This window comes from Paenibacillus mucilaginosus 3016 (assembly GCF_000250655.1).
GTDB lineage: Bacteria > Bacillota > Bacilli > Paenibacillales > NBRC-103111 > Paenibacillus_G > Paenibacillus_G mucilaginosus.
Window position 1 is genome coordinate 5,988,261 of sequence record NC_016935.1, and the last position, 115,343, is coordinate 6,103,603.

General features: G+C 61.1%; 102 protein-coding genes and 8 pseudogenes (2 of these 110 cut by a window edge). 10 read left to right on the top strand and 100 right to left on the bottom strand.

Annotated elements, in window-relative coordinates; all coding sequences use genetic code 11:
• The 11 genes from PM3016_RS24410 to PM3016_RS24460 all read right to left on the bottom strand — a co-directional run.
• Positions 1-2,151: the 5' portion of an exo-rhamnogalacturonan lyase family protein gene (locus PM3016_RS24410; protein ID WP_014371342.1), read on the bottom strand. The gene continues 546 nt to the left of window position 1, outside the view; 2,151 of the gene's 2,697 nt are visible here — the first part of the coding sequence; its start codon is at positions 2,149-2,151; its stop codon lies beyond the left edge, outside the window.
• 353 nt (positions 2,152-2,504) lie between these two features.
• The gene (locus tag PM3016_RS24420) at positions 2,505-4,070 is read right to left on the bottom strand and encodes an extracellular solute-binding protein (RefSeq protein ID WP_013919305.1); all 1,566 of its coding nucleotides are present in this window, start codon (positions 4,068-4,070) and stop codon (positions 2,505-2,507) included.
• Positions 4,071-4,108: 38 nt separating this feature from the next.
• A complete protein-coding gene (locus tag PM3016_RS24425; protein ID WP_013919306.1) occupies positions 4,109-4,990 on the bottom strand; it encodes a carbohydrate ABC transporter permease in 882 nt (293 codons plus the stop codon).
• A gap of 49 nt (positions 4,991-5,039) precedes the next feature.
• Positions 5,040-5,999: an ABC transporter permease gene (locus tag PM3016_RS24430; RefSeq protein ID WP_013919307.1), complete on the bottom strand. Its 960-nt coding sequence runs from the start codon at positions 5,997-5,999 to the stop codon at positions 5,040-5,042.
• Positions 6,000-6,252: 253 nt separating this feature from the next.
• Positions 6,253-8,544: a helix-turn-helix domain-containing protein gene (locus PM3016_RS24435; protein ID WP_014371344.1), complete on the bottom strand. Its 2,292-nt coding sequence runs from the start codon at positions 8,542-8,544 to the stop codon at positions 6,253-6,255.
• 78 nt (positions 8,545-8,622) lie between these two features.
• Positions 8,623-8,748 carry a hypothetical protein gene (locus tag PM3016_RS40900; protein ID WP_274379987.1) on the bottom strand — a complete coding sequence of 42 codons (126 nt, stop codon included), beginning with the start codon at positions 8,746-8,748 and terminating at the stop codon, positions 8,623-8,625.
• 103 nt (positions 8,749-8,851) lie between these two features.
• Positions 8,852-11,062, bottom strand: coding sequence for a glycoside hydrolase family 88/105 protein (locus PM3016_RS24440; RefSeq protein ID WP_014371345.1), 2,211 nt, complete (start codon positions 11,060-11,062; stop codon positions 8,852-8,854).
• A 287-nt stretch (positions 11,063-11,349) separates the two neighbouring features.
• A complete protein-coding gene (locus tag PM3016_RS24445) occupies positions 11,350-12,453 on the bottom strand; it encodes a rhamnogalacturonan acetylesterase (RefSeq protein WP_014371346.1) in 1,104 nt (367 codons plus the stop codon).
• 40 nt (positions 12,454-12,493) lie between these two features.
• The gene (locus PM3016_RS24450; protein ID WP_014371347.1) at positions 12,494-13,519 is read right to left on the bottom strand and encodes a glycoside hydrolase family 88/105 protein; all 1,026 of its coding nucleotides are present in this window, start codon (positions 13,517-13,519) and stop codon (positions 12,494-12,496) included.
• Positions 13,520-13,611: 92 nt separating this feature from the next.
• Positions 13,612-14,478, bottom strand: coding sequence for a carbohydrate ABC transporter permease (locus PM3016_RS24455; protein ID WP_164923412.1), 867 nt, complete (start codon positions 14,476-14,478; stop codon positions 13,612-13,614).
• A gap of 31 nt (positions 14,479-14,509) precedes the next feature.
• Complete coding sequence (locus PM3016_RS24460) at positions 14,510-15,418, bottom strand: carbohydrate ABC transporter permease (protein ID WP_013919316.1); 909 nt, start codon at positions 15,416-15,418, stop codon at positions 14,510-14,512.
• A 304-nt stretch (positions 15,419-15,722) separates the two neighbouring features.
• Between PM3016_RS24460 and PM3016_RS24465 the strand changes: the two genes are divergently transcribed.
• Positions 15,723-16,406, top strand: a complete 684-nt coding sequence (locus tag PM3016_RS24465; protein ID WP_014371348.1) for an SIMPL domain-containing protein — start codon at positions 15,723-15,725, stop codon at positions 16,404-16,406.
• 91 nt (positions 16,407-16,497) lie between these two features.
• The gene (locus tag PM3016_RS38825) at positions 16,498-16,671 is read left to right on the top strand and encodes a hypothetical protein (protein ID WP_238540316.1); all 174 of its coding nucleotides are present in this window, start codon (positions 16,498-16,500) and stop codon (positions 16,669-16,671) included.
• Between the two features lie 1,651 nt (positions 16,672-18,322).
• Here the strand turns inward: PM3016_RS38825 and PM3016_RS24470 are convergent.
• From PM3016_RS24470 to PM3016_RS40215, 13 genes are all read right to left on the bottom strand, one after another.
• Positions 18,323-19,648 (bottom strand): ABC transporter substrate-binding protein, encoded by a 1,326-nt coding sequence (locus PM3016_RS24470; protein ID WP_013919320.1) that lies wholly within the window; start codon positions 19,646-19,648, stop codon positions 18,323-18,325.
• Between the two features lie 177 nt (positions 19,649-19,825).
• Positions 19,826-21,379, bottom strand: coding sequence for a response regulator transcription factor (locus PM3016_RS24475; RefSeq protein WP_014371351.1), 1,554 nt, complete (start codon positions 21,377-21,379; stop codon positions 19,826-19,828).
• A 2-nt stretch (positions 21,380-21,381) separates the two neighbouring features.
• Positions 21,382-23,151, bottom strand: a complete 1,770-nt coding sequence (locus PM3016_RS24480; protein WP_013919323.1) for a sensor histidine kinase — start codon at positions 23,149-23,151, stop codon at positions 21,382-21,384.
• 217 nt (positions 23,152-23,368) lie between these two features.
• Positions 23,369-23,503: a hypothetical protein gene (locus PM3016_RS40905; protein WP_013919324.1), complete on the bottom strand. Its 135-nt coding sequence runs from the start codon at positions 23,501-23,503 to the stop codon at positions 23,369-23,371.
• A 139-nt stretch (positions 23,504-23,642) separates the two neighbouring features.
• Entirely contained in the window at positions 23,643-24,497 is an 855-nt protein-coding gene (locus tag PM3016_RS24485) for an HAD family hydrolase (protein WP_014371352.1), read from the bottom strand.
• A gap of 45 nt (positions 24,498-24,542) precedes the next feature.
• The gene (locus PM3016_RS24490; RefSeq protein ID WP_013919326.1) at positions 24,543-25,004 is read right to left on the bottom strand and encodes an NUDIX domain-containing protein; all 462 of its coding nucleotides are present in this window, start codon (positions 25,002-25,004) and stop codon (positions 24,543-24,545) included.
• A complete protein-coding gene (locus PM3016_RS24495) occupies positions 25,001-25,498 on the bottom strand; it encodes a GNAT family N-acetyltransferase (protein ID WP_013919327.1) in 498 nt (165 codons plus the stop codon). Before PM3016_RS24495 ends, PM3016_RS24490 begins: the two co-directional genes overlap by 4 nt.
• Before the next feature lie 140 nt (positions 25,499-25,638).
• Complete coding sequence (locus PM3016_RS24500) at positions 25,639-26,469, bottom strand: superoxide dismutase family protein (protein WP_013919328.1); 831 nt, start codon at positions 26,467-26,469, stop codon at positions 25,639-25,641.
• Between the two features lie 266 nt (positions 26,470-26,735).
• On the bottom strand, positions 26,736-26,873 hold the full coding sequence (locus tag PM3016_RS37570) for a DUF4023 domain-containing protein (protein WP_013919329.1): 138 nt from the start codon (positions 26,871-26,873) through the stop codon (positions 26,736-26,738).
• Between the two features lie 83 nt (positions 26,874-26,956).
• On the bottom strand, positions 26,957-27,424 hold the full coding sequence (locus PM3016_RS24505; protein ID WP_014371353.1) for a hypothetical protein: 468 nt from the start codon (positions 27,422-27,424) through the stop codon (positions 26,957-26,959).
• A gap of 232 nt (positions 27,425-27,656) precedes the next feature.
• Complete coding sequence (locus PM3016_RS24510; RefSeq protein ID WP_013919331.1) at positions 27,657-27,896, bottom strand: hypothetical protein; 240 nt, start codon at positions 27,894-27,896, stop codon at positions 27,657-27,659.
• Between the two features lie 122 nt (positions 27,897-28,018).
• Positions 28,019-28,747 (bottom strand): FAD-dependent monooxygenase, encoded by a 729-nt coding sequence (locus PM3016_RS40210; RefSeq protein WP_014371354.1) that lies wholly within the window; start codon positions 28,745-28,747, stop codon positions 28,019-28,021.
• Positions 28,635-29,237, bottom strand: a complete 603-nt coding sequence (locus tag PM3016_RS40215) for an FAD-dependent oxidoreductase (protein WP_238540636.1) — start codon at positions 29,235-29,237, stop codon at positions 28,635-28,637. The genes PM3016_RS40210 and PM3016_RS40215 overlap by 113 nt, the downstream gene beginning before the upstream one ends.
• Positions 29,238-29,397: 160 nt before the next feature.
• Here PM3016_RS40215 and PM3016_RS40910 point away from each other — a divergent pair, with 160 nt between their 5' ends.
• Positions 29,398-29,526, top strand: coding sequence for a hypothetical protein (locus PM3016_RS40910; protein ID WP_013919333.1), 129 nt, complete (start codon positions 29,398-29,400; stop codon positions 29,524-29,526).
• Here PM3016_RS40910 and PM3016_RS24520 read toward each other — a convergent pair.
• The 40 genes and pseudogenes from PM3016_RS24520 to PM3016_RS24700 form a co-directional block, all read right to left on the bottom strand.
• Entirely contained in the window at positions 29,523-30,356 is an 834-nt protein-coding gene (locus PM3016_RS24520; RefSeq protein ID WP_013919334.1) for a YihY/virulence factor BrkB family protein, read from the bottom strand. The genes PM3016_RS40910 and PM3016_RS24520 overlap by 4 nt on opposite strands.
• 150 nt (positions 30,357-30,506) lie before the next feature.
• A complete protein-coding gene (locus PM3016_RS24525) occupies positions 30,507-31,184 on the bottom strand; it encodes a DUF421 domain-containing protein (protein ID WP_013919335.1) in 678 nt (225 codons plus the stop codon).
• A gap of 192 nt (positions 31,185-31,376) precedes the next feature.
• Positions 31,377-31,763, bottom strand: coding sequence for a ribosomal maturation YjgA family protein (locus PM3016_RS24530; protein WP_013919336.1), 387 nt, complete (start codon positions 31,761-31,763; stop codon positions 31,377-31,379).
• Positions 31,763-32,941 (bottom strand): hypothetical protein, encoded by a 1,179-nt coding sequence (locus PM3016_RS24535; protein WP_013919337.1) that lies wholly within the window; start codon positions 32,939-32,941, stop codon positions 31,763-31,765. Before PM3016_RS24535 ends, PM3016_RS24530 begins: the two co-directional genes overlap by 1 nt.
• 367 nt (positions 32,942-33,308) lie before the next feature.
• The gene (locus tag PM3016_RS24540; RefSeq protein ID WP_013919338.1) at positions 33,309-34,454 is read right to left on the bottom strand and encodes an acyltransferase; all 1,146 of its coding nucleotides are present in this window, start codon (positions 34,452-34,454) and stop codon (positions 33,309-33,311) included.
• Positions 34,455-34,761: 307 nt separating this feature from the next.
• Complete coding sequence (locus tag PM3016_RS24545; RefSeq protein ID WP_013919339.1) at positions 34,762-35,496, bottom strand: TraR/DksA C4-type zinc finger protein; 735 nt, start codon at positions 35,494-35,496, stop codon at positions 34,762-34,764.
• Positions 35,497-35,658: 162 nt separating this feature from the next.
• A complete protein-coding gene (locus PM3016_RS24550) occupies positions 35,659-36,702 on the bottom strand; it encodes a Leu/Phe/Val dehydrogenase (RefSeq protein WP_014371355.1) in 1,044 nt (347 codons plus the stop codon).
• Positions 36,703-36,991: 289 nt separating this feature from the next.
• Positions 36,992-37,720 carry a class I SAM-dependent methyltransferase gene (locus PM3016_RS24555; protein ID WP_014371356.1) on the bottom strand — a complete coding sequence of 243 codons (729 nt, stop codon included), beginning with the start codon at positions 37,718-37,720 and terminating at the stop codon, positions 36,992-36,994.
• A gap of 172 nt (positions 37,721-37,892) precedes the next feature.
• Complete coding sequence (locus PM3016_RS24560; protein WP_014371357.1) at positions 37,893-38,969, bottom strand: FUSC family protein; 1,077 nt, start codon at positions 38,967-38,969, stop codon at positions 37,893-37,895.
• Between the two features lie 179 nt (positions 38,970-39,148).
• The gene (gene tatC, locus PM3016_RS24565; RefSeq protein WP_013919343.1) at positions 39,149-39,889 is read right to left on the bottom strand and encodes a twin-arginine translocase subunit TatC; all 741 of its coding nucleotides are present in this window, start codon (positions 39,887-39,889) and stop codon (positions 39,149-39,151) included.
• Between the two features lie 73 nt (positions 39,890-39,962).
• Entirely contained in the window at positions 39,963-40,223 is a 261-nt protein-coding gene (gene tatA / locus PM3016_RS24570; RefSeq protein WP_013919344.1) for a twin-arginine translocase TatA/TatE family subunit, read from the bottom strand.
• A gap of 34 nt (positions 40,224-40,257) precedes the next feature.
• Positions 40,258-41,931, bottom strand: a complete 1,674-nt coding sequence (locus tag PM3016_RS24575) for a PhoX family protein (protein ID WP_014371358.1) — start codon at positions 41,929-41,931, stop codon at positions 40,258-40,260.
• Between the two features lie 156 nt (positions 41,932-42,087).
• Complete coding sequence (locus tag PM3016_RS24580) at positions 42,088-42,963, bottom strand: hypothetical protein (protein WP_014371359.1); 876 nt, start codon at positions 42,961-42,963, stop codon at positions 42,088-42,090.
• Between the two features lie 16 nt (positions 42,964-42,979).
• Entirely contained in the window at positions 42,980-44,323 is a 1,344-nt protein-coding gene (locus PM3016_RS24585) for an ABC transporter permease (RefSeq protein ID WP_041619240.1), read from the bottom strand.
• On the bottom strand, positions 44,323-44,499 hold the full coding sequence (locus tag PM3016_RS40220; RefSeq protein WP_238540661.1) for a hypothetical protein: 177 nt from the start codon (positions 44,497-44,499) through the stop codon (positions 44,323-44,325). Before PM3016_RS40220 ends, PM3016_RS24585 begins: the two co-directional genes overlap by 1 nt.
• Positions 44,500-44,562: 63 nt before the next feature.
• Positions 44,563-44,730, bottom strand: a pseudogene (locus PM3016_RS40915) (hypothetical protein); the annotation flags it as partial.
• Positions 44,663-45,061 (bottom strand): annotated as a pseudogene (locus tag PM3016_RS24590) (ATP-binding cassette domain-containing protein); the annotation flags it as partial. The pseudogenes PM3016_RS24590 and PM3016_RS40915, both read right to left, overlap by 68 nt.
• A gap of 94 nt (positions 45,062-45,155) precedes the next feature.
• Positions 45,156-46,886 carry an alkaline phosphatase gene (locus PM3016_RS24595; protein WP_014371361.1) on the bottom strand — a complete coding sequence of 577 codons (1,731 nt, stop codon included), beginning with the start codon at positions 46,884-46,886 and terminating at the stop codon, positions 45,156-45,158.
• A 256-nt stretch (positions 46,887-47,142) separates the two neighbouring features.
• Positions 47,143-48,588, bottom strand: a complete 1,446-nt coding sequence (locus PM3016_RS24600; protein WP_014371362.1) for a nicotinate phosphoribosyltransferase — start codon at positions 48,586-48,588, stop codon at positions 47,143-47,145.
• Between the two features lie 96 nt (positions 48,589-48,684).
• Entirely contained in the window at positions 48,685-49,218 is a 534-nt protein-coding gene (locus PM3016_RS24605; RefSeq protein ID WP_014371363.1) for a cysteine hydrolase family protein, read from the bottom strand.
• Positions 49,219-49,501: 283 nt separating this feature from the next.
• Positions 49,502-51,877 carry an RNA polymerase recycling motor HelD gene (gene helD / locus PM3016_RS24610; RefSeq protein ID WP_014371364.1) on the bottom strand — a complete coding sequence of 792 codons (2,376 nt, stop codon included), beginning with the start codon at positions 51,875-51,877 and terminating at the stop codon, positions 49,502-49,504.
• A gap of 467 nt (positions 51,878-52,344) precedes the next feature.
• Positions 52,345-52,821, bottom strand: coding sequence for a GNAT family N-acetyltransferase (locus PM3016_RS24615; RefSeq protein ID WP_014371365.1), 477 nt, complete (start codon positions 52,819-52,821; stop codon positions 52,345-52,347).
• Between the two features lie 171 nt (positions 52,822-52,992).
• On the bottom strand, positions 52,993-53,346 hold the full coding sequence (locus tag PM3016_RS24620) for a GNAT family N-acetyltransferase (RefSeq protein WP_014371366.1): 354 nt from the start codon (positions 53,344-53,346) through the stop codon (positions 52,993-52,995).
• Between the two features lie 229 nt (positions 53,347-53,575).
• The gene (locus PM3016_RS24625) at positions 53,576-54,028 is read right to left on the bottom strand and encodes a hypothetical protein (protein WP_238540317.1); all 453 of its coding nucleotides are present in this window, start codon (positions 54,026-54,028) and stop codon (positions 53,576-53,578) included.
• Positions 53,976-54,431, bottom strand: coding sequence for a CDI toxin immunity protein (locus PM3016_RS24630; protein WP_014371368.1), 456 nt, complete (start codon positions 54,429-54,431; stop codon positions 53,976-53,978). Before PM3016_RS24630 ends, PM3016_RS24625 begins: the two co-directional genes overlap by 53 nt.
• Positions 54,424-55,005 (bottom strand): GNAT family N-acetyltransferase, encoded by a 582-nt coding sequence (locus PM3016_RS24635; RefSeq protein ID WP_014371369.1) that lies wholly within the window; start codon positions 55,003-55,005, stop codon positions 54,424-54,426. The genes PM3016_RS24630 and PM3016_RS24635 overlap by 8 nt, the downstream gene beginning before the upstream one ends.
• Complete coding sequence (locus tag PM3016_RS24640) at positions 55,002-55,193, bottom strand: hypothetical protein (protein WP_013919359.1); 192 nt, start codon at positions 55,191-55,193, stop codon at positions 55,002-55,004. The genes PM3016_RS24635 and PM3016_RS24640 overlap by 4 nt, the downstream gene beginning before the upstream one ends.
• 345 nt (positions 55,194-55,538) lie before the next feature.
• Positions 55,539-56,543, bottom strand: a complete 1,005-nt coding sequence (locus PM3016_RS40225; RefSeq protein ID WP_238540318.1) for a hypothetical protein — start codon at positions 56,541-56,543, stop codon at positions 55,539-55,541.
• Positions 56,500-58,320 carry a hypothetical protein gene (locus PM3016_RS24645; RefSeq protein ID WP_238540319.1) on the bottom strand — a complete coding sequence of 607 codons (1,821 nt, stop codon included), beginning with the start codon at positions 58,318-58,320 and terminating at the stop codon, positions 56,500-56,502. The genes PM3016_RS40225 and PM3016_RS24645 overlap by 44 nt, the downstream gene beginning before the upstream one ends.
• 33 nt (positions 58,321-58,353) lie before the next feature.
• A complete protein-coding gene (locus PM3016_RS24650) occupies positions 58,354-59,688 on the bottom strand; it encodes an HlyD family type I secretion periplasmic adaptor subunit (RefSeq protein ID WP_238540320.1) in 1,335 nt (444 codons plus the stop codon).
• 9 nt (positions 59,689-59,697) lie between these two features.
• Positions 59,698-61,860, bottom strand: a complete 2,163-nt coding sequence (locus tag PM3016_RS24655) for a peptidase domain-containing ABC transporter (protein WP_014371371.1) — start codon at positions 61,858-61,860, stop codon at positions 59,698-59,700.
• A 341-nt stretch (positions 61,861-62,201) separates the two neighbouring features.
• Positions 62,202-62,955, bottom strand: a pseudogene (gene hisA / locus PM3016_RS24660) (phosphoribosylformimino-5-aminoimidazole carboxamide ribotide isomerase).
• A gap of 230 nt (positions 62,956-63,185) precedes the next feature.
• Positions 63,186-63,923: an alpha/beta hydrolase gene (locus tag PM3016_RS24665; protein WP_238540321.1), complete on the bottom strand. Its 738-nt coding sequence runs from the start codon at positions 63,921-63,923 to the stop codon at positions 63,186-63,188.
• 472 nt (positions 63,924-64,395) lie between these two features.
• Complete coding sequence (locus tag PM3016_RS24670; RefSeq protein ID WP_014371374.1) at positions 64,396-64,884, bottom strand: GNAT family N-acetyltransferase; 489 nt, start codon at positions 64,882-64,884, stop codon at positions 64,396-64,398.
• Between the two features lie 139 nt (positions 64,885-65,023).
• Positions 65,024-65,410, bottom strand: coding sequence for a hypothetical protein (locus PM3016_RS24675; RefSeq protein ID WP_013919368.1), 387 nt, complete (start codon positions 65,408-65,410; stop codon positions 65,024-65,026).
• A gap of 181 nt (positions 65,411-65,591) precedes the next feature.
• On the bottom strand, positions 65,592-67,151 hold the full coding sequence (locus tag PM3016_RS24680; RefSeq protein ID WP_014371375.1) for a response regulator: 1,560 nt from the start codon (positions 67,149-67,151) through the stop codon (positions 65,592-65,594).
• A gap of 7 nt (positions 67,152-67,158) precedes the next feature.
• Positions 67,159-69,066 carry a cache domain-containing sensor histidine kinase gene (locus tag PM3016_RS24685; protein ID WP_014371376.1) on the bottom strand — a complete coding sequence of 636 codons (1,908 nt, stop codon included), beginning with the start codon at positions 69,064-69,066 and terminating at the stop codon, positions 67,159-67,161.
• Positions 69,067-69,304: 238 nt separating this feature from the next.
• Positions 69,305-70,957 carry a type 2 periplasmic-binding domain-containing protein gene (locus PM3016_RS24690; protein ID WP_013919372.1) on the bottom strand — a complete coding sequence of 551 codons (1,653 nt, stop codon included), beginning with the start codon at positions 70,955-70,957 and terminating at the stop codon, positions 69,305-69,307.
• 52 nt (positions 70,958-71,009) lie between these two features.
• Positions 71,010-71,896, bottom strand: a pseudogene (locus tag PM3016_RS24695) (carbohydrate ABC transporter permease).
• 99 nt (positions 71,897-71,995) lie between these two features.
• Positions 71,996-72,964: an ABC transporter permease gene (locus PM3016_RS24700; protein ID WP_013919374.1), complete on the bottom strand. Its 969-nt coding sequence runs from the start codon at positions 72,962-72,964 to the stop codon at positions 71,996-71,998.
• 204 nt (positions 72,965-73,168) lie between these two features.
• Here PM3016_RS24700 and PM3016_RS24705 point away from each other — a divergent pair, with 204 nt between their 5' ends.
• Both PM3016_RS24705 and PM3016_RS24710 read left to right on the top strand, forming a co-directional pair.
• Complete coding sequence (locus tag PM3016_RS24705) at positions 73,169-73,381, top strand: YrzA family protein (RefSeq protein ID WP_013919375.1); 213 nt, start codon at positions 73,169-73,171, stop codon at positions 73,379-73,381.
• 109 nt (positions 73,382-73,490) lie between these two features.
• On the top strand, positions 73,491-74,777 hold the full coding sequence (locus PM3016_RS24710; RefSeq protein ID WP_013919376.1) for a sensor histidine kinase: 1,287 nt from the start codon (positions 73,491-73,493) through the stop codon (positions 74,775-74,777).
• A gap of 348 nt (positions 74,778-75,125) precedes the next feature.
• Here PM3016_RS24710 and PM3016_RS24715 read toward each other — a convergent pair whose 3' ends face one another.
• Positions 75,126-75,584, bottom strand: a complete 459-nt coding sequence (locus PM3016_RS24715) for a VanZ family protein (protein WP_013919377.1) — start codon at positions 75,582-75,584, stop codon at positions 75,126-75,128.
• A 216-nt stretch (positions 75,585-75,800) separates the two neighbouring features.
• On the opposite strand from PM3016_RS24715, the gene PM3016_RS24720 reads away from it, so the two are divergent.
• From PM3016_RS24720 to PM3016_RS24730, 3 genes are all read left to right on the top strand, one after another.
• A complete protein-coding gene (locus PM3016_RS24720; protein WP_013919378.1) occupies positions 75,801-77,333 on the top strand; it encodes a spore germination protein in 1,533 nt (510 codons plus the stop codon).
• 92 nt (positions 77,334-77,425) lie between these two features.
• Entirely contained in the window at positions 77,426-78,682 is a 1,257-nt protein-coding gene (locus tag PM3016_RS24725) for a Ger(x)C family spore germination protein (RefSeq protein ID WP_013919379.1), read from the top strand.
• A gap of 3 nt (positions 78,683-78,685) precedes the next feature.
• Complete coding sequence (locus PM3016_RS24730) at positions 78,686-79,774, top strand: GerAB/ArcD/ProY family transporter (protein ID WP_013919380.1); 1,089 nt, start codon at positions 78,686-78,688, stop codon at positions 79,772-79,774.
• Positions 79,775-79,952: 178 nt separating this feature from the next.
• Here PM3016_RS24730 and PM3016_RS24735 read toward each other — a convergent pair whose 3' ends face one another.
• The 9 genes from PM3016_RS24735 to PM3016_RS24775 form a co-directional block, all read right to left on the bottom strand.
• Positions 79,953-80,957, bottom strand: coding sequence for an SIS domain-containing protein (locus PM3016_RS24735; protein ID WP_013919381.1), 1,005 nt, complete (start codon positions 80,955-80,957; stop codon positions 79,953-79,955).
• A 160-nt stretch (positions 80,958-81,117) separates the two neighbouring features.
• Positions 81,118-82,242 (bottom strand): type II asparaginase, encoded by a 1,125-nt coding sequence (locus tag PM3016_RS24740; RefSeq protein ID WP_013919382.1) that lies wholly within the window; start codon positions 82,240-82,242, stop codon positions 81,118-81,120.
• A gap of 13 nt (positions 82,243-82,255) precedes the next feature.
• Positions 82,256-83,083 carry a TIM barrel protein gene (locus PM3016_RS24745; protein WP_013919383.1) on the bottom strand — a complete coding sequence of 276 codons (828 nt, stop codon included), beginning with the start codon at positions 83,081-83,083 and terminating at the stop codon, positions 82,256-82,258.
• Positions 83,084-83,128: 45 nt separating this feature from the next.
• Positions 83,129-84,007, bottom strand: coding sequence for a carbohydrate ABC transporter permease (locus PM3016_RS24750; RefSeq protein ID WP_014371379.1), 879 nt, complete (start codon positions 84,005-84,007; stop codon positions 83,129-83,131).
• Between the two features lie 3 nt (positions 84,008-84,010).
• A complete protein-coding gene (locus PM3016_RS24755; RefSeq protein ID WP_013919385.1) occupies positions 84,011-84,889 on the bottom strand; it encodes a carbohydrate ABC transporter permease in 879 nt (292 codons plus the stop codon).
• Positions 84,886-86,193 carry an ABC transporter substrate-binding protein gene (locus tag PM3016_RS24760; RefSeq protein ID WP_014371380.1) on the bottom strand — a complete coding sequence of 436 codons (1,308 nt, stop codon included), beginning with the start codon at positions 86,191-86,193 and terminating at the stop codon, positions 84,886-84,888. Before PM3016_RS24760 ends, PM3016_RS24755 begins: the two co-directional genes overlap by 4 nt.
• A 290-nt stretch (positions 86,194-86,483) precedes the next feature.
• Positions 86,484-87,305, bottom strand: a complete 822-nt coding sequence (locus PM3016_RS24765) for a PfkB family carbohydrate kinase (RefSeq protein ID WP_014371381.1) — start codon at positions 87,303-87,305, stop codon at positions 86,484-86,486.
• A 276-nt stretch (positions 87,306-87,581) separates the two neighbouring features.
• Positions 87,582-88,346, bottom strand: a complete 765-nt coding sequence (locus PM3016_RS24770; protein ID WP_014371382.1) for a UTRA domain-containing protein — start codon at positions 88,344-88,346, stop codon at positions 87,582-87,584.
• Between the two features lie 240 nt (positions 88,347-88,586).
• Positions 88,587-88,859, bottom strand: coding sequence for an HPr family phosphocarrier protein (locus tag PM3016_RS24775; RefSeq protein ID WP_014652131.1), 273 nt, complete (start codon positions 88,857-88,859; stop codon positions 88,587-88,589).
• Positions 88,860-89,088: 229 nt separating this feature from the next.
• On the opposite strand from PM3016_RS24775, the gene PM3016_RS24780 reads away from it, so the two are divergent.
• Positions 89,089-89,445, top strand: a complete 357-nt coding sequence (locus tag PM3016_RS24780) for a hypothetical protein (RefSeq protein ID WP_013919390.1) — start codon at positions 89,089-89,091, stop codon at positions 89,443-89,445.
• 127 nt (positions 89,446-89,572) lie between these two features.
• On the opposite strand, the gene hrpB is transcribed toward PM3016_RS24780, so the two are convergent.
• The 7 genes and pseudogenes from hrpB to PM3016_RS24810 form a co-directional block, all read right to left on the bottom strand.
• Complete coding sequence (hrpB, locus tag PM3016_RS41605; RefSeq protein WP_476638824.1) at positions 89,573-91,138, bottom strand: ATP-dependent helicase HrpB; 1,566 nt, start codon at positions 91,136-91,138, stop codon at positions 89,573-89,575.
• A gap of 22 nt (positions 91,139-91,160) precedes the next feature.
• Positions 91,161-92,054 (bottom strand): annotated as a pseudogene (locus PM3016_RS41610) (DEAD/DEAH box helicase); the annotation flags it as partial.
• 244 nt (positions 92,055-92,298) lie between these two features.
• Entirely contained in the window at positions 92,299-92,835 is a 537-nt protein-coding gene (locus PM3016_RS24790) for a chromate transporter (protein WP_014371385.1), read from the bottom strand.
• A gap of 93 nt (positions 92,836-92,928) precedes the next feature.
• Positions 92,929-93,558 carry a chromate transporter gene (locus PM3016_RS24795; protein WP_014371386.1) on the bottom strand — a complete coding sequence of 210 codons (630 nt, stop codon included), beginning with the start codon at positions 93,556-93,558 and terminating at the stop codon, positions 92,929-92,931.
• Positions 93,559-93,887: 329 nt separating this feature from the next.
• On the bottom strand, positions 93,888-94,292 hold the full coding sequence (locus tag PM3016_RS24800; protein WP_013919394.1) for a hypothetical protein: 405 nt from the start codon (positions 94,290-94,292) through the stop codon (positions 93,888-93,890).
• A gap of 199 nt (positions 94,293-94,491) precedes the next feature.
• Positions 94,492-94,704, bottom strand: a complete 213-nt coding sequence (locus PM3016_RS24805) for a YwbE family protein (protein WP_013919395.1) — start codon at positions 94,702-94,704, stop codon at positions 94,492-94,494.
• Complete coding sequence (locus PM3016_RS24810) at positions 94,704-94,889, bottom strand: hypothetical protein (RefSeq protein WP_013919396.1); 186 nt, start codon at positions 94,887-94,889, stop codon at positions 94,704-94,706. The genes PM3016_RS24805 and PM3016_RS24810 overlap by 1 nt, the downstream gene beginning before the upstream one ends.
• A 206-nt stretch (positions 94,890-95,095) precedes the next feature.
• Here PM3016_RS24810 and PM3016_RS24815 point away from each other — a divergent pair, with 206 nt between their 5' ends.
• Positions 95,096-95,533: a FixH family protein gene (locus tag PM3016_RS24815; RefSeq protein WP_014371387.1), complete on the top strand. Its 438-nt coding sequence runs from the start codon at positions 95,096-95,098 to the stop codon at positions 95,531-95,533.
• Positions 95,534-95,583: 50 nt separating this feature from the next.
• Here PM3016_RS24815 and PM3016_RS24820 read toward each other — a convergent pair whose 3' ends face one another.
• The 19 genes and pseudogenes from PM3016_RS24820 to rimO form a co-directional block, all read right to left on the bottom strand.
• Positions 95,584-96,282: a sulfite exporter TauE/SafE family protein gene (locus PM3016_RS24820; protein ID WP_014371388.1), complete on the bottom strand. Its 699-nt coding sequence runs from the start codon at positions 96,280-96,282 to the stop codon at positions 95,584-95,586.
• Between the two features lie 15 nt (positions 96,283-96,297).
• On the bottom strand, positions 96,298-98,250 hold the full coding sequence (locus PM3016_RS24825; protein WP_014371389.1) for a copper-translocating P-type ATPase: 1,953 nt from the start codon (positions 98,248-98,250) through the stop codon (positions 96,298-96,300).
• 115 nt (positions 98,251-98,365) lie between these two features.
• Positions 98,366-98,470 (bottom strand): annotated as a pseudogene (locus tag PM3016_RS40230) (heavy-metal-associated domain-containing protein); the annotation flags it as partial.
• A gap of 264 nt (positions 98,471-98,734) precedes the next feature.
• Positions 98,735-99,232 (bottom strand): nickel-responsive transcriptional regulator NikR, encoded by a 498-nt coding sequence (nikR, locus tag PM3016_RS24830; RefSeq protein ID WP_013919401.1) that lies wholly within the window; start codon positions 99,230-99,232, stop codon positions 98,735-98,737.
• Between the two features lie 136 nt (positions 99,233-99,368).
• Positions 99,369-99,533: a hypothetical protein gene (locus PM3016_RS38830; RefSeq protein WP_013919402.1), complete on the bottom strand. Its 165-nt coding sequence runs from the start codon at positions 99,531-99,533 to the stop codon at positions 99,369-99,371.
• 177 nt (positions 99,534-99,710) lie between these two features.
• On the bottom strand, positions 99,711-100,157 hold the full coding sequence (locus PM3016_RS24835; protein ID WP_013919403.1) for a YlbF/YmcA family competence regulator: 447 nt from the start codon (positions 100,155-100,157) through the stop codon (positions 99,711-99,713).
• Between the two features lie 24 nt (positions 100,158-100,181).
• Positions 100,182-101,654: a tRNA (N6-isopentenyl adenosine(37)-C2)-methylthiotransferase MiaB gene (miaB, locus tag PM3016_RS24840; RefSeq protein ID WP_014371390.1), complete on the bottom strand. Its 1,473-nt coding sequence runs from the start codon at positions 101,652-101,654 to the stop codon at positions 100,182-100,184.
• A gap of 101 nt (positions 101,655-101,755) precedes the next feature.
• On the bottom strand, positions 101,756-102,325 hold the full coding sequence (pduL, locus tag PM3016_RS24845; protein ID WP_014371391.1) for a phosphate propanoyltransferase: 570 nt from the start codon (positions 102,323-102,325) through the stop codon (positions 101,756-101,758).
• A gap of 112 nt (positions 102,326-102,437) precedes the next feature.
• On the bottom strand, positions 102,438-103,304 hold the full coding sequence (locus PM3016_RS24850) for a 2-oxoacid:ferredoxin oxidoreductase subunit beta (RefSeq protein WP_014371392.1): 867 nt from the start codon (positions 103,302-103,304) through the stop codon (positions 102,438-102,440).
• The gene (locus tag PM3016_RS24855; protein WP_014371393.1) at positions 103,292-105,049 is read right to left on the bottom strand and encodes a 2-oxoacid:acceptor oxidoreductase subunit alpha; all 1,758 of its coding nucleotides are present in this window, start codon (positions 105,047-105,049) and stop codon (positions 103,292-103,294) included. Before PM3016_RS24855 ends, PM3016_RS24850 begins: the two co-directional genes overlap by 13 nt.
• Before the next feature lie 219 nt (positions 105,050-105,268).
• Complete coding sequence (locus PM3016_RS24860) at positions 105,269-106,219, bottom strand: dipeptidase (protein WP_013919409.1); 951 nt, start codon at positions 106,217-106,219, stop codon at positions 105,269-105,271.
• A 213-nt stretch (positions 106,220-106,432) separates the two neighbouring features.
• Positions 106,433-106,693 carry a stage V sporulation protein S gene (locus PM3016_RS24865; protein ID WP_006286829.1) on the bottom strand — a complete coding sequence of 87 codons (261 nt, stop codon included), beginning with the start codon at positions 106,691-106,693 and terminating at the stop codon, positions 106,433-106,435.
• A 144-nt stretch (positions 106,694-106,837) separates the two neighbouring features.
• Positions 106,838-107,633: pseudogene (locus PM3016_RS24870) on the bottom strand (TIGR00282 family metallophosphoesterase).
• 645 nt (positions 107,634-108,278) lie between these two features.
• Positions 108,279-109,820, bottom strand: a complete 1,542-nt coding sequence (gene rny / locus PM3016_RS24875) for a ribonuclease Y (protein ID WP_013919411.1) — start codon at positions 109,818-109,820, stop codon at positions 108,279-108,281.
• A 277-nt stretch (positions 109,821-110,097) separates the two neighbouring features.
• Complete coding sequence (locus tag PM3016_RS24880; protein WP_013919412.1) at positions 110,098-110,847, bottom strand: regulatory protein RecX; 750 nt, start codon at positions 110,845-110,847, stop codon at positions 110,098-110,100.
• Positions 110,848-110,970: 123 nt separating this feature from the next.
• A complete protein-coding gene (gene recA / locus PM3016_RS24885; protein WP_014371395.1) occupies positions 110,971-112,020 on the bottom strand; it encodes a recombinase RecA in 1,050 nt (349 codons plus the stop codon).
• 182 nt (positions 112,021-112,202) lie between these two features.
• Positions 112,203-113,450 (bottom strand): competence/damage-inducible protein A, encoded by a 1,248-nt coding sequence (locus tag PM3016_RS24890; protein WP_013919415.1) that lies wholly within the window; start codon positions 113,448-113,450, stop codon positions 112,203-112,205.
• 43 nt (positions 113,451-113,493) lie between these two features.
• A complete protein-coding gene (pgsA, locus tag PM3016_RS24895) occupies positions 113,494-114,075 on the bottom strand; it encodes a CDP-diacylglycerol--glycerol-3-phosphate 3-phosphatidyltransferase (RefSeq protein WP_013919416.1) in 582 nt (193 codons plus the stop codon).
• Positions 114,075-115,343: pseudogene (rimO, locus tag PM3016_RS24900) on the bottom strand (30S ribosomal protein S12 methylthiotransferase RimO) (it continues 61 nt past the right edge of the window). Before rimO ends, pgsA begins: the two are co-directional and overlap by 1 nt.

A 115,343-nucleotide genomic window follows, 5' to 3' on the forward strand; every position in this document is an offset into this window, starting at 1 on the left:
GAGCAGCCGGTGCGGCATCCCCTTCATCGCCTCCCAGCCGACGAGCAGCTTGTCGCGGTAGGCCGTATCCTCGAAGCGCTCCCAGCGCGTCATCCAGTTCGAGCAGAACGCCGACCAGTCCGGACCGACGCGCGTATGGGTCGGGAACTCGTCCTTCGGGAAGTAGTAGCGCATCGGATCGAGCGTGACGGTCGTGTAATCCGCGTCGACGACCTCTTCCATGATGTCGCCGGTCCGCTCGTCCCCTGTCAGGTAGTAGAAATAGCGGTGCAGCCCGGCCATTGAGATTCTCGCTTCCTTGCAGCCGCAGCCCCAGTGAACGACGTTGTGGCGGGAGCCGAGACCCGCGTACTCGCCGAAGTGGTACGTGTCCACCTCGCTCGTGTGGCGCGTCATCGCCTCGGCCAGGCGGAACACATCCTCCCGGCCCGTGCGCAGGAACGTCAGCCACAGCCACATGTTCGGCACGAGCTCCGTGTTCTGCCACGCGCAGCCGCCGATATCATAGCGCCACGTGTGGCGGACCGGATCGTAGCTGTGCATGACATCGCCGAAGTCCCAGAACCCGTACCACCGCCGCTGCTCGATCTCCGCCTTGTAGAACTCGATGGCGGCGTCAAGCAGGTCCTCGAGCTCCGCCTGCAGCGGGGTGTCCCGGGACGGCAGGCTCCAGACGCCGAAGGCGCCTGTGTCATGATAGCGCTGCGGCTCGCAGACCAGCTGCGCAGGCCGCTCGAGCGAGCCGGCCATGGCGTCCAGCTCCTCGTGCGACGGCGTACGTTCCAGGCACCAGAAGGTGAGCTCATTCGTGTTCGCCACCCCGTACGGCGTGCTGCGCAGCTCGTGAAAGCCCTCGTAGGACGACTCCAGATGCGTCGTCGTGTCGTAGTGGCGCAGGTCCATCGCCGGTGCATCCGGCGACCAGAACCAGGCCGTTGCTTCCGCCGCCTCTCCGGAGAGGCCGGAGAGCTCGAGCGAGGCCGGGTGCTTGCGCCAGAAGTGCCGCAGCCCGAGAGCCAGGCCTCCCGCTTCACTGCCGGCGTAGGCGACGCCGCGGGACCGCGAGCCGGTGACGGCCTTCAGCCAGGAGCAGGCCGGACCGGTCCGCTTCGACACCGTGTACGAGTCCGCACTGTGCTGCACGAGCTTGAAGTGATCCCAGACGGCGGAATCGTCAAGCAGCGTGAGGAACCGCGCATCCTCCTGCGGGTCGAACGCGACGTTCTCCCCCGCCGTCTGGCTGCGGTACAGCTCCTGGTATTTCCCCTGTGTGCGGATCGTCATGAGCGTCTTCGGCGATTCGGCGAAGACGCCCGTGTCCCCCGTGAACCGCACGTGGCGGTTATACAGCGGCCCTTCGAGCGGCAGGGTGAAGCTCAGGCCGATGCCTTTGACCCCATCCTTGCCCGGATCGCCGTCGTAGACGAAAGTATGCACGGCCCGAACGGACTCCTGCCCCGCGTAGAAGTACAGCCGCACGGTGAACGGCAGCCACTCTCTCGGGCTGCGGCCTCCGAGCAGGGCATGGCGGCCTTCGAACTTCACGACGGCCCGGACGGGTCCCCGCTGTTCGACGGTCACCCGGTGCAGCCGGCTCCGCAGCGCCTGCGTCCGGGTCACCCGGGCGCCTTCGGTGACGCTCTCTTCTTCCCGGTACCCGACCAGCCGGGCTCCGGTGCAGAGGGTGCGCTCTCCGCGCACGATGGAACGGACCAGCGCTTCTCCTTCGGTCCCGAGCGTGTAGACGGCCCGCCCCGTATCCACGACGATCCGCCCGGCGTGCTCCTGCACCGATACGCCCTCTACCGGCGCTTCGCTTTCGCCTTTGGACAGCGTGTACGAAGCTTCAGCGCCTTCTCCAAGAGAGACCGCGTGGGCGGTCCACTTCACGCTGCCGTCCGGGTAGTAGGCCGTCGGCCAGCTCTGCACAGGAAGGGGCATGCCCGAGGCCGAGACCAGCCGCAGCGGTTCCTCCCTCTTCAGCTCGCCGGCCTTCCAGGGCACGCCCCAGGTCACGGCCGCCGGCCCAAGCGGCGCTTCTCCCAGCCAAGCGGCCGTAACGCCATTCTCCTGCACAGCCTTCTCCGGATGACCGATTCCCTCAACCGGTATGTTCGTTCTGACATCCTTCTCCTGCGCTTCCCTGCTCATGTGCTGTTCCTCCTCTGCCGGGCCTTCTCACAGTCCATCATAACAAGGCCTCTTGGGTATCACTGCGGATGATCCTGCAGTTCCTGTCTTCCCTTCCGTCCGCGAACCTGCGCAAGCTTACGGATCTCTGCTGCCTCCGCCAGAGAATGGCCCCGGCTGCATTCGCTTCCGTTTGCCCCTCTCGGACTTCCGTTTGCTTCCGATTCTTTCCACTTGCTTCCTTTTTATCACCATACCACTGAATTCTGTCAAATTCCATTTTTCTTATATGTTTAGTCGAATTAAATGCCGGATCAGTCCCGGCAGGACAGGGAAGCCTGCAGCACGCGCCGCAGACCCCCTTCCTCTCCTGCTTACTTCTTCATTTTGGCGTACAGCTCGTTGATTTCCTTGACGTACTCATCCCCGCCGCTCTTGCGCCACAGTTCGACGGCCGCCTTGAAGCCCGCTTCGTCGATCTGGCCGACGATGAACTTCGTCCGCGCGTCGCTGATCATCGTATCGAGCTGCGGCCCCTTCTGGGAGTACACGTTCGATACCAGCGGCTCAGCCGGGTTCGGTACGATATGCTGCTCGGCTTCCTTCTGCACCTTCGTGATCTTCTGCCGCAGCGGCGTCTGTACGACCTTCAGCGTACGGTCCTCCGGCAGGAAGGTCAGCATCTGGTTCAGGCCTTCCACTTCCCCTTCCAGCTTGGCTGGATCCTTGACCGGCTCAATGCCGCCTTCGACCTTCTTGTAGTGCATGCCTTCGATGCCGTTGCCCGCCAGAATCTGCGCTTTCTCATCGTTCAGCTTATCGAGGAAGGTCAGCGCCTTCTTCAGGTCTTCCTCCGTCTTCGCGCCCGTCTTCGAGATCGCAATGACGCCCGAATAGCCGGAGGTCGGCAGGTTCTTCTTGCCCTTCGGCCCTTCCACGGTGTCCACAATATCCATGAACTGCTTGCTCTTGTCATCCTTGCCCGCTTTCTCCAGCGCCGCATGGATTTTGTCCTCCAGCCGTCCCGCGTTGTCCGTCACATCGACGATCACGCCGGCCTGCCCGTTCACCACGGGATCATTCCACTTCCCGGTATCCATGACCGCGAAGTCGGCGTTGATCAGCTTCTCGTCATAGAGCTTCTTGAAGAATTTCAGGGAATCCATATATTCCGGGAACAGGTGCGCCGGCAGCAGCTGGCCGCTCGCATCCGGGCCCCACTTGTTCGGCACGCCGAACCAGGTCTGCATGATCTCGAACGGCCCCGTGAACTTGGAGATAACCATACCGTACGTGTCGTTCTTGCCGTTCTTGTCCGGGTCCTTGGTTGCAAAGGCTTTCAAGATATTGTAAAAATCGTCGATCGTCTTCGGCTCCTGCAGCCCTACGTTCTCCAGCCAGTCCTTGCGGTACATGATGCCGTTGCGCGCGAGGGCGCGGGTCCGGTAAATCCCGTAATTTTTGCCGTCGATGGAGGAGTTGTTCAGTACGATCGGATTGGCCTTACTGAGATTCGGATAGTCCTTAAGGTACGGCCCGAGCTCCCAGAAGGCGCCGGTGCGTGCCGCATTGATGAACGAAGGCGACTTCGAATCGATGACCATGATCGTCGGCAGCTTGCCGGAGGCGAGCGTGATGTTCAGCTTCTCCGGATAGGAATTGTTCGGCACCCACTCCAGGTGCATCTCCGCATTCAGGTACTTGTTGAGCTCCTGTACGACCGGCGAGTTGTCCTTCGGGAACGTGGTTTTGAACGTCGGCAGCATGATGTTGAGCTTGTACGGCCCGCTGCCCGAGCCGGAGGCAGCCCCGCCTGCGGCCCCCGAAGCGGGAGCAGCCTCCTTGCCGCCGGACGAACACGCTGCGAGTGTTGACAGAGACAGGACGGTAACGAGGAACGAGGCGGTCCATTTGCGCCAGGCTTTGGATGGTGTTTTCATGTGAGATTCTCCCCTTCGGATTGTGATGGAATTCTTTTTTATTTAATGGAACCGATCAGCACGCCCTTGGCAAAATGCTTCTGCAGGAACGGATAGACGCACAGAATCGGGAGGGTCGCAATAACGATAACAGCCATTTTGATCGTCTGCTCCGGCGGTTGGACGAAGTTCGGATCGAGCATTCCCGAGTCACCGATGGACGACTGGGAGAGCATGACGATCTGCCGCAGCATCACCTGCATCGGCCACTTCTCCGGGTCATTGATGTAGAGCAGCGCCTGGAAGAAGCTGTTCCAGTGGCCCACCGCATAGAACAGGGCGAAGGTCGCGAGCACCGGCTTCGAGAGCGGGAGCACGATGCGCCAGAGCACGCCGATTTCAGTGCAGCCGTCGATCCGGGCCGACTCCTCCAGTCCCGGGGGAAGCTGCTCGAAGAAGTTTTTGATGACAATGAGGTTGAATGCCGAGATGGCGCCCGGCAGTGTCAGCGCCCAGAACGAATCGAGCATGCCGAGGCTCTTGATGACCAGGTACGTCGGAATCATCCCTCCGCCGAACAGCATCGAGAAGACGATGAGGTTGAGCACGGTGCTGCGGCCCATCAGCGAACGCTTCGCGAGCGGGTATGCCATGGTTACGGTGAAGAAGAGGTTGACGAGCGTCCCCGACACCGTAATGAAGACCGACACCCCGAGGGATTGGAACAGCGTATCCGACGAGAAAATGTACTGGTACCCTGCCATGGAGAAGGTACTTGGAATCAGGAAGAATGCCCTCTGCGTCAGCTCCGCATCCGATGCGAACGAGCCGGCGATCACATACAGGAACGGAATGACGGTCACCAGCGCGAATACGCCGAGGAACGTGTAATTGAAGATATCGAAGACCGTGCCGCCCAGCGTGCGGTACTGCTTGCCCATAACGATGCGCCTCCTTTTTCTGCAAAGAATAGTCGAGTTCTCCGTGCCCCTAGTAGATCCCCGATTGGCCGAAGCGTTTCGCCAGATAGTTCGAGGAGAGAACGAGCGTGACGCCGATGACGGATTTGAACAGCCCCACCGCCGTACTGTAAGAGAACGCGCCCTGCGTGATCCCCATCATATAAACATAGGTGTCGAACACGTCCGCCACATCGCGGTTCAGCGCATTGCTCATGAGATATATCTGCTCGAACCCGTTGTCGAGAACGTCGCCGAGGCGCAGGATGAGCAGGATGACGATCGTGCTCTGGATCGAAGGCAGCGTAATGTGCCACAGCTGGCGCCAGCGGCTTGCCCCGTCCACGATAGCCGCCTCGTACTGTTCCGCGTCCACGCCGGCCAGTGCGGCCAGGAAGATGATCGTGCCCCAGCCGCATTCCTTCCAGATCGTCTGGAGGATGATCATCGGGCGGAACCAGTCGGGACTCGACAGGAAGTCGATCTTCTGGCCCGTGAATTTCTCGAGGAGCAGGTTGATGATGCCCCCTTCGGTGGTCAGGAAGACGTAGGTGATACTGGCCACGATCACAAGCGACATGAAGTGCGGCACATAGACCAGCGTCTGGATCGCCCTCTTGTAGACGGAGACCCGCACTTCATTGAGCAGCAGCGCCAGCACGATCGGCGCCGGGAAGAAGAAGATCAGGTTGTACAGCGACAGGAGCAGCGTGTTGCGCATGAGCCGGCCGAAGTCCGGATTCGCGAAGAACTGCCGGAAGTGCTCGAACCCGACCCACTCGCTCTCCCAGAAGCCGAGGAACGGCTGGTAGTTTTTGAAGGCCAGCAGCACGCCCCACATCGGCACGTACTTGAATATGAGAAAATACAGCAGTCCGGGCAGCAGCAGCACGTAAAGCCATTTGTCCCTCTGCAGCCGCCGGAGGACGGATCCGTCCGCGGACACCTTTGTTACCGCTTTCGCTTTCTTTTGAACGCCGGTATGCTCCATGGTCTCACTCTCCTTTGGGTTGGGTATGCGTTTGCAATGGGCCTCCGTGCCGTGTGCCGGAACCTGGAACCCGTTTGTTTGTGGATTGATGTCATTTTCCGCGAAAGGCGCGCTGCACCGCAATGAGAGATTTTTGACCGGGCTTGATTTCGGGCGTTCTTCCATCCGTTCCCTCCTTTTTTCACTATTTTGGCGGGTAGGATTATCTTGTGGCAGCCTCCCAAACCGCAGAAGGACGGGCTTCACGCCCGCACTAGCTCTCGCGGCTCATCTCCCGGTAGCGGCTTGGGGTCACCCCTTCGGCCTTCTTGAAGATGCGGTTGAAGTAGCCATGCTGGTAGCCGACCTGCTCGGCGATCTCGTTGATCTTGCGCTCCGATTCGCGCAGCAGCTCCTTGGCCTTCGTGAGCCGGGTCTCCGTCACATAGTCGACGAAGGTCATGCCTGTGACGCTCTTGAACGATCGGCTGAGCGAGAATACGTTCGTACCGCAGTGGTCGGCACAGGAATCCAGCGAAATATCATGCATGTAGCGGGTCTCGATATAGTGGATCGCTTCCTCGATCATCCGCCGGGCGGAGCTTCCGCTGCGGGACTCCATCTCCTTCAGATAAGGGCAGAGGATGCAACGTCGGAACCACCGCTCCACCTGCTCCGGCTCCCGCAGCTCGGCCAGCAGGGCGAACCGGTTGCCGTGTCCGTACACCCGGCCCGGGTGAAGGCCGCTCTGCAGCGTCATATGCTCCAGGGAGCCCAGCAGATTCAGCACGCCCTGCTGGTAATCGCCCTCGGTCTGCGACTGGTCTGTTAACGCTTTCAGGAACAAGGCAAGCGCGGCCTCCGCCTCCTCCGGCTGGCCCTTGCGCAGGGCCTGGAGCAGTTCCTTCTCCTCAGTGAACGGATAAGGCACCCGCTCCGCTCCCTCTGCCCCGTAGACATCCCCGGCGCGGAGAATCTGGTTCTCCTCGCCGAAGCTCCGGTAGCCGAGGAGCCCCTTGGCCTCCTCGAAGAGATCCGGCAGCCCGCGCAGATTCGGCGTGCTCCGGCCGACCGCCGCGGTGACGTTCATCCGCAGGATGCCGGTGACCGCTTCAATGATGTTCTCACAGAGCGGCAGCCACGGCTCCTCCGCGGCCTCCTCCTCCGGCAGGGAGATCAGCAGGCCGACGGTCAGGTCATGGAAGTTCAGGGCATGCGCCTGCGGGAACGACCCGCTCGCCAGCTCTTCGATCATGTTCGCCGCAGCAAAGGTGACGAGCCCCTCGTCCTCGGCGGAGAAACGCCCCTGCGCCTCGAGGCGGGTCATGCCGGTGAGCTGCAGGCAGATCACCGTGAACACGCGGCCCTCCGGCTCCCAGCCGAACGAGCGCAGGCGCTCGGCGAGCTCCTCCTGCGGGTAGGCCGACAGGTGGCCCTGGATCAGCTGCAGCAGGAAGCCTTCCTTGACCTGCGGAAGCTGCTTCTCGAGCCGGTGCTGGAGATCCGCGCTCTCCCGGTGGAGATGCACCCAGCGCTTCTCGAGCTCGGCGAATTCGTCGCCGCCCTCGGGCGCACGCTCACCGCCGAGCAGGCGCACGAGCCGCTCCATCGGCGAGTAGATGCGCCGGGAAGCGAACCAGGCGAGCAGACAGCCGAGCAGCAGGCCCGCCAGCGAGACGCCGATAATCGTCTTCGACACGATGACGACCGGGGCCGTGATCGCGTGGATCGGGGCGGCGGTGACATAGGTCCAGCTCGAGCCGAGCCGGTCAAAGGTGCCGTACGACACGGAGTAGGTGCTGTCGTTCCAGTCAAGCTTGAACGAGGTCTCTCCCTCGGTGCGCTCCAGAACCGCGGTGCGCAGCTTCTCCAGCAGCGGCGACGGCTGCGGACCCGCGTCCGACGAGGCCAGCACCGTGCCGTCCTCCGCGAGGAGGAAGGCTTCGCCCTCCTCGTACGGCGTCAGGGCCTGCAGCTGCTCGACGACGCGGGCCTCGTTCAGCCGGAAGAGCACTACGCCGAAGGGCGTTGTGGAGCCGCCCGGCACCTGATGCACGAGGGCCAGGGAAGGCGCCCTCTCCTTGTGATCCGCATCGCCGAGGCGCGTCCAGTACACCGGGGTGCCCGGCTTCAGCAGCGGCTTCCAGGCCTGCCGCTCCGCCTCCGTCACGAGCAGGTTGAAGTCCGGCGAGAAATGGGCAGGCACCTGTCCTTCGACGAACAGCTCCATGCGGTCCACGAGCGGCAGCGCCCCCTGGGTCAGCAGCAGCGTTTTGTACAGATCCCGGGTGACGGTAAAATTCCGCAGCAGGTCCGTCTGGGCGAGCGTATAATCGAGCTTCGGGTCGAAAGCCAAATGCGAAAGGGACAGCTCCAAATAGGAGAACTGCCCCTGTATGCTTTCCGCCCGCTTCGCGATCTGGTTCTTGTGCAGCTGTACCAGCTCGCTTTCGATCCGGCCGGCGGTGAACCAGTAGATGGCTCCGCCGGTGATCAGTCCGGGAATCGAGGTGATGATCAGTATGAGAATGAGGCTTTTCCGAAAGTGACGACCTTTGGGAAGCATAGTCTCACCGCCTGTCGCAAAGTTGATGGCTCGGGCATCTCTTTTTGCGCTCCGTTATGCTTCGCATAAAGGTCGCTGTCAAAAAGAGATCGCCTCGCTGTAGAGGGTTCCAGATGATGTGCAGCCTGCCATGATCAGGCTGAGTCTAAGTGCAGAGTGGGATGCCGCTTCGCTGCCCCAGGAAGTTCGGAAGGACAGCAGCATGCTTCCTCCTCCTGCTGCGCCTGTACTGCCGCCGGCAAGCTGCTACATACCTGCGCGCAGCAGCTTCCACAGTCCGGCAGCTTGATCTTCCTGCCGGTGCATCCTACGCCTGTGCAGTTACCTCGGCTTGCGAGCCGCTGCGCAGATGCTCCTCCAGCCGGCGCGTCTCGATGCCGGCGAGCATGACGATCCCGATACCATGTGTATCATTGAGCAGCGGCAGCAGCTCATCCTTGTAATACGAGGACGAGAACGAGTAACCGGAGCCGCGGCAGACGCCGTACACGTTCCCCCTGGCGTCGACTGCATAGCGGCTGAGCCCTTCCCAGCCGCGGAAGACCGATTCCGTATACGGCTCCGGCTCATTCAGCCAGCCGAAGCGGACGCCGCGGGCGAACGCATAGACGAACATCGACGTGCAGGAGGATTCCTCGTACGACTGCGAGTTCGTCAGCACCTGATGCCACAGTCCGCGCTCCCCCTGAAGCCTCAGGTAGCCGGCGCTCAGCTCCCGGAAGAATTCGAGCAGGCCGGCGCGCTGCGGGTGGTTCTCCGGCAGGACCGCGAGCAGCTCGGTCAGCGAGAAGAGCACCCAGCCGTTCCCGCGGCCCCAGGGAATGCCGTTCGGCTTGTCGAATTTGAAGTCATACACATGGGACATGATCTGCAGGTCCGGCATGTACATGTACTTCTTGTAGAGCAGGAACTGGCGCGCCGCATCGTCGAGGTACCGGGTATCCTCTGTCAGCCCCGCATAGCGGCACAGGAAAGGCACGCTCATGTACAGATCGTCGCACCACATCGTGTCCTGCATAAAATCCGTGCTGCCGTGCACCCGGAACAGGGCGCCGTCCGGCCTGCGGTCCTGTACCTCTGAGATGTAATGCGCGATCCGGTCCGCCGCCGCCCGGCCTCCGGGCAAGTCCCGGCGGGTCATGGCAAGCAGCATCGTGGCGCCGAAGGAGCCGCAGTCATCGAGAGAGTCGATGGAAATGAGCTGGTGGTTGATGCCCGGCGCGCCGAACTGCGTTTTGTCCCACAGCGCGTAGTCATGCAGAGCCGCGCACTGGCCGATGTGGTCCAGCACGTACTGCTCGATGTCGCCGCGGCCGAGCTCGACACCCGTCTGCAGCAGTCCATAGAGCGTTACGCCGAGCGGATAGTTCCAGCGCCCGAACAGCGGCGTCTCCAGGTAGATGCGGACATGGGTGTCCGGCAGGTCGGCCCGCCAGAAGATGCCGTCTCCGCCATCGTCGAACGGCCGCTGGAGCTGCCCGATCTCCTCCGCCTGCGGCGTCTGACCGGGTGGAAACGGACCGAGATACAGCCACGCCTCGCGCCAGCCCTTCAATCCGCTGCGGCGGCTGGCAGAACCGCTCCCGAGCTTCCGCCGGCGGATCGAGCTCGAAGCCCCATTCGCTCCCCCGCAGGTCGAGCGGACGAGCAGATCATGCTCACCGTAAGGCAGCCGCAGCGTGAGCGCGAACGTGCCGGACGATGCCGCCGAATACACCTCGATGCCGCCGGCGTACAGCGTCAGACCGCCTTCGTGCGTCCCGCTCAGACGGATCTCCTGCGCGGCTCCCCGCCGGCTGCCAATCCGTGTCCACGCCCAGGCCTGGCTCCCCGCCTGCTCGCCGAAGAGGCGCCCGAACACGCCTGCGGTCCGCTCGCTCTCCGTCCAGGCCTGCTGCGGCTGCCAGACGATCTCTCCGGCTTCCGCAGCCGGGATATCCCACGCCTCCGATCCCGGGAGCGCTTTCAAGTCTTCGCCGAATGGACAGCTGTATACCCAGCCCTCCTGGCCTGCCCGGTCTTCCAGCGGCACGAGGAAGTGCAGCGGCGCCCCCTTGATCGAACCGGTGCCGAACTTCCCACCGCAGCCGGTCGCCGTCTTCGTGAACCGCAGCACGATGTGATTCCAGCCGGGAACGACCTTGGCCCGGAACCAGCAGCGGCGGTCCGGAAAGACGTCGTCATTCAGGTTGGAAGCAAAAGCCTGCACGCCGTTCACATACACGCGCGCCGGCGAGAAGCACGAGAGACTGAGCGGGATCTCCATCTCCTTCTCGCTCCACAGCTTGGACCAGCAGTACACGAACTGCCCTTCGCGGAGGTCCTCGAGCTTCTTGTCCAGGTCCATCACATAACGGTAGTCTTCCTCCCGCACGAAAGCTTCCCTGCTGAACAGCCGGTAGACCGGCCCCACCTTGCCGTGCTCCCCCATGTAGCGGCCCGCGATGGCCTTCAATACTTCTTCCACGTCTGAACCTACCTTGGCATACGCCGATTGCTCTTCCGGAAAATAACGCATGACCGGACATCCTCCTCCTTAGATCAACACGCAGTCCTCCCCCGGAGGACTGCGTACCGTTTGTTTGGACTTATTCGTCTAAGTTATGCCGCGTTTTCCCTTCTGCCTTCCCCTGCGGTATGCGCCTCTGGAGCTGTCCCTCTCCTTGCAAGCTGCGGAACAGTCTGTACCGGCCGCGGCGGACTAGGATAAACGGCTTCACCGTCCCATAGGGACGGTGCGCGTTTCGTAGACATAGCAGATGACCGAAGCGAGCCGGCTTTTCGAGAGAATGGGCCCCGCCCTCCCTATTTCAGATACACCATCAGCGGCATCAGCTGGAGCTCCTTCAGCCCCTCCGCCACCAGGCCCGCAATCTTCGCCGCGCCGCGCTCGTGGAAGTGCGTGTTGTCCTCCGCCCCGTCCGGCAGCGAGGCATATTCGCCCGGTGCCGCCCAGAGGAAGACCGACTTCGTCGCTTCCGGGCCGAGCTCTTCGAACAGCCGGCGGCTCTTCTCGGCGAGATCAATCAGCGGAACCCCTTCCGCTTCCGCCAGCTCCCTGACGGCCGTCAAGTATTCCTTGTGCGTGTCGATCAAAGTCCCGTCTTCGGCAAAATAGCGGCGGTGCACCGAAGTGACGAGAACCGGATGCGCCTCCCGCTCTCTTGCCGCGTCGATGTAGACCTTCAGCCATTCCTTATACGTTGTCGCCGGGTCCGTATGCCGCTCGGCATCCGTCTTCTGGTCGTTGTGGCCGAATTGGATCAGCAGGTAATCGTGGGGCTTCATCGCTTCGAGAACCGGTGCAAAGCGCCCTTCGTCATGGAAGCTCTTCGAGCTGCGGCCCGACTTGGCATAGTTGGCGACCGCCACCCCCGGTTTGAAATACGCGGGAAGCATCATCCCCCACCCGGCGTAAGGGAAGTTGTCCTCCGCTTCGTCCGTAACCGTCGAGTCCCCGACAAGGAACACCGTCGTCGTACTTGGGGACGGTGTGATCACGAGGGCGTTGATTCTCGGCGCGGAGCCGGAGAATGTCAGCCGCAGCCGGCCGTCCGGCACATGCACGGCGAAATTGCGCCTCGTGAACTGGCCCTCTTCGGTGCGGACCTTGTGCAGCACGGGCCGGTTGCAGGCCTTCACGGTCGTCTCCGTCGGGGCGATCGCATCGCCGATCGTCAGGGCGACGTCATAGATGCCGTTCGGCACATCGGCGACGAACGTTGCTCCGAGCGGGATGCAGAAGCCTCCCCGCAGGGCATCCGGCTCCCCCCGCTCCCGGGAGGCGACCCGGGAGAGATCCGTAAAGCCGTACCCCAGCTCCTCACGGTAGAGGCTCTCGTGGGTAATCTTCGTGTACCCCGGCTCGGGAACACCCGAGCCGAAGTCGAACTGATACAGCGCAGGCATTCGGCATTCTCCTCCTTCAGGTATGGCCGTGAAGCCGGTTCTACCAGTCCTGACGGGCCAGCAGCGAAGCGAGGAACGTCAGTGCGAGACCCTGGCCCCAGCCCTGCAGGCGCTTGTAAGGCACTTCGCGGTAGCCCTGCGCATCGTTCATGACGGCCGTGCCGGCCGACACGCCGTATACGCTGCCGTCTTCGCCGATGCGGCCGAGAATGCCGTCGATCGACTTGTTCACGTATTTGTTGTACAGGCGTCCCTTCGACAGCAGCGCTGCCGCGATGCCGGCCGAACCGGAGGTCTCGGTGTAGGATTCCGGATCGGTCAGCACCGTATGCCAGAGGCCGTCTTCCGCCTGCAGCCGTACGAGAGCGCTGAGCTGGTCGCGGAGCGAGCCTTCGATGATCATGAAGGACGGGTGCTGCACCGGAATGATCTCGAGCGCCCGGGCCATCGTGATCGCCGCCCAGGAGTTGCCGCGTGCCCAGTAGATGCCGGACATATGGCTCTGCTGGATGTGGTCCCACCCGTGGTAGTACAGGTTCGTCTTCGGGTCCTGCAGGAAGTTCTCGTGGCCGTGGTACTGCTTGATGCCGTCCTCGAGGTAATCCTGGCGTCCGAGCAGTCCCCCGATGCGGACCAGGAAGTAGCCGGCCATGAACATCGTGTCAACCCAGGCCTGCTGCGGGAAGTTGTAGGTCTCGGAGTTGACCGTGTGCTGGAAGATTCCGTCGGCGAAGCGCACCGCTTCGTGGGTCAGGTATTCCGCCATCTCGGTCGCCACCTGGAGGTAGCGCTCTTCCCCGGTGTATTTGTAGAGGGACAGCAGGGAATGTCCGATGGATACGGCGTTGACCGAGAGCTTCGGCAGGCCGTCGTCGAGCTGCTCGTCGACCCACGTTTTGAGCAGCTCCATGTATTTTTTCTCCCCAGTGGCTTCATAGGCTTCGGTCACACCGTAGAAGGCTACGCCGCCCGGCCAATCCCAGTTGAAATCCATCTGGAACGTGCGTTCAACGACAGCATCGATGACCTTTCGGATGTGGGCTTCTTCGAACTTGAGTGGGGGCATTTCGTCTCTCTCTCCTTTGACTATCTCTGTACACATCGTATATTCAACTACTCTCTGATTCACTTATCGGGCACTGCCGCGGGCCGCACGGCTTACTTCAGACCGCTGGTGGAGATCCCTTCCACAATGTACTTCTGGAAGACGAAGAACACGATGACGATCGGCAGCAGCGACAGCGTCGCCATGGCGAACATCCCGCCCCAGTTGTTGATCGATTCGGCATCAAGGAACAGCTTGAGCGCCAGCGATACCGGGTAGAGCTCCGGACGGTTCAGGTACAGCAGCGGGTTGATGAAGTCGTCCCATCTCCAGTAGAAGGAGAAGATGGTCGAGGTCACGAGAGCCGGTACGATCAGAGGCACCACGACTTTGAAAAAGATGCCGTACTTGCTGCAGCCGTCCATCTTCGCCGCCTCGTCGAGCTCCGGCGGAATCGTGCGGATGAACTGCATGATGAGGAAGATGAAGAACGGCGTCGCGAAGAAGTTCGGTACGATCAGCGGCTTGAACGAAGACAGCCAGCCGAGCTTGGCGAACATGACATACTGCGGGATGACCGTGACGTCATGCGGGAGCATCATCGTCATCATGACGCAGGCGAACCAGAAGTTCTTGAACTTGAAGTTAATCCGGGCGAACCCGTAGGCCACAAGCGCCGACGAAGCGACCGCGCCGATCGTCGAGAAAATGACGATAATGAACGAGTTTTTGAAAAAGGTGCCGAACGTCGTGCCGGCAAAGCCTTTCCAGCCGCTGGCATAGTTCGAGAAGTCGAGCGTACTTGGAATCAGGCTGTAGGCGTTCGCAAAGATCTCATCGTTGGGCTTCAGCGACGAGCTCGCCAGCCACAGGATCGGATAGATCATCGCCAGGGCCAGGCCCCCGACGATCAGATGGTATAGAAACGGCTTCAATCGTTTGAAGCTCAGGGCTTGGGAGCTGCTCTTGGGTTTTGCCATCGGCTTGGCGCCGTTCATGCTCATGGCCATGTTATTTGTCCCCTTTCGCTTCGTAGTGGACCCAGTACTTCGAGGTCTGGAAAATCAGCAGCGTAATCAGGCCGACGATGATCAGCATGACCCACGCCATGGCCGAAGCATAGCCCATCTCGAAGAATTGGAACGCCCGGCGGTACAGGTAGAGCGAGTACAGCAGCGTGTTGTCCAGCGGACCGCCCTCGCCGCGGGAGATGATGTAGGCCGGCGTGAACGTCATGAAGGCGGCGATCGTCTGCATGATCAGGTTGAACAGGATGATCGGCGAGAGCAGCGGAAGCGTGATCTTAAAGAACCGGTGAATCGCGTTTGCTCCGTCCACGCTGGCCGCTTCATACATGGAAGCCGGAATGTTCTTGAGGCCGGCCAGGAAGATCAGCATCGAAGAGCCGAACTGCCAGACCGACAGGGCGATCAGGGTCCACAGCGCGCTGTCCGGCGAACCGATCCAGGAGGTATTGCTCTCGATGCCGATGAGGCCGAGCGCCGAGTTGAAGAGGCCCTTGTCACCGAAGATCTGCGTCCACATGATCGAGACAGCCACGCTGCCGCCGATGAGCGACGGAAGGTAGTAGGCGGAGCGGTACGCCCCGATCCCCCTGGCGACTGTGTTCAGCATCATCGCCACCGCAAGCGCGAAGGCCAGACGCAGCGGCACGGAAGCGAATACATAAGTCATCGTGACCTGAAGCGACTTGATCAGCTTGTCGTCATTGGTGAACATGTTCTCATAGTTCTGCAGCCCGACCCAGCGGGGCGCTTCCAGCAGGTTGTACTCCGTGAACGAATAGTAGAGCGACGAGACGATGGGGAACATCGTGAAGATCAGGAACCCCAGGATGAACGGCGCGGTGAACACATATCCGATCACATTTTCGTTTTCACGTAAAGAAACGGCTTTCATGATCTCAACCCCTAGCATAAGGTGTGGGTGTGCAGCGAACGGATGCTGCCTTACTGCCAAACAACAGAAAATCTTCCTTGCGAGCGCTCATTGTCGTCCTCTGTCGTTTCTGTAAACGCGCATCGCCCGGGTGGGGCGATGCCGTTTATCTTATGTCTTTATGATAAAAGAATCGGGACACGTTCAGAAGGCAAAAAACCGCTCTCTTTGTTTAAAAACCCGACATTCGGGTGAAGGCGTCATGCCGGCCCTCCGCTGCCAATAGAGTAGTAGTACCCCACTCCATCAGAAAGCGGTGCTGCCCATGCAACCCCATGCCTTCTACGCCGCGGCCCCCCAGCCGCCCATCGGCGCGCTTGTACGGCACACGGTGCCCGGACGGGTCGAAGTCACCGGCGAAGCCTCCGTATCCGCCGAGCCCGACCGGGCTGTAATCGTGCTTGGCGCCGTAACCGAGAACGCCTCGCTTTCCGAGGCACAGGCCGCGAATACGGAAGCGGTCAACCGGATCATCGCCGCCCTGACGGCCCTCCCCCTGCCGCGGGAGGCGATCGCCACCGCAGATTACCGGATCGAGATGCAATATGTATACGAGGACGGCAAGCAGCGCTTTACCGGCTACCGTGTCACTCACCTGCTCCAGATCACGCTGGACGAACCGTCACGCGCCGGTACGGTCGTCGATACTGCCGTGGCCAGCGGGGCCAACACCGTCACGAGCGTTTCGTTCCGGCTCGCACGGCCGCAGCCGTATTACCACGCCGCCCTGTCCGCCGCCGTGCAGGAGGCGCAGCGTAAAGCGGGCACGGTGGCCCGTACGCTCGGCGTGAGGCTCAGCCCGCAGCCGCAGCTCGTAGAGGAGCTGAGCCTCGTGCCCGAGCCGATCCCTTACCAGACGGCGATGCTGGCGGACAGCAAGGTGACGCCGCTGCAGCCCGGCACCCTGCAGGTGACGGCGTCGGTGAAGGTGGTATATGCTTATTCGTGAGTAGACTTCGAGAGGAGGGCTGACCCTGCTTTATTCATCGCATCCGGAGGACAAAGATTTCTCCGCTCGCTTCGACAAGCCGCGGGGACCCATGAGCGGGGGCATGTGCCTCTTTCATTTCTTTACGGTGGTCTTCCTTCTCCTCGTTACCCTTGGCTTCGGCGCCTTTTTTGTCTCTTACGCCGGCTTCTTCGGGGTGCTGCTCACATGGATTCCGGCCTCGGTGCTGGTCGCCTTCGTCGTCTCCTGGATTCGTAACTATTAAATCGCCGCGGGTTGTGTATTCAGTTCAGGCGGATGTTCCGGGTCCAAAGCTTCTGTCGACGCTTCACCGCCAAAGGCTGCCGGCAGCAGGGTGATGCTCAAAGGCAGCGCTATTCAACGCTTTGCGGCTGCCCGCTTCGGCTGCAGATCCCTGTGCAGCGTTCTGGGATCTGCATCTATTGACAGGCTCCGCAGCGATTATCGGCGGTTCGTCTATGCCGGCAGCCGCTTCGACGTTTCGGAGCGGCTGGCCAGGGCACTCGGACATCGCCGGAGCGCTTTTGGGCGGTTTGCCTGCCGGAGATCGATTGGTCAGCGTAACGCATTACCCGCGGCCGATATGCTCTGGAGAACTCTAACCCTGGTCCAGAGATCGAGATCCCGCGGTTTTACAGGCCCGCAGAGAGATAACGGAACTCAGGTTCGCTATTTTTACAAAAGCTGCCGCTCCCGGAGCCATAGCGGAACTAGGATGCGCTATTTCGTTGATTTGACGGCAGAAGCCGGGGCATCCAGGACAATAAGGCATCTGAGTCCCGCTATCCTCCGGGAAATGACGGGAAATACCCGAATAAAGCATCTGAGTTCCGTTATTTGCTGCCGCGTCCACGTTCCTCGATCACCTTGTCGCACCTCACCGCCCGGCACCACCGTTTTCTCACTTTGTCAGCTCGTCCGACAACTTCTTCGCCTAGCGGACCAGCATCCCACGACTCCCTCCTCGCACCTCACAGTCCGGCTTCACCACGACTTCCCTCCTCTCGTCTTGCCGACAAGCATCCCACAACTGTCCCTCCTCGCGCCTCACAATCCGGCTTCACCGCGACTTCCCTCCTCTCGTCTTGCCGGCAAGCATCCCATAACTGTCCCTCCTCGCACCTCACAGTCCGACATCCCACGAGTTCCCTCCTGGCGCCTCACAATCCGGCTTCACCACGACTTCCCTCCTGGCGCCTCACTATCCGACTTCACCTCGACTTCCCTCCTGGCGCTTCACAATCCGGCTTCACCTCGACTTCCCCCCTCTCGTCTCACTGTACGGCATCCCACGAGTTCCTCGCGCCTCGCAGCCCGGCACCCTAGAATTTCCATCCTCTCGCCTGGCAGACCGGCATCTCATGACTTACCTCCTCTCGCCTCAATGGCCGGCTTTTCCCGCGACTTCCCTCCTTCAGTCACAGTCCGGCGGTCCAATATTTCTACTCTCGCCTGACAACCCGGCTTCACCGCGATTTCCCTCCTCTCGTCTCACCGACAAGCATCCCACAACTCTCCCTCCTCGTACCTCACAGTCCGACATCCCACGAGTTCCCCCCTCACGCCTCACTATCCGGCTCCACCACGACTTCCCTCCTTGCGCCTCACTATCCGGCTTCACCACGACTTCCCCTCCTCCACATCCCTTTAACTCCCGTGTCCTCACTCTTTTCTCTACCATTTTCTCTCCATCACCCACACCGCCAGCACTGCTCATCCACATCCCTCCAACACTCACACTGCACCCACTCAGCAGTCCTCAACCCCATCCTGATTGCCGCCCCCCGGCCTCTTGGCCTTTCCTCCAGCCCCTACTTACTGCACACGCCCCCATCACCGCCGCCAAGTGCAAAAAAGACCCCGCGCTGTCATCAGCGCAGGGCCCTTGCTTAACCTTACTTCTTGTTCTTCGCCAGGATCGCGTTGGCATCCTTGCGGAATTTCGCGGCCGCGTCTTCCGGCGTGATTTTCTTGTACATCATCTGCTCATTGAGATCCTTAAGCAGCTTCTCGATCTCGATGGAGCCGATCGGGTTCGGAGGATCCATCGGCGAGGAGTTCTGCTCAGCCCACGCCACGTAGTCGAAGACTTTGACTTCTTCCGGCTTCAGCAGCGGCTTCAGCGCTTCCTTCACCTTGGAGGAGACCGGTACGCCGCGCTCGCCCTTGATGATCTTGTTCGCTTCGATGTCGTTGATGAAGAAGTCGATGAACTTCGCCGCTTCTTCCTTGTGCTTGGAGCTCTTCGTTACGGAAAGGTACATACTCGGCTTCAGGAACATGCCCTTGTTGGCGTTCGGGCCGACCATCGGCTGCAGCTCCAGCGGACGCTTCGCCGCATTGACGAGACCGATGTACTGGTTCGACCAGCCGTTGGAAGTGATCGAGTTGCCGAGCGTCACTTCATCGTCCTCCGGCGTGCCTTTCTTCTGTGCTTCCTTATCGAGCGTCAGGTAGTAGCCGGCTTCATACCACTTCTGCTGGCGCTTGAAGTAGTCGACGAAGTGCTTGTCGTCCGTGTAGCCGAGCGTCGAGCCGTCGGCGCTGTACATCTTCTGGTCGACGGTTCTCAGATAGTAAGCGAAGAACACGTCCGGGCGGTAGCCGCCCATGATCTTGCCGGCCGCTTTGGCCTTGACGGCGATCTGCTCGAGATCATCCCAGGTCCAATCCTTCTTCGGAGGCTCGACGCCGATCTTCTTCAGCATCTCAAAATCCATCAGGTGAGCCAGCGCGTTCACGCCCGTCGTCATCGCGTACAGCTTGCCGTCCAGCTGGCCGGCGGAGATGATGTTCGGGGAGATCGAGCTGACGTCGAGCGTCCCGTTCTTCGTATATGGCGTCAGGTCCTCCAGCTGGCCGCGGCCGCCGTATTGGGTCAGGTAGGAGATGTCCATCTGAAGAATGTCCGGCAGTCCGTTCGCCGCCGCCTGCGGGGCCAGCTTCTTCCAGTAGTCGTCGAAGGAAGCGTACTCCGCTTCGATCTTCACATGCGGGTTCTTCTGCTGATAGAGCTCGATGACCTTCAGCGTGTAATCGTGGCGGGCCTGTCCGCCCCACCAGGCCATCCTCAGCTTGATAGGCTCCTTCGTCCCGGAAGCGTTTTCGGTTTTGGCTGCGGTACCGCCGTCCGCCGCATTCCCGCCGGCCGGTGTATTGCTTCCGCCGCAGCCAGTCAGTACAAGTGCAAGAGAGAGCAGTGCTGTGATCGGTTTTTTCATCTCTATTTCCTCCCCTGATTGTGTATCCGTTTATGATAAGGCTTACATTTCTTATTATCCCTTGGATGCGTGCGAAGAGGAATTCAAAAAACCGTGAGGATTGTTCAAAAAACAGGGCTTTCCGCAAAATCCGACCCCCCTGATTTTTTGAACATCCCCACCTGGACGGCCTCAGCTTCAGGACGATTTCATGTACTCGGATGGCGTGCAGCCCGCGTATTTCTTGAACACTTGGGAGAAATACTGCGGATTGTCGCCGAAGCCGAGGCGTTCGGCCAGCTCGAAGATCTTGACGTCGCCTCCCTGGCCGAGCAGCTCCGTCGCTTTCTTGACCCGCTGCTTCATGACGTAGTTGGAAAATTTCTCGCCGCTCTCCTTCTTGAACAGCTTGCCGAGGTAATCCGCATTCATGTACAGCATCTCATGGGCCACCCACTGCAGGGACAGCTCCGGATTGCCGAGCTGGGCATCGATGATCTCCATCACCTTGGAGAGGATCGCCGACTGCTTGCAGCGCGTCTGCTCGTAGTTGCGGCGGGCGATCTCCTGGGCCATCCGCTTGAAGAACAGCGCGATCGCCTGCAGGGTGTCAAGCTCGAGCAGCGGCACCAGGCGCCCCATGTTCGCATTGCGCTCCGCCGGCTCGCAGAGCCGGATCATCTCCATGAACCACTGGATGACATACGACTTCGCCGTGTGGATATCAAGACGCCGCTCCGCGAGGCCGGCGAACATCGCATCGATCTCCCGCTCCGCATCCTCCCAGTGACCGCTCTTGATCGGCAGCGTCCACTTCTCCGCATCGAAGGCCGGCTCCCCGCCATCGACTGCAGGCGCGACTTCGGCCAGATCCGCCTCGGTGATGACGCTGCCCTCGCCCAGGTAGAAGCGGTGATTGAGACAGGCCATCGCCTGCTTGTACAGCTGCCGGCTGTGCACGATGTCCCCCGGCTCGCTGAGCGCGATCGTGAGGTCGATCCGGTAATACTGGAGGAACGTGGTGCGGATGCCCTCGAGCCGCTCCAGCAGCGACTTGACATCGCCGCTGCCCTCGATGGCCATGAGCACATGGTCGCCGACCGTGGAGCTAAGCACCGCCTGCTCCAGCAGCTCGCCCGCGATGTTCTTCACGGCGAAAAGGTGCTCGAACTCGAAAGCTCCCTCGAGCCGGAAGACGATGAGCCGGATCGTACGGGTATCCGTCTCGATATGAAACAGCTTGCGGTAGTACTCCCAGTCTCCGCTGCCGTAGGTTTTGTTCGTCACGAATTCCTTCAAGAACTGCTCCTTGACATGGGGCAGCACCTTCTCGAGCCCTTCGCGCATCGAGCGCACAAAATCATCCCGTCGCCGCGACTGCTGCAGCTCTTCGGTCAGCTCGGCGAGCGCTTCGACGATCTTATTCTCGTTACACGGTTTAAGCAGGTAATGCCGCACCCCGTTCTTCATCGCCGTCTTCGCATACTCGAACTCGCTGAAGCCCGAGAGCAGGATGAAGCGGATCTGCGGGAACTCCCGGTGCACCTTCTCCACCAGCTGCAGGCCGTCCATCCCCGGCATCCGGATATCGCTGATGACGATGTGCGGCGGATCCTGCACGATCGCATCGTAGGCTTCGATGCCGTTGCGGGCGGTGCCGGCCAGCTGCGTCCCCGCCGCCGCCCAATCGACCACCTGCGAGATCCCGTCGAGAATCATCCGTTCGTCGTCGACCAAGAGTACTTTATACATGGTTATCCCTCCATCTCCAGCGGGAGGCGGATGCTGACTTTCGTTCCGCGTCCCGGCTCGCTGTCGACATCCACCCCGTAAGGCTCCCCGAAGGCGATGACGATGCGCTCTTTAATATTGTTCAGGCCGATCCCGTTGCCGCGGGACGGCTGCTCGCCGCGCCGCACGAGCTCCAGCAGGTCCGGATCCATCCCGGCCCCGGCATCCTCCACCGTGAGCAGGAGCCCGTCCCCCTGCGCGGAGGCCGCCACACGGATCAAGCACGGGTCGATCATCGGCTCGAGGCCGTACTGGATCGCGTTCTCGAGCAGCGGCTGAAGCGTCAGCTTCGGTATCCGGCAGCTCCGCACGCCCTCCGGCACGTCCATCTCGAAGATCAGCCGCTCTTCGAAGCGGAACTTCTGGATCGTGATGTAGTTCTTCACGATCTCCAGCTCCTCCTCCAGCGTGATCAGCGTCTCCTTCATCGAGATCGCGCTGCGCAGCAGGAAGCCGAGCGCTTCGACCATCTGGGAGATGCGGGGCTGCCCGTTCATTTTGGCCATCCAGTTGATCGACTCCAGGGTATTGTACAGAAAATGCGGATTGATCTGCGCCTGCAGCGCCTTGAACTGCGTCTCCTTGATCGTCAGCTGCTTCGCGTAATTCTCGGTGATGAGCTCGTTGATCTGCCCGATCATCACCCGGAACGTGCGGTGCAGCTGACCCACCTCGTCCATCGACAGCGAATTCGCGTCGGCCGCGGCAATCTCGGCTTCCGCCTCGGCGAAGTCGCCCTTCTGCACCTGCTTCATCCGCTCGACGAGCTTGTCCATCGGCCGCGTAATGCCGCGGGCGAACTGGATGGCGACGGCCATGACCGCCACCAGGGAGCACAGGAAGCCGATCAGGAGCACATTCTTCATGAGCACGATGCGGTTGAAAATATGTCCGTACGGAATCAGGCTGTAGTAGGTCCAGCCCGAGTAAGAGGAGCGCACCTGGGTGAAAAAGTACGGCTCCCCGTCCATCTCCTTGATGACGTAGCCGTGGCTGCTGCTGAACTCGCCCGGATTCGGCAGCGCTTCCAGCGTTCCCGCCTTGCCGAAGAGCATGCTTCCTCCGGCCATGATGACGAGCTGGCCGTTCTGCAGCTCCGTCCCCTTCACGGCGTCTTCGACGATCGTATCGCTTTTGATGCGCATGGCAAGAGTGCCCAGCGAATTAAGCTCCAGGCTTTGGTAGGAACGGATATCCCGTGCCGCGACCAGCCGCTCGCCGGGCGTATCCGGATACACCCACCGGCTCTCGCCGAGGCCTTCCTCCGCCGTCAGGCGGATGAGCCGCTTGCGGGCGTCGCTCACCGGCCCCGTCTGCCCAACAACGTGGTCATACCCCTGGCTGTCCGTAATCACGACCGACTGCACATAGGGCTCGTACCCCGCATACTGGACCAGCTTGTCCTGCAGCTCAAGCCGCAGCCGGTGCTTCTCGTACTCCGGCGCATCCCCGTTCAAGCCGCGGAGCATCCCCTGGATGCCCGGGTCCGTAGCGACATTGAAGGACAGGCTGTCGATCTTGCGCAGCTCGCTCTCGATGCCGCTGGAGGAGAGGTTGAGCACCTGAGAGGATTTCTCGTAGAGCTGCTCGTCGTAGATGGTATAGGCATACTGCAGGGAAATGAACGTGACGGAAAAACAGACGGCCATCACTAGCGAGATCAGCACGAACACCTTTTGCTTGATCCGCAGATTGCGGTACAGGGGCAGCACTCCCCTGAAGAATGGGGTCATCGGGCAGCTTCCTTCCTGAGCGTAACGTATGCGCTTCCTTTCCCAAATCATAGCATCCCTCGTGGAACTCCGTCTACCGCTTCCCAGCATGTAACAGACGAACCGCTGATCCTTACAGGGCCGGCCAGGATTTCCAAGGAGCGTGCCGTTGCAGCAAAAAGCGCAAAAAACCGGACTCCGAAGAAGTCCGGCTCCCTGCCATCTTGGCAGTACGGCGTTATACGGTTGGACGGCCCATCTCTTTTTTGTCCTTGTGGTACGGCTGTTTCATATACGCTTCGTTCTCCGCCGCGTTGTTGGATTCGGCAGCCATGGCCTGCTGCTTCTGGTGAAACGTCTTATTGCTTCCCATACGTACCCCTCCGCTCATGGATAAGAATAAGTGCTCACTGCTTATGTAGTATGCGTACCGCTGTGCAGAGCCATGCGGTAACAGGAGCGGGAAATGCTCACCAGTACAAAATGCAGATCAGGACAAAATGCCGAATCGATCAGGACAAAGACACGTTCTCTGCGGCGATGCGGTCCCGGAGATAATACGCCACGCCGTTCTCCTCATTCGACGCGATTATCCCGTCGGCCGCATCCAGCGCAAGCGGATGGGCATTGCTCACCGCATAGCACTCGTCCGCCGCTTCGAACATCGACAGGTCGTTGAGGTTGTCGCCGAAGCAGACGAGCCGGTCGTAGCCGCCCATCGCCTTCAGCGCCAGCACCGCTTCCCGCTTCGTCGCACGCAGGCTCGAGATCTCAAGCCAGTGATATGCCGGTGCATACACGTCCGGGCCATAATGGCAGACGCAGGCATCGCGGCTGCGGAACGTTTGGAACACCGCTTCCATCCGCCCGGAGCGGTCAATGGCGTTAACCGTAATCACCTGCTCTTCCCCGATCTCCGCGAAGTCGGAGACGAGCGTGAACCGTTTGTCGCCGCCCGCCGTCCGATTCCCGATATACTGGGCTTCGCTTTCGTTGAAAATGCCGCGGTAATATACTTTAGGCTCCCCCGCCGCGTTCATCGTATACACGAGCGGGTTCAGCCCGCTGTCCAGATAAGCTCGGAGAATCTCCTGCGCCAGGAGCGGATCCAGGTAGTTCTCTACGAGGTAGCGGCCCTCCGCCATGTCCCGGATGAAGACCCCGTTGAAGAGAACGACCGGCACCTGGAGCTCCAGCCCTTCCACGATCCTCTTCACCGATTCGTACGCCCGTGCGGTTGCAATCGTAAAATGCATGCCTTCGCGGATCAGCGCGTTCAGCACTTCCCGCGACTGCGCCGGAATTTCCTGCCTCCCATTCAGCAGCGTCCCGTCCAGATCCGATACATACAGCATTCGCTCTGCCATACCAATCCCCTTTAACTGTCAATATGTATAGAGGCAGCGTCTGTTTCAGTTCGTGTCGCCCAGGTAACAGATCCGCTCTCCCCGCCGCCGCAGCAGCCGCTTGAGGCGCTCGGGGTACAGCTCGATCGAATCGAGCCGCTGTACTTCGACCCATTCCACGCCGACCTGGGAGCTGTCCGGGTTCGGGCCGTTCTCCGGCACCTCCACCCCATCATCGAGCCGGCATTCGAAATAGAATTCCACCTGGTGAATCTCCGAATCCCACTCGGCGAACTGGTGGTTGCGGCCGATATATTCGCGCACGTGCAGCAGCTCGCCAACCTCCACCTCAAGACCCGTCTCCTCCAGACACTCGCGGACGACGGCGTCACGCAGCTCCTCGCCAGGCTCCTGGCCTCCGCCGGGAAACAAGTAGAAATACCCGCCGCGGCCGTCCGTATTGCGGGTGAGCAGCAGCTTCGTCCCCCGCCAGATGACCGCCTTGGCCGAATTGCGGATCGGATTCATGCCGGCCGCCCCCCTTCTTCCCAGCGCTGGAGCTCCTTGCTCATGATATACCAGCTGTCCCGGCCGCACGGATACTCATGCTTTTCCACCGGCCGGTACCCGTGCCGCTCGTAGTAGCTGACGTTGCCGGGGATCGACAGCCTGACCCCGAGCGTCGTCCGCGAGTAGCCGAGCCCGCGCGCCAGCTCTTCCAGATGCCTCAGCAGCGCTTCGCCGATCCCCCTGCGGCGGCAGTCCGGCAGAACCGCCACGCGCCCGATATACAGCGCATCCCGGTCCCCGTCCCGCTTATAGCGGGCCGAGCCGACCGCCCGCCCGGCCTCCCAGGCCAGAACGGCGCCGCCGCCCGCCTCGAACAGAGGGAGCAGATCCTCGGGCTTCTCGCCGAGGGCCCCGGAGGGAGGCTGCAGCACTCCCGCATATTCCCGGAAGGCTTCCTGCATGATCTCATACACGAGCCCGATCTCTTCCCTGCCTGCCATACGGATGTCCATCGCTCCATTCCCTCCAAGTCCCGAAATAAGCCATATTATACCACAGCCCATGGGGGCTTGGAGTCCTCCGGACAAAAAAAGACCCTGCCGGGCTCCGCTCGGAGCTCGTGCAGAATCTTCATGTCCTTGCCGTTCTAGTTCTATTTGCCGTTGATGAGACCGCAGGCGATACGTTCGCCCGAGTTCCCCGACGGGTCCGTCTTGTTGTCGTCAGGGTTCGCGTGAATGATCAGCGACTTGCCGTCGCCTTCAAGCAGCGAGTTCGACTTCCCCGGGCTGAGCGTCAAGCCGGTGGACACCAGGGTCGTGCTGACTTTGCCGTCCTTGTCCGCCGTGATCGAAGGCAGGTCTCCGGCATGCGGCCCTTCCCCGTTCTCCAGCCCGTGCTTCTGGCCGTTCGGGTTGAAGTGCTCCCCGGCCGTCTTGAAGTCCGGAGCGTCGCAGCGGGCGTTCTGGTGAATATGAATGCCGTGCGCCCCCGGCGGAAGCCCGGTAAGGTCGAGCTTGATCGCGACCCCCTTCGGGTCGGAGGTAAGCTGGGCCGTCCCCAGCTTGTTCATCTTCGCGTCGGTGACGATGACGGTCAGCCCCTGCTCGGAAGCCGGAGCCCCCTGCGTGACGCTCTGGTTGTTGCCGTTCTGCGCGTCCTTGCCGCTGCCCTCAGCCGCGTCCGTCCCCGGCCCGCTCCTATTCACCTGCGAGCCGTCCCCGGTGCTCGGTCCGCTGCCGTAGGCTCCGCCGCCCTTCGTTCCGTTGTCGCTTGTACTGCCCCCAGTCGTGCCGCCCCCCGGGGTATTGGTCGTTTCGCTGGTTCCGGCTCCGGTGCTGGTCTGCCCGGTATTGTTCTGTGTGGCATTGAGCGGATTGCCCGGGTTCTGGTTGCCGCTCGTCTTGTCGTTCGCTCCGCAGCCGCTCAGCGCCAAACTTAGCGTAAGAATGACGGCGAAGGGAACCTTGCGGTGGTTCTTCATCCTGAATCCCTCCTCTAGGTTTGGACCTCTCCCCCAAAAATACCCTTTCTCTTCCATCCTGAAACGATAGAGGGCAGGCAGGAGAAGGGCCTTGCCTTTCGGAACGCGGCCCCGCGAAGGTCGGAGGAATAACGGAAGTTCCAACGAACACAGGACACCGGGCTGCGGAAGCCAAGAGAAATTCTTGTCTTTGGGCGCGAAAAAAACCGGCCGAATCCGGCCGGGATGTGGGGATAAGTGCATGAGTCTGCCCTGCCGGGCTGCCGCTAGTGGCGCTTGTTCGGCAGCTTTTTGGCCGGATGGTTGTCCCCGTGGGTTCTCCGGTGCTTCTCATCCTTCGCCTGCGTATCGTGGACCTTCTCAATCCACTCCTCGGTGCTGCCGGTGAGATTTTGTTTGGTCATCGCGCTCGTCCTCCTTTCGGGTCGGTCTATAGTATACCGCTCCCCCCGGGAGGACTATCACAGGAGAAAACCGGACGGCGGCGCTACTTCGCCATGCCGCCCTTCGCCTCGGAGAACAGCGGATTTGCGGTATTCGCCTCATCCACCCGCCCGTATTCCGGCTCCCCGGAGAGCTCCATGTTGTAGATCATGTTGAGCTGCATGACATTCGGCAGGTTCATGCGCTCATCCTCTCCCGGTACGACAAAATGAATCGTCTCGAGCGTGCCGTCCTCAGGCGTCTCATAGACGAACATCGCATCCCGGAGCCGGTCCCAGGGGATGACGGCCGTCCGCCCGTCCACGGCAATGATCTTCAGGTGGGTCGGGATCAGGTACGATTCCCCGCTGGCCATCGCGGCCCACGATTTGTACCAGTGGTCCCAGTCCACCGCCCTTCCCTTCAGCCCCGGCACCCGCTCTTCCGCATCCAGGTGGTAGGTGCTGACGGAGATCATCTCGCCGATATCAAAGAACTCGTCCCCTTTATGGTCATCGAATATCTGAATCATCGTCTATCCCCTCTCTTCCGGATTGGACCCGGCGCCGCCGCTGTGTTTCTGATCCGGCCGGCTGCAGGCCCCCGTTTCCCTACCTCTTACTACCACCCCCGGGCCCCTGCCTAAACAGCGGCTGAGACAATTTGCCCTGCCGCCGGGCAGCCAAGATCACCGGCTTCGCCGTCCTTTTAAGGAAGATGACAAAAAAAGGGCCGCATTAGGCGGCCCCCATCCCGGGGAAGACTTAGAAAATGGGAAGACGGTATTTATCCCCATCCGGGGTAAACAGCATCGCTTCCTCATCGTACAGGTCGATGCGCACAGGCGGCTTCCGCAGGGAAGACCAGGTTAATTTATTATGCCGGAGTGCCGAAAGGAGCGAAGGAATTCGCCCGCGGTCTGTGCCGATCAACCGGACAAGAATCGAATTGTTGCCGAAGGTGATATTCGTGCTCTGCGTCTTACTCTGCATCGTGCTTTGCATGAGTTCCGCCTCCTGACTGGAATAAGTGTCTGGGAAGGCTTCCCCCTAGGCGGGAGCCCTCTCTTCTTCTTACCCTTGGAAGCTGTTTCCTTAACAGAAATTTACACTTATTCTTCAAAAAGTTACAAAGCTTCGTCCCCGCTCGGCACCTCGTGGCCCAGCAGCCAGTCAAGCTGCCGCAGCTGCACCGCTGACGGCAGCAGGCCGAGCAGGGCGTTGCGTGAGGCAGCCGCCAGCGGATGCTGGAGCTGCATCAGCCGCGCCATCCGCCGGGAGCCCCGAACGACACGGGACGTGCGGGGAATCCGAAGCCTCTCATAGCGCCTCAGCGAGGCGGGGATGTCGTCCGGGTCCAGCACCCCGGCCAGCACCGCGGCGTCCTCCATTGCCTGCGCCCCGCCCTGGCCGAGATTCGGAAGCATCGGATGAGCCGCATCGCCGAGCAGGGTCACGCGTCCGTCGCTCCAGCTCCGGAGGGGCGCGCGGTCGAACAGGTCATGGGCAAGGATCGCCTCTTCCCCGGTGGCCTCCACCACTCCGCGGACCGGTTCGTACCAGCCCGCAAGCCGGGACCGTGCCGCCTGCTTGCGGTTTCCCTGAGCCGGCACCGTGCCTGGTGGCGCATTCAAGGCCGCGAACCAGAAGACCTGCCCCTCCCCGATCTGGGAGAAGCCGAAGCGCAGCCCCGGCCCCCAGGCCTCGAAGCCTCCGCCGAGCTCACGGGTGTACTGCGGATGCTCATACCTTGCAATCCCTCGCAGCGCGGTGAACCCGCCGTAGCGCAGCAGGGGCAGTCCGCCCGGCAGCTGGGAGGCCACCTGCGAGCGTATGCCGTCCGCCCCGATCAGCACCCGCCCCTCGGCCGTTTCTCCGCCTTCGAAGTACGCCCGAACGCCCTCGGCGTCCTGCTCCCACCTCTCGAGCCGCCGGCCGAACCGGACCGTGCCCGGCTGCAGGCAGCCGGTGAAGCGCTTCCTGCAGAGCCGCGCGGTGGATCAGCCAGGCTTCCGTGCCGTAGCGCAGCGCCTGCTCCCTGACCGGCAGCCGCGTGATCAGCCGGCCCTGCCAGGAGCGGATCTCCGCCTGCCGGACGGCGGCTCCCCGGGCCCGCACCTCGGCCCCTGCACCGAACCGGTCCAGCAGCTTCATCGCATTGGCCGCCAGCACGATCCCTGCTCCCGCCCCCGCCAGTGAAGGGCCGCGTTCATAGACGGCCGCGTCCCATCCGGCCGCCTGCAGGGCAATGGCCGCCGACAGGCCGCCGATGCCCCCGCCGATGATCAGCGCACGCCCGCCGGCTTCCCTGATCCTTGCCCCCGCGGAGGTGCCTTCCGGCTTCATGAACACCACAGCCACCGCCTTTTCATCGATGTTTCCCCTTCTTTTTTGGGGGATGCCCCCCCATAACCCCGCACCGGTTCGAATGCTATTCTCGTAATTACAGAATCATAACAAAACCATAGACTTGCACGGTCTAGTAGAGGAAGGAGGCATACCCATCATGATCGCACTCAATCTCCGCATTGTCGCCCAGCAGCTTGGCATCGACATGGAACGGTTCCATGAGGAGTTCGGTGAGGTGCCGCATGCTTCTCACGACACGGACGAACATAAGGGCGACGAAGCCTAGGCTCTGCCCGGTTTCAGCTTCTCCCGCTTTTTGAAGAGATACGCCATCGCGTTGATTTCTCCTCCTATGATAATAATGAAGGCAGATAAATAAAACCAGGTCATCAGCACAATAACTCCTCCAAGGGATCCGTAAGTGGAGCTGTAATTCGCCCAGCGGCCTACATAATAAGAGAACCCCAGGGACGTGAGCTGCCATCCGGCCGAAGCGATGAGCGCCCCGGGAATCACATCCTTGCAGCTCAAGCACGTATTGGGCGCCACGTAATAAATCCCCGTGAACACCAGCCCCAGCACCGCAAAATTGACCACCCACCGCAGCCCGCTCCACAGCTCGATCTGCCCGAGGGGAATGACCGAATGCACCGTCAGCCAGCTGCCGATCACCGGACCGAAGACGCTGAGCAGCAGTGCCGAGAACACGACGATCAGCATCGCCAGCGTCAGCGCCATGGCCAGCAGCCGGGAGCGGATGAAGCTTTTGCGCGGGGAGAGCCCGTAGGCCTTGTTGACGGCCAGCACGATGGCATCCATCGCTGCACTGGCGGTGACGAGCGAGAAGATCAGACCGAACGATAGCGTTCCGCCGCGCTTCGTATCCAGCACCTCGCGCAGCTGGGTCTCCATGCCCGCCGCCACCCCGCTCGGGATATATTCCTTGATCATCGCCAGCACATCCTGCGAGGTCACCGGCAGAAAGCCGAGAAGACTGACCACGAAGAGCAGGAACGGAAACATCGACAGGAGAAAATAGTAAGCGCACTGCGCGGATAAGCCGAGCGCGTCATCGGTTTCGATCTGCTTCCAAAGCTCTTTCAAGAAGGCGGTCATGCGCCCTGCCCCTTTCCAGTTGAGGGATCGGCCCTGCCGTCTTCTTGTTGTTTCCTTTTCCCCTTGGCTTCATGCCTCGCAATGCAGGCCAAGCCGGACGGATTCCCCCCGGATCCGTCCGGCTTCTTCGCGTAAAGACGAACGCTTATCCTAAGAGCCGTGCTGGATGTACAGGCCCCCGCTCTCCGTCCATTCGCCGTAATAGATATCCTCCAGCCGCTTCGCACCCTGCTTCCGCAGCTCTTCCTCCAGCCAGCTCCGGTCCCGGCCGATGCTCTTCAGCTGGTCCTCATCGAGACAACCCTTATCAATGAGCAGGACGGGAAGCTCCACCTTCTTGTCCGGCAGGTCGAGGTCCTCCCTCACCACCGACTCCGCAGGCGATTTCTTAAGCACGCTGAGGTTCCCGTTGGGCTCGAATACGGCGAACGCCACCTCGCGAAGCGAGAAGATGCTCTGCTCCCTCAGCAGCATCGTGACCTGGTGCCAGTCCAGCTTGTTGCGCCGCATCGCTTCGGGGTCCACCCGGCCGTCCCGCACGAGCACATCCGGCCGTCCGCTGAGCTTTGGGTTCAGCCAGGGGAAGAGCTGAAGCACCTTCTCGAAGCCGAGCGACAGTACGGCCCAGAGCACGAGGGCGAAGACGAGCTCGGGAAAGTGGACCTCCCGGTCATATATGCTGGCCCCCACGAGCTCGCTGAGCATCAGGGAAGAAACGAAGTCGAAGGGCGTAAGCTGCGAGATCTCTTTCTTCCCGAGGAGCTTGGTAATTAACCATAGGCCGATAAATCCGGTACCCAGTTTGATGAAAATGTACATATAATCCATACGTGCCACCTCCTGCCTGCTAACCTGCCAGGCTTGGAACTCATTACCCCTCCGGTCCCGGCTTGAACCGGAGCCACGGCGGGATTCGGTGGGAGCGGCAGGTGGCCGGGACCGGGAACGGCGGGGCCTATCGCGATCGCTTCACAGGAACAAGAAAGACGCCCGGGGTCCGGGCGTCTTTCGATAGACGGTTCACCTGCAAAGACGCCATGGGTCCAGCCCGTAAGCTGCAGCAATGCCGGCAGCATATCTGGCCAGATCGATCCACAGGAAGCCATGGCCCAGCACAAGGGCGCCCGGCGTGGTGGCCCGCAGCGCATCAATCCACGGGCTGCGGTACAGCTGGCTGGCTTCGATGCCGAAGCTCAGCAGCAGGCTGAGGCCTGCCGCGAAGCGCGCGCCCCGTGGCAGGAACAGGCAGCGGCAGCCGAAGTAGATCATGGCCGCCCACAACGCATCGCCGAGATGGGCGGCGGCGAACGCGGGCAGCCGGTCCCCGAACACCCGCGAAGCAAGGCCCAACGCCATCACGAGAAGCGTGATCCCCGCGTAGGCCCAGCGGCCGCGAGCCGAAGGCATTAGGCCTGAGGCTGCTGCGCGCCGCGGGCCTGCAGCACCTCATAGAAATCCGGCGAGCCGGTCAGCAGCCACTGGCGGTGGCGCTCGACGTCTTCATTGTTCTCCGGGTCGCCGTAAGGCCAGCCCTGGCCCATGCCGACGGAATATTCGCGCATGAGGCGCAGCAGCGCCGCCGCCCAGTTGCGCGTCGCTTCGACATGAGGCACATATGGATATACCCTGTCATAAGCGGCACGGATCAGCATATGCGACACTTCCTGCAGCACGGTCGGCACGTCGGCTTCGTTCAGCTTGGCCGCCACTTCCTCGGGAAGCTGCACTTCATCCGTCGACGCATGCTGCTCATACGTCTCGGCGGAGATCAGCCCCTGCTCCTTGGCCACCCACAGCTTGATGCGGTCGAGGGCCGGACGGAAGGCGGTCGGCACCGAGACCGTCAGCTCCGGATCCGGTTCGTCGAGGTTGATCACGAACGACTCGCCGAACTTCTGCAGCTTCGCGTTGCCGCGGACGCCAAGCCAGCGCAGCGCCAGCAGGCCGTGTGTACGCACCTTGGCGTCGACCGCATCATTGCGGCAGACGCGGCGAAGCATCTTCTCGCTGCGCGGATCAGGCAGCATGCACAGCAGGCGGACCGCCGGCAGCACCATCTCCGGGTCCTCCAGCCACTGGCCGAGGTGGCCGAAGATGTTGTCGATCGACTCCTCAAGCAGCCAGTCCAGCTCGATGCGGCGCAGCGCGTAATCCTTCAGCTCCACCATGCCCTGCTCCTTCAGCGTCTCCTCGCCATGCTCGGCCACAAGGCCGGCATAGGCCCGCTCCAGGTCGGCGGCAAGCTCGCCCAGATTGGCCTGGTCGGTCTCGGAGATCCCGTTCATCTGGATAATGCCGCGGAGCCACTGCGACATGGCCAGCGGGTTATGCTGGAAGAGCATCATCGCGAAGGTGATCATATCGCGGTCGAAGTTCAGCTGCGGGTTAAGCGCAAAGCGTGCCAGCATCGTCTGGGAGTCGCCTTCCTTGCGCATTAAGCTGAGCGATAAAATAATGCCGTTCCAGGCATTGTTGTTGTTTTTGTCATCGAGCAGGGCCCGATAAAAGCAGAATGCCGCGGCTCCGTAGGATTCCGCCTGCAGATACTGCCGTCCCATGGTGCCGATATCCCCATATTGACTCATAGTGTAGTCCCTCTCCCAGCCACGTGTAGTACGTATTTTTTTATGATATCAGTCGTTTGTGTTAAGGCGTCACGGCCCAGCATGCGCCGCAAACCCGTCCTCCACAGTATACCTTATTATGGAGAAACTTTGAAACTTTTTGTATCCGTTTTCTTTAAGAGACGCAAGGATGGAACCAAGACCGGTTACAGGACAGCCGCCGCTTTCGCCGCCAAGATCAAACGAGTGTACACACGCCCGTCGCTCTTTCCCTAACCGTAATTTCCGCCTGCACATAAGAACGGCCTGTCATCCGCAGATCACAGGCCGGCTCTATCTCTATTTTATTTCCAATCCATGTAAAATACCATCCGTCCGGAGCAGCAAATCAGTTGGCAGCCGTTCCCTTGGCCGGAACCCCCGGCGGAACGGCGGCAGGCCTGCGGCCCCGCAGGCTGCGGCTGACCCAGCCGTAGGCAATGGCGAGGAACAAGGAGCCGAGAAGCGGCCACAGGAACCCGATCAGCATGTACAGGTCGTAGGAGAGCATGCCGCCGGTCGGCTGGATCCCGACCCGGTACAAGCTGAGCAGAGCCGGGTGGGCCAGGTAGATGCCGAAGGAAGCCGCTCCGAGAACAAGCAGTGCTCTATGAACCCCGGGCAGCTTCGGCGTGACGACGGCCCCGACCCAGGTCAGCGCCATGCCGAGAAGCATCGCATACGCGTTCTGGGTCGCTTCGAACCAGGTGTGACTGAAGCCGCCGACACCGTATCGGTCATTGAGGAACAAGGCTCCCAGAGCCAGTCCACCCAGAACCGCGGCCGGAACGATGAGAACGGCGCCGCGCCGCATCCACTGCATGAAGGCCGAATAATGGATGCCGATATACCCGCCCAGCATGAATACTCCGATGTACGTTACAGCCAGAGACGGGCGGTGGTCCAGCGGAGCCACGTAGTGGTTGTACGCGTAGAAACCGGCCTGAATGCCGAAGCCGATCGGCACCATGAGCTTCTCCAGGATGCCCGAGGCTTTGACGGCAGTCATCATCAGGGGGAAGAGCAGATAAAACTGGATGATAATGATCATGAAGTACAAATGATACCCGACGTCCGCCCACTGCAGCATCTTGAGGAACGGGATCCACTCGATCACCACGCTGCGCGTAAAAAGCCACTGATTGAACACATAATAAATAAAAGACCACAGCACGTAAGGAATAATGGACGAAACGATCCGCTTGCGGTAGAAGCCCGCCGCCTGCTTCAGGCTCCAGGTGTCATAATAACGGTAGAACAGCACGACACCCGAGATGAAAATAAACAGGGGCACGGCGAACAGGCTCATCCGGTTGATGGCGACGAACGCCATCTGTGTCAGGCTTCCCTCAGCCAGAGCCAGATGCGATTCGCCTGCACGGGCGGTTGCATCCGCCGTGGCATGGATCAGAACCACCGCCAAAATGGCAAACGCCCGAACGATGTCGAGCTCTGCAATCTTGGGACGGCTCTTCTTCCCTTTTGATGGTTCCATGAAGTACCTCCAGGACAAGAGTTCATTCCGTCCATCATAACATAGATGCCCGCTTAGTTTGAACCCCCGCGAAGGTTTAGAGTCAAGGGAGTCTTCTCCTGTACAATCAGCCGCACTCCCTGGGCCGCCGGGGCCTTTGAATGAGCGGGCAGCCAAAAGACCCCGGCGCTGAAGCCCGGGGTCCTGCCTTCCCAGCCGCCGTTTTTATGCTCACTGTCTCACCGGAGCTGCGTGGAATTTATCTTTGTACGGTTCACCGCCTTATTCCCTTCGCCCTGGGCCCTGCACAAGCGGCGGCCGGAAGACTTCAGCGGCGCCGGAGCTCCCGGTCCTCAAGCAGCGGCTTCGCCTCGTCCTTATCGACGTATTCTTTGTACGGCGCAGCCTTCTGCACATGCCGGTCCTTGCCGTCGATGCCGCTGCCCGTGAATTTCTCGATCTCCTCTACATGCCCTCGCCCGTCGAGTTTGTCAGAGGACAGCTGGTCGTAGGAGGAGACGTCCCGGGCGGCCGCCATCGCCGGCGAATCCGAATTGCCGTAGCTCTCGACGCTCTCCCACGCATCCGCATCGTCGAAGCGGCCGGAAGCCGCCTGCCGCCCTTCGCCCGCTCCAGCCGGCGGCCGCGTCATAACCTCTTCCTCCACCGGTCTGCGGTCCGGATCGCTTCCGGCGTCGGCATGCTCGATACAGACGGCCGAGAAAGGCAGCGCCTCCAGCCGCTCGAACGGGATGCCCTCCCCGCACACCTCGCAGGTGCCGTATGTACCCTCTTCCATCCGGGCGAGCGCCTTCCCGACCTGCTCCAGCTGGCCGTCCAGCGTCTCATTCACGGCGATATCCCTGCCGCGCTCGAATACCTCCGTCCCGAGGTCTCCGGGATGGTTATCCGCCGCGGACAGCTCCCCCGTCGAGTCACGAAGCGATTCTTCGAGGCCCGCCGCCGTCTCGTCGTTGATCTCAAAGTGCTTTGTCAGCTCCTTCTTCTCTTCGAGCAGCATCTCTTTCAGCCGCTTCTTCTGCGCTTCGGACAAATGGTTCATGGCTTGTCCCTCCTTCGGTGATTTGCTTCTACTTACCCCCGTTCCCGAAAAAGTGACGCAGCCCGCCGCACAACCGTTAAGCGATGGCACGAGATGCTGCCGGTACGCCGGAGCGATCACAGCCGCTGTTAGAGCGCAGGAGCCGGCCGGCCCCGAAATCCTTCAGGGCCCCGCCAGCAGCCGCTCCACTCTCCTGTCCGCCGCCTTGGCGGTGCAGGTGCGGTACAGATCGGCTTCGTAGAACACCTGGCGCAGGGTGCCGTAGATCTCCTGCACCCGCTGGGCCGCGTCCTTCGCCGTACCGCCTTCCAGGTCCACCGCCGTGGTGATGACTCCCCCCGCGTTGATGACGTAGTCCGGCGCATACAGGATCCCGAGCTGCTCCAGCCGCTCGCCGTGCCCGGGACGATCCAGCTGATTGTTCGCGGCTCCAGCGACAATCCGGCAGCGCAGCCTGGGCAGGGTCGCGTCGTTCAGAATCCCGCCGAGCGCGCAGGGCGCGAAGATGTCGCACGGTGCGTCATAGATCGCATCCGGAGCCACAACGGCTGCCCCATAGGCTGCCGTCGCCTGACGGGCCTTGCCCCCGTCCGGATCGGATACGGTCAGCGACGCCCCGGCCCCATGCAGATAGCGGCAGAGCGAAGCGCCTACCTTGCCGAGTCCCTGCACGGCGGCCGTCCTGCCGGCCAGCGACTCGCTGCCGTATGCTTCCTTCGCGGACGCCAGAATGCCGAGGAAGACGCCATAGGCCGTCATCTCGGCCGTCAGGCTGCCCGCAGCGCAGAGCGAGCCCGTCTGGTCGGTGACGTGCCGGGTCTCGAGCGCGACCACGTCCATATCGCGGATTTCGGTGCCGAGGTCCACGCCTGTGATGTAACGGCCGCCGAGCGACTCCACGAACCGGCCGAAGGCCCGCAGCCGCTCCTCCCGCTTGGCCCCGGCCGGGTCTCCGAGGATCACGGCCTTGCCGCCCCCGTACGGCAGTCCGGCCATGGCCGACTTGTAGGTCATTCCCTTGGCCAGCCGCAGCGCATCCGCGGCCGCGTCGGTGCCGGATGCATAGGGATACAGGCGGCACCCGCCCATGGCCGGTCCCCGTTTCGTGCTGTGCACCGCAATCACGGCCTGCAGTCCGCTGCCCGGATCGCTGGCAAACGCCAGCTGCTCGCAGCCAAAGTCTCTCATCGCTTCCAGCACATCCATCTCTAAGCCCTCCTTCATCCCTCTGGCGGCCGGCCTGCGCAAGCCGGAGATCAGCCGGCAGAGAGGCCCTTCTGTCACAGCATATGCCCGAAAGACAGGACTGGTGCCCAAGGGGAAGCGATCCCCGATGAAGGCTTCCGGCGGGGTCGGAGATCCGAAATATACGATAGCGATATACGTCGAACAGCCCTGCGGTAAGTACCCGCAGGGCTCCCGGAACAAGAGGGAATCCTATCGAACAGCCTCTTGATCCGATACAGCGGAACAGGCTGCCGCGCCGAAGGTCTGCCTAGCGCGGCGGCTTGCGTGCCCCGAAAGCGACACAGTGCCCTTTCATCAGCACCGGCACGTCGCCGCGGTTGATCCCGAGATGCAGCGGCTCGACTTCGGCATGGAGCTCCTCCCAGCCTTCCGCCGCCTCACGCAGCAGCTTCAGCGCCTCGTCCGACTTCAGCACGACCTCGATCATCGTCTCGCGCTTCGCTCCCGTGCGCTTGTCGAACTCCTCGATGTCGGTATTCATCAGGATGCAGAGAATCCCGCCCGGGCGCACGCCTTCGGCCATCGACCGCACCGTGCGCTTTAGCACCTCCTCCGACCCGCAGTGCTCCATCGCCCCGGCTGCCAGGATGTAATCGTAGGCTTCCTTGCCGATGGCCACCTCTCCGAGGTCCGCCTGCTCGCATGTCACCGCCTCCTCGACGCCGTAGCGGCGGCAGTACTCCTTCAGCTTCTGCAGCGCCGAATCGAGCAGGTCGACGCAGTGGACCGAACCGCCGGACGGCATGAACCGCTTCGCCAGCGGAATCGCGTTGCGTCCGACGCCGCTGCCAAGATCAAGCACCCGCACGGGCTGCGGCTGATTCCGCTTTTCATCCAGTTTCTCGGCCAGCTCCATCACCAGCGGAATCGGCCGGCTGAGCCAGGAGCCTTTTTGATACAGGTGAACCTTCTTGTAGTACTGCTCGTGATACTGCCTCTCCGCCTGACGGATGCGTCTGAGCTTGACGGAATTCATGGGACCCCCTCCTCTGTCTGCTGCGGTAAACCGCTTGTACCTACAGCATTTCCTATGGAGGTTTACCCCAGCCTCCGCCGCTTTGACTCTCCAAATTACATATCCACAAATCAGCTCTTATCAAAATTACATATCCACAAATCAGCTCTTATCAAAATTACATATCCACAAATCAACTCCTATCAAAATTTCTGCGCAGACGCTCGAGCGAGAAGTCCAGCGGGTCCTTCAGGTCCGCTCCGCCCTTGAACTGCTCCACAAGGCGGTTCAGCCGGCCGGTCTGGTACCCGTAGTCGTACATCACGGCCGCCACGACGGACAGCCGGACCGAGCCCTCAAGGCCCTGGCTGCAGCGGTGCACCACCCAGTCCATGAACCGGGTGTTCTCTTCCTCGAAGTTCTCGGCTTCCTGGCTGTCCGGCTTCAGCTTGTCGTCGAACTTCAGCATGACATGCTCATGGTACTTGATCAGCCGCTCCAGGTGGTGGTCGAACATCTCGTCGGCCTCCGGCGAACGGCCGGCCCCGAAGTAGTGCTCGTCGATGACATCCAGCACCTCGGCGCCCTTCTCCATCGTGTGAAGCATCTGCTTATACACGACAAGATGACGCGAGCGGCTGTATTTGGCCCGCTTGAGCTTCTTCTGCTCTTCCTCGAAGAGCGAATATTTGCCTGCGAGCAACTTCAATGCGCCGCCCAGCGCGGCCTTTTCCTCCCGGAAGACGGACTCCTTGATCTCGTCGGAGATCACGGTCCGCAGGAGCAGCGACATCTTCTGGAATACGGAGTGGATCTGCGAGACGAACTGCTCCTTCGGCTTCGGCGGAATGAAGAAGATGTTGACGAGGAACGCCGCGCCGATCCCGACCAGAGAAAGCAGGAACCGGTTGAGGGCAAAATCCCACTGCCCCGACGCCTCCATCACCGCTACGACCGTGACGAGCGTGATGCCTATCGTTTCTTCCATTTTCATTTGAAGACAGATAAGAATGACAAGGATGCAGACAATCCCGATCGCAAGCGGCTCGTTCGAGAAAAAGCGTCCGGCCGCCAGCGCCAGCGCCGCTCCGAGCACGTTGGTCTGCAGCTGGTCCAGAAAATAGCGCCACGACCGGTAGATCGACGGCTGCATGGCGAAGATCGCCGCGACCGCCGCAATGACCGGCGAGGCCGATCCCAGCAGCAAGGCCACATACAGGGACAGGGTGACCGCGATCCCCGTCTTGAGCACACGGGCTCCCAAAGCCACAGCAATCACTCCTTCTAGGTTGGCAAGAGTACATCCAGCCTATATCTTACACGGGATGGCCCCGATTGGCAAAGCGCCCCCGCTCCCTGTTATTACCCGCAAATCGCGGGTCCTTGCCTGCAAGCCCGACACAGCAAAAAACGCCTGCCGGGGAGGACAGACGTTCTTCAGGAGGGGGGTCAGGACTGCGGCACTTCCGCCGGGGCGGCGGCCAGCTGTTTGCGGTAGACCCATTTGGAGAGCGTGATGCTGAATTCGTAGAGAATCAGCAGGGGCACGATGACGAGGATGTCGCTGATAAAATCGGGGGGCGTGATCGTAATCGAGATGACCGTGAGCAAAAAGTACGCCATCTTGCGCATTTTGGCGAGACGCAGCGGATTCAGAATCCCGATTTTCGTGAGGAACATGACAACCACGGGCATCTCGAACAGAAGCCCGAAAGGCAGCGTCAGGTTCAGCATGAAGCGGAAATATTTGTCCGCCGTGTACATCGTCTCCACTTGGCCCTGGGCCATTCCCTTCAGGAACGAGAGCACCATCGGGAAGAGCACGAAATAACCGAATGCAATGCCTGCGGCGAACAGAACCGCCAGTGCGGGAATGTAGCCGAGCGCCGCTCTTCGCTCCTCCGGCGTCAGGGCCGGACGGACGAACTTCCATACCTGCAGTCCCGCTACCGGGATGGTTACGGCAAGCGCGAAGACGCCGGAGATCATCAGGTACACCCAGAGGATGTCTGTCGGACCGAGCACCGTCAGCTTGCCGTCCATGTCGCTTACGAGCCAGCTGTAGATGGGCTTCGCGTACAGGAAGGCCGCCACGAGGGCCACCAGGAAGGAAGCGAAGGTAATGATGAGCCGCTTGCGCAGCTCCTCCAGATGGGTATAAACATGCGTATCTTGCCCGGAACTTGTCAAGCTGCAACTCCTCCGTAACACAGACCGCAGCCCCCCGCTCCATCACAATCGGGCGGGAGACCGCACGTCCCTTTTACTTCTTGCCGTCCGCCGCCAGTGTCGGCTGCACTTCGACCGCGGATGCGGTGCCCGTGCCGGAAACCGGCTTGTCCTGCGGCTTGTCGGCCTGCCCCTTGTCCTCGTCGTTGATAAGGCCGCGTGTGGCGCTCTTGAACTCGCTGAGCGTCCGGCCGAAGGCACGGCCTAGCTCCGGCAGCTTTGAAGGTCCGAAGATGATGAGCGCGATGATCAGAATAAGTATGAGACCGGGTATGCCGATATTGCCGAATGGCATGGGGTTCAGCTCCTTTGCTTGGGAAGGAATCCCTTTAGAATTGGAAACCGGTGATGGCTACGACAGCCGGACGCGGCATGGTGTCGCCCGGACGGTGCGGCCACATGCTCGTCGGCTTCGCGAGATCCGTCGTGTTCTCACCCGGATGCTGCACGGCGAGGAACAGGGTCGTCTCATCCGGCGTGAACCAAGGGCCCGTCAGCTCGGCATCAAGCGGTGCGGAAGCGAACTGCATCGCCTGGCCCATGTTCGGTCCGGTCGTCGGGATGACGAACATGCCGTTGTTGCCGAAGGAGGTGAACACGCCTTTGTTCATGGAGCTCGAGGACATATCCGTTACGGTCCACAGGTTGCCTGCGCTGTCGAACGTCAGGTTGTCCGGTGCGCTGAAGCCGCTTTGGCGCCCGCCGGCCGCGAAGATCTCGAAGTCGAACTCAAGCGCGCCGAGGTCGCTGTCCTTCTCGAAGAAACGGGTGATATGGCCGTGAATGTTGCCGTGGTTGTCGTTGTTCGTATGGGCTACGAAGAACGTGTTGTCGAACGGGCAGATCTCGATATCCTCCGGACGGTCCGTCGGCGTAGCGCCGAGGATCAGGGCCGCCTCATGCGTATTCACCACTACGTCCGCCTGCGTCTGGAATTTGGCGAGCAGATCTTCCTTCTTCGCTTTGATCAGGCTCGGCACCTTGAACTTCTCGTCGGCCAGCGCCTTCTGCACCGCTTCGATCGTCAGGGCGATCCATTTGCCCTTCTTCATGTCCGCCGCATAGAGCGTGCCGTCGTACAGGAGGTTCGTATTGGCGCGGCCCATCTCTCGGATATACTTTTCCTTGGACACGAACTTGTACACGCACGCGTCCTTCTTGTCGTCACCCATGTAGACTACGACACGGCCGTCCTTGCTCAGGCCCATCGCCGTGTTCTCGTGGTTGAACCGGCCGAGGGAGGTGTGCTTGCGGATCTCGAAGGACGAATCGAATGGATCGACCTCGACCACCCAGCCGTAGTGCGTTGGGTTCAGCCCTGCCAATTCGGCTGTCTCCTCGAAGTTCTCCTCACAGGTCAGCAGCGTGTTCCACAGCGTCATCCCACCGGAGCAGTTCGCGAAAGTACCCTGCACCTGAACCGCACTGCCCACCGCATTGCTGCCGGCAGCTTGTCCGACCAGCTTCATCATGGTCAGGCCGGTTACGCGGCGGGCATACTTCGACTTCGTGTCCATTGCCCACTTGCCGTCTTCCCCGCGTTTCAGTTCAATGATCGAGCCGCCCTGATTGTACAGCGACTTCTTGATCTGCTCAGCCGTATATTTGCCGTCAGCGCCCGCAGGAGCCCCGTGTACGAACAGGTCGGAGGAATACTCGTGGTTCACCCACAGGAGACCGTGGTTGTTCGAGCCCTCGATCGGAAAGAACACGGTGAAGTCGTTGTTAAAGCCGAAGGTATCGCCGGCTTCGTTGATTTTGTCGCCGTAAGCCGCGACCACATCATATGTAAATCCCTTGGGAAGCAGCAGCTGGTCTTCCTTGCTGTGTCCGATCGGCTCGAAGAAGCCGGATACCTTGTTGCTCTTGTAGCCGAACAAATGGGAAGCCGCGGCCGCGCTTGCTTTGCTCTCTGTAAGCGACCCCAGGCCTGCTGCTGCAGCCGCCAATGCGGCGGTACCCGACCCCAAATACGTAAGGAATGTTCTTCTGTTCATTTCCATGACTGAACGCACCATCCGATCTTCGTTTTTAAATTGAACGAATCAACAAGTCCATCATACCCAGGGAATGTAAAGGTAGAATTAAGGGCATGTGGAGTTTTTGTAAAATGGTGTAGTAAAATAAGCAGTCCCTGCGACTAAATACCCATATATTTCCTATTCCTTCATTTTCTCAAACTGGGCGTCATAGAGACGGAACATCGTCTTGTAGCCGGATTCGTCCACCTTGATGCCGACATCCAGCCGTCCCGTGATCTTCAGCGGACCCTGGGTATACCGCAGCTTCACATCCTCCGGCACGAACACGATCATGATCCGGTTCCAGTAGGTTTCATCCCCATTGTCGAACGGACACTCGGCTCCCGGCTCGGGGATGAGCAGGAACCAGTGGTTCTCCATCGAGAGCACCTCGCCCATATACCCTTTGATCTCGACGGTCTTCCCGCTGAGATCCCAGAATTTGTTCGACGGCGTCGTCTGCTTGTCGTTGTCGAAGAATTCGTCCCAGCCGATGACCGGCGGGCCCGAAGTTTTGGCCGGCGCGGGGGCTGCGGCGGGCGCTGCCCCGGCAGGTGCCGGAGCGGCCTTGCCGGCAGCCGGGGACGCGGCGGGCGGCGGCGTGAGCTCGCCGGCGGCCGGCGCCGGTGCGGCGGCTTGGCCGGCAGGCGCGGCAGGCTCGCCCTTGGCCGCTGCCGGCGGCGGCTCCCCGGCAGCGGCAGCAGCTGCGGCAGGCGCGGCGGCGGGCGCGGCCGGTGCCGGCGCTGTCGCAGCCGCGGCAGACGGCGCTTCTGCCGCCGGTGCAGGCTCAGCTGCAGCGGGCACGGACTCGCCGGCAGCCGGGGCCGGCACGGTTGGCGCGGCGGTTGGCGCGGCGGTTAGCGCCTGCGTTGGAGCCTGCGCCGGCGCTGCCGGCTTCGCCGCATCGGCGAACGAGCCGCCGGCTTCCGCCGCCCCGCCGGACGGCGAGACTTTGCCGCACGCGGTCAGCAGCAGGCAGCCGCAGAGCATCGCATAGGTAAGCTTTTTCATCATGAGTCTCTCCTCTCTCTTAAGACCGGAACAGCTGCAGCGGGTCCGCCCGGTATACCCGGAAGGCCGGCCCCATCGACGCGGCGGCCCCTACCAGCAGTGTGCCTGCAGCGAGCAGTCCCTCGCCTTCCGCCACGGTCAGCGCGTTGACGTGAATGCCGGAGAACTCAAACATCGCCGTGGCGCCTAAGTAGCTGCCCAGATGCCCGATGGCCAGGCCCGCTGCCAGACCGATCGCCGTGATCAGCAGCCCTTCCCCCAGCAGCGTGAACCAGATGAACGAAGCCGGCTTGCCGATCAGCCGCAGCAGCCCCGCATCCTTGCTCCGCTCTCCCGCTGCGGCCACCAGCGACAGCAGAATCGAGATCGCCGCCAGCAGCACGCAGAGCACCGAAACCACGTTCAGCATGGCCGTACCCTGGTCGACGAGATTGACGACATCAGCCACGGCCTTGCTCGTATAGACAGCCTGCACGTTGTCCAGCTTGTCGTAAGCGAGCTTCAGCGCCTGTGCGCCGCCGATCGACTTCGGCTTGACGAGCACCGCGGTCACCTCCCGGTGCTGCTGCGCCTCCGCCCCGTGAACCTTCCATGCATAATCGACGGTGGTGAATACGGCCCGGTCATCCGCGGTGTTCAGCATGGGAAGAATGCCGACCACCTTGTACTCGAACGAGTCATGGGCATCGCCCGGCTCTCCATGCCCTGCCGCTTCATGTTCTTCCTCTTCCTTTCCGGCCTCGTGACCCGCTTCCGCCGGTTCCTCATGCCCCTCTTCCCCATGATCTTCCGCCTCATGATCTTCCGCTACATGATCTTCCACTTCATGATGTTCCACTTCATGATGTTCCACTTCACCGGCCCCATGGGATTCCACCAGGCCATGGCCGCCCTTGAAGGTGCCGCCGACATGAACGCCAAGCTCACGGGCCGCATGCGCGCCCAGGACCACCTCGCCGGAGGCCGCATAGAGCCTTCCTTCCGCGAGCCTGCGGTCCCCGTACCGCTCGGGGAAATACGCCGGTTCGATCCCGACGATCGGATAGCCGTTGTAGTTGTCCCCTGTCGTCATCGCGTAGGCGGCGGCCGTCTGCGGGTCCTTGGCAAGCCCCTCGAATATCTCATACGGAATGTTGCCGGTCGGCACATCCACGTGATAGAACGTGTTCAGCACGAGCTGGGTCTCGCTTCCGTCGGCTCCAACGACCAGCTCGAACGGGCCGTAGCCCTTAGCCGCCCCTTCCTCGATGCCCGCTTTGACCAGAATCAGAAAGACGAGCAGCCCCACGGTCAGGGCCACGGACAGTGCCGTCAGCAGGGACAGTCCCTTCCGGTGCCATAGATTGCGCCACAAGAGCGTCATCACAGCGCAACCCCCTCCTTCTCTCCGGCGGCCGCCGCTTCCTGCGCAGGCCGGACGAGCGCATTGATCTCGCCGATATGCACCGTCCTGGAGAACGTCCGGGCGAGATGCAGATCATGCGTGACCGTAATCAGCGTGCTGCCCTCCCGGGCACAAAGACCCAGCAGCAGCGCCATCAGGGCTCCCGCCGTCTCGTAATCGAGCGACCCTGTCGGCTCGTCGGCCAGAAGGAGCGGCGGCCGGTTGATCAGTGCCCGGACGATCGCCACACGCTGCTGCTGCCCCCCTCGAGAGCTGTGCCGGCCGGTGATCCATACGGTCCGCCATGCCGACTGCCTCCATCCACTCCCGGATGCGCGTCCGCTTCTCCCGCTTCGGCATGGCGGAGGGCAGCACCAGCTCGACATTCTGCTGGGCGGTCAGCGAAGGAATGAGATGAAAGTCCTGAAAAATATAGCCCACCTTCTCCGCCCGGAACTTGTCCCTCGCCCCTTCGGGCAGACCGGTGAGCTCCAGCCCGTCGACCTGGATCGTGCCGCCGTCCGGCTTCTGGATTCCGCTCAGCAGGTGAAGCAGGGAGCTCTTCCCGCTGCCGCTCGGACCTATGATCGCCAGGCGTTCCCCGCGCTTCACCTCCCAGGCCGGGATCTTCAGGATCGGAAGCGGCCGGCCGTTCACGGCGAACGCTTGGGTGACATGCTCCATTCGGATCATGACACCGGTATGGATCGGATTCATAAGGAAGTCAACCGCCTTTCATGATGATCATCTTGGAAAACAGCAACAGGAGAACCGCAGTTCTCCTGTCCTGTTCGCCCATTGCTGAAGCGTCTTATTTCAGAACCAGCCGCTCGGACAGCGAGTCCCAAGTCATGCTTGTGCCGGTAAGGCTGTTGAACGCTTCAAGCGGAAGGTACAGCGAACCGTTGTCCACGTTGGCGGCATAGGCGGCGTCCTGCCCGTTCAGCTGCACCTTGTTCGTCTCGACGCTGACGGTCATGCTCTGGCTTCCCTTCGTCAGCTTCACGCTGCGGGAGGCTTCATCCCAGACCACGGCCGCGCCAAGCTTCTCGCCCAGCGCCTTCGCCGGATACAGCACCGTACCTTCGCGGGTGATTTTGAACTTCGGATACAGGTACTTCGCCTGCAGCTCCGCTGCCGCTGCCGCCAGGTCCACGCCGATCACCGAAGCGCTCGCCTTGGCAATCTGCGTGTTGTCGATCTGGCCCTTCACCTGGTCGGCAATCGGACCGTATGCCCATACCCCTACGTCTACCGCGGAGTGGCCGTGACCGGACCAGCCGACGAGGAGGCGCTTCGCGATCACGTTGTTGTACGCGCCTTCCTGCTTGTAGGAAGAGCCGTCCCCTTTGAGGATGAACTGGGCTTCTTCGTCCGTCAGGTCGGTAATCCACGTGTTATCCGCTACAATCTGCTTGATTTCCTCGATGGTCGTCGCTTTGGTCAGCAGCGGAATGAGCGCTTCAGAGGACTTTTTCTGCTTGTCCCACAGGTCGATATTCAGCTCATACAGGTTGTCCCGGGATAGAGAGAGACCGCCCGTCTCGTGGTCGGCCGTAATCACGACCGAGGTATTGCCGTCCTTCTTGGCAAAATCCATCGCCACCTTCACCGCCGCATCAAAGTCCATGACCTCCTGCACCGTCGACGGGAAATCGTTGGCGTGGGACGCGTGGTCGATCCGGCCGCCCTCGATCATGATCGCGAAGCCCTTCTCGTCCGCCGAGAGAATCTCGAGCGCCTTGCCCGTCATGGCCGCGAGGCTCGGAGTCGAAGCGTCGCGGTCCGGCGTATAGGCGACATGGGAGCTGCCGAACAGGCCCAGCGCCTTGCTGTTCTTGGCCGTCAGGGACTGCAGCCCCTCGGCATTCTCGACCAGCTGGTAGCCCTTCGCCTGGAAGTCCGGCAGCAGGCTCTTATCGGGGCGCTTGCCCTTCTCCTCCTTCGTCACGAAGAACTGCTTGCCTCCGCCGAACAGTACGTCCACGCCGCTGTCGAGGTACTGCGAAGCAATCGCGTTCTCATTGTCCCGGGAGCGCACATGGGAGGCGTAGACCGCCGGCGTGGCATGCGTGATGCGGGCGGTGGTGACCAGGCCCGTCGCCTTGCCGCTCTTCTCGGCCGCCTCGATCACGGACGCATACGGCAGCGAGACATCCTCATTCGATACGGAGATGCCCGCGTTGTACGTCTTGTGGCCTGTGGCAAAGGCCGTCCCGGCGGATGCCGAGTCCGTTACGACGCCGGAAACGACCTTACCCCCGTCCTCGCCGCGGTCGGCATATGTCGTGGCTTGTCCCACATAGTAGCTGTCGAGGTTCAGGTGCTCCTGGTTCAGCTTCGTCTTGGAATAATACCGGGCGGCCGCCACCTGGGCCGGGCCCATCCCGTCGCCGATCAGCACGATCAGATTCTTGGACACCGGCGCCTGGCCCTGCGTCGTCTTGGCCGCATCGTCCGCAGCGGTAGATATTCCAGCCGGCACCATGGACAGCAGCAGTCCGGATACGGCAATCCCTTTGGCGATCTTGTTCTTTTTCATGAATAATCCCTCCACGAATCAATTCAGTATGTATACATTTTAAAAGTAAAGCATCACGATTCGGGGAAGATCAACCGATTGTAAATTCTGTATTAAGATTATCGAAATTTGTAAAAAAAGGCACAGTACCTGGGACCTACTTCCAGTCCGTTGCCTTGAAGCAGAAAATCAGGAGGAGAAAAAAAGCCCGGCAGCCGGGTTCCTGCTGGAACCGGCTCCGGGCCTGGTTACATTCATATGATAATACAGCTTCGCCTTACTGCTTCTGATGCTGCTTGATCAAATTCATCTTGAGCTCCCATGCCGCCGGGCTGAGGTCGATCGGATAGCGCTCGGGATTGAGCTTGCGCATATACTCGGGCCAGAACAGACCGAGCCTCGAACGGTGGTACTCGCGGATCTCCTCATGGCCGGGCAGCGTATACACCTGCTCCCCGTTCCGGAAAATCTCCTTGAGCAGCGGCTGCGCTTCGTAGTCCTCTACCGTCTTCGACAGGTAAGGATGGACCGGGTCGAACAGATTCAGCGGCTCCCCTTTGAGCATGTCGTCCTCATGCTTCAGCGCGATGTAATCCGCTTCCGCCTTGCCGCTCTTCCGGTTCACGATCCGGTAGGTCTCCTTGAGGCCCGGTGTGGTGACCTTCTCGGGGTTGCCCGAGATCTTGATCACCGGCACGTATTCTCCCCCGCTCTCGCGGGCTACGAGCTTGTAGACGCCGCCGAGCGAAGGCTGATCCGCCGAGGTGATGAGCTGGGTGCCCACCCCCCACGAATCGATGGCCGCCCCCTGCGCCTTCAGGTTGAAAATAATATTCTCGTCCAGATCGTTCGAAGCCGTGATCTTGACGTAAGACAGCCCCGCTTCGTCGAGCATCTGCCGGGCCGTCTTCGACAGGTACGTAAGGTCCCCGCTGTCCAGGCGCACCCCCTGCATGCGCTTGCCCTGGCTCTCCATCTTCTTCGCCGTCCGGATTGCGTTGGGGATACCGCTCCTCAGCGTATCGTACGTATCGACGAGCAGCGTCACCTGGTCCGGCAGGGCGGCGGCGAACCGCTCGAACGCCGTCTCCTCGGACTCGTGCCCCTGCACCCAGGCATGGGCATGCGTTCCTTTGGTCGGGATGCCGAAGCGCATCCCGGCCCGCAGGTTCGACGTGGCGTCGAAGCCGGCCAGATAAGCCGCTCTGGCCCCCCAGACGGCCGCATCCGCCTCCTGGGCACGGCGCGTGCCGAACTCGAGCAGGATGTCGTCTCCCGCCACCTGCCGGATGCGCGAAGCTTTCGTTGCGATCAGGGTCTGGTAGTTGAGGAAGTTGAGCAGCGCCGTCTCGATCAGCTGCGCCTCGAACACCCGGGCCTCCACGCGGATGAGCGGCTCGTTCGGGAACACCAGCTCCCCTTCGGGGACAGACCACAAATGGCCGGTAAAGCGGAGCTTCCGCAGCTCCTCGAGGAACGCCGGATCGTAATTCTCCTCCTGCTCCGCGAGGTAAGCGAGCATGGGCTCGTCGAAGCGCAGCTCCTTGATATATTCCACAATCCGCTGCAGACCGGCGAACACCGCATACCCGTTGCCGAACGGCAGCTTGCGGAAGTAAGCCTCGAAGACAGCCTTGTCGTTGAGTGTCCCGTGGAACCAGTGGGCGTACATCATGTTGATCTGATATTTATCCGTATGAAGGGTCAAATTGTCGTAAGCCATGTGTCTGCTCGTCTCCTGTCTCTCTGTACTTCCTCTGCAGCAGCCGCCTGTTCGGGGGGATGCTGCGCGCCGGCTGGGAGCCGGCTGCCCTGACGTCTAGATGACCCGGGCTCCCAATGATCCTTCGAAGTGACCCAGCGCCCATTCATGCCCTGCCGGGTTGAAGCTCGCGACCGCTCCCCGGTGCACGGTGATGCCGAAGCCTTTATTGTAGGCATCCACAGCGGTATGCAGCACGCAGATGTCCGTGCAGACACCGATCAGGTGAAGCTCGGTGATGCCGCGCGCCCGCAGCCTCAGCTCCAGATCCGTGCCGCAGAAGGCGCTGTACCGGGTTTTATCCATCCAGCGGATCCGCTCCCGGTTCGCTTCGTAGACCTCCTGCAGCTTCCCGTACAGGTCTCTTCCGCCGGTCCCGCGGATATTGTGCGGCGGGAACAGACGGCTCTCGGGGTGGTAGGGATCCCCCTCCTCGTGAAGGTCGACCGCCATCACGACTTCGCTCCCCTCCCGGAGAAATTCCTCGGTCAGACGGACAATCTCCCCCTCGATCGCAAGGGCCGGCTCCCCGACGGGCAGCTTGCCGGTCACGAAGTCCACCGTATAATCAATCACGATCAGTGCTCTCATACGTATCATCTCCCCTTCCTGATGCTTCCTATCCTCCACGGCCGATTTCATGGAGCTTGCGGGTGACTCTCCCTGCCCAAGGGCAGCCAGGGCCGGCCAGCGTCAGCCAGAAAGCGGTGAAAATCCCCTTCCGCCAGCGTTCCGGCCGGCTCGAAGCCGCCTTTCAGCACTCCCCGGGAAACCCATTATTCCCCAGGAAATGTTTTGCGTTCCTCTCCGTGTAACACCTGCTTCTTACCCACGGCAGTTTCGAAGTGCCACCATCAATAATGTCATTATGACTTTATTGATGGCGGTTGTCAAGGGGGTTTCGTACCCTATAGGTCTCGGAAGGGGCCTCCTGCAGCAGCTGGCTCGGCTCCCCGCAGCTGAACAAGTGAAGCTCATGCATCGCCCGCGTGCAGGCCGTATAGAGGAGCTTGCGCTCCCGTTCCCCGCCATACCGCTCCTGCGATACGTCATACATCAGCACGGCATCGAATTCCACACCCTTCGCCAAGTAGGCGGGAAGCACCAGCACGCCGGGCTCAAAGGAACCCCCGTGCTGACCAATCCGCTTCACTTCCATGACGTCGCGGAGCCGTTCGTAAGCCTCGAGGCTCTCCCGCTCATTCTTGCACAGGATGGCGATCGTCCGGTGTCCGGCCTCCCGGACCTTCTCCGTTCTCCGCCGGATCTCTTCGGCGAGGCTCTCCCTGCCGGTCACCGTCAAGGTTGGCTTCGGCCCTTCCCGGTCGAAGGGCTCGATCTCCGCGCCCGGAAGCAGCGTCCGGGTGAACTCCACGATCGGCCGGGTCGAACGGTAGGTCCGGGTAAGCCGGATGCGCTCCGTTTCGGCAGGGGCCGCCAGCACAGCGGGGTGATTCATCTCCCGCACGCCCAGGAGGTGGGCTCCGATCCCCTGAAGCGGATCACCGAGCACCGTCCACCGGCTGCGCGGGAACAGGCGGCGCAGATAGGCCCACTGCAGCGGCGTGTAATCCTGCGCCTCATCCACGAACACATGACGGACCGACAAGTTCATACGGAAGCCCTCCAGCGATTCCTTGAAGATCAGGTACGGGGCCGCATCCTCATAGGGCAGCTCCCCTTTCTCCAGCCGTCGGACCGTATAAGCGCACCACCCGTCAACCTCCGCCGGATTCCCGGCGAGCGGATCCAGATGGGCACGGCGGAGGAGCGGATCGGCATGCAGAGCCATGTACATCCCCTGTATATCGAGGAACTTCAGCCTGCGGATCCACCTTTTGAGCGGCGTGACATATTCCTGCAGCAGAGCCTTCGCAAGCTCTTCATATTCCCGGTCAAAATCATCGAACGTCTCCTCCGAGAACCGTTTGCGCTGCTGCAGCCGGCTGTACGCCTTCAAGTAGGCTTCCGCATCCAGCGTCTGCATCTCTTCCTCCACCCAGTCCGCATAAAGCTGGCTGCGCATGTAGGCCTGCGCCGACCGGACAAGCTCCTTCGCGATCTGCTCAAGCCGGCCCGCAATCGACTGGCACGGGTCCAGCGCCCTGAACCGCGCATCGATCTCCTCCCCGCTCACGATCACGGTATCGCGGAATGTCAGCGGCCGCCACTTCATGCCCCCCTCGCGGCCGAGGAAGTCCGTATACTGCTGAAGGGCCTCCAGGAAGGAGGCTTGCGACTTCACGGCAATTCCGGATAACCGCAGTTCTTCCGTCTTCCCCTCGGACTCACCGTAGACGTACTCCAGGGAATCGAGCGGGTCTTCCACACGGAAGTCCTCCGCAAGCCGGTAGTCCAGGTATTCCTGGAAGGTCGTCTGCTGCATGTTGTCTTCCCCGAGCTCGGGCAGCACCGACGACACGTACGCGGAGAACATCCCGTTCGGGGAGAAAAGCACAATCTGGTCGGCCCGCAGCGATTCGCGGTACCGGTAGAGCAGGTAGGCGATCCGCTGCAGGGCCGCCGACGTTTTGCCGCTGCCGGCCGCTCCTTCCACGAGGAGCAGACGGCTTTGTTCGCTGCGGATGATGCGGTTCTGCTCCCGCTGGATCGTGGCGACGATGCTCTTCATCCGCGAGTCGGAAGCGCCGCCCAGCACATGCTGCAGCAGCTCATCGCCGATCGTGAGGCCCGTATCGAAGACGGCCCGGAGCTGCCCGTCCCGGATGATATACTGCCGTTTGCGCTCGAGCTCTCCCCGGATCTCACCGCCCGGCGTCACATAGGCGGCGGGGCCGGGGCCGTGATCGTAGTACATGGAGGCGACGGGCGCCCGCCAGTCGTAGATCAGGAAAGCGAGCCCTTCTTCGTCCAGCAGCGAGCCCGTGCCGATATAGACCGCTTCCGCCGTACCGTCCCTGCCCTCTTCGCGAAAGTCGATCCGGCCAAAATAAGGCGACTCCTGCAGACGTCTCAGCAGCCGTACCTGCGCCTGCATGCGCCGGTGGCCCCGCTCCCGCTCCGAGAGCACCTCCGCCTGCTGCTTCAGACTGGCGAACGTTTCATACACTTCTTCCGCCCCGTCGAGATTGATCGTGACATCGTCCCAGAAGTGCTTTCGGATCTCGACGATATCTTCCTTGAACCCGCCCGCTTCTTCCTGCAGCTTCTCCAGCCTGCCGCGGATCTCCCCCAGCACAGCCTTCAGCCGCTGCTGCTCCTGCACCCGTTCTTCTCTGCCGATGGTCATAGCACCGCTCCTTGCTTACAGATATCGGCCCGTCATTTGACAAGTAAGCTTTTGTGTGCTATTATATTATTAGGATGTTATACACACATACTTTTTTGTCGTTTTGACAGACCAGTTTTCATTGTAACATGGCGTTTCGCCCTCTTGCAATGAGTTGGTTTTTTTGTTGTTTATGGACTTGTAAGCCTGGCCGCCGGCCAGGCTTTTTGGCTGTTTACAGCTCCGGGGCGATCGGCTGCGAATCCAGCCGGGAAGGACACACTGCGTCGGACCGAATGTCATTCTATTACACTGCAAGAAGCGGCCTGTCCCCTAATGGACACCGACTTCGTTCTGAACGTGCAGCCCGGCTGGGAGGATGCCTCTCTCCCTGCCAACTGGCACCGTCCCGCTGCGGTATAGCGCCGGCCGGCATGGGCCTGGCAAAGGAAACCCAACGAAACCCAACTTTCGCCCCCTACATGTCTTCAAGGGACCTTCTCAACTTCAGCAGCAGAAGCTTCTCGCCCTCCGGACCGGTTTTTCTCCGCCCAGTCAAACGGCGTAAAGCCCAGCTTATGGTACAGGAGCAGGGCCGCCGTGTTGATGCTGTGGCACATCAGACTCAGCCGGTCCGCGCCAAGCTCATGCTTCGCCTTCTCCATCATGATCCGCAGGAGAGCCGATCCGGCCCCCCTGCCCCGGTGCACGGGTGAGACGATTACATTCCCGATCCAGAGTCCCTCTTCCCCCTCGGCAGGGTACAGATTGCAGTAAGCGGCAGTCTGCTCTTCATCGAGCAGTACCGTCGGCAGCAGCCGGCTCCGCGCGACCTCCCACATCTCCCCCGCACTCACCGGATACGCCCACCGGGGATACATGAAGAAGAGCTCTTTTGCATTCTGCGGAAACCGGCGGATGCTCTCAAAGTCCTCTTCCTCCACCGGCCTGTGCGTATACGCCATCTTTTTCTCCCCCCTCCTGATCTTCATACAAGCCCCCGTCATCCATCAGACCCCAGCTCCCTGTTCCCGTTCAAAAGATTTTTGTTCAGTCGGACCTGCGCGGATCCCATGTTCGCTTGCATTGCTCCCCACGTTTCCGCATCCACCGTGCGCCCTCATCTCAGCCACATCTCACTCCGGGAGCCTCCCATCCGACAGGAATTCGTCCAGTCTGGACCAGCGAAGCCGGATTTCTTCCCGGGTCACTTCCCCGATCCGGATCTGCTGGCTCCCCGTCCGCTGTCCGCCCCAATGACGGTAGACCGCTTCCGCCGGATTTCCGTCCAGCACGCTGACCTCCAGCGCACGGTATCCATGCCCGGCCAAATGGTGAACGAGCGCCCCGAATAACGCTCTGCCGTACCCTTTTCCCTGCATGTCCTCGAGAAGATAGAGGGCGTACAGCTCCGCTTCGGTGTCTTCGTCCTGTTCCCTGCGCCTTCCTCCGTTGACGAAGCCGATGATCTCTCCGCCCAGGGCCTCCATCACCAGCAGGAGCTCGTGAGGCTGGGGATGCTGCAGCGCCTGCTGCCAGCCCCGCTCCCGCCGCGCCTCCGATAATCCGTTGAGGAACCCGGAGGACAGCAGCCCCCGGTAAGTCGTCCGCCAGCTCGCGACATGGACCCGCGCAATCTCACGGCAGTCGGACGCCTGGGCTTTGTCGAATCCGCATCCGCTTCACTCCCCTTACCAGCTTAGTAAACCGCTTCTTTCGTCAACGCTTACCGCCTGGCTTGTTCTCCTCGTCTTCGAGTTCCTTGCCGAGCTCCTTCTCGAGTTCCCTCTCGATCTCCTTCTCGATCTCCAGATCAAGCAGGGTGCGTTCTCCCTGCCTGCCCTCCCCGTGCAGTCGGTACAATTCCTGCTCAATCTCTTCATCGGACATGTGGAAGCTCATCTCCTCTTCATCACGAAGACCAAGATGACGCTTGATCTTCCGGAGATCCTCCTGCATCTGTTTATTCTGCAGGTGCGTACTAAGCGTCAGCCCGAAGATCGCCGCCAGTAGCGCCAGAACCCCCAGCGGGCCAAGGAAAAAAGCGATCAAGCCTGACAGCAGAATCGCCAGCAGTGTTCCCGGTGTCGTCATCTTCGGCAGTCCTCCCCTGGTAATCTTACCTTCCGAGACTTCGGCGGCAGCTCCCGTCATGCCCCCATTCGACAACATCCTCGCCCTCCCGGTAAGCCCACACATCCGGAGAAACGGCAGTCACCTCGTCGAGCTGCTCGAGCAGCTTCCGCAGCGAGGTCCGGATCACCGGTGCGTCTCCATGACTCCACAGAATCCAATACTCCTTGCTTCCGGACACAGCAGACAACTGCACGTCTTTCTGCAGCAGAGCTTGATGCGGAACCCGCTCCCAGTCTATCCGCCCATAGGACGTGAAAGGATACTCCCCCTGCAGCCTCGCATAGAGACGGTCCGACTCCTCCCCGCTGCAGATCCGGGTTCCTTCGCCGAGCGCCTGGATACAATCCAGAAAAAGAGGAGAATCCGCCTTCACGGCTTCTCTTCGCCGCTTCGCCAATAACAGGTCCAGCCTCCAGCGGCGTGCCTCTTTTTCATCCATGAGGAGCCCCTCCTAAGTGTCCGCTTCTCTTCGTCCGGCCGGTTCCGTTCAGTTCCCCCTCGCCGGGTGAAAGCCTCTTGGTCAAATACAGGACCAGGTCGTCGTCTACGCTCACCTGGCTTCCCGGTACCACAGGCCGGTTCGCATACATCACCCCGCGGCCGTCCGGGATGTAGCCCCGGCGGCTGTACAGGCGCTGGGCCGCCCCATAATCCGCGTACAAACCGACGCCGATCCCGATCACCTCGTGCCGATCCCCCGCCGCCCTCTCCAGCTCCCCGATCAGGAGATTGGCGATTCCCCGTCTCCGGTACTCGGGGAATACGTTCAGATCGTTGATTTCGGGAATACCCTGCTTCCCAAACGGTGGATAATCCGAACGGTACTTTAAGTGTGCCGCCCCCAGAATACGCCCGTCCGCACAGGCGAACAGCGTAATCCGCTCTCCCGCCGCGTTTTCGGCAAGGCAGAGCTCATAGTACTCATCGGGGCGCGGGATTTGCTGCAGAGCGAAGGCTTCCTTCCATGCGCTCATCCCTACGGGAGTGAGCAGACGCTCTACCTTCACGTTCATCCTTCTCCTCCGCCTTCCCGTTCCTTACGTTTCTTTTCTTCCGCGAGTCCGTTAAGGAGCAAGTCCAGCCGCTCGATGATCCGCTCGTCATGGCGCAGCCGCTGCTTTAATTTGAATTGAATCCCTTTCAGTTCATACCAGATTGCGAGAAGAAGTGCCAGCCCGGTGACCACGATAAGTGTACCCATCGCTTACCTCCTGATTGTTCAAGTCTCCGCTGCCCGGTCAGTAGGAAGAGCAGGAGTGCCGAGTTCTCTCTTAAAAAAAGAGTTTCACAGCTGCCGGGGCTTCCCCTGCTCCACACTTCGCTGTTCCAGCTGTCAGGAAAATCCCCTGTACCAGAAGGTGAAGTCCCTCGATCCGCTTCACTGCTGCCAGGACCATTTGGCAGTTTTTGGACATTTATCCTACAGCCTCCATCGTACCACGCGGACCGGCACCCGGCCATCCCCCTGAGGAGATTTTGCCGTGCAAAAAACCAAAAGGGCGGCGACTGAAAGCCGCCCCCCCCTTGTTTCCTTCCGCTGTGCCGCTTACGGATACTCATCCTCGGCAAGCAGCACCCGCTGGTTCTGGAACACTTCGTAGACCCGAACCCGGTAAGCCCCGGTCGTCTCGCCCGTGCCCTCCTGCTCGATCGTCAGCTTCCGGTCCCCGGTGGCCAGGACGTCGGAGCCTTCGCCGCCGGACTCCTCGCCATCCGCCCAGCCGAGCGCGTACGTCTTCGTGGTGACGTGATGGTCTTCCGTCTCGACCTCAATGGCGACCTGCCGCCCTTCCGGGTGCGACTCGTACGTTGCACCCCGGTCCAGCGTGTAATTCAGCCGGTACGAGGTCTGTCCGCCTTCGTTCAGCCGCTCCACCTTCGTGACGGAGAGCGAGAACGGATAGAGCACGAGCTCCTGCAGCGTACCCTTGGCATCCGGTTCCTCCGGCAGCGGATAGGCGGCCGGATTCACATAGAGCTCATCGCTCCCATCCTCCTCGTCATCCCCGGCCGATGAGGATGCAGCCGTGTCGGCCCCGTTATCGGCAGCCGCCGGCGGTTCGCCGCTCTCCGGCGTTCCGCCGAAGGGCACGACCGCTTCCCCGAGCACCAGCTGCAGATCGTCGGCCTGGCGGCCGTACGGGAGGCGGGTCCAATAGGCGACCAGCGCACTCCCGTCCGGCGTGATGTCGCCCGCGATCTCGCTGTGCTGCGCCGGCAGGTAGAGACCCCCAGCCGGTGTGCGGAAGTAGCCCGGCAGCGCCGGCGGCTTCATCGAACGGCTCTCCGCGTTGGTCTGCTCCACGAGTACGACGGCCATCTGGCCGGTCGGCCCGGAGAACGACCGCGCCTGCTTGACGACGGCCGAGTAGCCCGGATGCAGGGCGCTTCGGCGGGACCCGCCGTCCTTGCGCAGCGGAATGGCCGCATCCGTGCCATCCGTACGGAAGGCGGCCAGTTCCTTTGTCGCCGCCTTCTCTTCCTCGCCGCCCTCGCCGGTCTCTTCCTCAAGCACCAGCTTGATGCCCGAGAACTTCGTCTTGAAGGGCACGCGGCCGATCCAGTACAGGCTGGCCTCGTCGCTGTCCCGCAGCGCTCCGATCGGCGACAGAACGACCGGCGACGCCTCGATCCGGGTCGAGTCGTCGAGGAGAAAATACCCCCGTCATCGACGGCAGCGGCTTCGCTTTGCCGCTTTCCCCGCGGACCCGGACCTCTGCCGTAAGCAGGTCCTCCTGCAGATGGGGGCTGCGTTTGATGGAGATGAGCCGGGAAGGGAAGGTCCCCGACTTCGTGCGGAGCGGGTGGGCCGTCTCCGGCGTCCATTCCTCCTGCGAAGGGGCCGGCAGAGCCAGATGCGCCAGCGGAAGCAGATGCCCCTCCGCCTCCTCATCCTCTTCCCCAGCCGGTTCTTTGACCAGCACGGACGCCTTGGAGGCATCCGCGGAATAAGGCAGGGCGCCCTCCAGCTTGACCGTCAGCTCTTCGCCGGGCTGCAGCCGGGTCTCCTCCTCCAGTCCGGCCGGCTCGGCGCCGTACTCCTTCCCCTCCCCGCTGAGCAGCGCATACTCGTATGACGGCAGCTTCACGGACACCTTCGACGCATTCTTCACCCGGAGCTGGACCGACAAGCCGTTCAGCCGTCCCTGCGGATGCTCGAAGACCCGGTCCACGGACACCTCCAAGGGCAGCCGGCCGGCCTCCACGATCTGCACGCCGCCCGGAGCAAGAGGCTTCTCCTCTGCCAGCGCTCTAGGCTCACCCAATGCGAAGGAGCCGAGCGGGGCGTCAATCTCCCCGCCCGCTTCCTCGCTCGCCTTGCGCGTAAGCCAGAGCCGGGCGCCGCCCCAATCCGCATCCACCGGAACGTCGAACTGCGCGGAGAGCGGCTCGTCCCCCGAAGGGCCGGCCGTCAGCTCGCCCCACGCCTCCGCGTCCTTCATGGGATAGCGCCGGCCCTCCAGTTCGAGCCAGGCCTCCAGTCCTGTCAGCTTCACCGGGGCTGCCCCCGCTGAAGCGAGATGCAGGAACGCGGTGACGCCCTGCTCGCGGCCCGGCCCCGGATAGCGGAAGAACGCTCCCGCATAGGCGTTCAGCCGGCTGCCGTCCAGCATGACGGCGGTCCTTGTCCCCGCCGGCACGGCATACTCATATTCCGCCGGCACCGCAAGATCGCCAAGTACGCTCTGGAAACCGGCCGTCCCGAAGTCCCAGCGGATCAGGCGGAAGACCGCGTCCTCCAGGGCGAATCCGTCGCCCACCTCCGCGTAATATTCAATCGTCCGCTCGGAGTACGGCGGAATCACCGGCTCGAGCGGCTGCTCCTTGGGCAGCAGCTTCACCTTGTATTCCTGCGCGCCGGCCCCGTAGAGGCGGACGCCGTATTCCATGAATTCCAGCTCCCCTGCGCCTGCGTTCTTGTAGCGCAGCGAGAAATGCAGCAGCCGCCGTCCACCGCCCGACCAGATCACGGGGCCCGCCACCTGCACCTCGGCCTCCGGGCTCAAGGCCACCGAGCCCAGGGGCACCTCCTCATGAGCGGCTTCAGGCACCGCCCGGTAACGGATGTCAGCTGCCGGCGCGGCAGGGCCTACGCCGCCTGCCCCTTCCGCGGTTGGATCTCCCGCCGGGTCTGTGCCCTGCGCGGAAGCACCATTGGTGCCCGCTTCCCCGGAAGCCGGCTCCGCTTGGGTCGCCGCAGCCTGAGCTGCCGCCGGGGCGGCCGGTGCCGCGGCGGCTTGGGGCGCCTCTTGCGCCGAAACCGGCAGGCTCCCGCCCGCAACCGCAATGATCAGCGCCCAGAGGGCGCACCGTTGATAGAGTGTCATGTCAGCAATGCTCCTCCCCTTGTTGTATTGAGGCTACCGCAGCGTCAGGCTTTCCTCGGCATACTTCAGGATCGGCGAGAGGAAGAATTCGATGATCTTCCGGTCCCCCGTCTTCACTTCAGCCGATACGGTCATCCCGGGCGTCACCGGAACCGGGCTGCCGTTCACATTCAGCCGCTGCTCGAGCAGCTTGACCTTCATCCGGTAGACCGTTCCGAGCTCCGGATCGTCGATCGCATCGGCGCTGATCTCCGTCACCTCGCCCCGCAGCGTGCCGTATTTCTGAAAAGGAAACGTGTCGATCTTGACGCGGACCTCCTGTCCCGCGGAGACGAACCCGATGTCCTTGTTAAGCAGCGTCCCCTCGACGATCAGCTCGGTGCCGTCGGGCACGATCGTAATGACCGGCTGCGCCGGCGTCACGATTCCGCCGATCGTCTGCGCGGCGATGCCGAGCACCGTCCCGTCGGCCGGCGACACCAGCTTACGGTAGCCGACCTTCGTCTGGGCCTTGAGCAGCTCGGCTTCGAGCGCATGGATCGTCTTGTCCTTCTCGACGATGGAGGCGAGCAGCGTCTGCCCCCTCTCTTCGTTCAGCGCCTGAAGGTTCTTCTTGGCTTCCTCCAGGCTGTCGGTCAGCTTCCGCACGTTCGTGATGGCGGACTCGACCTCCTGCTGCGCCGTCAGCAGGTCGTTGCGCCGGTTGAGCGCATCGAGCATCGACTTGTCCTCCGACGGCTTCTCCTGCTGGGTAAGCTGCTCCAGCATGTACTTTTTCTCCGCCTGCTCCTGCTTCGTCCGCTCCAGCGAAATCTCTTTCTCCCGCTGGGCGATCGTCAGCTTCAGGGCATCCTCCTTCGCCCGGTGGGCCGCCTCGCCCGCCGTCTTCAGCCGGCGCAGCTCCTCGAGGAATCCGGGAGCGAGCCCCGAGTCGGCAAGCAGACCGGAGAGCACCTGCTCCTCCGGCGCCCGGCCGTCGCGCTCCGCCGCCAGCATCTCCTTCTCGAGCCTGGCGGCCGCCAGATTCTTGCGGAGCCCTTCGAGGTCCGCCGTATCCATCGCCGGATCGAGCTCCATCAGGAGCTGGCCGGCCTTGACCTTATCGCCCTCATCCACGTGGATCGCTCCGATCACACCTTCCTCGAGCGGCTGTACCACCTTCACGCGGCCGCTCGGCACGACCTTGCCGCGGGAGACGGCCACCTCGTCGATCGTCCCGATGCACGCCCAGGCGATCAAGGACAGCACAAGCGTGAAGATGATCCAGATGATCCACCTCCCGAGCGGGGCCGGCGGCGTCTGTTCAAGCTCCAGGGCCGCCGGCAAAAAATCATACGCCTCCACATTCCTTGTCCGCAGGATCGACACCCGGCTCCCCTACCTTTCCTGCTGCCGCAGCAGGTGGGCATACAGCCCGCCCTTCTCCAGCAGCTCCTGATGTGTGCCCGATTCGACGAGACGCCCCTTATCCAGCACCATCACCGCATGGGCCCTGGCCATGGCGGACAGCCGGTGCGCGATAATGAAGACGGTCCGCCCCCGGCAGATGTGGCTGAGGTTCTGGTGGATGATGCGCTCCGACTCGTAATCGAGCGCGGAGGTCGCCTCATCGAAGATGAGGATCGGCGGGTTGAGCAGCAGCGCACGCGCGATGGCGATGCGCTGGCGCTGGCCGCCCGACAGGGAAGCCCCCCGCTCCCCGACCGCCGTATCGTAGCCTTCCTGCAGCTCCATGATGAAGTCATGGGCGCCGGCAAGCTTGGCCGCCTGCACGATCGACTCCATCGAAGCGCCGGGCGAATGAATCGCGATATTGTCACGCACCGAGCCGCTGAAGAGCACGCTCTCCTGCAGCACGACGCCGATCTGCCGGCGCAGCCAGACGGGATCGGCCTGGCCGATATCCATGCCGTCAATGAGAATGCGTCCGGCTTCCGGCACATACAGCCGCTGGATGAGCTTGGAGAGCGTGCTCTTGCCCGAGCCGCTCCGGCCCACGACGCCGATCACGCTGCCCGGCTTGACCTGGAAGGAGATGCCCTGCAGCACCTCCGCGCCGCCCGGACGGTAACGGAAACGCACGCCCTCGAAGCGGATATGCCCCTGAACGGCGGGCAGACGCGTCTTGCCCGGCTCCGAGCCCGGCTCGGGCTTCGTCTCGAACACGTCCTTCAGCTTCTCGATGGATAAGCTGGCCTGCTGCACCTCGCGCCACAGCTGCACAAGCCGGAGCACCGGCTCGCTCACGCGCGAGGACAGCATCTGGAAGGCAATCAGTCCGCCGACCGACAAGCCCCCCTGAAGCACCAGCCAGGCCCCGTACCAGAGCACCCCCAAGGTGCTCAGCCGCTGGATCCACTGGCCGGTCGTCCCTGCGCCCCCCGCCCACATGGAGGTCTGGAAGCCCGCACGGATCTGCCCGGCGAGCAGCTCCTCCCACTTGGCATGCATCGTGGATTCGAGCGCAAAGGACTTCAGCGTCTGCATTCCCGATACGGATTCGACCATGAACGCCTGCGATTCGGCGCTGCGGGCATAGCGCTCCTCGAGCTTCCGCCGAAGCACGGGAGTCACCCCCCACGAGAGAAGCGCCAGCAGCAGCACCGCCCCGAGCACGATGCAGGTGAGCACCGGGCTGTAGAACAGCATGACCGCGATATACAAAAAGATAAATCCGACATCCAGCAGCGCCGTCAGCGGCGAGCCGGTAAGGAACTGGCGGATCTGATCCATCTCCCGCACCCGTGCCATCGTATCGCCGACCCGGCGGGATTCGAAATAGACGAGCGGCAGGCGGAACATATGCCGCACCAGCTTCGTGCCGAGAATCACATCGAGCCTTCCGGTCGTGTGATGATATACATAGGTGCGGGCCATGCCGAGCAGCCACTCGAAGCAGGCCATGCCCACAAGGCCCGCCATCAGAACATGAAGGGTCGTCAGTCCGTTATGTACGAGCACCTTGTCGATCACCACTTGAATGATCAGCGGGAGCGCGATGCCGAACAGCTGGAGGATAAAAGATGCCGCCAGCACCTCGATTACCGACTGGCGGAACTTCCAGAGCAGAGGCAGGAACCAGCGGAAGCCGAAGGGCCTCTCCGCCGCTCCCCTGCCCTGCCGGGGCGTGAAGAGAACGACCGTGCCTCCCCACTGCCGGGCAAAATCCGGGATCGCCAGCGTCTTCGGCCGCCCGGTCTCGGGATCGAAGAGCAGCGCTTCGTCATCGGTCAGCTTGGCGAGCACGCCGTAGCCGCCCTCCTGATCCGTAATCATGGCCGGGAGCGGCAGCCGGTGCAGCTTGGCGAGCGGCGTGCGCAGCGCTTTCACTTTGAATCCGGCCTCCTGGGACAGCCGCATGAGGTGAGGCAGCGGCAGTTCCCCGCCGGCAGGCAGCGCTTCGTCCTTCCACCGGTCGGCATTCAGCGGAATCCGGTGATACCGGGCCAAAAAATAAAGACAAGCCAAACCGGTGCCGAGCTTTGGCCCTATGGACCGCTCTGCCGGTTCGGCATGCTGCGGAGCAGCCTTTTCGTTCATAGACCCACTCTCTCTCTTCTCAAGTGTTTTCCTGGTCCGGCTCCTGAACCCCTGCCCGGCGCCCGTACCGTTTCTGCACTTTTGCCTACATATTGTATCATTAGGCGGAATTGGAAATATAGCCCTTTCCAGCTCATAAATGAAATTTAATGAAAGTTCCGGAACGCAAAAAAAGAGCTCTTGCGAGCTCTTTCAAGGTGCAGGCAGTATCTGCGAATGTGCAGCCGGCTCAGAGGGGTGTGATCCGTCCTACCAGTATCAGCTCCTTGAGAATGAATCATGCGCATGACACCGGCGAAGAGCGGATCTTCCTCCCGGAATCATGTGCCTGCCCCCTGCGCCTACCTGCAGCAGGCGACTACTTCCTTGTACGAAAGCTTGCCGCCGAAAAATATCCAGCGCGCTGCCGATCGTGATATCGAGCTTGTCCCGCCCGAGCTCACGGAACAGTGCGAGATCCTCGAGCGACCGGGCCCCGCCCGCATAGGTCGTCGGAATCGTGACGCCTTCGGCCAGGTGCTTCACCAGTCCCTCATGGATGCCGGCGCGCTTGCCTTCCACATCCACCGCATGGATGAGGAACTCGTCGCAATAGCTCTCGAGCTCCCGCAGCGACGCCGCCGTCACCTCGAACGAACTGAGCGTCTTCCACTGGTTCGTCGCCACGAACCAGCCGTCTCCGCTGGCCTTGCAGCTCAGGTCGATGACGAGGCGCTCCCGTCCCACCTCGGACACGAGGCGGTCGAGCCGCCCCATATCCAGCTCCCCGTCACGGAAAATATACGAGGTCACGATGACATGCGAAGCTCCCCGCTCCAGGTAGGAAGCGGCGTTCTCCGCCGTGATTCCGCCGCCCACATGCAGTCCGCCCGGGTATGCCTGCAGCGCTTCCACGGCCGCCGCTTCGTTGCCCCCGCCGAGCATAATGACGTGCCCGCCCTTCAGGCCGTCCTCGCGGAACATCGAAGCATAGTACGAAGGCGTATGCTCCGACACGAAATTTTCCACAACCGCTTCGCCGGCGGCCCCGAGCGTCTCGCCCACAATCTGTTTCACTTTGCCCTGATGCAGGTCAATGCATGGTCTGAATTTCATCCGTCTTCCCCCCGGTTGTCTCTAAGCTATTCCATAGGATACCACAACCCCGGGGGGATGGGCACCCCCTGTCCCGCTCTGGAGCGCTCTGCTCCCTGTTCGGCCGGGGGAGCCGGAGCCGCAGGGGCCGCTCCGCCCTTTCACCTGGAGATTCGTTCCGCCTCCGCAGCTTTGCAGCCCCAGGTATCCCGGCCCTCGCAGCTCCATGCAGACCGGGCCTTGTAAATCATTCACTTCCCTGCATAGAAGAGCAGGTAATTCTCCATCTTCGGCATCCAGTAGTTCTTGTGATGGCCGCCGGAAGAAGGGTGATACTGCACGTCGATGTTCCGGGCCTTCAGCTTGCGGTACAGCAGCTCGGAACCCTCGTAGAACTTGTAGTTGTCCTGTTCGCCGCAGTCGAGGTAGACGGACAGCCCTTCGAGTTTCTCCGTATCCGCCAGGAGCAGGGGATCCCGCCAGTCTCTCATCTCCGGTATAGGATACATCCAGTGGCGGAGCCCGCCGGTATTGAACCACTCCTCCATATAAAGTGCGGCACTGTGGCCTCCCGCCTTACTGTAGAGCTCGGGATGTAGGAAGGAATTGTGCAGGGCGGCCCACCCGCCCATCGATATGCCTCCGATATAGCGCCGGCTCCGGTCCGCCGCCGTGCTGAAATGCGCATCGACATAAGCGATCAGATCCTTGGTGAGATAATCCCCGTACCGGCCTTCATCCGCGCAGTCCGCGCAGGGCCTCTTCGCCGGCTGGTCCGATGAATTGAAGCCGTAGCTGTTGTCCACGGCGGGAGAGACGATGATCAGCGGTTCGATCCGCCCTTCTTTCACAAGCCGGTCCGCTGTCTTGTCCGCTTCCATCCCGGGGAGCCACGAATCTTCGTTCCTTGCGTACCCGTGCAGCACATAGAGGACCGGGTACTTGGTTTTGGCGTTGTAGCCCGGCGGAAGGTAAATGTTGAATTTCATGTCCTTGCCGAGCGCTTCGCTGTGGAACGTAATCTTGCGTACATCCGGAGAGGCGGAAATCACCTCCGACTGGATGGGCGGCGCGGATGCAGTTTGGTAGCGCTTTCAGTGGCAGGCGGCCCCGCTCCTGAGCAGCCGTTTAACAGACAGCACGCCAGCAGCAGGCCGCCGGCCCGGATTCGCCACCGTTTTCTCAAACGTGATTTCCCCCTCGTATCCCCATTTTACCGTTCTGCTTTACATTATATCCTTCTGCGCCCTTGTATTCCACATTTTTCCACTTAATACGGAACAGCAGATCGGCAAGCAGGATCTTCCGCAGGATTCGCGGTAGTTCTTAGCCCCATCATCGTCCACCGGCCGAAAAGCGAACCGCAGCCCTGGCATCACCTAAGGCATATGACCCTCACCTCAGCACCGTACAGGCGTTCGATGTCCGCCATACTTCGGACCACGCAGGCTTTGGCTGCGATCAGCTCTGCTCCTCCTCCATCCATTCGTATAGATGGGTCACGTCTTCACGCCCCGCTGCCTGCCTGAAGCCGGCAGCCGTATAAAAATCCCCTGCGGCGGGCGAGTCCGTGCGGAGCTCCAGCCGGGCGAAATGCGGCCGCGCCCTCTCCATCACGGCCTGCAGGAGGGCGCGGCCGATCCCACAGCGGCGCAGGTCCCGCCGCACGTACATGCGCCTCACCCGGCCAGCAGCCGCATCCCCGGGTATGCGGTTCAAGCCGCACACGCCCGCCGGACTGCCGTCCGCATAGACCAGCAGCAGCACCTCCCCTTCCCGGTCGAACCGGTTCTCGCCGGACGCATAGTCATCCGCCAGCCGCCGCAGATGCCGGAAGCCCTCTTCCTCACTCTCCCGGACGAGCTCCTCCAGCTCACGGACGTCCTCAGGCCCTGCTTTCCGGATCTGCACTTCCGCCCGCCCCCCTTCTTCCAGCCGCTTTTGTTCCATGAATCGTTCCCTCCTCCTCTTCACCGCTCCCAGGACTATGGGCACGCCGCGTCAGATCAACTGTGTTCCGCCAACTCCCCCCGTGCTCTCCTCCATGCAGTAAAAGCCAGGGACTCCCGTCCCCGGCTTCCTTCCCGCCTTATTGCTCCGCCTGCTTTCGGGCGGCATCGTACTGCTCGACCCATTCCTTGCCGGACCCCCAGGCCTGCACCGGGCTGCGCTCCTTCAGGATGTCCTCACCGGCCTTGGCCATGATCCAGCCCTCGAGCGAGCCGCCCTTCTCCCCGCGCAGCTCCTGCAGGAGGTGCGGCAGCGCCTTATCCCCCAGGCTCACAATCGCCTCGTAGCTTGCGCGCTCGGCCTTGATGTAATCGCCCGGATTGCTCGAGCTCCCCGCCCCGGGCGCGGAGACGATCCGCTCCACATGGGCATCGATCACTTCCTCCACCCGTGCGGATTCCCCTCCGCTGCAGCCGCCGAGCAGCAGCACAGCCGCCAGCCCTCCTATCATCCCTGCCAGCTTCACAAAACCCCTCTTTTCTGTTCATTTGTCGCTGATCCCAACCTGTATAGACGCCCCCTCCCCCCAAAAGGTTCCAACACGTGCCGTTACAAGCTGCCGCTCACCCGCAAAGGTAACGAACCGTTTTGGGCTCCTGCAGCTTCCCGCCGGATCACCCGCTTGACCGGCCGGCGAAAGCAGCCCGTCACGAAATCAGGGAGCGCTTGCTCCGGTATTCCATCGGCGTAATGCCCTCCATCTCCTTGAAGACGCGGTTGAACTGCTTCGTATTCTCGAAGCCGACCTGCTCCGCGATCTCGTAGATCCGGCCGTCCTCCCGTTCCAGGAGCTCCTTGGCCCGCCGGATGCGCACCTTTTTGAGATAGCCGACGAAGTTCTCGCCCGTGTATTCCTTGAAGGCCTGGCTGAAATAGGTATAGCTCAGCGACACATGGTTGGAGACCATCGCCATGTTGAGGTTCTTGGCATAGTTCTCTTCGATATACTGCACCGCCCGCTTGATCTCCTTGTGGTCGGCGTGCACGGCCCGGATGCTAGCAATATACTGGTCGAGCAGCTCCGTCAGCTGTTCGACGGAATGCACGTACTCGTGATACTGGTCAAAATGGTCGATGGAGCCCGCTTTCTTGTACAGCCGCAGAATCTCGACGGATTCCTCGCCATAGGCGTGGAACACCTGGTCGAAGACGAGCTCGTTAAGGCTGCGGGACACGGCTTCCACATAAGCGACGCCGCTGGCGCGGGCCTTCCCCGGATCGAGCAGCTGCGAGAGCAGCGCCCTCACCTCTGTGCTGCGGCGCGTTCCGAGCAGATTCGAGAGGCGGCGGATCAGCTCGAGCGGCACGGCCGCCGTTCCTGAGGAAGGAGGGGCTTCATAGCGGCGTACCCCGCCGCCCGCATACAGGAAGCCGGAGCGCATGGCGCTCAGCGCTTCGAGGTAGATCTGCCGCAGGGGCAGCCCCTCCTTCCGGCAGAAGCTGAGGCCCGCGCGCAGACCGGAAGCGCTTCCCCCGGCGAGCGCCTCTTCGAGCAGCCGGCCGACCTCCGCGCCCTCTCCGAGCAGGACCAGATTCCGGTCCTTGTCGAGCAGCACGGGCACCCGGCGCAGCACCTCCGCCCCGCCCTCCGGCAGCAGCCGCTCCAGCCGGGAGACGGCCTCCTCCAGCCGCTGGGGGCGCTCCGCCGCCGGAAAGCGCAGCACGCCGGCCGCCCAGCCGGGACCGAAGCCGCCGGCGCCGACCGACTCCAGCCGCTCCCGGACCTCGCTCTCCTCCATGCCGGGATGCAGGAGAATGTAGGCGAGCTGGCTGGCGCGCAGCGCATCGAACCGGCCGCTGCCCGCCGCCAGCCGGCTCGAGAGCTCCTCCTGCCGCCGGAGCTCCCCCTCCAGGCGCCGCAGCGCCGCGAAGAGCTCCTCCCGCACGATCGGCTTGAGCAGATAGCCCTTCACCTCGCACTGGATCGCCTCCTTGGCGTAGGCGAAATCATCATGCCCGCTGAGCACGAGCAGCAGCGGCCTGCGGTCCATCTCCCGGATCCGCTTCATGAGCGCGATGCCGTCCATTTTCGGCATGCGGATATCCGTGATGAGCAGATCCGTGCCGCCCCCCTCAAGCTTCGCCAGCGCTTCCGCGCCGTCGCAGGCAAGCTCGATCCGGTACTTTTCCGGAAACTCGCGCGAGATCATTGCGGAGAGGCCGAGCCGGATATTTTTCTCATCGTCCACGATCATCAGGGTGCGCATGCGCTCCTCATCCTCCTCCGGTTAACAGCTGGAACGGCAGCTTCACGACGACTTCCGTATACGCGCCCTCCCGGCTGTCCACTGCGATTCCGTAATCCGGGCCGGAATACAGCCGGACCCGCTGGTTCACATTGCGCAGGCCGATCCCGCTGCCCTCGGACTCCGGCCTGCCCGCCCCCTGGCGGAAGCGGTAAAATTCGCGGTCCTCCATCGGCAGCGTCCGCGTCAGCGCCTGCAGCTGCTCCTCGTTCATCCCGACGCCGTTGTCGCGGATCCGCAGGATCATGCAGCCCTCCCGCTTCTCCGCCTGCACGCGGATCACCAGCGTTCCCCCGTCCTCCGAACAGGAGGAGCCCATGCCGTGCTTCACCGCATTCTCCACGACCGGCTGCAGCGACATCTTGGGCACCTTCTGCTCGAGATAGTCGGGGGGAATATCCAGCTCGAGCCGCAGCTTCCCGTCATAGCGGACATTCATGATGGCGATATAATTGCCGATATGCTGCAGCTCGTCGGCCAGCCGCACATAGTCGCTGGTCCACTTCAGGTTGTAGCGCATCATGCCGCCGAGCGAGGTCAGCGAATCCGAGATGGTGTACTGCCCCTCGATCTCCGCGAGCATCTTGAGATTCTCCAGCGTGTTGTACAGAAAGTGGGCGTCGATCTGGTTCTTCAGCGAGTGCAGCTCCGCCTCCTTGGTGGCCGCCTGCTTGTTCACGGCGTCGGCGATCAGCTCGTTGATCTTGCGCAGCATGAGGCGGAAGTGGTGGGCCAGCTCCCCTACCTCGCCCCCGCCGTGAATGTTCACGTCAAAATGAAAATTCCCCTGCCTCACCTTCTTCATCGAATCCTGCAGCACGTGCAGCTTCTTCAGGATCAGGGAGAGCAGAAAATATGTCGTCACCGACAGCAGGGCGATCAGCGCAATATTGGCGAGAATGATCCGGTTGCGCGTGCCCCGGAGCTCCGTCAGCGGCTCCGTCAGCGAGACGACGTTCACCATCTTGGCCTGGAGGCGGTCGAGGTCCAGGAACACGGCCAGGTACGGCTTGTCCCCGCTCCGGAACTCGAAGCTGCCGCTCTTCTCCCCGCTGCGGCCGCGCAGCTCCCGCACCAGCTCCGCCTGATCGAGCCCCTCCAGGAAGGGAATGTCCTTCTTGGTGTGCAGCCGGCCGAGGCCGTCGAGCACCAGCATCTGCGACTGGCTGTCCGGTACGGATGAGAACGTTTTCGGAAATATCTGCTCGAAGAGCATGTCGACCTGCACGATCCCCGCATGTGAAGCCTGGTTCGGGGAGAGCACCCGCAGCAGCGACACCTTGCCGTGGGCCGCCAGGTTGTCGGCCCCCATGTGCCGGATGTAGTCGCGGTCCGACTCCTCGAATACCCAGGTCACCTGGCCGGCATTCTTCAGCACAAGCTCGTACCACGGCTCGCCCTTGATCCGTGATTCATTATGAAAGACCGGCCAGATCTCCTTGACGTTCGGATTCCCCGAGAAGAGCCGGATATGGGCGATATTCGGGTTGTTGAACTGCAGCCGCAGCAGGTTGTCGTAAGCTCCCGTCCGGTAATCGATGAGCTCGCTGACCTCGAGCTCCCGCGGGCTCTGCAGGAATTCCTTGACCTTCTTGTCGGAATCCACCAGCTCGGCGGTCCGCTCCATCGTCTCCATCTGGCTGCGGATGTTCACCGCTTCGATCTCGAGTATCGATTCGTTGGTCTTCACGATATCGCGGATCTTGTTCTCGTAGAACACGTTGAAGGTATAGACCGACAGCAGCAGGATGGGAATAAGAATGATGACGATATACGATGCGATCAGCCGGGTCTGCAGCGAGATGCCCCCGGCCTTGTAGGCAATCCGGGCCTGCAGGTCCCGAAGCCTCTCTCTCAGCTCTCTGACAACGGTCATATGGTGTCCGCTTCCGCCCCTTTCCGCCCGTTCTGTGATGCGTGTATCCCGGACCGGCTTACAGCCGGTCTCCCTGACGGAACAGCGCAGGGCAGCCGGTCCGCTTCCCGGTCACGGCATGTTCTCTCATTCTAAACCAGCCTCCCCCCTGCTGGAAAGGCCCTCCCGTGCTCTCCGGGATCCCCATCACGCCAAAGAAACCCAGGTCTCCCCGGGTTCTTCGGCGCCGCAGCGGCCGTTATTTCATGAACTGCTCGAGCTTCTTCACATTCTCGTCGTACTTCTTCTGCTGGTACGCCTTCACCTTGTCATACCCGGCGCTCTGGCGGTCCTTCAGGAACTTCTCGAAGAGCTGGTCGAACTCCGCATCGCTCTTGGCGAGCAGCAGCTTCGGCAGCGTCTTGCCGAACGCCTGGGTGATCTTGCCCTGCGCGATGCCCTCCTCCGACGTGCCGGTCGGATTGATCTGGTCGAACTGCGAGAAGCCCCTCGTCTTGCCCTTCGTCCAATCCTCAAGCTGCTTGGCCGGCTCCACCGCCGGCGGCGCCCACTGCAGGTTCATGTTCGTATCCATGAGCATCCAGAAGGTGTGGGAAGCGCCGTATTTCTTGTCAAAGGCGGAGCGGTCCTTGTTCAGCAGTTCGAGCACCTCGGGCTTGAACTGGTCCTTGCCGTCGATCGTGTCGTAGGTGACGCCCTTCTCCCCGAGATACATGTCCTTCTGCCCTTCCTCGCTGAGCAGGTAGGTCAGGAAGCGGATCGCTCTCGCCTTGTCCTTGACGTCCTTGGAGATCAGCGTGACCGTCCAGCCGGAGATCGCTGGTCCGGCCAGCGTCGGCGGGTCCCCCTTGGCGTTCGCCGGTCCGTCGACCGCGATGTAGACAGAATTCGGATCCTTCGCATAAATGGCGTTCTGCTGCGCAGCAAAATCGGTGCGCTGGTACATCATCGCGAAGTAACGCCCCTGCGAGATCTTCTCTTCCATCTGCGGCCGCTTGTCGATGAAGATGTCCTTGGCGAGCAGACCCATCTCATTCGCCTTGCGCAGCGTCTTCAGCCACTTCAGATACTCGCTGTCCGTATACCGGTCGTAGAGCTTGCCGTCCTTCTCCATCGGAATGGCGAGGAAGTTCTGCAGGAAGCCTTCAAGCGAATAGTTGCCCGTATCGCCGAACTCATGCAGCCCGAGCGGAATGAGCGGCTGCCCGTTCACCTCGGGGAACTTCTCCTTCGCGGCCTTCAGCGCATTCACGAAGCCTTCCGGCGTCCGCATATCGGGCCTGCCCAGCGCCTCGTACATATCCTTCCTGACGACGAAGGTCTGGTTCGACGTCTGCTTGTCCCCGAACTTCTGGTAGTCCTTCGGCGACGAAGAGGCATTCGGATACCCGTAGACGCTGCCGTCGGGCTGGGTGTACCAGGATACTTTGGCGGGATCGGCCACCTTCACGAAGTACGGGTCATACTGCTCCGCCAGCTTGTTCAGCGGCAGCACAAGGCCGCCTTCGATCATTTTTTTCACGTTGTCTTCGTACCACCCTAGTGTGATGAAGTCCGGCAGCTTGCCCGAGGCGATCATCGTATTGAGCTTCTCGTTCTCGTTGCCCGCCGGCACGATGAAGTTAAGGTTCACGCCGGTCTTCTTCGTGATGTACTGGGAGGTCGGGTCGACGCCCCACTTGTTCGGGAACCACGAGAAGTTGAGATACCAGTCGAAGGTGATCGGCGAGGTGTCCGCCTTCCAGCCCGGTGCGTTCGGATCAGCCGCGACCGCGGCCGCCTCCCCCTCCTTGGCCGGCGCCTGGCTTTCCCCTCCGTTATTCGAGCAGGCCGCCGTGAAGACTAGAGCCCCGCTTAGGAGCAATGTCAGAATGGAGCGTGTTGTACGCATGGTCGGTCAGTCCCCTTTTGGTATGTAATCGGATTCATTACGCTTCGTGAACCTAGCCCTTGATCGAGCCGATCATGAATCCCTTGACAAAATACTTCTGCAGGAACGGGTAGACGAAGACGATCGGCAGCGTGGTCACCACCATCGTCGCCAGCTTGATCGACTGGGACGTGACGTTCTTCGTAATGCCTCCCGGTGCCGCGGCCATCATCTGGTTGGAGCTCGCTTGGGCGACCACCCGGTACAGATACGTCTGGATCGGCTGCAGCTCCTGGTTGTTGATGTAGATCATCCCGGTGAAATAATCGTTCCACTGGTACACCCCGTGGAACAGTGCGATCGTGGCCACCACCGGCATGGAGACCGGCAGCACGATACCGTAGAAAATCCGGAAGTCATTCGCGCCGTCGATCTTCGCGGCCTCCTCGAGCCCCGCCGGAATCTCGCGGAAGAACGCCAGGAAGATGATCAGGTCGAAGAAATTGAACATGGCGGGAATGATGTAGACCCAGAAGCTGTCGAGCAGCCCGAGATCGCGGATGAGAAGGTACGTCGGGATGAGCCCGCCGCTGAAGAACATCGTGACCGTGCCGAGGAACATGTACAGCCGGCGGCCGATGAGCTCGCGCCGGGAGAAGGCGTAGGCGACCATCGCCGTAAAGAACACGTGCGCCAGGGTGCCGATGACCGTCTTGGCCACGTAACCCCCATCGCCTTCATGATCCCGCTGTTTGCGAGGACCGCCTCGTAGCTTTCCAGCGAGAAGACCCGCGGCCAGAAGTAGATGCCGCCGCGCATGGCGTCGGCTCCGTCATTGAACGAATTGACGAGCACATACCAGATCGGATACACGGTAATGGAGCAGACAAGCAGCATCAAGAGGACATTGAATCCGTCGAATACCGCTTCCCCTGCGGTTCTGCGCCGCAAACTGAGCATGGCTGAGACTCCTCCTTTTTCCCTGCAGTCGTGGTGATGAAGCGGCGGCGCGTACGAATCTCCGCAGGATAAACGTTGGCGTCCCGCCTTACGCCACCACTAGAACAGGGAGGTGTTGTTAAGCTTCTTCGTGACATAGTTCGCCCCGACCAGCAGAGCCAGCGCAATCAGCGACTTGATGAGACCGACCGCCGTGGCGTACGAGTACCGGCTGTTCACGATCCCCATCTGGTAGACGTACACGTCGATGACCGTGCTCGCGCTCTCGTTGAGCGAATTGCGCAGTACGAGGATCTGGTCGAAGTTCGAATTGAGCACCCCGGAGATCGCCAGGATGAACAGGATGGTGATCGTCCCCTGAATCGACGGGAGCGTGATGAACCACATCTTCTGGAAGCGGCCCGCGCCGTCCATCGTGGCCGCTTCGTACAGCTCGGGCGAGACGCTGGAGATCGCCGCCAGGTAGATGATCGCCGACCAGCCGAGCTCCTTCCAGATGTCCGTGGACACCACGATCCCCCAGAAGTAATCCGGCTCTGCCAGATAGGACAGCGGCTCCGTAATCACGCCGAGGGCCAGCAGCAGCTTGTTGACGATCCCGACGTCCGCCAGCCATGTGGACAGAATCCCCCCGAGGATGACCCAGGAGAGGAAATGCGGAAGATACGAGATGGTCTGCACCGACTTCTTGAACCCTACCGACTGCAGCTCGTTCAGGAACAGCGCGAACAGAATCGGCAGCGGGAACCCGATGAGCAGCTTCAGGAAGCTCATGCCGAGCGTGTTCTTGACCACATAGAGCAGACTGTCGTCCTCCAGGAACGCGCGGAAATGCTCGAGGCCCACCCAGGGCGCTTCGGATACCGGCTTGATGATGCTGAATTCCTTGAATGCGATGATAATCCCGTACATCGGGATATAGTTGAACACGAGCATCCAGGCCACCCCCAGCAGGGCCATCACCTGGAGATACCGCTGTCCGTATACCATGGAAAGCCACTTCGCCGCTCCCCCCCTCCGGTGGACAAGCCCTGGGGACGAAGCATGGGAGCGAATGCCGCTGCGCATGGACAGCACCTCCTTGCCTTTCGATTCTTGGCTGCAAGCCTTTTCGCATAGCCTTATTCTAGCCCGGGAGTCCCCCGGAGCGTAAGGCTTCATTTTTCGCGTGAGTTCTCCATATTTCAGATTCTCCGCCGCGTGAAGCGTCCGCCCAAACAAGGTATAATAGCTGCAGAACACCTGTAATCCACATACAAGGAGACAAGCGCAATGGACTTTATCCTCGACAAAATCGAAACGAAAATCGAATTCTTCGAAGCCTGGGACCTGGCCGCCCTGGAGCGCCTGATCGACGAGGCCGTGAACCGGAACAAGGCGCTGATGCTGGATGTTCATTCCATCGGCCACCAGAGCGTCTTCCATCCTCTGCGGGGCGGCATGCTTTATACGGCCGCGGTGCATTTCAAGATCAAATCGGTGTAGCTTCGTTCAAAAAAAACGGACAAAATCACGGCCAAACCTGACACACTTAACACTTCCTTAACAGTTGTCCGTCATAATCTTATAAAAAGAGAAGTGAAGGGTGTCAGGTATGATCTTCGAGCCGTATGCGTTATTTGCCCAAATCCTGTTTGTGCTGGTTCCATTCTATCTCTACCAGATGTTCTGGCTCGACAAGCCTTACCGGTTCAGCCGGTACCGCTTCGCCGTCATGGCCTCCTGCGGGGCGCTGTCCATGCTGCTCTGCATGAGCCTGCCGGTCATCTCCTACTCCGAGCACTATTACGACCTGAGACAGATTCCGTTCATCGTCGCATCCCTGTACGGAGGCTATGGGGTCATGGCCTTCCTGTATGTGGTCTCCGCCGTGTACCGGCTGTGGCTGGGCGGAAGCGGCGTGATGCTCTCCCTGGCGGTCACCAGCGGCGCCTGCCTGCTCCTGTACGCGGCGATCCCCCGCTTCTATGCGCTGACCCCCATCCGGAAGATCCTGCTCTCGGCAGGGATCTCCATCGTCACCGCAGCCGGAGTAATCCTGTACACGTTCCGGAAACTGCAGGCTCCGCTGGAGTCCGAAGTGCTCTTCTCTTCCGGCTTCTTCGCTTTCGTCTATGTGCTCGCCTCCTGGATCATCGTTTATCTCATCGAAACGGCAAGAAGGAACGCTTCCTTCCGGCAGGCGCTGCTGCTCTCCGAGAAGATGAAGGTGGTCAGCGAGATCGCCGCGAGCGTATCGCACGAGATCCGCAACCCGCTCACCACCACCATGGGTTTCCTCAAGCTCCTCTCGAAGACGACGGATCCGCAGAAGCAGCAGTACTATGTGGACATCGCGACGGAAGAGATCAAGCGTGCGCAGCATATCATCACGAACTACCTGACCTTCGCCAAGCGGGAGGATGAGGCACCGGTCCGCCTTCAGGCGGCGGAGGAACTGGGGTATGTCACCGCCGTGATGGAGCCCTACGCCCAGATGAATCAGGTCGAGCTCCGCAGCAAGCTCGAGCCCTGCTGGGTCGAAGGAAGCCGGCACGATTTCCGCCAATGCTTCATCAATCTCGTCAAGAACGCCATCGAAGCCGTCCCGCAGACCGGCTTTGTCGAGATCCGGTGCCTGATGCAGCGCGGCGCTGTCGTCATCTCGATCGAGGATAACGGCGTGGGCATGGATCCGGAGCAGATCAAGCACATCGGAACCCCCTACTATTCCTCCAAAATGGCACAGGAAGGCACCGGGCTGGGCATGCTGATCGTGCTGAATATGGTGGATCTGATGAAGGGCAGGCTCGATATCTGCAGCACGCCGGGCAAAGGCACCAAATTCACCATTACGCTGCCGGCCTGCGAGCCGCAGCCGGAGATCCGCCAGACCGGCTGAGGAAGAGGATGGGCCGCCTGTGTGCAGGCCCTTCGCCTGTACGGAGCATCCGGTACCGCCTCTTCGCCTTGGGAGGCAGCCGTGCGCTGTGGCTTAAGCGCTTATCTCCATCCGCAGCCTGCCTTTCCGCGCAGCACAGGAAGCCCTTCCAGAGCGCCAAACCCAAATACGCCGTATACACCAAACAAGGGCTGCCTAGGCAGCCCTTGTTTGGTGTTTATGAAGAGGATAGATCCGGCCGGGCTGCCGGACAGCACTGCCGATGCGAGAGCGGGCAGGCACGGACGGTACCCGAACTTGTCCCGCGGGGAGCATGCGGCTGTGCACTTGATATCCCGCCGGCCCGGTTTACACCCAGCCTTCCCTCCTGGCCGTCTTGTACAGCTTGTAACCGATGCCCGCACCGATCGAATTGAGCAGCAAATCATCCACATCGAAGGTCCCGACCCGAAGCAGCATCTGCATCAGCTCGATGACCAACAGGGGCGCCAGGAACGAGACGGCGAAGACGGCAGGCTTCCGGCGGCAGCTCCGGAATATGGCCGGAAGCAGAAGGCCGAACGGAATGAATACGATGATATTGCCGAAGATGTTGATGATCATGCTCAGCGGTTCATGCTCTCCGATATGAAATAAAAAATCACCTACAGTCCGCAGCGGAACCAGATTGTACTGCAAATCCGGCAGATACATCCGCCGCAGGGGCCGGTCCAACCCGAGGAACATCGTATACAGCAGCAGTAAAGTGTATGCGACGAGAATTCCTGCAGCTGACCGGCTGCTCGCGGCTCTCTCTCTTCTTGCCATCGTCCAGCCTCCCATCCGATCGCCGCGGGTACGGCAGGCCTTTGCGGTCCGCGGCTTTCTCTCTATTGCTCTTTTGCCCAGAATACCATATTTCAGGGGGATCTGTGAATAATTCGCAAGCCCCTGAACCACGCTAAGATCAAACTTAGCAAGAAAACGCCCTGGTGGGATATCCATTCTTATATTTGAAAAAGGGGGAAGGGAGGAGACGTCCGTATGAGCGCTTCACTTGCAGCCGAAGCAGCCGAGATCCCTCTTTCCTCGAAGCTGGAAGCCAATCTGGACGGACTCCGGCAGGCGCTCGGCGCCAGCGACGACTTCACCCTGCGCCGGCTCGATAACGGCTGTGCGCTTGTGTATATCGACGGTCTCGTCGACAGCGACACGGTTTCCCGTGACCTCGTCGCGCCCCTCCTCACCCTTGCGGAGGAGGAACGGCAGTCTCTGGCCTCCTCCGGTAAGCTGATAACGGAGCTGCGGAGCCGGCTGCTCGCTGCGGGAGAGCTGCGCGCGGCCGCCTCCCTCACCACCGTGATCGACGCCGTGCTGAACGGCAGCACCGTGGTTCTCGCCGAGGGACTGGAAGAAGCCCTTACGGCGGGCACACCCGGCTGGGAGCGCCGCGCGGTGGAGGAGCCGAAGACCCAGACCGTCGTCCGCGGTCCCAAGGAGAGCTTCACGGAGACGCTGCGCACGAACACCTCCCTGCTGCGCCGCAAGATCCGGTCGCCGAAGCTGCGGCTGCACACCCTGCGGATCGGACGGGTTACGCAGACGCAGGTCGCACTGGCTTATATTGAAGGCGTGGCCGATGAAGGGGTGGTCCGGGAGCTGAGGCGCCGGCTCGAGGATATTGATACCGACAGCATCCTCGAGAGCTGTTATATCGAGGAGTTCATCGAGGACTCGCCGTACAGCCCCCTCCCCACGCTCGCCAATACGGAGAGGCCCGATGCGGTGGCGGCCGGACTGCTCGAAGGTCAGGCGGCCGTCTTCGTGGACGGGACCCCGTTCGTCCTGCTGGGTCCCGTCACGTTCTTCAACTTCCTGCAGTCCTCGGAAGACTATTACCAGCGCTACGATATCGCCACGTTCATCCGGCTGATCCGTTACGTCTCCTTCGTGGTGTCCATGCTGCTGCCCGCAATGTACATCGCCATCACGACGTTCCACCAGGAGATGCTGCCGACCACGCTGCTCATCTCCCTCGCCGCCCAGCGCGAAGGCGTCCCCTTCCCCGCCTTCGTCGAGGCGATGATTATGGAGGTCACCTTCGAGGTGCTGAGGGAGGCCGGAATCCGGATGCCGCGGGTCGTCGGGCCCGCCATCTCCATCGTCGGGGCGCTGGTGCTCGGGCAGGCTGCCGTGCAGGCGGGTCTGGTCTCGGCGGCAATGGTCATCGTGGTATCGTTCACGGCGATCTCGAATTTCGTCATACCGGCACTGAACGTCACGGTCGCCGCCCGGCTCGTCCGCTTCCTGCTGATGATCCTGGCCGCCACGCTGGGGCTGTTCGGGATTGTTGCCGGCTTCATGGCGCTGCTCATTCACATGGCATCCATCCGGTCGCTCGGCGTCCCGTATTTGTCCCCGTTGGCCCCGCTGAATCTCTCCAGCTTGAAGGACGCGATCGTACGCATGCCCTGGTGGACCCTGAAGACCCGTCCCCAGGGGCTCGCCCACCGCAACCGCAAACGGCAGAAGGACGGCATGAGGCCCGCCCCGCCTAAAGGGGAGCAGGGAAGCTGAGCGGTGGCCGTCCGGGCCTGTGCGTGAGCAAAGCCCGAAGAGGCAGCCCGGCGGCGCTGCCCGAACCCGCAAGAGGAAGGAGATGGACAGGCATGCGCAGATTCCTTCTGACGCTGCTTCTGCTGACGATGACCCTGCCCGCGGCCGGCTGCTGGGACAAGACCGAGCTCAATGAGCTCGCGATTACTTCGGCAACAGGGCTCGACTTCAAGGATGGCCGGTGGCTGGTCTCCTTCCAGGTGGTGATCCCCCAGTCCATCTCCAACCAAAGCGGGAGCAGCAGTGGAGCCCAGGCTCCGGTCATGGTGTTCAGCACGGAGGGGGAGTCCATCCGGGGGGCCGTGCAGCGCTCGAGCTTCGAGATGCCGCGGGCGCTGTTTTTTGCCCACAACCGGATTCTCATCATCGGCGAAGAAGCGGCGCGCAGGGGCTTCAGCCAGATGATCGATATTTATCTGCGCAACCCCGATTCCCGCGAGACGGTCTCGGTCTACGTCACCCAGGGCACGGCCAGGGAGGTCCTCGAACATCTGATCCCGCTGGAGAAAATCCCGGGAGCAGCCATCGGCAATCTCATCAAGAATGAGGAGCTCAACGGGTCGAACTTCCAGGAGACACGGCTCTACCAGATGGCGATGAAGATGACCGGGGAGGCCGCCGCTGTCGTCGTGCCCGAAATCTTCATCTCCGGCGACAACCGCCAGGCGGATTCCCTCGATTCGCTGAAGCGTACCGTTGCCGGCTCGAAGCTGAAGCTCAACCGGGTCGGGATCTTCAAGAAAGACAAGTTTATCGGCTGGATGAAGCGGACGGACGCGTACGGGCTGAGCTGGATAACGGACTCGGTGAAGAAGACGACCTTCTTCTTCGGCTGCGCGAAGGGGGACGAGCATTATCAGGCCTCGCTCCTGATCAACGACAGCAAAACCCGCCGCACCCCGCACATCAAGAAAGGAAAGCTCTCCGTCGATGTCAAGGTGCGGGCTAAAGGGACGCTCATGGAGAATAACTGCATTACCGATCCGAGCCGGCTGGAGGGCCTTCGGGAACTTGAGGAGACTGCCGCTGAGGAAATCAAGAAGCGTATAATGGAAGCCTTCCGTACCGGCCAGCAGATGAAGGTGGATGTGTTCGGCTTCGCCTCCCTCTTCCATAAGGAGTTCCCCGAACAGTGGCGGGGCCTCAAGGATCAGTGGGAGGAGCAGCTGGCCGCCATGACCTTGGTCCCGGCCGTAGAGGTAGAGATCGACCGGCTCGGCATGAGCACCAAGCCGTTCAAGAAGCTGCTGCAGACCGGGAACGAAGGCAGCCAGCCTACCCGGCAGGAAACCACCACGGAGGGAAGGTAGATCATGGAGCGCGTCTCGACGTACCAGCTGGCCGTGCTGATCGTGCTCTTCGAGCTGGGCAGCACCCCGCTCTTCGCCCTGGGGAGCAAGGCCAAGCAGGATTCCTGGATCGCCATGAGCCTCGCCGGGGCTGCCGGGCTGCTCCTCCTGCTGCTCTTCCTGCAGCTGCAGCGCAGGGAGCCGGAGCTCAGCCTGATCGGCATGCTCCGCAAATATCTCGGCAGCTTCGCCGGGACGCTCGCCGGATGGGTCTACGTGTTCTACTTTGCGTATGAGTCCATGCGCAACGTCCGTGACTTCGGAGAGCTGACCCAGATGGCGCTGCTCGGCTCCACGCCCCTCTACGTCGTGAGCACGGTGGTCATGCTCATTGCCTTCTATGCGGTCGCTTCGGGAATCGAGACGTTCGCGAGGGTTTCGGAGGTCATTCTTCCTATCGTCGTCCTGAGCTATATGCTGCTGATCCTGCTCATCCTCGGCTCGGATCTCATTCACCTGGACCAGCTGGAGCCGGTGCTCGAGAACGGATGGACGCCCGTGCTCCGGGCAGCCTTCCCGGACATCGTCTCCTTTCCCTTCGGACAGACCGTACTCTTCCTCATGCTCTGGTCCCTGCTCGACAAGAAGACCGGCATGCGGCGGGTCAGCTTCTGGGCTTACGGCAGCGTCGCCGTATTCCTCATACTGATGAACGCCCTCAATCTCATGATCCTCGGGCCGGTTCTTGTAGAGAACAGCACCCTGCCCCTGCTCCAGTCCGTCCAGCTGATCCAGATCGCCGATATCCTGGAGCGCCTGGACGTCCTGGTCTCCCTGCTGATTTTCTTCGGTCTGTTCGTGAAGCTGACCCTGTTCTACTGGGGCGCGGCGCAAGCGGCGGCCCTGCTCAGCCGCACGAAGCGCAGCGTCTGGGTCGTGGTGCTTGGACTGGCGATCTTCGGTTCCTCCTTCCTCGAGCCGAGTTACACGTATCACGTCTGGCTCGGGCTTGAGGTCAGCGTCAAGCTCTTCCCGCTGGTTCAGGTGGTGCTGCCCCTCCTGCTGTGGATGACGGTGAAGCTGCGCCGGATGCCAGCATCGCCTCCACCTTGATGGCTGATGCGAACCGCCGGCACAGCGCCCTCCTTTAGGCTGAAACGGACATCCATAGAGGAGAGACTTTGGTCCGCCCCCCCGCACAAAAAGAAGGGCGCGGACTCCGCACCCTTCCTCTCCAGGCTCCGGAGCACCGCACCGCAGCCCTGTTCCATTCTGACATTGACAGGCTGATTTAATAAGGAACCTTGAACATGTAGCGCCGGGTTTCGAGCGGATGCTTCCGGGCTTCGGCCAGCTCGACGGCATAGACCCGGAGGACGAAATTCAGCACGAGCGGAGCCAGGTATCCTCTCAGCTCTTCGTCGATGCCCGTCAGATCGAAGTGCTCAGCATCGAGCACGAGCAGCTTCTCCCCGTACTGCTTCAGGAAGGTCAGTGCCCGCTCTTCCAGCGGCCGCGTCTCGTCCAGCCCCATCAGCAGCACGAACGGCACATCCTTGTCGAGAATCTCGAACGGCCCGTGGAAGAACTCCCCTGCGTGGATCGCCTGCGAGTGAATCCACTGCATCTCCATCAGGATGCAGATCGCGAACGAGTAGGCGACGCCGTAGTTCGCTCCGCTGGCCATCGTGTAGATCACTTTCTCGTCCTTGTACTGTGCGGCATAGGTCTTGGCGGCCTCCGCATATTGGGCTTTCGCTTTGGCAAAGACGGTGTCCAGGTGCTCCAGGCTGCCCAGCAGCTTCTGGTACTTCGTATTGCCTTCCTTGACGTACAGGAGCCCCATCGACAGCCGGTACAGGATCGCGTAGTTCATGATCTCGGGATGAGGGTCCAGCTGTCCGGCCGGCGCCCAGCTGTAGTTCACCGTAAAATCCGACTCCTCCGAGAGCGGCGCCTCGCCGACATACATCAGCGCTACGGTCAGGGCGCCTTTCCCCTTCGCGAAGGCGGCGGCCTGCGTCGTTTCCGGCGTCTTTCCCTTGTGGGAGCACAGAATCACCAGCGAGCTCGGACCGAGTGTGCCGGGGCTGCGGTGGATGAATTCATTGGAGCTGTATACCTCGGCGGTGATAGAGGAGGATTCCCGGTCGATGAAGTACTTGCTCGGGTACATCAGGGCGGACGATCCGCCGCAGGCGACGAAGAAGACCCGGTCCAGCGCGCGCTCCTTGAATGCTTCCAGAATGTGCTCCACCTGCGTCTCAGCCTTCGTTACCACGTTCGTCTGCATCATAGGAATGACCTCCAAAGTTTTATAATGTAATATGATGTTATATGATGTTATATTTATAGGTATAACATCTCTTCCTACTTTCGTCAACAGGCAATTTCACCGGGGGACTCTCGCGGAAGAACCCTTCCGGGCCCTTCCGCCTGCATGGCCGCCTTCTCTCTTAGTACTCGTCGAAGAACTGCTGAATCCGGGCCGGGTCATTCGTCGACGCCAGCGCCAGCATGAGCAGGATCCTCGCCTTCTGCGGATTGAGCGAATCGGACGTTACGAATTTCTTCTCGTCATCCTGCGCGGAATGGGTCACCGTCCCGCCGCCCGTACGGGAGGATCTCACGATTACCGCACCGGCCTCCTGCGCCGCCTTCGCGCCGGCCTCTCCCTTCTTGGACAGGGAACCGTCACCCGAGCCTGCGATGACAATGCCTTTGGCCCCCGCTTCCACAGCGGCTTTGTACAAATACTCTCCGTCATTCTGGTAGCTGTAGAGAATATCCACCTGCGGCAGCTCCGAGAGGTATTCGATATTAAACTTGCTGTCTACGGTATGCTTGCGGGTCGATTCGCTGTAGAAGTGGATTTTGCCTCCCGAGATCATGCCCAGATAGCCGTCCTCGACGGACTTGAACGTATCCAAGGACGTCGTATGCGTCTTGGTGATGAAGCGGGCGGCGCCGATCCGGTCATTGAGCAGCACGAGCGCCCCCTTGCCCTTGGCTTCCTCGCTGCCGGCGAGCTTCACGGCGTTGTACAGGTTCATCGGACCGTCCGCGCTGATCGCCGTCGACGGTCTCATCGCGCCGACGACCACCACCGGCTTTTCGCTTTTGACCACGAGATTGAGGAAATAGGCCGTCTCCTCCAGGGTATCCGTGCCGTGCGTGACGACTACGCCGTCCACGTCGCTTGAGGAGAGCAGCACGTTGATCCGTTTGCCCAGAGCCAGCAGCGTGTCATTCGTGATATCCGGGGAGCCGACATTGGCGATCTGCTCGCCGCTGACGTTCGCGATCGATTTCATCTCGGGCACGGCCTTGATCAGGGTATCCACCGTGGTCGAACCGATCGAATATCCTGTCGTCGCCGTATTCGAAGCCGCCACCCCCGCAATGGTGCCGCCGGTCGCCAGAATTTTGACGTTCGGGAGCTTCGCCTCCCGGACATCCTTCTGCGTGCCCGCCGCTTCGGAAGCCGTTCCGGCCGCGGTGGCCGCCGGGACCGACGGGAAGCAGAAGGTCAGGGTGTGGGCCAGCAGTGCCGCCGTCATGATTTTGTGCATCGTTTTCATCTATAATCTCCTCCTATGGATGGCTGAAACCTAAATAGATCAAGCTGTCTCTCGAAGCCTTCTCCGGATCCCGGTTATACTGGGGGCCGATCAGCTCCAGACTGAGCGCTCCGCGGTAACCGATCCGCTGCAGGCTCTCCCGGAAAGCGTCCAGCGGATAGACACCCTCTCCCCAGGCAAGGTGGGCCGAGGTTTTCCCGTCGCCGTCGAGAAAATGAAGATGTACCAGTTCTTCCCCGAAGGCCTCCCCGTACGCCTCCAGCGTATCGCCCGCCAGCATCATTGGGACCGTGTCGAGCAGAATCTTCAGCGCCGGAGAATCCACTTCCCGGTGCATCCGCTGCAGCGACGCGAGATCGGTGACCAGGTTGGAGCCGAAGCGGGACAGGGGCTCGAGCAGCAGCGTCACCCCGGCCTCCCGGGCCTCATCCGCCAGCTCGGCAAGCGAGGCCCTTCCCCGCTCCCACGCCTCCTCCCTCGGTTCGTTGAAGAACCCGTATCCCGCCGTCACGAGCAGACGGGAGCACTCCAGCGTATTGGCCGCGCCGATCGCCCTCCGGAAGTAATCCAGACTCCGCCGGCGGCACGCCTCGTCCTTCGCCGACAGATTGACCGGATAGATGCACTGCTCCGGTGTCAGGCAGACCAGCTCCAGGCCGCGCTGCCGCAGCCCGCCGAGCACCTGCCTGAGGTCGGCATGCCCGAGGTCCGGGAGGAACAGGTGCGGCGCCCCTCCCCAGAGCTCCACCGCATCCAGCCCGAGCCGTACGGTCGAATCCAAGAAGTAGTCGAGCGGATACCGGTGGTAATGAAGATTCATATTCGCTATTCGATTCAACATGCCTCTCCCCTTATTCATCGCTACCTGATCGTTCAAAGCCTGCAGCTATCCCTTCACCCCGCCGTCGCCAAGACCTCGGATGAACACCTTCTGCATCGCCACGAACATCGTGACGAGGGGCAGAGCCGAGAGCGTAAGCCCGGCCATCAGCACGCCCCAGTCGGTGGACAGGGCGTCCCGGAACGCCATCAGGCCGGCGGTTATCGTCTTGACCGCGTCGCTGTCGACGAAGATGATCGCGAACATGAATTCGTTCCAGGCATAGTAAGCCGTCTGCAGGGCGGCCGTCAGGATGATCGGCATGCTCAGCGGCAGGAAGATCCGGAAGAGAATCCCGAGGCTGGTGCAGCCCTCCAGGTACGCCGATTCCTCATACTCCTTCGGCAGCGCCACGAAGAAGGAACGGATGAGGAGGACGATCAGCGAGGTTTTGAACGCGACATACGGAAGAATCAGCGTCCAGTGGGTGTCATAGATGCCGATCGCCTGCACCAGTTTGTACAGCGGGATCAAGCTTACCTGCGGGGAGAACATCAGGCCGGCCGACAGCAGGGCCAGGATCAGATGCTTGCCCCGGAAGCTGAAGCGCGAGAGCCCGTAGGCGCTGAAGGCGCTGAACAGCACATTGAACACCACCGTCATGCCGGTCACGATGACCGAGTTCATGAAATAATCCGACAGCCCCTGCTTCCATGCCGCAGTATAGTTCGAGAACATCCACTGCGCGGGCAGCGACCAGGTGCGGCTGTAGATATCGTTCGTTTCCTTGAACGAGCTGATCACCATCCAGAACAGCGGATAAGCGACCGCCAGGAAGTACAGCAGGAGCAGCAGGGACACACAGACCGTCCCGATCACGGAAGCGGCGGAGTAAGATCTTCTGCGGGTGCGCTCCCTCGACAATGCAGCAGGTAAAGTCGTCATGGCTTATCTCTCCCGGCCCGTATTGAACAGCTTCGACTGCACGAGATACAGCATAAAGGTGATGATCAGAATCATGTTGGCGACCGTGGAGGCATAGCCCATCTCGTTATCCACGAACGCCTTGCGGTACAGGTAGGTGCTCAGCACCTGGGAGGCATCCCCCGGTCCGCCCTTGGTCAGGACGAACACGTCGCTGAAGACGAGAATCGACTGGGACAGCGTATACACCGTCACGACGAACATGATCTCCTTGACCTGCGGGAGGGTGATATGGAAGAAGCTCTGGATGCGGCCGCAGCCGTCGATCCGTCCGGCCTCGTACAGCTCCTGCGGAATCTTCTGGATCGCGACGATATAGAGCATGGTCGTATACCCGAGCCCCTGCCACTGCCCGATGCTGATGACGGCGAGCATGGCGGTCTTGCTGTTGCCAAGCCACCCCGTCGTCCATTCCTCCAGTCCGATCGAGCGGAGGAAGCCGTTCAGCAGGCCGATCTCCGGATGATAGATGAACCCGAACAGGAGACCGATGATCGACACGGAGATGAGCACCGGCAGGAAGTACACCGTGCGCAGCAGCGGGGCGACGGCTCGCAGCAGCCGGTCTTCCAGCACGGCGGCCAGCACGAGGGCTCCCAGGACCTGCAGCAGCACCGAGACCAGGACATGCAGCAGGTTGTTCTTCAGCGCCGAGTAGAAGAGCGAATCCTGCAGCAGCCTCGTATAATTACCGAGCCCGATGAACCTTCGGTCCGAGGAAAAAGGGCTCCAATCGAAGAGGCTCGACTGCAGATTCTGTACGACGGGATAATAGATGAACAGGATCATGACCAGCAGACTGGGGGCGACATAGAAGTAGGGAGTCAGCCTGCGGTGTGTCATTTCGCGGCCCCTTGAACCTCTTTGGCGGCCGTCTGCACATCCTTCATGATGCGGGCGGGATCGGACTCGCCGTTGAGCATCTTCTGCACGCCCGAGAGGTACGGCTGGAATACACGGCCGTCGAGCACGTTATCGATCCACAGCGCCATAGTGTCCGCTTGCTCAAGCTGCTGTGCCGCTTCCACCATATTCGGGATGACCGCCGAGCTGCTGTTCACGGCCCCCTTCACCACGCTGAGGTAATTCGTTTCCTTCACCCACTTCTCCGCCATCGCCTTCGAGGTAAGGAACTTCACGAACTCCACCGCCTCCTCCGGATGCTTCGTGGCAGCGGAGATCATGAAGCCCTCCGGCGCCCCCGTCAGCACATCCTGCCGGCCCTTCCCCTCCTCGATGGTCGGGAAGTCGAACAGGCCCCACTGGAACTTGACGTCCTTCATGAACCGGAATTCGTTGGTCTCAAAGTACGCCACCGCCGATTTGCCGTTCAGGAACAGGTTCTTCTCATCCTCGTGCGAGAGGGCGTTCGGGTCCGCGTTGAAGTAGGGCCTCAGCTGCTGCAGCTTCTCCAGCGCCCCGATGTAGGCCGGATCGGTGAACTCACCGGTGGTGCGGTGATAATCCTTGGCCAGCACTTCCGGGGCGACCATCCGCTGGTTGAGCGTCGTCAGGTAATGACCCGCAACCCACGGCGCCTTGTTGCCGAGACCGATCGGGGTATAGCCCCCCTCCTTCAGCTTGCCAAGCACGGAGATGAATTCGCTCCAGGTCTTCGGAGGCTGCAGGTTCAGCTGCGCGAAGATATCCTTGTTGTAATAAAATTTCTTGGCGTCGATGGAGAACGGCACTCCGTAGATTTTGCCGTCCTTCGAGAAGGAATCGAAGTAAGCCTTGTTGATGGAGCCGGACCAAGCGGGATCCGCTGCGGCATAAGAGGTGAGATCAAGCGCTTTACCTTCGCGGATGAATTTCTCCCCGTACTCGCCCACCCAGGTGAAGAACAGATCCGGGGGATTATTGTTGCCGAGAAGCACATTGATCTTCTGCTTGTAGTCCTCCCCGAGAATGTTGATCACCTGGATCTCCACATTCGGATGAAGCTTCCGGAACTCTTCGATGACACCGTCGAAGTATCCTTTCATCGGCTGATTCGGCCAGCGGTGCAGAATCGTCAGCTTGACCTCCTCACCGCCTCCGTCCTTCCCCTGCGCCCCCGCCGCCGGAGCCGATCCTCCGCCGGAGCAGGCTCCCAGCAGCAGCGTGCCGATCAGAAGCGCCGATGTTCCCCACATTCTCTTCTTCATGGATGAATCCCCCTTACTCATTTGAGTTTCGTCCGTACTTCCCGTTCCTTCCCATTCCTCCCGTACTGACCGGCCGCCCTCACGCTAGATGCGCATGCTGTATACCCCCCCTTAGATTGTTATATGTTGTTATAGTATAATATATATCATCGATGTCACGAGGTGTCAATACCAATTTTAAAAGGAAGCGTTTTCTAATGTCATATAATCTAACATAAATTAGATTGAAGAACTGAAAAAGCCGGTTCATGTAATGGTAAGTTACATGAACCGGCTTGGGATTGCTTATTCTACTTGGCGATCCCGTAACCGAAAGCGCCGTATAGGCCGCAGGTGGCGGCGGCCGCTTCCGCCGCACGGCCGAGAGCCCGGCGCATATCCCTGCCGGGATGGTATTCCGTGAGAAACGCTCCGATGAAGGAGTCGCCCGCCCCCATCGTATCGACCACCTGTGCGGCGGCCGGCCTTTGCTCAAACCGTGTTCCGCGTTCCGAGAAGAGGGCCGGCTCGCCTCCCCGGGTCACCCCTACCACGGCGGTTCCCAGCCGGTGCACCTTGTCAATCAGCCGGTCCGTTTCTTCCCCCGACAGCCCGCTGCCCGAGAAGAAGGCATAGGTCAGATAAGGACAGATCCGTTCCAGATCCTCCTGCGTGTATTTGACCGGTGTCGAGAAATCATAGGAGATTACCCGGCCGGCCAGACGCGGCAGCTCATGCTCGATCTCGCTGTTCACACTGGCATGCACCACATCGAAGCCGTCGATATAGCCGAGATCCTGCGGAGTCAGCCGGAGGGCCAGCAGCGACTGTACCCTCACCTCCCGGTTCGTACCCAGGAACACCCGGTCCCCGTCCTCATTCAGCGACACCCTGGCTTCCCCGCTCGGGCCGCAGACGCGCCGGATCCGCTCGGTACCGATCCTCTCCCGCTGCAGGCAAGCCAGGATATGATCCGACGCCGCGTCGCTGCCTACGATGCCTAGATAAGCCGCCGCCAAGGCGCCGCTCCGCCTGCTTGCCACAGCGACATTCAGGGCGTTGCCCCCCGGATACATCAAGCCCTGGTCCTGATAATAATCGATCACATTATCCCCAATCCCGATCAGCTTCACTGCCTCGCCCCCGTTTCCTGCGAGTTCCGCCCGAGGTCCATCCTGCCGGAACCCACAATTGTTATATATCATAATATAATAATATATATCATTGCTGAGGGAGGGGCGTCAATCCCGCTTCACAAGATCACTGGCCTGCCTTCCGTTAAGGACAACGCACGTTGAACCTATCGGATGACGGAAACGAGCTAAAGCGAGTTATACTCCCATATGTCAAAAAAAGAACCGCACGCTGCCGGGGAAGGATCGCTGACCCTCCTGATGCGTGCGGCTCCTTTACCATTCGCCGTAAGCCTGAAAATCACCCTTGTCCGCTTTGTCCGTATCGAGCGTAAAAATCACCTTGCTCGTCATGAAAAGGGAATGCGACAGGTGCAGCACCCGGCCGGACTTGTCGCTGCTCTTCTTCTCGATGACAAACAGCGGAGCGCCCCGGTCACAGCGGAACAGCTCCGCTTCATATTCGGAGGCGAACACGACTTCGAGCGACTTCACGGACCGGCTCATTTCGGCCCCGTACCTGCTCTTCAGGATACTGTAGGTCGAAGCGGATTCCCCGATGTGCTTCTCGAGGTCGGGCAGATGTCTCAGGGGATAGTGCGAGGTTTCGATGATGAAGGGCTCGTTGTCGATAAACAGAAGCCGGTGAAGCTTCAGAACCGGGTCTCCGGCCGGGATGCCGAATTCGGCCGCCAGCGTCTCGTCCGCAGCCATGACCGTGTTCGAGAGAATCTGCGAGCTCGGCGTCTTGCCCGAAGCCATCGTCAGCTCGGAGAACCCGCCGACCGAGATCAGCTCCCTCTTGACTTTCGTTTCCTTGACGAACGTGCCTTTGCCCTGCTGGCGGTGCAGAATGCCCTCCTCCACCAGATCGCTGATCGCCCGGCGGGCGGTGATCCGGCTCACCCCGTAGGTCTCGCAGAGCTCCGATTCCGGCGGCAGCTGCTGCCCGGCCTTGTAAGTGCCCCGCAGGATCGCCTCCTTGAGGATCTGCTTCAATTGGGAGTACAGGGGCTTTTGGCTCGTATTGTTCAGTTTCATAGGTTATTGCTCCCATCCTTAAGGATCATAGGTTAGCCGAAACCCGATGTACACGCTTTATTTTCACAATATATCATAAGTCGTATTATGTCAAAAGTCGTCATTCGTTATATCGCTCCCCGCGTCCTCAGGAATGGATTGCGCAGGAAAAAGGGAGACGGCCGCCGTGGAAACAATTCCCCTCCCGCGGCAGGCATGCAAAAACACCCCCTGGGTCATGGCCCAAGGGGTGCATCCGTATCAGGATCTCCATTCCTGCCGTTCAAGCAGCGAGGCGATCCGCTCCAGCGCTTCTTCTTCATCGTTGCCCTGGGCCAGCACCGTGACCCGGGTCCCCCTGCGCAGGGGCAGCATCATCATGCCGAGCAGGCTCTTCGCATCGAGCTGAATCCGCTCGTTCTCGAACTTGATCTTTATATCAGAGCGGAATTGGCTCGCCTGCTGGGCGATCCGCTGCAAATGGTCGGGCTGAAGATCTTCAGGTACCGTCACATCATGTACTCTCAAAGGCATACCTCCGTTCTTTCTTGTCATTATGTAATCGGGGTGAAGTCATTATACTACAGAACGGCGATTCCCGGAAGCGGTTGCAAGCATTTTCATAGAAATCGGGCGCCCTCCGGAAAGACCCCGACCTTGGTCCAGTTTCCGTACCGCCTAAGGACGGTTTGCACCGGGAGCCGGATGCGCTACAATAAGGACATAGCTCCACAAGTTTAACGCGGGGGACCGGTGAAAGCCAGTGAAATGGGATCAAAAATGGAATTACAAATCGAATCGGAAATGGGACTGGAAGCGGGTCGCGGGCGCCGTCCTGATCGGACTCGGCATCTGGGGCATGTTCTTCTGGGGCGGGCTCGCCGGGTTCTTCACGTACCTGTTCGCCTCGGTGCTGCTCGGGTTCGGCTACATGCTGTGGCGCGGAGCCGATACGCTCCTCAAGCGGATCTGCAGCGGTGCGGCCATGGTCGCCGCCGCGGCGCTGATGCTCTTCAAGCTGAACCTGCTGCTCGGCATGCTGCTCTCGCTGGCTCTGCTCTACCTGGGCTGGCGGCTCATGCGGCCGGCCGGGATGTACTTCGGTACGTTCCGCTGGTAAGCGACGGAAACACCGGGATAGATGGAACACCCAAAAACCCTCCCTGCCGCCTGCGCGGTAAGGAGGGTTTGTTCGTCTGTCCGGGAACGGGCGGCAGTTTCCTGCGCTTCAAAGCGGCCGTCTCTCTTTACGTCCGGGGGCGTACCCGGCTGGTCGGCACCGCCTCCAGCGGATCGTCCGGCCAGTAGTGCTTCGGATAGCGGCCCTTGAGGTCCTTCTTCACCTCAAAGTACCCCTCCCGCCAGAAGCTGGCGAGATCCTTCGTCACCTGCACGGGGCGCTGCGCCGGCGAGAGCAGGTGCAGCACAAGGCCCACCTTCCCGCCGGCGATCCGCGGCGTCTCCCGCAGGCCGAACAGCTCCTGCAGCCGCACGGCCAGCGCCGGAGCGTCCGGGTTGCTGTAGTCGACCGGGATCCGGGAGCCGCTCGGCACCGTGACGTGCGTCGGCACGAACTCGCCGAGCTGCTGCCGCTGCGGCCAGGGGAGCAGCGACTCCAGCGCCTCGAACAGCGGCACGCGCTGCAGGTCCCCCCGGCTCTTCATGCCGTAGAGGTGCGGGGCGAGCCACTCCTCCAGGCTGCCGAGCAGCGCCTCGTCGGACACATTCGGGAAGTCCCCGCGGTGCCGGTGCAGGAAGCCGATGCGCTCGCGGAGCTGCCGGGCGGCCTTCGACCAGGGCAGCAGCCCCAGGCCCTCGAGCCGGATGCCTTCGAGCAGCGCCTGCAGCTGGCGTTCCGGGTTCAGCTCCGCGAGCACCGTCTCCTTCAGGAGCAGCGCGCCGAGCAGCTCCCGCCTGCGGCCGCGGACCGCACCGGCGCCCCGGTCCCACGCGATGCTCTCCTCCGTGCGGATCGCCCCGGCGGCCCCGCGGCGCAGTTCTTCTTCCTCCAGGGGGGCGGCCAGCCGGATGCGGCTCTCCGCCCCCTGGTCGTCCAGCTCCGCCGCTACGATATACGCAGCGTTCCAGAGCAGCTGCTGGCGGGGCAGCACGGCGCCTCGGCCGCTGCTGAGCAGATAGCGGCCCCCGCCGCGGTTCTGGCCGATCCGCTCCGGATAGGCGAGCGCCAGGCAGACCCCGCTCGATGCCGGGCTGCCCTCGCCTTCGCCGGCCCGCAGGCCGAGCTCGCGGCGCCACACCTTCGCCTCCGCGGCAATCCGCTGCAGGGCCGCATCATCGGCCCCGCGGCCCTGGCGGCCGCCCGAGCGGAGCAGCTCGACGCGCGAGCGAAGATCGGCGTCGTCGGCCGCGCCGAGCACGTCCCGCTCGCCGAGCAGGGCGGCGAGATCGCACGCAAGGCCGCCGAGGCCGAGCTCTTTGGCGCGCAGCAGCATGTGCGCCAGGCGCGGGTGCAGCCCGAGAGCCGCCATCGCGCGGCCGTGGACCGTGACGGCGCCGCGCCCGTCGAGCGCCTCGAGCAGCTGCAGCAGCCCGGCCGCCTGCGCATAGGCGCCGGCCGGCGGCGGATCGAGCCACGGCAGCGCGTCCGGGCCGCCCGCGCCCCAGGCAGCCAGCTCCAGCGCCAGCGGGGCGAGATCCGCCTCGCGGATCTCGGGCACGCGCTGGGGCGGCAGCTGGCGGTGGTCGGCCTCCGACCAGAGCCGGTAGCAGACGCCGGGTGCCAGCCGGCCGGCGCGGCCCCGCCGCTGGTCGGCGGAGGCGGCCGAGACGCTCACGGTCTCGAGGCGGCTCATGCCGGTCCGCGGGGAGAAGCGGGGGCACGCGCATCAGCCCGCTGTCGATCACGACGCGGACGCCCTCGACCGTGAGGCTCGACTCGGCGATCGACGTGGCGAGCACGACCTTGCGTGTGCCCGGCGCGCAGGGCGCCAGCGCCGCATCCTGCGCCTCCTGCGGCAGCATCCCGTAGAGCGGCGCCACCTTGACGCCGGGGCCGAGACCGCGCTCCGCAAGCAGCCCGGCCGTCCGGCGGATCTCCCCGGCGCCGGGCAGGAAGACGAGCAGATCGCCTTCCTGCTCCGCGAGCGCCTGTACGATCACGCGGGCCGCCGCCGGCTCGATGCGCCCGTCCGCCGGACGGGCCAGATAGCGCGTCTCAACCGGGAAGCTGCGCCCCTCGCTCGTCACGACCGGCGCCCCGCCGAGCAGCTGCGCCACCGGTTCGGCTTCCAGGGTCGCCGACATGACGAGCAGGCGCAGGTCCTCGCGAAGCACGCTTTGCGTCTCCAGGCTGAGCGCCAGGCCGAGATCCGCCTGCAGGTTCCGCTCGTGGAACTCGTCGAAGATCAGCAGGCCGACGTCCTCGAGCGCCGGGTCGCTCTGCAGCATCCGCGTCAGGACACCTTCCGTAACGACCTCGATGCGCGTCTTGGGGCCCACCTGCGTGTCGAGCCGCACCCGGTAGCCGACCGTGGCGCCGACGGATTCGCCGAGCGACCGGGCCATGAACCGGGCGGCCGAACGGGCGGCGAGGCGCCGGGGCTCGAGCATGACGATCTTGCGTCCGTCCAGCCACGGGGCGTCCAGCAGGGACAGCGGCACCCGGGTCGTCTTACCCGCTCCGGGCGCGGCGATCAGAACGACGCCGGAATGGGACGCCAGCGCCCCGTGCAGCTCGTCCAGCACTGAATCTATAGGCAGATTAGCCATGTAGGTATCACTCCATAATCCCTTGATCTGAAAGAAGTCCCCAAATAAACCTCATTGTAACACAGCCCGGGCGCAGAGATAAACGGCGGCTCTGCTGCACTTTCCTGCTGGAAACCACTCTCACAGAGCAGCAGGTCGCGTACAGCCCGCTGGTCCCTCGTCCGTGCCGCTGCTGCTGAAGCCCGCCACTTCCCCCCCAACGTCAAAAGGAGCCCCTCAGGGACTCCCCAACCCGCTGGAACCTTTATTGAAAAAAGGCAATGCCGAGCAGCCCCGACAGGGCCAGTACCGCCAGCGGATGCAGCTTGTATCGCACCATCGTATAGAGCGATACGCCCATGATGACGAAGAGGCCCGCCGTATGCCAGGTCAACCACGGCATCCCCTCCTGCGGAAGGAGAAAATGCAGGGCCGCATAGAAGATCATGCCCGTGATGACCGGCTTCAGCCCGTAAAATGTATTCTTCACCCACTCCGACTTCTCCCCGCGGAAGAGGAAGGCACTCAGCAGAATGATCAGCGTCAGCGAAGGCAGAATCATGCCCGTCGTCGCCGCCAAAGCCCCGAGCGCTCCTGCGGCCTCGTAGCCGATCAGCGAAGCGCTGTTCGTTGCGACCGGTCCGGGCGCCATGCCGGCCAGCGCCGTCAGCTCCGTGAACCGGGTGTCCGAGACCCACCCTTGCGCCAGCACTTCGTGCCGGATCAGCGGGATCATCGCATACCCGCCGCCGAAGGAGAATAAGCCGATTTTCAAAAATACGGCAAACAATGTCCAGAGCATGCCTCCGCCTCCTTTCTTCCTTCATGTCCGATGAAACCGGATTCCGGATGATGTTCTTATTCCACAAAGCAGCCTTACCCAGAGCTGCTGAACTTAAATGCCGTCGGCTATATAATAGTCGGCATACTTATAAGAAGGCGCCGCAGCTGCCGCAGCCGGCTCCTGGCGGAGCAGCCGCCCGCCTTCCCGCTTCACGCGGAAGAGGACGGCGGCATGCCCGAGCAGAAGGCCCGCGGCGATCAGCCCGATCGGATGCACGCCGAGCAGCAGGAGCACCAGAGCGGCGGCTGCCGTAATCATTGTGCCCCGGTCCACCAGCGAAGAGCGGCCCATATTGTACGCCGACACCAGGATGAGCGCCGCCACACCGGCCTGAATGCCGGCCAGCGCCGCAGCCGCTTTCGGGTGATGCTGCACTTGGGCGAAGGCCAGCCCGAGGACCAGAACAATGAGGAAGGTCGGCAGCGTAATGCCCAGGATCGCCGCTGCCGCCCCCGGAACACCTTTCATCCGGTACCCGATGAAGGCCGCCGCGTTCACTCCGATTCCCCCGGGGGCCGACCCGGCCACGGCAAGGCCGCTGCTCATTTCCTCCCGGGTGATCCACTGCCTCTTCTCCACGAATTCGCGCTCGAGCAGCGGAATCATGGCATATCCGCCGCCGAACGTCATCGGGGAGATGCGGACGAACGACCAGAACATCTTCACGAGAAGTGTGCCCACCGCAATCCCTCCTTTACTAAAGACCGGCATTACTACATTTGTAACCCGAATGTTTCTTATACCCTCATTATACTCTTCTTTTTATCATTTTGGAATAATCAAACGCATAGAAACGGGGATAAGCTCATCAGAATCGCTGAATCCATCCATAAGATCCTCTGATGAATCGTGTCATCCTCCTAGTTTCATCCAATGTGGACTATACTCCCCCATCTCCATGGGAATACACCGGATTAGCCTCCGGTGAACCGCCGCAGGCCTTGAAGTGCAAAAAAGCCTGGACCTCCGGTCCAAGCTTCCCTTCTCTCTCTTCCGGCCCGCCGGATGTCCTACCATCCCGGCGGCTCCGTGCCGATCGGCGGCCCGCTCCGTCCCGCATAGCCGTGCACATGCCGGGGCACCGAGAGCATCGTCGTGTAATATCCACCCTTGGGCTGGAACGGTTCGTCGTCCAGCTCCCCCGACGCTTCGTGATAATGCTTCCCGCCCGGCAGCGGGATCGCTGGCCCGGTTTGGCCCGTCACCCGGTGAAAATGGCTTCCGTCCGCCATCAGGGTATGCCCCTGAAACATATGGATATGCCCGTCTTCTCCGGTTCCGTTGACGGCATACGTGTACAGCAGCATATGGTGGGTATGTCCAAGGGCCGGCGCGGTGCGGATCCGGAACTCATGCGCATGGGCGGGCCCCTCGGGCTCCACAGTCCGGTTCGCGTGCAGGGATTGCGGGTTCATCTCGCGCCTCCTCTCCTTTTGCCCTATATATACGCCGGTCCGTACCCGCTCATGTCTGCCCGGCAGCCGGCTGTCGGTTTCATAAGCAATCACGTCCCCCCGCCGGCCGGCCTGCGAAGACGGAACCTGACGGCCGGGTTCCGTTCCAGGTGGATGCAGCGCTCCCGCTTTTCGGTCCGCATAACAAAAAAACCGGGAGCTACAGCTCTTCCGGTTTGGCGATTTCCTGTACGCGGCCGACTTGTCCGTCGGTCAGGCGCACTTTGATGCCGTGTGGGTGTGTCGGCGAGTTCGTAAGAATGTCCTTGACGATCCCCCGGGTCAACCTGCCGGTCCGCTGGTCCTGCTTGAGCACCACGGCCACTTCCAGGCCCGGCCGGATGTCTTTGCGGCTCCTGCCGCCCGGCACCATCACTGCGTCTCCGGCAGCGGAAGCCAGCCGGTGTAGATCGCGTAGTAGAACAGGAATGCGCTTGCGAACCCGAGTACGATACAGGTCCAGGCGATCGGTTTTCTCTTTTGGAAGAACAGCACGAAGGCCGCACTGAAGAATGCCCCCATGACCAGGAGGCTGAGCAGCAGCTTGATGGTTGCCATAGCTTACGTATTGCCCCTTTCTGAATCTGACCCTTCCAAATTACCATATTTCCGCCCAAAATGACACCTTGCCCTTCCCCCATCCATGACAAATTCATGAAATGCATAAAGGCGGGAAGCAGCGGGTACTTATTAGAGAATTCCCTGCCGCTGCTGTTCGGCCGCTGCGGGGTGTGTAGAATCGTTGAAGGGGAGGGGGAGCACCAATGAGGAACTGGCTCAAAGGAGGCCTTCTGACCGCCGGTGCGGCGGCCGCCGCCCTGCTCTGGGCAGCGGGCGGCGCTTGGCCGGGCGGTGCAGCGGAAGAGGCCGATCCGCCGTACAGGGAGTTCGCCGCGGGGGAATACAAAGTGGAGGTGGCCCTGCCCGGAGTCCCGGCACAGGTGCTTCAGGAGAACCCGCTGGCCGTGTCGGTGAGGAACGCTGCCGGCGCCCCTGTCTCAGGCGCTGCGGTTCAGGTCGACATCACGATGCCCGGGATGTTCTGCGGCACGAGCAGCAGCGAGCTCCAAGAGACGGAACCGGGCCGCTACACAGGCAGCGGGATCCCGCTGATGCCCGGCCGGCAGACGGCAGGGGTGACCGTCCGCCTGCCCGGGGGAGAGTCGCTGCAGGTGAGCTTCCCTTTCTCTGCCGAGCGCTGAGGCTGAGTGAGCTGCCGCGTCCCCGCCGGGCTGGGCTGGGCGCAGGAGCCTTACCACAGCCAGGGATGGATGGACGGAATCCATCCCCCGGCGGCAAGGCCGCGCAGCATGCAGAGCACGCCGATCGTGACCGCCAGCGCCCGCCCGGCGGACCTTGCCCGGCTGCGCAGCGCCCGGCCCAGACGGCGGGCGGACAAGCCGGCGAGCAGCAGCGCCGGCAGCGTGCCGAGCCCGAAGGCGGCCAGGAGCAGCGCCCCGCGGAACGAAGAGCTTCCGGCGGCGGCGTTCATCTGCATTGCGTAGGTCAGACCGCACGGCAGGAAGCCGAGCAGCAGCCCGGCCAGCAGTGCGGCTGCGGGGGTCCCCCGGCCCTTCCAGCGGCGCCCGAGACGCTCCGCCGAGCTCCACAGCCGCTGCACGGCTCCGGGCAGCGGTACCCGCAGCCGCGTGCCGCGCAGCGCCCACAGCAGAATCAGGACGCCGCCGAGCAGGGCAGCCGTTCCCTGCAGCCGGGCCGTACGGCCGGCCCCGTCGACGAACGACCCCAAGGCGCCCATGAAGGCGCCGAGCGCGGAATACGTCAGGATGCGTCCCGCGTTATAGCAGAGCAGAGCCCGCAGCGGCCGGCTGCGGGCTTCGAGCGCTACCCCGGCGGCCGTCCCCCCGCACATGGCGAGGCAGTGCGGGGCGCCGAACAGGCCGCCGAGCAGCGCAAGAACAAGATCCGCTCCTATGTCTGTCAGTTCCATAGGTGAACTCCCCCCTTATGCCCGCTGGAGCCTGAGCGCGTTGCAGACCACCGTCACCGAGCTCAGCGCCATCGCGGTACAGGCCATCCACGGGGCCAGCTGCCCGCTCACGGCAAGCGGGATCGCCAGCACGTTGTAGCCGAGCGACAGCAGCAGGTTCTGGTAGATGACCCGCATCGTCCTGCGGCTCATCCGGTACGCTTCGGCGACCCCGCCCAAGTCGCCCCGGTGCAGGTGCACGCCTGCCGCCGCCAGCGCGGCATCGGTCCCCCCGCCTACGGCAAGGCCCGTGTCCGCCGCGGCCAGGGCCGGCGCGTCGTTGATCCCGTCGCCCGCCACCGCGACCCGGCGCCCTTCCCGCTGCAGCCGCCGCACAAGCTCCAGCTTCTGCTCCGGGCGCATGCCGGCATACCAGCGGGAGATCCCCGCCTGACCTGCCGTTCTTCGGGCGGCTTCCTCGTGGTCGCCGGTCACGAGGATCACCTTCACGCCGGCGGCCTCCAGCTGACGCACGGCGGATCGGGCCCCCGGCCGCAGCGGGTCGCTCAGGGCCGCCAGGCCCAGCCAGCGCCCCGCGGAGGCGGCGTAGAGCAGCTGGCGGCCTTCGCCGAGCCACTGCTGCTCCTGCGCGTCGCCGTGCGGCAGCGGGACGCCCAGGCTCTCCAGCCAGCGCCGGCTGCCGAGGAGGACAGTGCAGCCGTCCACCTCGGCGCGTACGCCGCAGCCCGGCACCGCTTCAAAAGCCGCCGCCTTCGGCAGCGCCAGGCTTCGCCGCTGCGCTTCCCGCACGACCGCTCGGGAGAGCGGGTGCTCCGACGCCTGCCCGGCGGCAGCCATAAGACGCAGCAGCGAGGACTGTGTCATCCCCGGTGCGGGATACAGCCCGCTGAGCCGCGGCTTTCCGGCAGTGAGCGTGCCGGTTTTGTCCAGGAGCAGCACCCCCGTCCCCTGCAGCTCCTCCAGCGTCCGACCTTCCTTGAAGAGGACGCCCTTCTGGGCCGCCCGTCCGGAGCCTACGAGCACGGATACGGGCGTAGCCAGCCCAAGCGCACAGGGACAGGCGATGAGCAGGACGGCGATCGCCTTCTCGAGGGCGCCCGCCGCATTCCCCGTCTCCCCCTGGAAGTACCACCAGCCGAAGGTGAGCAGGGCCGTCAGCACGATCAGCGGGACGAAGACGCCGGACACCCGGTCCGCCAGCCGCTGGATCGGCGCCCGGCTCTCCTGGGCCGCTTCCACCATGCGGACCATCCGGGCTACAGTGGAGGAGCTCTCCGGTGCCGTCACCTGCACAGTCAGCGCCCCGCTGCCATTCAGCGTGCCGGCCATGACGGGGGCGCCCGCCCCTTTCTCCATCGGGATGCTCTCCCCGGTCACCGCCGATTCGTCGACCTCCGAGCGTCCCTCGAGCACCGTCCCGTCGAGCGGCACCTTCTCTCCCGGCCGGATCAGGATCGTTTCCCCGGCCGCAATCTCTCCCACCCGCCGGCTGATCTGGCGGCCTTCCGCCAGTACCGTCACTTCCGCCGGCTGCAGCTGCCGCAGCAGCGCGATGCTGTCCGCCGTCCGCCGCTTGGCCGCCGCCTCCAGCCATTTGCCGAGCCAGACGATGGTAAGAATCATCACGCTCGTGTCGAAGAAATAATAGCCGTGCTCTCCCCCGCCATGCGCCACCGGCATGCCGCCTGTGTGGAACAGCCGGTAGTGGCTGTACAGATACGCCGCCGAGCTGCCGAGCACGATCAGCACGTCCATCGAAGCCCCGCCGGCCCGAAGCGCCTTCCAGGCCCGGATGTAGAACGGCCCGCCGAGCACGAACTGCACCGGTGTAGCCAGGGCTAGCTGGAACCACGGGTTCAGCAGCAGCGGCGGCACCCACAGCGCAGCGGTCCAGGCATGATGGGGGGCCATCGCCCAGAGGAAGGGCAGCAGGGCCCCGCCCCGCCAGGAACGCCCGGCGGCTGGCATGCACTTCCTCCCGGGCCGATCTTTCCCGCGCGCCCTCCCGCTTGGGAACGGCCCCGAACCCGAGACGCTCGATCCGGGCAATGACCGTCCCTCCGTCCGTACGCACAGGGTCCATGGTCACCGAGGCCCGGTTCAGCGCCAGATTGACGTGGACCTGCTCCACGCCCTCCAGCTTGCCTACCGCCCGTTCAATCCGTGCGGCACAGGCCGCGCAGGTCATCCCCGTAATATCGATCGTCAGCTGTGCCGAAGCCAGTGACGGTGTGGTCGAGCTCACTTTCCATCCCTCCGCTTCATCCCCTAACTGATACAATATATGGACGGGCACCGCACCTCATGACTCCCCGGCATTGGGCAAAAAAAAGAACCGGCCCGCCGGCCGGCACTTTTACGCTTATTCTTTTGTATGCCGGACCCAGCCGGTATGCCTTACTTTGCGGCTCCCCTGTTTACCGAGAGGATCCGGCCGGCTGCACCGTACGATTTAGAACCGCTGCCCTGAGGACGACCCGCGGGCATGCGTATGCCCATGCGCCTCGGAAGGATGACCGCCGCCACCGGCATCCGCATACGTCACGGACAGCTCCGCATACAGCACGCCCTTTTGCACCTGAATGCGCTGATGCAGCTCCCGCAGCCGGGACAGCACGCCGCGGACTACGATGACCTCCATGCACTGATCGTGATTGAGATGCACGTGCATCGTCGATATGATGTCATGATGGTAATCGTGCTGCAGCTCCATGAGATACAGCGGCAGATCGGTCATATGGTGGTCGTACACCATCACGATCGTCCCCGCCACCGTCTGCGCGCCCTGCAGGGCACTGGGCTCGAGCAGCACCCGCCGCACAAGATCCCGGATCGCTTCGGACCGGTTCGTGTAGCCCTGCTCCGTAATGTACTGGTCGAACTGTTTGACGAGCTCATCAGGCATCGATACGCCGAACCGGGTCAGCACATCCTTCTCCGTTCCCGTCATCCCGTCTCCCCCTTCCCGCTTCCAAGCTTGCTTTCAGTCCATTGTAGCACACCGGAGCGGGAATAGGCACGGGTAGAGGCCTGAGCCCTTATGCTGTCGCAAGAAGCCCCTAGAAGTGAAAAGAATTCCTTAGAAGTTAAAAGAACGCTTCCCGGGAATGCTCCCGCAGGTTCGCTACCTCCGCCATCAACCGGGACTTCTCTTCCTCCGATAACGCCGCATGGGCATTGATTTCATCCACCAGCGCGATCAGTTCATCCCGGTTCTCCGGGTTTACCGTGAATTTGACGAGGTTGTCCACGCTCGATTCCTCCCTTGAGGCCCGAAGGCCGTTCTCCTTAGGAAGGATTGCCGGTTTCTGCCTGTTTTATGCCCCTGCCTCCCCTTCCCTTCCCTTCCCTTCCTATCCGGGTGCAGCAAAAAGGACCGGCAGCCGCCCCTAGTCAGAGACAGCCCACCGGTCCTTATCGCCGTACAATTACTCGCTGCAGCTTGAGGAGGCTTCCGCCTTGCCCTCTTCCACGTTGATCTTCTCCGAGATCGAATCCCGGATTACCGACATGACGAGCTGAAGAAGATAGTTGATATCTTCCTGCGACTGCTTGAATTCGCTCACGATTGGAATCGAATCCAGCTGATCCTGCAGCTCGTCGACTTCCTTCTCGATCTTCTCGACCATCTTCTTGTTCTCGAAGGATTGGAAGGCCACGATCTCCTTCTGCTTCTTCTTGATCGCGCTGATCAGCGTCTGAATCGAATCGTTGTTCGAAATCTGCCGCTCCGCCTTCTGGTAGAACTGGACCTCGTTCGATGTCGAGATCAGCTCGGCCAGTTCCCGCGCTTTGTTCAGAATATCCTCACGTACGATGAGTTCGGTATTCGTATACTGCTCCATGCCGCAGTTCGTATATTTGATCTCTGCCATTGCCGCGCACGCCCCTACTTTTTCTTATTGTACTACGGCCTGCTGCACCCAATCCCCTTTGATATAAAAGGTCGGTGCGTCCGTAATATGCACTTGTACCAGCCGGCCGACCAGTTCCTCCGGGCCTTCAAAATGCACAAGCTTGTTCGTCCGTGTCCGCCCCGCGAGCACCCGGTCATTGTTCTTGCTGACGCCTTCGACGAACACCTCCACGGTCTGGCCGAGAAGCTTCTCGTTGCTGCGCTTCATATTCTCGCTCAGCACGTCGTTCAGCCTGCGCAGGCGCCGGCTTTTTACGTCCTGAGGCACCGTGTCTTCCATCCCGGCAGCCGGAGTGCCCTCCCGCGGAGAATAGATGAAGGTAAAGGCAAAATCGTACCCGACCTCCCGTACCAGCGCCACGGTTTCCTCGAACTGCTCCTCGGTTTCTCCCGGGAAGCCGACGATGAAGTCGCTTGTCAGCACGACATCCGGAATGGCCGCCTTGATCTTGGCCACCAGCTCCAGGTACTGCTCCCGGGTATACTTGCGGCTCATCCGCTTCAGCACTTCATTGCTTCCCGACTGCACCGGCAGGTGGATATGCTCCATCAGGTTGCCCTTCTGCGCCAGCACCTCGATCAGATGGTCGTCGAAGTCCCGCGGATGGCTCGTGGTGAAGCGCACTCTCGGAATGTCGATCTTGCGGATATCGTCCATGAGGTCGCCGAACCGGTACTCCAGATCCTCGAAGTCCTTGCCGTATGCGTTCACATTCTGTCCGAGCAGCATCACTTCCTTGTACCCTTGGCGCGCCAGCTCCCGCACCTCAGCAATGACATCCTCCGGCCGGCGGGAACGCTCCTTGCCGCGCGTATAAGGGACGATGCAGTACGTACAGAACTTGTCGCAGCCGTACATGATGTTGACCCAGGCTTTGAGCCCTTCGCGCTTCTTCGGCAGGTTCTCGATGATGTCGCCTTCTTTGGACCACACCTCGATGACCATTTCCTTGCTGAACATCGCTTCTTTAACCAGGAAAGGCAGGCGGTGAATGTTGTGCGTTCCGAAGATAAGATCCACGAACGGATGTTTTTTCAGAATGCGGTTCACCGTCGCCTCTTCCTGGGACATACAGCCGCATACGCCCAGCAGCAGGGAAGGCTTCTCGGTCTTGAGGTGCTTGAGGTGGCCGAGCTCGCCGAACACCTTATCTTCCGCGTTCTCACGGACGGCACAGGTATTGAGCAGGATGATGTCCGCCTGCCTGCGGTCTTCGGTGGCCCGGTAGCCCAGTCCCTCGAGCAGCCCCTTGATCGTCTCCGTATCATGCTCGTTCATCTGGCAGCCGTACGTCTGTATCAGATAATACTTGTCCCGCCCGAGTTCTCGCAGTTCCTCCGGGATACTGAAGTCGTAATGCACCGTGATGTCTTCCTTGCCCCGCTTTTTCGCGTCACTCAGAGAGGGTGGTTGAAAATATATCGAATAATCTTTAGCCTTCGATTGAGTCGTCATAGATTCCGTTTCCTCCTGAAGCCAGCCGTGCGGCCCATGCCGTGATTAACCCTTCCATTATAGCATTGACCGAGCCGGCATTTCAAAAAGAAAACGGAAGATTAAGACAGAATTTCGGCCTCGTCCCCGTTCTTGACGCCGGCTGCATTCGCTTCATCCGTGTCGATATGCATGTCGAGCGCGTATTGATCGGATACCCGCGCCACCACTTCCTCGAAAATCACAGCGCGCTCTCCGCCTACGCGGACCGTCAGCTTCTGCTTGTCCTGGATGCCCCAGCGTGCCGCATCTTCCGTATGGAAGTGAATGTGGCGGGCCGCTACGATGACCCCCTCTTCGATCTCCACTTCGCCGGCCGGACCGACGAGCTTGATGCCCGGCGTGCCTGCAATGTTGCCGGACTCTCTCACCGGCGGGTTAACCCCCAGGGAGAACGCATCCGTGCGGGACACTTCGAGCTGGGTTTTGCCGCGGGCCGGCCCCAGAATGCGGACCTTGTCGAACTTGCCCTTCGGTCCGATAACCGCTACCGTCTCTTCCGCCGCGAATTGGCCGGGCTGGGACAGGTCCTTGAGCACTTTGAGTTCATAGCCGGCGCCGAACAAAGCTGCGATATGATCAACGGACAAGTGAATATGTCTGGCGGATACGCCTACTGGTACTTTTTTCATAGTATGGTTTCTCTCCTTATTATGCCAACTGGCTTCTTTCTATTCCATTATACCCATAACCAAGACAAAAAGCATACGGCCGGGGCCGTATGCTTCGAAGACTGTCAACAAATTATTTGAATTCCGCCACCAATTTTTCAAATTCCTGCTCGGTGAGGGCAATGTTCTGTTTTGCCAGACCTTCAGGCTTGAAGCCGGTAACGAGGTCCTCGTAGCTTTTCTTGGACTTGTCCTGATAGATCAGGCCGGTTACCAGGGAGTTAGTCTCCATGATCTTCGTCATAGCCGATACACGGTTGGACGGATCGTAGTCCGGCGTTTCTTCCAGATCGACGATATGCTCCTTGAACCACTCGTACGTATTCACTTTGTTGAACGTGACGCAAGGCGAGAACACGTTAATGAAGGAGAAGCCTTTGTGCTTCATGCCTTCCTCGATCAGGTGCGTCAGCTGCTTCAGGTTGCTCGAGAACGACTGGGCCACGAAGGTTGCGCCGGCTGCGAGTGCCACTTCCAGCGGAGACAGGGCGGACTCGATCGAACCGGACGGTGTGGACTTCGTCTTGAAGCCTTCTGCGCTTCGCGGCGAAGTTTGGCCCTTCGTCAGACCGTAAATCTGGTTATCCATGACGATGTACGTCATGTCGATGTTGCGGCGGATCGCATGGACCGTGTGGCCCATACCGATCGCGAAGCCGTCGCCGTCGCCGCCTGCAGCGATAACCGTCAGTTCACGGTTCGCCATCTTGAGGCCTTGGGCGATCGGCAGGGAACGGCCGTGTACGCCGTGGAAGCCGTAAGCGTTGATGTAGCCCGAGATCCGGCCCGAGCAGCCGATCCCCGAAACAACGCCGAGCTGTTCCGGCTCCAAACCTACGTTGGCTGCCGCTCTTTGGATCGCAGCTTGGACGGAGAAGTCGCCGCAGCCTGGGCACCAGTTCGGTTTGATATTGTTACGGAAATCTTTTAACGTTGCCATACAAGGTTCAGCTCCTGACAATATTTAGTGATTTCAGCAGGCAAGAAAGGATTACCGTTGTATTTCAGCATGCTGTTCAATTTATCGGCATAGCCAACGTTCAACTTGATAAGGGAAGCAAGTTGACCCGTGGCATTATTCTCAACAACCACCACTTGCTTGGCTTTCTCGAGATACGGCGCAAGCTCTTCTGTCGGGAACGGGTGCAGCAGGCGAACCGTGATGTGGTTCGACTTCACGCCGCTTGCATCCAGACGGCGTCTTGCTTCGTCAATCGTACCGCCTGTGGAGCCCATGCCGATGATGAGCAGATCCGGATTCTCGTGAGGAGCGTCCACCTTGATCGGGTCCGTTACCTTCTTCGATACGGTCTTGATCTTGTTCATCCGCTTATCCATCATCTTCTTGCGGTTCTCAGGGCTCTCGGACGGACGGCCTTCCTGGTCATGCTCTACGCCGGTTACATGGTGGAGACCATATTTTTGGCCAGGGATGACACGCGGGGAAATGCCGTTCTCCGTGAACTCGTAACGCTTGAAGAGCTTGTTCTCTTCGTTCGGCTGCAGTTCGCCCTGCTGGAGGGTGCCGCGCTCGATCGTGACTTTCTTGAAGTCAAGCGGTTCGGCGGTCTGCTTGCCGAGGGACAGCTGAAGGTCCGTCAGAAGGATGACCGGCACCTGGTAGATCTCCGCCAGGTTGAACGCTTCGATCGTATCGTAGAAGCACTCTTCAATGGTGGACGGGGAGAGAACGATCTTCGGAATCTCACCGTGCGTGCCGTAGATCATCGCGAGAACGTCGGATTGCTCCTGCTTCGTAGGAAGACCCGTACTTGGACCGCCGCGCTGCGTATCGACGATAACGACAGGCGTCTCGGTCATGCCTGCCAGGCCGATCGCTTCCATCATGAGGGAGAGACCAGGACCTGCGGATGCCGTCAGGGCGCGTACGCCGCCGTAGTTGGCGCCAATCGCCATCGTACATGCTGCGATCTCGTCTTCGGTCTGGATGACCGTACCGCCGAACTTCGGCAGCGTCTTGATCAGGTATTCCATAACTTCGGAGGCCGGTGTGATCGGGTAAGCCGGCATGAAGCGGCAGCCTGCTGCAACAGCGCCGAGGCCGATCGCATCGTTACCGATCATGAACAGCTTCTGTCTGCCGTCGGCAGGCTCGAGCTGGAATTCCGGCAGAGGACCGCCGTTGAGCTCCAGGACGAATTCTGCGGCTTTGCGGACCGCTTCGATGTTCTTCTCAACGACAGCGGCGCCTTTACGGCCGAATTCTTCTTCTACTGCTTTATTAAACACTTCAAGCGGCAGGCCGAGCAGAGCCCAGGATGCGCCGGAAGCAGCCATATTCTTAAACAGGGACGTGCCGAGTTCTTCTGCAATTGCCGTAATCGGTACAGGGAACAGTCTTGCTTTGATACCTTCCGGAACAACCGGGTTTACTTTCGCATCGGCGATGATGACGCCGTTCTCACGCAGCTCATGTGCATTTACATCGATGGTTTCTTGGTCAAACGCGACGAGGATGTCGAGATCGTCGGAAATGGCACGAATCGGTTTCGTACTGATTCTGATTTTGTTGTTTGTGTGTCCGCCCTTGATCCGCGAGGAAAAATGACGGTAGCCGTACAGGTAGTACCCCAGTCTGGTCAATGCCGTGGAAAAGATCTTATCCGTACTTTCCACGCCTTCCCCCTGTTGTCCTCCGACCTTCCAAGATAATTGGCTAATCACCGTTGTCCACTCCTTTTGAATGTCGCTGACTTAAGCAGCTGAGCCCCAAAGCTCCCCGAAAGAGCTCATGTCTCTTTCAGTTGTCTCACAAATTTTATGATGTCAAGAGGTAAAAAGCAAGAGATATTGGCAATTTTGAAAGATAGTTAATTTAGATCATATTCATACCGCTATGAGAATAGTTTGGTGCTCTTGCATCTTGGATCGGAATACGATCCATCAGAACGGCGGCAGATGGCTGTGCAGGAAGGTATACCAGTTGCGGCTGAGAAACCCGGTTACCTGAGCTTCTGTATAGTGCTTGCGGAGCTCCTCTTCCAAACGGTTAAACTGCCCTGCGTGCTCGAGTCCCGGAATCCATTCGCTTATGCCGTCAAAATCCGATCCGAGCACCACCCGGTCTACTCCGCCTAGGGAACAGATATGGTCGATATGCCTCACCAGCCCCGCAATCGAGGCCGGCTTCCCGCTCTCGACAAAGTAGGGTACGAACGTGACCCCGATCCTTCCGTCCCTGCGGATAAGCTCTTCGAGCTGCCGGTCGTCGAGATTCCTCGGGTGACCGCACAGCGCTTTGGCGTTGGAATGAGTGGCGACGAACGGTCGCGGCGAGCTTGCGGCCAGGTCCCAGAACGAGGCTACGGACAAGTGGGACGCATCCAATAGAATGCCCAAATCCCCGCAATCTTTAATAAAGCTTTTTCCCTTCCTCGAGAACCCTCCCCGGCGCGGCTCCAGAATCCCGTCGGCGGCCCAGTTGCCGTAATTCCAGGTCGGTCCGATCAGCCTGACCCCCAGATGGTACAAGATTCGGGTATAGAGGGGAGAAGCGTTCAGCGCATCCGCTCCTTCGAGCGTCAGCAGCCCTCCGATCTCCTGCCCTCCCATCACTTCCTCGAGATCTAGGCGGGTGCGCACCAGCCGGAGCTTGCCCTGGCGCTCCACTTGCCTGTGGAAGATGTCGATATACTCCAAGTAATGGTCAAATCGCGCCTCCGTTATACGTTCGGGCAGGTAGATTGCAAAAAACTGCAGCTTCACATGGGAGCCGCGCAGCCGGGAATAGGTGACGTCCAGCCGGCCCTCCTTCGGGTCGTGGAAGTCGATCGCAGGGTTGTTGTACAGCTTGAGCAGGACGTCGCAGTGGCCGTCGATCACAGGGGTTTTCATGGGGTTCCCGGTCTCCCTTCGTCATACCGCAGGATAGGCGAACAGAACAAAAAACCTGTCTACGGAGTAAACAGGACGTTTCGGGTACTTGGATGAGGTAGATTATCTTTCGTCGTAAGAGGAAGTATGAACAATAGCGGCATCATTCGGTCAGAGATACTGCGAGATGGAACCAGCCGTACGGCACGGAACAGAGCAGCCGCCCTCGCCGGATTAGCGCGGCTCCACAATCAATTTGATGGCGGTCCGGTCTTCCCCATCGATCACAATATCGGTAAACGCCGGTATGCAAATCAGATCAACCCCGCTGGGAGCAACGAATCCTCGTGCAATAGCTACTGCTTTGATTGCTTGATTGAGCGCTCCTGCCCCGATGGCCTGGAGCTCCGCAGCCCCGCGTTCACGCAACACCCCCGCCAATGCGCCGGCTACGGAATTTGGATTGGATTTTGCTGAAACTTTTAATACTTCCATGAAAGTACCTCCTCGGGAATGATGATTGCTTCCGGTATTAATCATATTCTAGGAATTTAAAGTTAATTCCTTCTGTCCGAAGAGAGTATGTTCGAAAAGTTTTGAATTTTTCGTCAATTCACATATAGACCGGCTTCCCTCTCGTTATTCAAACATTACCGCATCTTCGTCCTTGCGAATCAGCTGAATTTTGCGGCCGAGTCCCGTAGCCGGATCGAGATCGATGACCACCGCGTGAAAATGCCACTTGCCTTCGTCCACCACAAACCGCATCGGCAGCTGGGTCATGAACTTCTTCATGACGGCGGTCCGCTCCATGCCGAGGGATGCCGTCGCGCGGCCCCACCATGCCCACATCGGTCACGTAGGCTGTGCCCTGCGGGAAGATGCGCTCGTCATGCGTCTGCACGTGCGTATGGGTGCCCACCACCGCGGATGCCTTCCCGTCGAGATGCCATCCCATGGCGAGCTTCTCGGAGGTCACTTCGGCGTGGAAGTCGACGAATACGTACTTCGTGCGCTTCTTCGCCTGTGCCACCAGCTCGCTGGCCTTCTCGAACGGGCAGTCGAGCGGCGGGAGGAAGGTACGCCCCTGGAGGTTGATGACGGCGAGCTCGGCCTCTTTGGTCTTGATGTACATGATGCCGCGGCCCGGTGTGCCCGCCGGGAAGTTCGCCGGCCGGACCATCCGCTCTTCCTTGTCGATGAAGTCGAAGATCTCCTTCTGGTCCCACGTGTGGTTGCCCATCGTGATGCCGTGCACGCCCATCTCGTACAGTTCCTTCGTGATGGCCTGCGTGATGCCGCGGCCCGCCGCCGCGTTCTCGCCGTTGGCAATGATCCACGTCGGGTTGTATTTGGATTTGAGGCCCGGCAGACAAGCCTTGAGTGCCTTGCGGCCGACGGAGCCTACAATGTCACCGATGAATAATAATCTCATATGGGGTTATTCTCCTTTAAAGTTTTTCTACATCCCCCCTCTTTCCCCCTTCTCCAGAGAAGGGGGAGGACCGGGCGCTCCGCCCCTGGACCCCGGAAGGGCGCGAAGGAGGGACGGGGCCGGCGTTGATGGGAGGAACGCGGTTGGATCGCTTTCGTCTTGCCACGCTGGTGCTTCAAGGCATGATGGCTTCGCCCACGCCTTGAAGCACCTTAGCCGGCAGACACGCTTACATGAAGTGTTCTCTCGCAGCTCCCTGCCCTATACTCGAGCATGGTGATATGTGGGCGCTTGGGGAGCTGCCTGTGACGGTGGAGCCGCATTGACCCTCCGGGTCAAAGCTCTTGGCTGAGCGGTGCCTTGGGTGTCAGTACGTGCGCTGAGGAGCCTAAGGCGGCCATCCGCTGGATCGCCGGGCTTTCAGCCCCGGCTGCCAGGGATGCAGGGCTCAAGCACGGGTGCGGCGGTACGAGGACTGACTCCTACGTGCGCTAAGGAGCCTAAGGCGGCCAACCACTGGATCGCCGGGCCTTCAGCCTCGGCTGCCAGGGATGGGGGCGCAGGGGCGGGCGCAATGCGAGAGTCCCCGTACGAGAACAAAAGAGAAGTGGCCGCGCGGCCACTTCTCTCAGGTGAAGTATGCGGTTATTTGGCGTATTCCACGGCGCGTGTTTCACGGATAACCGTGACTTTGATATGGCCGGGATAATCCAATTCCCCTTCGATCTTCTTGGTAATGTCTCTTGCCAGACGGAACGCTTCGGTGTCGTCCACCTTCTCGGGCTGAACCATGACGCGGACTTCGCGGCCGGCTTGAATGGCGTACGATTTCTCGACGCCTTCGAACGATTCCGAGATCTCCTCGAGCTTCTCCAGACGACGGATGTACGTCTCGAGCGTCTCTCGGCGGGCTCCCGGTCTTGCGGCCGAAAGGGCGTCTGCAGCGCCGACGAGCATGGCGATGACCGAGGTAGCTTCGGTATCGCCGTGATGCGAGGCGATACTGTTGATGACCACCGGGTGTTCCTTGTACTTCTTCGCGATCTCGACGCCGATCTCCACGTGGGAGCCTTCGACTTCATGGTCGAGCGCCTTCCCGATGTCATGCAGAAGCCCGGCACGCTTCGCCAATGTCACGTCTTCTCCGAGTTCTCCTGCCATCAGACCGGCGAGGTAAGCGACTTCCATGGAGTGCTTCAGTACGTTCTGGCCGTAGCTTGTACGGAACTTGAGACGTCCCAGAATCTTGATGAGATCCGGGTGCAGTCCGTGTACGCCGGTTTCGAATGTGGCCTGTTCGCCGTATTCGCGGATCCGCTCGTCCACTTCTTTGCGGGACTTCTCGACCATTTCTTCGATGCGAGCCGGGTGAATCCGGCCGTCCGCCACCAGCTTCTCGAGCGAGGTGCGGGCAATTTCGCGCCGAATCGGGTCGAAGCCCGACAGGATGACCGCTTCCGGCGTATCGTCGATAATGAGATCGATCCCCGTCAATGTTTCGAGGGCCCGGATGTTGCGGCCTTCACGGCCGATGATCCGGCCCTTCATCTCTTCGTTAGGAAGCGCTACAACGGATACAGTCGTCTCTGCCACGTGATCTGCGGCACAGCGCTGAATCGCCAGCGTAATGATTTCCCGTGCTTTCTTGTCGCCTTCTTCTTTGGCCTGCTGCTCGATTTCCTTAATGAGTTGGGCGGTTTCGTGGCGAACCTCTTGTTCCACGTTTGTCAGGATGATGTTCTTCGCATCCTCCATGGTCAGAGCCGAAATCCGTTCCAGCTCGGAAACCTGATCTTTATAGATCTGATCAATTTGAGCCTGGGTTTCCTCGATTCGCTTCTCTTTGTTGGCGACCTGCTCTTCTTTTTTCTCGAGAGATTCTAATTTTTTATCCAGCGACTCCTCTTTTTGCAACAATCGTCTCTCTTGTCGTTGTGTTTCATTCCGACGTTCACGAATGTCTTTTTCAGCTTCGGTTCTCAGCTTGTGAATTTCATCTTTCGCTTCGAGAACCGTCTCTTTTTTCAGTGCATCCGCCTCTTTGCGAGCATTTTCAACGATCTGTGCGGCAGCTGATTCAGCACTTGAGATTTTCGCTTCTGCAAGGGACTTGCGGATAAAATAACCGATCCCGAAGCCAAGAGCACCAACTAAGAGAGAAATCAAGATCGTGAGGACTGGGTCCATCCAGTTCACCTCCCTCGTTGTTTCTCCAAGGGGTAAGCTTGGGATAATGTGGTTTTTTAATCCATTCTGCTAGCATGGGATGCCTGGGGCTTTCCATGAACCGGAAGTTCGGAGCGCCTCCGCGGACTGCTGAAAGAATGCGCCGGGCAGGCGGCAACCTTTCAGAAAAAAGTAAAAATTGGCGATTTTACTTTCGAATCCTCCCTGGGCTGTTAGGGCGGATTCTTGGCGTATAATGAATATACATGATTATTTTAGCTTTTGGCTAAGAAGCTTGTCAAGGTGTACCCCATGGATCGCCGGATTCCTCCGGCTCCTCCCACTCGCTTTCATCGGTATGCCGCGGCAGTCCGCTCAGCACCCGGCTGACGACAGAACCCGGGTAGCCGCGCCGCTGCAGGAACCCGGCGATTTTGCGGCGGGCCTTCAGCGGGTCCTTGCGCATCTCGCCCGCATACCTTTTCTCCGCCAGCTGGCGGGCCATCTCATACTCGGTCTCTTCGTCGACCTGGGCAATCGCTTCCTGAATCTCCTCTTTGGCGATCCCCTTCTGCTGAAGCTCCTGCTTGATGAAGTGGCGCCCCTTCTTCTGGGACACGATACGCTGCTTCGTCAGCATTTGCGCGAATTCCGCGTCGTTCAGATAGCCTTCCCGACGCAGCCTGTCGACGGTTCCGGTGATGAGCTCCGGACCGTAGCCCTTCAGCTTGAGCCGGCTGCGGATCTCGTGCACCGACCGGAGACGGCTGGAGAGCAGCCTTACCGCATCGAGGTAAGCCCTGTTCTTCTCCTCCTCGGACAGAATGCGGACCAGTGTTTCGGTGTCGACTTCCGCCCCTTTGAGCAGATGGTGGCGGATCAGCACATCCTCATGCACCGAGAGGGCGAACGCTTCGTTTATGTAAATGTTGTAGCGGTTCTTCGTCCGCTTCTGCTGTTCCACTTTGGTAATGATCCCCCCCTGGGGCGGGGCTTGCTCCTCGTTCCCATCCATTCCCTTTGCATTCGTGCCGTTGTTCTCTTCCACGGGTTCCCCTCCATCGAAAAAGGCAAAAAGCACCTACCCCTTCGGAGTAAAGGTGCTTTGCCCCGGCTTGATCTGAGCGTGGCCGACCGCCGTCCAAAGGTCATCCCTTGGAGCAGGCAGATCTTACTGCTCGAACAGTGCCAATTCTTCGTCTTCTTCCTCGTCATCCGTATTCGGACCGACCACGGCGGTCAGGTTGCTGTTCTCGCGGATCTTCTTCTCGATGACCTCGGCTACCTGAGGGTTCTCCTTGAGGAACTGCTTGACGTTCTCGCGGCCTTGGCCGAGACGGTCGTTGTTGAAAGAGTACCATGCGCCGCTCTTCTGGATGACATCCATCTCGGTCGCAATATCCACGATGCTGCCTTCACGGGAAATGCCTTCCCCGTACATGATGTCGATCTCCGCCTGCTTGAACGGAGGCGCGACTTTGTTCTTGACGACCTTGATCCGCGTGCGGTTACCGACCATGTCGTTCCCCTGCTTGATCGTCTCGATCCGGCGCACGTCCAGACGTACGGAAGAGTAGAACTTCAGGGCGCGTCCGCCCGGCGTGGTCTCCGGGTTACCGAACATGACGCCGACCTTCTCACGGAGCTGGTTGATGAAGATCGCGATCGTCTTCGACTTGTTGATCGCACCGGACAGCTTCCGGAGCGCCTGGGACATCAGACGGGCCTGCAGACCGACGTGGGAATCCCCCATCTCGCCTTCGATCTCCGCCTTCGGCACGAGCGCCGCAACGGAGTCGATAACGATAATGTCTACCGCGCCGCTGCGCACGAGCGCCTCGGCGATCTCAAGCGCCTGTTCGCCGGTATCCGGCTGGGAGAGCAGCAGCTCGTCGATGTTGATGCCGAGCTTGCTTGCATACAGCGGATCCAGAGCATGCTCCGCATCGATGAATGCGGCCGTACCGCCGTTCTTCTGTACTTCCGCGATGGCATGCAGCGCCACCGTCGTCTTACCGGAGGATTCCGGTCCGTAGACTTCGATAATTCTACCGCGCGGAAAGCCGCCGATCCCAAGGGCAATATCCAGGGCCAGGGAGCCGCTCGAGATGGTCTCCACCTGCATGTGGGTGGATTCCCCGAGTTTCATGATGGACCCTTTACCGAACTGCTTCTCGATTTGACGGAGGGCGTTCTCCAGTGCTGCGCGACGATCTGCCAAACAAATCACGTCCTTTTTTCATATTAAGTACCACCCGCAGGTGATTTATAAACGAAAGTGCGGTAAGCATTCCCGAACATACATTCGGTCGTGGTGCAAAAGAAAAACCGTAACACGACATTCAGAAATGTTACGGTTCTTCCGTTACAACCTATTATACTTGATTTTACCTGTGTTAGCAACTAGATTTTGATCTTTTTCCAAAGGTGGTAGAGTGCGGTTTTGGAAGCCCGCAGCTTGATGGTCTCCCGGTTGCCGGACAGATTCAGCGTGACCACTTCGGTCTCCGCATCCCGTTCGGCAATCCCGACGTAGACCAGGCCGACCGGCTTCCCTTCGGACTCGGCAGGCCCCGCTACGCCCGTCAGGGAGAGCGCATAATCGGCATCCGCCAGCTTCCTTACGTTCTCGGCAAGGAGCCTTGCCGTCTCCTCGCTGACCGCCCCGGGGGCGTCCGGTCCTTCGAGCTGCTCCATCGGCACGCCGAGCACCTTGTTCTTCACCCGGTTCGTATAGCAGATGACCCCGCCGGCGAACGAATGGGAGCCGCCCGGCACGGCGGTCAGCAGATCGCTGAGCTGGCCGCCTGTGCAGCTCTCGGCGACCGACAGCGTCTTGTTCGCGGCGGTCAGCAGGCGGAGCACCTCAAGCTCCAGCGTGATGTCCTCGGAAGCGTAGACATGATCCCCGAGCCGGGTACGGATCTCCCGCTCGAGCGGCCACAGCTTCTCCGTCGCCTGCTCTTTCGAAGCGGCCCGCGTCGTGAGGCGCAGGGCGACCTCGCCCTCTTTGGCATAAGGGGCGATCGTTGGATCGGTCTGGGCCTGGATGAGATCGATCAGCGCATGCTCCAGGAAGGACTCCCCGATGCCGGCGAACTTCATCATCGTGGAGAACAGCGGCTGCACGCTGCCCATCCGGTCCGTGAGCCAGGAAATCACATAGGTATCGAACATCGGCTTCATCTCTTTGGGCGGGCCCGGGAGCAGAATATAGTGCGTCCCGTCCTGTGTTACGGCGTTGCCGACGGCAAGGCCCGTGTCATTGGGGAGCGGGTCTGTGCCTTCCAGCATGTAAGCCTGCCGGATATTGCTCTCCACCATGGTGATGCCCCGGGTACGGAACAGGTTCTCCATGTAGTCGTAAGAAGGCTGGTGAATCACCAGCTTCCGGCCCAGCACCTCGGCCAGCACGTCCTTCGTCAGGTCGTCCTGTGTGGGGCCAAGCCCCCCCGTGCAGATGATAAGGTCGGCGCGGGATTTCGCAACAGCCAGCGTCTCTTTGATCCGGTCTACATTGTCGCCGACGACGGTCTGATAATAGACTCCCACCCCAATGTCGGCGAGGCCTCTGGATATGTACTGTGCGTTCGTATTGACGATTTGGCCCATCAGCAGCTCGGTACCGACGGCAATGATCTCTGCTTTCATAGTCAGATGGCCTCCGGTTTCGGCGGGATACGTGCTCCTGCAGTTATTGATCGCTGAAGTTGATCACATGCTTGTTCTTGACGAAATAGTCGATACCCGAATAGATCGTAATGATGGCGGCGATCCAGCTCGCAATCTGGTCGAACGGGAATTGGATCAGCGCAAACGGAAAATTGTTGATAAGCAGTGCAATGATGGCCGTAATCTGGGCCGCTGTCTTCCATTTGCCCCATTTGCTGGCCGCCAGAACCACGCCCTCCAGCAGGGCGATCTGCCGCAGGCCCGTGATGGCAAACTCACGGGAGATGATGACGATGACAATCCAGGCATCGACCTTGTCCATCTCGACGAGTGAGATCAGCACCGCCGATACCAGCAGCTTGTCGGCCAGCGGATCCAGCAGCTTGCCGAGATTCGTGACCAGCTTCCGCTTCCTGGCGATATACCCGTCCAGCGAGTCGGTGCTCGCCGCCACGATGAAGATCAGGGCGGCGATAATCTGGTTGTAGGTGATGCTGAACTGCTCGATGCGCACATGCGGGAACTTGACGTTGATGAGCAGGAACAGCATGATGATTGGCACCAGAAAAATTCTGGCCAGGGTAATCTTGTTGGCCAGGTTCATTACGCTACGACCTCCCCGGAGAAGTCAAATTCAAAGGAATGGGTGATCCTCACTTTCGCGATGGAGCCGATGGCCAGTTCCCTTCCCCCTACGAACACTTCGCCGTCAATCTCCGGCGCATCGAACTGCGAACGGCCCACATAGACGTCGTTGCGCCCGTCGTACTTCTCGATAAGCACGTCGATGACCTGTCCGATCCGTCCGCTGCCCCGGCTGCTCGAGATCTCGCGCTGAATCTCCATCAGCACGTTCGCCCGGTATTCCTTCACCTCGTCCGGAACCTGATCCGGCAGGCGGGAGGCCGGCGTATCCTCTTCCTTGGAGTAGGTAAAGACGCCGAGACGGTCGAACTGCACGTCCTGGATGAAGGACTTCAGATTCTCGAAATCCTCCTCGGTTTCGCCGGGGAAGCCGACGATGAGCGAGGTGCGCAGCGAGACGCCCGGAATCCGTTCGCGGATTTTCTTAATGAGCTCTCGCGCATCGCGCTGGCGGCCCGGACGGCGCATCCGCTTCAGAATGCTGTCGGAGCTGTGCTGCAGCGGCATGTCGATATACTTGCAGATCTTCGGGTTATCGGCGATAACATCGATGAGCTCATCCGTGAAGAAGCCCGGATACGCATAGTGAAGGCGCACCCACTCGATGCCCGGCACCTCGCTGACGCGGTTCATCAGCTCGGGAAGCTTGAAGCCGTCGTAGAGATCCGTACCGTAATTGGTCGAATCCTGGGCGATCAGCGAGATTTCTTTCACGCCCTGCGCCGCCAGCTGCTGCACTTCCTCCAGGACCGATTCCATGCTGCGGCTGCGGAACTTGCCGCGCATGATCGGAATGGAACAGAACGTACAGGCGTTATCACAGCCTTCCGCAATTTTGACGTAAGCGGTATAGCGCGGCGTCGTCAGCCTGCGGGGCAGCTTCTGCTCGTAGTTAAAGACCGGGTTGCCGACATACACCGGCTTGCTTCCTTGGAGCGCTTCGTCGATGATCTGGTTGATGTTGTGAAAATCCCCCGTGCCGACGATCCCGGTCGATCTCCGGCATCTCCTTCAGCAGCTCTTCCTTGTAACGCTGGGTGAGACAGCCCGAGACGATCAGCGCTTTCAGATTGGCGGTCTGCTTGAGCTCCGCCATGTCCAGAATCGTATTGACCGACTCTTCCTTCGCCGCATCGATGAAGCCGCACGTATTTACGATAATGATCGTGGCTTCTTCTTTCTCCGAGACCAGCGAGTATCCGCGCTCATGCACCAGTCCCGACATGA

Coding starts and splice junctions, on each gene's coding strand:
- PM3016_RS24420 (WP_013919305.1), bottom strand. CDS start 4,070: ATGAAAACACCATCCAAAGCCTGGCGCAAATGGACCGCCTCGTTCCTC.
- PM3016_RS24425 (WP_013919306.1), bottom strand. CDS start 4,990: ATGGGCAAGCAGTACCGCACGCTGGGCGGCACGGTCTTCGATATCTTC.
- PM3016_RS24430 (WP_013919307.1), bottom strand. CDS start 5,999: ATGGAGCATACCGGCGTTCAAAAGAAAGCGAAAGCGGTAACAAAGGTG.
- PM3016_RS24435 (WP_014371344.1), bottom strand. CDS start 8,544: ATGCTTCCCAAAGGTCGTCACTTTCGGAAAAGCCTCATTCTCATACTG.
- PM3016_RS40900 (WP_274379987.1), bottom strand. CDS start 8,748: ATGCTGCTGTCCTTCCGAACTTCCTGGGGCAGCGAAGCGGCATCCCAC.
- PM3016_RS24440 (WP_014371345.1), bottom strand. CDS start 11,062: ATGCGTTATTTTCCGGAAGAGCAATCGGCGTATGCCAAGGTAGGTTCA.
- PM3016_RS24445 (WP_014371346.1), bottom strand. CDS start 12,453: ATGCCTGCGCTGTATCAGTTCGACTTCGGCTCGGGTGTTCCCGAGCCG.
- PM3016_RS24450 (WP_014371347.1), bottom strand. CDS start 13,519: ATGCCCCCACTCAAGTTCGAAGAAGCCCACATCCGAAAGGTCATCGAT.
- PM3016_RS24455 (WP_164923412.1), bottom strand. CDS start 14,478: ATGGCAAAACCCAAGAGCAGCTCCCAAGCCCTGAGCTTCAAACGATTG.
- PM3016_RS24460 (WP_013919316.1), bottom strand. CDS start 15,418: ATGAAAGCCGTTTCTTTACGTGAAAACGAAAATGTGATCGGATATGTG.
- PM3016_RS24465 (WP_014371348.1), top strand. CDS start 15,723: ATGCAACCCCATGCCTTCTACGCCGCGGCCCCCCAGCCGCCCATCGGC.
- PM3016_RS38825 (WP_238540316.1), top strand. CDS start 16,498: ATGAGCGGGGGCATGTGCCTCTTTCATTTCTTTACGGTGGTCTTCCTT.
- PM3016_RS24470 (WP_013919320.1), bottom strand. CDS start 19,648: ATGAAAAAACCGATCACAGCACTGCTCTCTCTTGCACTTGTACTGACT.
- PM3016_RS24475 (WP_014371351.1), bottom strand. CDS start 21,379: ATGTATAAAGTACTCTTGGTCGACGACGAACGGATGATTCTCGACGGG.
- PM3016_RS24480 (WP_013919323.1), bottom strand. CDS start 23,151: ATGACCCCATTCTTCAGGGGAGTGCTGCCCCTGTACCGCAATCTGCGG.
- PM3016_RS40905 (WP_013919324.1), bottom strand. CDS start 23,503: ATGGGAAGCAATAAGACGTTTCACCAGAAGCAGCAGGCCATGGCTGCC.
- PM3016_RS24485 (WP_014371352.1), bottom strand. CDS start 24,497: ATGGCAGAGCGAATGCTGTATGTATCGGATCTGGACGGGACGCTGCTG.
- PM3016_RS24490 (WP_013919326.1), bottom strand. CDS start 25,004: ATGAATCCGATCCGCAATTCGGCCAAGGCGGTCATCTGGCGGGGGACG.
- PM3016_RS24495 (WP_013919327.1), bottom strand. CDS start 25,498: ATGGACATCCGTATGGCAGGCAGGGAAGAGATCGGGCTCGTGTATGAG.
- PM3016_RS24500 (WP_013919328.1), bottom strand. CDS start 26,469: ATGAAGAACCACCGCAAGGTTCCCTTCGCCGTCATTCTTACGCTAAGT.
- PM3016_RS37570 (WP_013919329.1), bottom strand. CDS start 26,873: ATGACCAAACAAAATCTCACCGGCAGCACCGAGGAGTGGATTGAGAAG.
- PM3016_RS24505 (WP_014371353.1), bottom strand. CDS start 27,424: ATGATTCAGATATTCGATGACCATAAAGGGGACGAGTTCTTTGATATC.
- PM3016_RS24510 (WP_013919331.1), bottom strand. CDS start 27,896: ATGCAAAGCACGATGCAGAGTAAGACGCAGAGCACGAATATCACCTTC.
- PM3016_RS40215 (WP_238540636.1), bottom strand. CDS start 29,237: ATGAAGCCGGAAGGCACCTCCGCGGGGGCAAGGATCAGGGAAGCCGGC.
- PM3016_RS40910 (WP_013919333.1), top strand. CDS start 29,398: ATGATCGCACTCAATCTCCGCATTGTCGCCCAGCAGCTTGGCATCGAC.
- PM3016_RS24520 (WP_013919334.1), bottom strand. CDS start 30,356: ATGACCGCCTTCTTGAAAGAGCTTTGGAAGCAGATCGAAACCGATGAC.
- PM3016_RS24525 (WP_013919335.1), bottom strand. CDS start 31,184: ATGGATTATATGTACATTTTCATCAAACTGGGTACCGGATTTATCGGC.
- PM3016_RS24530 (WP_013919336.1), bottom strand. CDS start 31,763: ATGCCTTCGGCTCGCGGCCGCTGGGCCTACGCGGGGATCACGCTTCTC.
- PM3016_RS24535 (WP_013919337.1), bottom strand. CDS start 32,941: ATGAGTCAATATGGGGATATCGGCACCATGGGACGGCAGTATCTGCAG.
- PM3016_RS24540 (WP_013919338.1), bottom strand. CDS start 34,454: ATGGAACCATCAAAAGGGAAGAAGAGCCGTCCCAAGATTGCAGAGCTC.
- PM3016_RS24545 (WP_013919339.1), bottom strand. CDS start 35,496: ATGAACCATTTGTCCGAAGCGCAGAAGAAGCGGCTGAAAGAGATGCTG.
- PM3016_RS24550 (WP_014371355.1), bottom strand. CDS start 36,702: ATGGATGTGCTGGAAGCGATGAGAGACTTTGGCTGCGAGCAGCTGGCG.
- PM3016_RS24555 (WP_014371356.1), bottom strand. CDS start 37,720: ATGAATTCCGTCAAGCTCAGACGCATCCGTCAGGCGGAGAGGCAGTAT.
- tatA (WP_013919344.1), bottom strand. CDS start 40,223: ATGCCATTCGGCAATATCGGCATACCCGGTCTCATACTTATTCTGATC.
- PM3016_RS24575 (WP_014371358.1), bottom strand. CDS start 41,931: ATGGAAATGAACAGAAGAACATTCCTTACGTATTTGGGGTCGGGTACC.
- PM3016_RS24580 (WP_014371359.1), bottom strand. CDS start 42,963: ATGATGAAAAAGCTTACCTATGCGATGCTCTGCGGCTGCCTGCTGCTG.
- PM3016_RS24585 (WP_041619240.1), bottom strand. CDS start 44,323: ATGACGCTCTTGTGGCGCAATCTATGGCACCGGAAGGGACTGTCCCTG.
- PM3016_RS40220 (WP_238540661.1), bottom strand. CDS start 44,499: ATGGCGCTGCTGCTGGGTCTTTGTGCCCGGGAGGGCAGCACGCTGATT.
- PM3016_RS24595 (WP_014371361.1), bottom strand. CDS start 46,886: ATGAAAAAGAACAAGATCGCCAAAGGGATTGCCGTATCCGGACTGCTG.
- PM3016_RS24600 (WP_014371362.1), bottom strand. CDS start 48,588: ATGGCTTACGACAATTTGACCCTTCATACGGATAAATATCAGATCAAC.
- PM3016_RS24605 (WP_014371363.1), bottom strand. CDS start 49,218: ATGAGAGCACTGATCGTGATTGATTATACGGTGGACTTCGTGACCGGC.
- helD (WP_014371364.1), bottom strand. CDS start 51,877: ATGACCATCGGCAGAGAAGAACGGGTGCAGGAGCAGCAGCGGCTGAAG.
- PM3016_RS24615 (WP_014371365.1), bottom strand. CDS start 52,821: ATGGCGTATACGCACAGGCCGGTGGAGGAAGAGGACTTTGAGAGCATC.
- PM3016_RS24620 (WP_014371366.1), bottom strand. CDS start 53,346: ATGGAGGCCCTGGGCGGAGAGATCATCGGCTTCGTCAACGGAGGAAGG.
- PM3016_RS24625 (WP_238540317.1), bottom strand. CDS start 54,028: ATGTTGTCGAATGGGGGCATGACGGGAGCTGCCGCCGAAGTCTCGGAA.
- PM3016_RS24630 (WP_014371368.1), bottom strand. CDS start 54,431: ATGGATGAAAAAGAGGCACGCCGCTGGAGGCTGGACCTGTTATTGGCG.
- PM3016_RS24635 (WP_014371369.1), bottom strand. CDS start 55,005: ATGAACGTGAAGGTAGAGCGTCTGCTCACTCCCGTAGGGATGAGCGCA.
- PM3016_RS24640 (WP_013919359.1), bottom strand. CDS start 55,193: ATGGGTACACTTATCGTGGTCACCGGGCTGGCACTTCTTCTCGCAATC.
- PM3016_RS24645 (WP_238540319.1), bottom strand. CDS start 58,320: ATGACACTCTATCAACGGTGCGCCCTCTGGGCGCTGATCATTGCGGTT.
- PM3016_RS24655 (WP_014371371.1), bottom strand. CDS start 61,860: ATGAACGAAAAGGCTGCTCCGCAGCATGCCGAACCGGCAGAGCGGTCC.
- PM3016_RS24665 (WP_238540321.1), bottom strand. CDS start 63,923: ATGAAATTCAACATTTACCTTCCGCCGGGCTACAACGCCAAAACCAAG.
- PM3016_RS24670 (WP_014371374.1), bottom strand. CDS start 64,884: ATGGAACAAAAGCGGCTGGAAGAAGGGGGGCGGGCGGAAGTGCAGATC.
- PM3016_RS24680 (WP_014371375.1), bottom strand. CDS start 67,151: ATGCGCACCCTGATGATCGTGGACGATGAGAAAAATATCCGGCTCGGC.
- PM3016_RS24685 (WP_014371376.1), bottom strand. CDS start 69,066: ATGACCGTTGTCAGAGAGCTGAGAGAGAGGCTTCGGGACCTGCAGGCC.
- PM3016_RS24690 (WP_013919372.1), bottom strand. CDS start 70,957: ATGCGTACAACACGCTCCATTCTGACATTGCTCCTAAGCGGGGCTCTA.
- PM3016_RS24700 (WP_013919374.1), bottom strand. CDS start 72,964: ATGCGCAGCGGCATTCGCTCCCATGCTTCGTCCCCAGGGCTTGTCCAC.
- PM3016_RS24705 (WP_013919375.1), top strand. CDS start 73,169: ATGGACTTTATCCTCGACAAAATCGAAACGAAAATCGAATTCTTCGAA.
- PM3016_RS24710 (WP_013919376.1), top strand. CDS start 73,491: ATGATCTTCGAGCCGTATGCGTTATTTGCCCAAATCCTGTTTGTGCTG.
- PM3016_RS24715 (WP_013919377.1), bottom strand. CDS start 75,584: ATGGCAAGAAGAGAGAGAGCCGCGAGCAGCCGGTCAGCTGCAGGAATT.
- PM3016_RS24720 (WP_013919378.1), top strand. CDS start 75,801: ATGAGCGCTTCACTTGCAGCCGAAGCAGCCGAGATCCCTCTTTCCTCG.
- PM3016_RS24725 (WP_013919379.1), top strand. CDS start 77,426: ATGCGCAGATTCCTTCTGACGCTGCTTCTGCTGACGATGACCCTGCCC.
- PM3016_RS24730 (WP_013919380.1), top strand. CDS start 78,686: ATGGAGCGCGTCTCGACGTACCAGCTGGCCGTGCTGATCGTGCTCTTC.
- PM3016_RS24735 (WP_013919381.1), bottom strand. CDS start 80,957: ATGATGCAGACGAACGTGGTAACGAAGGCTGAGACGCAGGTGGAGCAC.
- PM3016_RS24740 (WP_013919382.1), bottom strand. CDS start 82,242: ATGAAAACGATGCACAAAATCATGACGGCGGCACTGCTGGCCCACACC.
- PM3016_RS24745 (WP_013919383.1), bottom strand. CDS start 83,083: ATGTTGAATCGAATAGCGAATATGAATCTTCATTACCACCGGTATCCG.
- PM3016_RS24750 (WP_014371379.1), bottom strand. CDS start 84,007: ATGACGACTTTACCTGCTGCATTGTCGAGGGAGCGCACCCGCAGAAGA.
- PM3016_RS24755 (WP_013919385.1), bottom strand. CDS start 84,889: ATGACACACCGCAGGCTGACTCCCTACTTCTATGTCGCCCCCAGTCTG.
- PM3016_RS24760 (WP_014371380.1), bottom strand. CDS start 86,193: ATGAAGAAGAGAATGTGGGGAACATCGGCGCTTCTGATCGGCACGCTG.
- PM3016_RS24770 (WP_014371382.1), bottom strand. CDS start 88,346: ATGAAACTGAACAATACGAGCCAAAAGCCCCTGTACTCCCAATTGAAG.
- PM3016_RS24775 (WP_014652131.1), bottom strand. CDS start 88,859: ATGCCTTTGAGAGTACATGATGTGACGGTACCTGAAGATCTTCAGCCC.
- hrpB (WP_476638824.1), bottom strand. CDS start 91,138: ATGAGCCGCCTCGAGACCGTGAGCGTCTCGGCCGCCTCCGCCGACCAG.
- PM3016_RS24790 (WP_014371385.1), bottom strand. CDS start 92,835: ATGCTCTGGACATTGTTTGCCGTATTTTTGAAAATCGGCTTATTCTCC.
- PM3016_RS24800 (WP_013919394.1), bottom strand. CDS start 94,292: ATGAACCCGCAATCCCTGCACGCGAACCGGACTGTGGAGCCCGAGGGG.
- PM3016_RS24805 (WP_013919395.1), bottom strand. CDS start 94,704: ATGGTGCCGGGCGGCAGGAGCCGCAAAGACATCCGGCCGGGCCTGGAA.
- PM3016_RS24810 (WP_013919396.1), bottom strand. CDS start 94,889: ATGGCAACCATCAAGCTGCTGCTCAGCCTCCTGGTCATGGGGGCATTC.
- PM3016_RS24815 (WP_014371387.1), top strand. CDS start 95,096: ATGAGGAACTGGCTCAAAGGAGGCCTTCTGACCGCCGGTGCGGCGGCC.
- PM3016_RS24820 (WP_014371388.1), bottom strand. CDS start 96,282: ATGGAACTGACAGACATAGGAGCGGATCTTGTTCTTGCGCTGCTCGGC.
- PM3016_RS24825 (WP_014371389.1), bottom strand. CDS start 98,250: ATGCCAGCCGCCGGGCGTTCCTGGCGGGGCGGGGCCCTGCTGCCCTTC.
- nikR (WP_013919401.1), bottom strand. CDS start 99,232: ATGACGGGAACGGAGAAGGATGTGCTGACCCGGTTCGGCGTATCGATG.
- PM3016_RS24835 (WP_013919403.1), bottom strand. CDS start 100,157: ATGGCAGAGATCAAATATACGAACTGCGGCATGGAGCAGTATACGAAT.
- miaB (WP_014371390.1), bottom strand. CDS start 101,654: ATGACGACTCAATCGAAGGCTAAAGATTATTCGATATATTTTCAACCA.
- pduL (WP_014371391.1), bottom strand. CDS start 102,325: ATGAAAAAAGTACCAGTAGGCGTATCCGCCAGACATATTCACTTGTCC.
- PM3016_RS24850 (WP_014371392.1), bottom strand. CDS start 103,304: ATGGCAACGTTAAAAGATTTCCGTAACAATATCAAACCGAACTGGTGC.
- PM3016_RS24860 (WP_013919409.1), bottom strand. CDS start 106,219: ATGAAAACCCCTGTGATCGACGGCCACTGCGACGTCCTGCTCAAGCTG.
- PM3016_RS24865 (WP_006286829.1), bottom strand. CDS start 106,693: ATGGAAGTATTAAAAGTTTCAGCAAAATCCAATCCAAATTCCGTAGCC.
- rny (WP_013919411.1), bottom strand. CDS start 109,820: ATGGACCCAGTCCTCACGATCTTGATTTCTCTCTTAGTTGGTGCTCTT.
- PM3016_RS24890 (WP_013919415.1), bottom strand. CDS start 113,450: ATGAAAGCAGAGATCATTGCCGTCGGTACCGAGCTGCTGATGGGCCAA.
- pgsA (WP_013919416.1), bottom strand. CDS start 114,075: ATGAACCTGGCCAACAAGATTACCCTGGCCAGAATTTTTCTGGTGCCA.